We start from the raw sequence: 115,343 nt of genomic DNA, 5'->3' as shown, positions 1-115,343 counted from the left end.
ACGGGGAGCGCTTCAGCCAGAACTGTCAGTTCGTCGAGCGACAGCGACGCGAAATCTTCCGCCACAGCTTCGCCCAAGCGATCCTGCCACTTATTGCACAAATTTCGCCCCTTAGGCGTCACAGTCAGAAGCGACTGGCGTGCGTCGGAAGTATCTTTTTCCTTATTGACCAGACCCTGCCTGACCAGGCGATTGACCAGTGTGGACACTGTTGCCATCGTCGACCGCTCGCGGCGGGCAACGTCGGAAATTCTGACCGGGCCATTGTTCTGAATGAAACGAACCACTCTCCACGTGGCAGACGAGGGAGCCATTCCTGCCCGGTACAGTGCGGTCCGAATGACGCGTGAACACATCATCGCAACTTCTGCCGCAAAGGCAGGAGTTTCCAAGGCGTCGGACGGAACAGCCGAACCTGGTTCGTAGATGCTCGATCCAACTGATGAGTTCACCGTGCCGTGGCCGATGGGTCCGTCGAAGCCGTCAGAAGCTGTGCCACGGCGCAAATCCGCGCGCCCGTTGACTCCTGCGACCGACGTCTCATGAGAATTACTATTGTCAGGATTCATCGTTAGGGTTGTACTCTCCGCGATAGTGCTCAAAACGCTACTGTCCAACGCGGCACTTCCGGCGGCTGCGCCAAAGGACGCATCGCACCCGGTCGTACCACGTGCTAGTGCTGTACTGATCGCTTCTTTACTGAGAGACTTCCCGTCATCCGCACCACGTGGGCCCTTCAATGGGTACCCCACAACTGCAGTTTCTGCTGCATCTACTGAGGGGTCATCGGACATCTGATGTCGAGGACCATTAAATTGTGGCGCAGTAACGGTGACAGACTTCATGTCAGTAAGTTCCTCCATGATTCGATATGGTCAGTGAGTTCAGCGAGACTCCCAGCGGGCCATGATGACGCAATCAAGCGACCACCTAGCAACCACATGAATCAGTGAAGGTGCGACAGTACGAGTTCCTTGGTTAGAGGAACCTCACTTATTAATTCGCTTTTGCAGCTTTTTTGTTAACACCTGCAACCAATTTTTTGTGGTTAAGAACGGACTCCCCCAACTTATTCTTACGAACCCGTGCGTGAGCCCTGTTGTAAAACCAGGAACTCCACGAGTACGTGTCAGCTACAGGCAGTACTTTCGGAGTATCCCCCCTGAATGAAATTAACCATAGCACACAAAGACCGTTAAGGGGACCTACCTATGGTTCTTTTTTAACCTCGTCACCGTGGCGCGCGCAGTCACCGTCATCGAATCAGGCAAGGTCGCAATTCTCTCCTTTAAATCCTCCGGGCGAATGTGCCGAGCAGACGGGCTCATCCCCACCTGAGCTTCAATAGCATCGCGGCCCAGATTCATCTCGAATTCAACCTCTTCAGGCCCCCCATCAGGGGTAAGGTGCCCCGACGCCTGCTGAATCATTCGGTGAACTTTGTTCTTTTCAACGTCAATAATTCCAAGGGGCTCGCGAAGCTCAGCTAAATGACCGGGCGCAGCTGTCAAAACAACAACTTGACCTTCGTCGGTAAGAACTCGCGCAAATTCTTCCGCGTTCCGTGGCGCGAAAACGACCGTAATCGTGTCGATCGACTTATCTTTGACGGGAAGCCTGGACCACGCATCAGCAATAACAGCTCCCGCACGAGGGTGGCAGCCAGCGATGCGCTTAGCAGCAGGAACGGAAACGTCAATGCCGATTCCGCGCGAACCCGGAACGGCATCGAGTGTGTGGGCTAAGTAATAACCCGTCCCCGCGCCCACTTCCATGACGACAGAATGCTCATGATCGCCTACCCCCGCATCATCGAGAACATCCTGCACATTCCCCGTCACGGCCTCAACGAATGGGCCAAAATGGCCACTGGCAAGAAACTTTTCTCGGGCCTGAATCATCGAGGCATCGTCGCCCTTATATCTCAGGCCTCGGCCACCCACAAGGGAAACATACCCCTGGCGGGCAACATCGTAACTATGGCCTGTATCAGAGACAAGGGTGGCTAAATTACCACCATCGTGGAGCGAAGAGCCGTCGATGGGGTCAGATAAAACATCAAGAACGTCGGAGAGCAAGGTCTACCTCATCTTCAATCGATAACGTGTGGACTCTACTCTAGCCAGCGCACCAGACATCGGGCGATTACTGTGCCTAACCAGCAGCTTCTGATAATACCGAGGCAAGCTCACCGGCTTCCTCGTGGTTAAGTTCGACGACCAAACGGCCGCCACCGTCAGTTGGAATACGCATCACAATCTTGCGTCCTTCTTCAACTGCTTCCATCGGGCCATCACCGGTCCGGGGCTTCATTGCTGCCATGGGCGAAATCCCTTCACTATAAAAAGCTTGATACCTCCAGAGTAGCCCTGTTTTCCCAAAAGCGTTGCGACAACCGCCAATCCGGGCCTCTGCAGCCGTGCTCCTACCTCCCCCGATGCCATTGCGGACGCTGTTAACGACGCTCTTACCGACGCTTCGATTTCTTGCGCTTTTTCTTACGCTTCCCCTGAGCACGGTTCGTCTTCGCGGAATTCGAGTGAGCAGAGTTCTGATGGCTAGAGTGCTGGTGGTGATCGTCGACGTGTGTGTCCCCGGAGTGAGACACCTCTCCATGATCTGCAGCTTCGGCTGATCCATGCGTGGACTGAGCCCCGTCCGATTGGAATCCCACAGGTGCACTTCCTGCCTTCGCTGTACCCTCGGCATCGCCCGCGTCGTTGCTGGCGGCCGTGCCAGCACCCGAGGCCTTCAACTGTTCTTCTGCGTCATCGGCGCGACGTCGATAACGATCCCGGTCGTGCTCCAGCTCGATCATGTGTTCCTTGGCGCGTTGCAGCGCCATATCAACTTCGCGCGGGGAATAACCGCGGAAGGACAAGGAAAAGCGCATCGTCGATAATTCATCGGGACCAACGGTGGCGCCAGGCTCTAAGTCTTTCCGCTCATCAGGGCGTTCGGCGGGGCCTAATTCTTCTCCCCGGCCGAACAAGGAGGAGAACACCCACCACAAACCGGCAGAGACAACGATGAGGACAATGAGGGTCACAATCCAATACAGCACGTGCATAGTCTACTGATTGCCGCGCGTTCGATATGTTCTCACTCCACACCGCGAGTCGTCGCATACGGCGGAATAATGCCCTGCACTGCCAATGCCATGCGGCACGCATCCAGGTTTTCGGCCACCTCGTGAACACGAAACACGGGCACACCCTGGGCCGCTGCCAGGGCAGTTGCCGCCAGGGTGCCTGCCAATCGCTGATCCACCGGACGCCCGACGGTTTCTCCCACGAAGTCCTTATTCGATAGGGCCATGAGCACCGGCCACCCCGTCGACACGAGATCGCGAGCATGACGCACCAACGCCAAACTATGAAAAGTGTTCTTCCCGAAATCATGGGTCGGATCGATGAGGACTTTATCCTCGGGAACGCCGCAGTTCACCGCATGTTCTGCGCGCTGTGTCGTGGAGCGAATGACATCACCGACTAGGTCGTCATAATGAACACGACGTGGCAACGTGCGCGGCTCCATGCCTCCCGTGTGCGAACACACATAGCCCCGGTGATAATGACCAGCGACTTCGACGAGCTCGGGGTCTGCCCCCGCCCACGTATCGTTAATCAGGTCCGCACCCGCGGTAATTGCAGCCTCCCCGACGGGGGCACGATAGGTATCCACACTGATGTGAACCGAGGGAAATTCCTCACGCACAGCAGAAACAAAGGGCACTACCCTATCGATCTCTTCGGCGATCGAGACAGGATCGCCCCGGCCCGCTTTGACACCACCGATGTCAATGATCTCCGCGCCGGCGTCGACGCACCTTCTCACCCGCGCCAGGGCTGCGTCGTCGGTAAACGTTGCTCCCTTGTCATAAAAAGAGTCGGGAGTGCGGTTAACAATCGCCATCATCGCTGGTAAAGCGCTAGATTGGTAAAAACTGCGGGGGCGACCTCCAGGGCCCGACGCGTTACTCACCCCTTGGGTAGTGGCGGAATCCGACTCCCCGTGATCGGGCTCGGCACCATGATAATTATGCGTCACGAGAGGAGCCACCATCAGAGGAATCGTGGTCACCGGACGGCTCCGAGCTGGACGCATCGCCGTCCTCAGCGAGCTTCCCTACACTGCGCAAAATTCCAGCCCGCTGCGAATGGGAAAGACTGTTTTCCTCTAACCGACGCCCCAATTCCTCCACAAAGCCTTCGTGCTTCGTCGTAATGTAGCCCACGGCCTCCTCGATGTCATCCGTCACGAGGAAGAGATCTGGGTCTTCGGGCGACACCATCTTTTCACTAATCAGGCGATCCCGAATCCAGTCCACCAAGCCCGACCAGAACTCAGTCCCGATCAGCACAATGGGGTATCGAGTCACCTTCCCAGTTTGGACTAGAACCAGAGCTTCGAAGAGCTCGTCCATCGTCCCGAAACCACCCGGGAGGCACACGAATGCCTGGGAATATTTCAGGAACATTGTCTTGCGGACGAAGAAGTAGCGGAAATTCAGACCGAGGTTGACCCAGGCATTTAAATTTTGCTCATGAGGAAGCTCAATGCCCAACCCGATGGACAAGCCACCGGCCTCCGCGCAACCGCGGTTCGCCGCTTCCATCAGCCCCGGGCCACCGCCGGTGATGACGCCGTACCCGGCTTCGTGCAGCGCGCGACCAACCTCGACGCCCTTTTTATAGTATGGTGAATCTACTTCGGCGCGGGCAGAACCAAATACAGTGACCGCACGAGGGATCTCGGCAAGAGCGCCGAATCCTTCTACGAACTCACTTTGGATGCGCAGGACCCGCCACGGATCGGTGTGCAACCAGTCCGCATCTTTCTGAACGTCCAGGAGGCGCTGGTCGGTAGTGGATCGTGCGTGCGTGTGGTCATGTGCTTTGCCACCGCGATCGCGAAACACCACCGGGCCCCGGAATCGCAAATGACCTCGATCGTCATCCTTCCCGCCCATCATGCGGGATGTCTTACGCCCCATCGTGCCGTCCTTCCCGTCACTTACTCGTCAGATAAGCCATGATCTGGTCTGATACGTCGGTAATCATCTCTACTGGGCACTGCTCATCTTTTTTATGAGCGAAGGCCGGATCGCCGGGGCCAAAATTGACCGCAGGAATTCCCATCGCAGCAAAACGAGCAACGTCCGTCCACCCATATTTCGCACGAACATTCCCACCAGTCACCTCAATGAGCTCGGCAGCGGCGGCATGATGCAAGCCCGGTAGCGCACCGGGGGATTCATCGTCGATATCGAGGCGAAAACCAGGCTCCGGATTACCAGGAGTGCCGACGCCGATAATCGCGAAGGTCTCATCCAACGCTTGCTGTGTCGACTTTCCCGGCGCGAAGCGGTAGTTCACGAACATCCATGCCTCGTCGGGGATCGTGTTGGTGGCCACTCCCGATTCGCACATCACGATGTTGAAGCCCTCGTGGTACTCCAAGCCGTCGATCTCGACGATTTTGTCCCCATCATGGGCGGCAGCGCGCGCGATGACCGGGGCTAGTTTGTGCATGGCATTGTCTCCCAGCCACGATCGAGCCGAGTGAGCTCGCTCGCCCAAGGCGGTCACTTTGACGCGGACACTGCCCTGGCATCCCGCCTCGATCACGGCACCCGAGGGTTCACCCAAGATGGCGATATCGCCCTGCAACCACTCGGGGGAATGTTCAGCTAATTTCCTCAGCCCATTTTCTGTGGCCGCGATTTCCTCCGCCTCATACATGATGATCGTCATGTCGCGGGCCAGGTCTGGTGACTCGGCTAATTGGGCGAAGGCGTGGAGGAACACCGCATCGCCCGACTTCATGTCGACGGTTCCGCAGCCGAAGAGTGTGTCGCGACCGTCCTTGTCTGTGCCCCGCGTGGAGGGAACATTGTCGGCAATCGGCACAGTGTCCAGGTGGCCTGCCAACACCACTCGTGAGGGCAAACCTCGGTTGGTTTTGGCCATCACGGTGTTATTAAAACGCTCAACCGTTATGCCATTCGCCTCGTCGGAGGACACAGCGACGGCTCGGAGCGCTGCCTCGACGGCGTCGGCAATATTTTTTTCATTCTTAGAGACACTCTCAATGTCAACGAGTGCCCTGGTGAGATCAATGGGGTGCTGAGTCAGGTCAATCACGCCACCAGACTAACCGCCGGGGCGAACACGCGCATGCGCGATGTATTCGCGCGAGATTCCCGTGCTTTACCGACGCCGTGGTCACCCCTGAGTAACGAACCCGCTATTCTGAACAGATTGAATAGATGTATCAGCATGGGCGCGTAGCTCACTGCTCCCCCAATACCAAAGGGCACTTCATGACGAACAATGCTTCACAGGGCGATGAATCTTCTGATTCCTCCTCGCAACTGGGACATGGGTTGAAAGTTCGGCACCTCACGATGATGGGTTTGGGATCTGCCATCGGCGCAGGGCTCTTCCTTGGAACAGGCGTCGGCATTAAAGCCGCGGGACCGGCAGTCTTGATCTCCTATATCGTTGCCGGATTCCTCGTTGTTCTGGTGATGCGGATGCTGGGTGAACTCGGTGCCGCCCGCCCCAATACAGGAACATTCTCTGCATATTCCCGACAAGCTTTCGGTCAATGGGCTGGTTTTTCCACCGGCTGGTTGTACTGGTTCATGCTGGTCATGGTCATGGGTGCTGAAATCACCGGTGCCGGTGCGTTTATTGGTAATTGGTTCGGTGTCGACGGCTGGATTCCAGCGCTCATCTGCGTCATCATCTTCACCTTCATCAACATGGCTAAAGTCCGCGGTTTCGGCGAATTCGAGTACTGGTTCGCGTTTATCAAAGTCGCGGTTATCGTCTTTTTCCTGGTCGTCGGCGTCCTCCTGATCTTCGGACTTCTCCCCGGGCACAACATGGTCGGGTTTGAACATGTGAGGGAATCCGGCTTCGCCCCGAACGGCGTGGGTGGGATCGCTGCTGGTCTGCTCGCCGTCGCCTTCGCTTTCGGCGGCATCGAGATTGTGACCATCGCGGCCGCTGAGTCTGAGAACCCGAGCCGTGCTATCGCCACGGCTGTACGGTCGGTCATTTTGCGTATCTCGGTGTTCTACCTAGGATCTGTGCTGGTCATTATCTTCCTGCTTCCCTATTCGACCTTGGGCCAAGCAGAAGGTGCTGCCGATTCCCCCTTCACGCGCGTCCTTGCTCAGGCAAAGATCCCCGGCGTCGTTGGTTTCATGGAGATAATTATTACGTTGGCGCTGCTCTCGGCATTTAACGCGCAGATTTACGCCACCTCCCGCGTGATTTACGCCATGTCCAAAGAGGGCGACGGCCTGAAATTCTTCACCAAGACGAACCACGAAGGGGTCCCCACACGCGCGGTGTGCCTCTCGATGGCGCTAGCTTACTTGTCCGTGGCGCTTCAGATCTGGGGACCGGCGAACCTCATCGAGTTGTTCTTCAACATCGTCGGTGGTTCGCTCTTGGTGCTGTGGTTCATGATCGCCGCCTCAGAGATCAAGTTGCGGCCCGAATTGGAAGCAGAAGGCACACTCCCCGTGAAAATGTGGGGATATCCGTACATGAGTTATGTCGCGCTGATTGGTTTGCTGGCGTTGACCGTTCTCATGCTTTTCGACGATTCCGCGCGACCACAAGTCATTGCCGTTGGTGTATTCTTCGCCGCACTGGTTGCCTTGTCGGCTGTGGCCCGTCGTCGGAATGCGTCGGCGGTTCCTGCGAAGTAGGCGCTTCACCGGGGCCTCTGCGTACCTCGACGTCGTGTGTCGCAACGCTTGGGTATTGTGGCCCCTATGACTTCATTTTTAACTACAGGTGCCATTGCCGATGGTCTTGCCACCATCACCGACGACGGAATCGTTCTGGATTCGTGGTTCCCGTCCCCGTCTCTCAACGACGACATCAGCGACGCCACCACCACTGAGCTCGGTTCCGACGCCCCCGAGGAACTCGCTGCGGCGGCACACAGCGACGAAGATCGCCACGTGCGTCGTGTCGCGATCCGTACTCAGATTAAAGACCTCTCAACCCCGCCCACCGATGCTTACGACGCCTACCTGCGCCTTCACCTTTTATCTCACCGCATCACACGTCCCCACACCGTGAACGTGGAGGGAATTTTCGGCAAACTGACCAACGTCGTGTGGACGAATTACGGCCCCTGCTCCACCGAGAACTTCGAATCGACGCGTGCGCGGCTATCGACCCGCGGCCCCGTCACCGTGTTCTCCGTGGATAAATTCCCGCGCATGGTGGATTACGTCATGCCCAGCGGTGTACGAATTGGCGACGCCGACCGTGTCCGCCTGGGGGCACACTTAGCGCCCGGCACCACGGTCATGCACGAGGGCTTCGTCAACTTCAACGCCGGCACACTCGGGCACTCCATGGTGGAAGGACGCATTTCCGGCGGCGTCGTCGTTGATGACGGCACCGATATCGGCGGTGGAGCCTCCATCATGGGGACGCTGTCCGGCGGCGGCAAAGAGGTCATCTCTATTGGGCAGCGCTGCCTCCTGGGAGCCAACTCCGGTGTCGGGATTTCCCTCGGTAATGACTGTGTGGTCGAAGCCGGGCTGTACATCACCTACGGCACCAAGGTCGTTGCCCGCGGACCTGTTGCGGACGCGATGGGGCTGAAGGACAGCTCACCGATTAAGGCCGCTCAGCTCTCGGGTGCGAACAACATTCTGTTTCGCCGCAATTCCCTGTCGGGATCCGTGGAAGCCGTTGCATGGCAGTCCTCCACGGTGACGCTGAACGACGATCTTCACGCGAACTAAACAACAAAAAGTTTTTGAAAGACATGGCGAAGCAAACCAAGCCCCCACGCCCCACTGAATTAGACCGAGCACAAACAACCAGTCTGATTGTTGTGCTGGTGGTGTGCGTGGCGTGCGCCTTTGTCCCCTACACCGCGGTAAAAATTATCGCTGCGATCGTGATGATCAGCTTGGTCGTGGGGCTCGGCCTGCGGGTGTGGAGGGACAGGTCAGGGCGCTGGTGACCTAACCTCTACCCCGCGATCCGCTGGGCTGCAGCGGTGATCTGATCATCAGTGCCCGTCAGCGCAACGCGAACGTGTTTAACACCTTTCGGACCATAGAACTCGCCCGGGGCGACAAGGATCCCGCGCTCTGCAAACCAATCAACGGTGTCTCGGCATGGCTCGTCGCGAGTGGACCACAGGTACAGGCCAGCTTCGGAATTGTCGATAGTAAAGCCAGCGTCGCGAAGAGCCGCGGCGAGGATTTCACGACGGTTCCGGTAAATCTCCCGCTGGAGCTGCTCAAAACCGTCATCCTTCAAAGCGGCAACAGTGGCAGCCTGAATGGGTTGAGGAACCATGAAACCCGCGTGCTTGCGGACCGCCAGCAGCTCGTGGATGAGCTTCTCGTCGCCGGCCAACCAACCAGAGCGATACGACGCCATGTTCGACGTCTTCGATAGCGAATGAACCGCGATCAGGTTGGTTGTGTCCCCATCGCAGACATCGGGGTGAAGAAGGGACACCGGCGGCGTGGGCCGTTCACCACGAACACCGTTAACGTTCGTCGTCCAACCCAGGCCCAGGTAACACTCATCCGAGACGACGATGACGTCACGTTCCCGAGCCCAGGACACAACTTTCCGTAGGTGCTCAAGGCCCAGAACTTTGCCCGTCGGGTTTGAGGGCGAATTGATGTACATCAGCGTCGGCGCCTGCGGGCCAAGCTGGAATGTGGAATCCGCCCGGACAATCGACGCCCCCGCCAACAACGCACCGACCTCATACGTCGGGTAAGCAAGCTCCGGGATCACGACGGTGTGCCCTTCGCCCAACCCCAAAAGATATGGCAGCCACGCAATCGCTTCCTTCGTCCCAATCACCGGCAAAACCTGCCGCTCAGGATCAAGCGAGATGATGCCGTAGCGACGAGTCATCGCGTCGACAATGCTCTTCCTCAACTCCTGCGTGCCGACAGTTTGCGGATAGCCGGGAGCCCCTGAGTTTTCTGCCAGGCCCAGCTGAGCAGCAGGAGAAACCGGATCGACGGGTGTTCCCATCGACAAGTTGATGAACCCATCCGGGTGCGATTCGGCCTTCGCGCGAGCATCCGCGAGGGAATCCCACGGGAAATCCGGAAGCAAAGACGAACGAACAATACGGGGCGGGTGCGCCATACAAAGCCTCACAGCAGAAACGGACGCGACACAGGGACGCGAGTGGACAGGAAGAAAAATACGATCATCGGACAGCCCGATACTATCCCAACAATAGCGTTCGGGAACCCGAGTGAAATCCTAGGCTTGCGGCGGAAGCTCTGCGACGAGGGGCGCGTCGAAATCCTGTGGCCCCAGACGGGCAGCACCACCCGGCGATCCGAGATCGTCGAAGAACGCGGCGTTCGCGTCGTTGTAGTCGATCCACTCGTCGGGGACGTCATCCTCATAGAAGATCGCTTCCACGGGACACACCGGTTCGCACGCCCCGCAATCGACACATTCGTCGGGGTGGATGTATAGACTGCGAACGCCCTCGTAGATGCAGTCAACCGGGCATTCCTCAACACATGCCTTATCCTTCACGTCAACGCAGGGTTCCACGATGGTGTAAGCCATAGTCTCCTCCTCTTTCGCCTTTTCTTCCCGTTGTCTTCCTGTTGTGCAGCGTTACGACGTCGTCACCGTCGGATCGCTGCGCCGTGGCTGGTCTTGCCATGCCTGTTCTTGTTGTCCGAACTGGGGTCAGGGTGCGCCCAATGTCGTCAAGCGGTTCCATGATGCCACGCGTCAAATAAAAAATGAACCTATCTGTCTACTTTTCGTCTGCGGGGGCAGCGTTTTATGGCCACTACCAGTCTATTTACTTTTTCTTTGTGGGGTTATTTTTCTCCTTGGGACGTTTGCCGCCCGTCGTCGTGGTGGGTGGAGGTGGATTGACTTGATCCATCGACAAGACCACCGACCGCATCAACGGCCACGCCGCGCCCGCAACACCGGCGATCATGAATACGACTCCGACGAGGTTGGGCACGATCCACGTTGTTCCCCGCGTTCCCGGTAGCGACGGCCACGTGACAGCGATGAAATAGAGCACGATCCACGTCACACCGGGGATACTGGCCCACGCCAACTTTTTCGTCCACAGCAGCGCCGTCGTCCCGAGGACATAGTTGAAGCCAGCTGCGATGAGAATCATGTAGGGGAACGGATAGGTGTGGCCGCCGATGGTAATCCGGCTGCCCAAGTACACCATTTCCAAGAAGAAGGAGAGCACGGACCCGACGGTTAACCAGGCGATGCCTGCAATGCGCTCGCCCTTGCTCACGTCTTCACGCGGCTGAGAATGGTTGGGGTCTCCCCAATGTTTTTCCATAGTTCTTCCCCGCTTATCGACACTGACCAGACTGCTCGGATGCATCGTGTTCTGCTCCCTCATCTGTCTGATCTAATGAAAACGCGCTCCGTCCTCGTGCGCGCACGACTGAGGAATCATACGCGTAGCGGGCCGGAGTGGTTTTCGCCCACGGGCCGCTTCCACCGTACGCCACCACATAGTGTTCTTCTCTCATCAGTGGCTGAGCAATACGGTTGGAGAGTGCAAATACCTTCGGCACCACAGTGGGATCGCTGACCGCCCACGCAGATTCGGGGTTTGTCCAGCTCTGCCGGCCATCGGCAATCCACAATTGCGTGGCATGAGCAGCCATCGCATTGGCCTGCGCCTCGATATCCGCATCACTCAACTGCACGGCGAGGTCCACCAGATCGTCGGGGACGAAGGCAAGATCTGGCCAAGTGATCTTGTCCGGGTTTTTCTCCAGGGAAGCAGAGTCGACAGCCCCCGTGACGTCGTCGGCAAAACTGAATTCCATCCCGCTGGGAGCGACCCATCCATCAGGAATACGGGAGATCGCACGTCCCGCCTGTTTGAGAGCTGTTTCGCCACGGACTGCCCAGAGAACAAAAGGATCCGGAACACCGTGGTCCGCAAGGGTCTCGCGGCCACCGTGACGGCGGGCCAGCACGGCAGAAAACAGATCCGTATTATCGCCACCTAATTCAGGCGCGGACGTATGGGGCAGCTCTGCAACAGCCGCATGAGTGATCTCATGGGCACGAATGTGATCAGGATGCCCGTAGCCACCGTCAGGCCCATAGGTGACCACGATGTCGGGGCAGAACTCGCTCATCAGGGCCTTGAGCGCATCAACAGCCTGCTGCCCAGACTTCACGAATGCGCGCGGGTGATCTGCCGACGGTGTTCCCACCATCCCCGAGTCTCGCCAGCGGCCCACACCGCCCAGCACACAGGGGCGATGGTGAACACCATTCACGCCCAGGATACGAAGGGAGTCCTCAAGCTCTCGATAACGAAAGCCGCCCAACATGTCGGCTTCGTCAGCAATGAGGCCCTGCATCGGCTCTCCAATGACCTCACCTTGCTCCCCCAACGTGCACGTGACCACGCGAACATCAGCACCGCGCCGGGACAGGTGCGCTAATAAACCACCGGTCCACAAAGCTTCGTCGTCGGGGTGGGCATGAACGGCCATCACTCGGAGGCCACGCAAATCACTCATTACTGGAGGCATCCTCCTCGTTGTCTTTATTCTCGTCTGCTTTATCGTTGTCGTTCTTCTTCTCGGCGTCCGTATCGCCTTTGTTGTCGGTAGTCGGACTGCTGCCAGGCTGGAGCACCGAGTAGTCCTCGTTCCGCGTCCACAGTGGCGCAGTGACAAAAATTCCGCCGCGTTCCGTCGTCGGGAGTTCGCCCGACTTCAGCGGCAAACGAGGAGCTTCTAAGGCCGGCGTCGTCGCGAATACTTCGGTGTCTTGAAGCAACGCCAGACTGACAGCCTGGGAGTTCACCTTCTCGATAACCTTCTGCTTCGTGTCATTGACATCGACGAACCCCTCGGCAGCTTCCCTCACCTGGGTATCGATCTCAGGATCACACAACCCCGACATATTGGCTGCTCGAGCGTACTTTTTCTCCATGGATTTACGCGCATCCCCGGTATCCGCGGCACTAGGCGCAGCACTGTCCGACGTCGGCACTGGTTCAGACGATGGCGATGACGGCGTTGAACTCTCCGGCTCCATCAACTCCGAACTCTTTTCGGAATCCATCTCTTTCGACGGGCGATCAGCCGACGTGCAGCCGTAGTGGCTGGCCAACGCGGATGCGGTGGTATCACCCGATTGCCACCCGACGGTCGCGTCGGCAAGTCCGAGAGGGAGAACAGATTCGACGATGTCCAGCGCCGGCATAACAAGCGCTTTCGCAGGAAAACCGGCCTGGGTGAGCTGGTCCGCCACCGTGCGTGCCGCAGTGACTGCCGCATCATCCGACTGATCAACGGCAATCCGGAAGGGCCTGGACAACGATGGAAATGCGGACTCCGCCCCGGGAACAGAGGTGCCCGAAATTGTGGCCTCATCATGCGGCGCGCTCACTTCCATCCGCTCCCCGGCGATGCGGGCGACAGTATCCCTATCAACGCTGTTGAGTATTCGCGCACGCTCCCCCACATCATCCATATGCGGGGCAGCCGTGTTCAGCGACAACATGAGGTACCGGTTTTTCGACGACAGCTGCACCACGGAGTGCGGCACCGAATCCAGCGACAGCTGTGTGGTCGCTTTCGGACGCAACGCAGCCCCCTGAACCTGACCATTGCGCAGCATCTCCGCGGCTTCAGCAGCATTGTCCTGGGCCTGGAGAACGATCTTGTCCGTCTTCGCGAGGTTACTTCCCCAATAGCGGTCATTGCGGACCAATGTCACAATGCCGCGGCCACTATCAATCGACTCCACCGAAAATCGGTTACCAGAGACAGGGACCGAGTCCCTCAACATCGTTTGGAAATTACTGGATGAGCGGTACAGATGGCTGGGCAGCAGATTAGTGAACAGCGACCGCCACGCCACATACGGTCGATCGAAATGCACGTCGACCTGGTGGCCGCTCTCCGTCGAGGTCACGCTGTTGATCGCTTCGTATCCTGCGGGGTCTTCCACCCCAGGCTGCGAGATCATTTGCTTCCACAAATACTCAAAATCAGCCCCCGTGATCGGAGTGCCGTCCGACCACTGCGCATCCAACGCGATGGTATAACGCACCGTAAACGGCTGAGACGACGCTGCCTCGGAAGGCGTCGCCGATTCTGACGACGGCGTCGATGCTGAGGATGCTGTCCCACTGCCTTCCACCACGTCGGCAGAATCAAGCAAATCCTGGTTTAGCTCCAGCTCCCCGTCATCCTTTTCGACGAACGGGCTGGGCAGCACCAGTGAGGCCATGTGGTCGACCAACGGGGTGTCGTCGGACACCAGATGCGGATTAAACCCCGGGCTGACATCACTGACCGCGAACGTGATCTTTTCCGACTGCTGGGACACGGTGTCGGCATTGTTTTTATTCCCGTCACCGGAATTGACGACGGGCGCCGACCCGGGGCGCGCGCTACACCCAGCCAGTAACGATGTGGACGCAACCCCCAAAGCAACGCCCGTGGCCACGGCCGCCCTCACGGCAGTGGACGTCACACCACGCGGATGAGCATGGGAGCGCACCCGCATGGTGGGTCGATGTCGTTTACGCGTTGTGTTCATTGTCCATCGCAGCCATGAAGGCCACCGTCGTTATTTCTTGCCCTGCTTCGCTTTCTGCTTAGCGTGCGCAGCAGCGCGTCCTCGTTCTTTGGCGTCCAAGATCACTTTACGCACACGAATATTCTTGGGGGTGACCTCGACGCATTCGTCACCACCACAGAACTCCATGGCCTCGTCCAAAGAAAGGGTATGCGCTTTAGCCAGCGTGACCGTCGTTTCCGCCGTTGCAGAGCGCATGTTGGTCAGCTTCTTTTCCTTGGTGATGTTGACGTCCATGTCTTCTTCGCGGTTGTTCGCGCCAACAACCATGCCTTCATAGGCTTCTACACCAGGTTCGACGAAGAACTGACCGCGGTCCGCCAGCTGCTGCAAGGCGTAGGCGGTGATCTGCCCGGCGCGGTCAGCAACCAAGGATCCCGACGCCCGGTCTTTAATATCGCCGGCCCACGGCTTGTACCCATCGCTGTAGGAGTTCGCGATACCGGTACCCCGGGTTTCCGTCATGAACGTGGTCCGGAATCCGATGAGCCCACGAGCAGGCACGGAGTACTCCATGCGAATCCACCCGCCGGCACCGTTGTCCATGGACAGCATCGTTCCCTTACGAGAGGCCATGAGCTGCGTAACAGCACCTTGGTGCTCCGACGGGACGTCGATAACGAGGTGTTCGAAGGGCTCATGCAGTGTGCCGTCGATGGTGCGAGTCACCACTTGTGGCTTGCCGACGGTCAGCTCGAAGCCTTCGCGGCGCATGGTTTCGACCAGCACGGATAGTGCCATTTCACCGCGGCCTTGAACTTCCCACGCATCTGGGCGCTCGGTCGGCAAGACTTTCAACGAAACGTTACCGATGAGTTCTTGCTCCAGGCGGGACTTCACCAGCCGAGCGGTGAGTTTGTCGCCGCCGCCGCGACCGGCCAAGGGCGAGGTATTCACACCGATGGTCATCGAGATCGCTGGTTCGTCGACGGTGATAGGCGGCATTGCTTCGGGGTGCTCTGGATCCGCGAGGGTGTCGCCAATCATGATTTCGTCGATACCAGCGACGGCTCCGATGTCGCCCGCGATGACCTGGTCAGTGGGGACGCGCTTCACGCCGTCCTGGCGCAGAAGTTCCGAAATTTTCGCGGTCTTGGTGTGCGGGTTTCCGTCGCTATCGTGGTGAATCCAGGCGACCTGCTGGCCCTTCTTCAGGATGCCGCGGAACACGCGCACGAGGCCGATACGCCCCAGGAACGAGGACGAGTCCAAGTTGGTGACGTGCGCCTGCAAAGGAGCGTCAATCTCAGCAGATGGCTCTGGCAAAACGTCATACAAGACGTTGAACAGGTCTTGAAGATCCTCAGCGTCGGGGACATTCCCGTCACCGGGATTCTCCGTGGACGCCTTCCCAGCGCGACCGGACGCATACAGAACAGGCAGCTCCAGGTTCTTTTCGGCGGCTTCCTGAGCCTCCGGGTCGTCCAAGGACGCAGCCAATTCGAGCAAAAGATCCTGGGCTTCGTCGACAACCTCGTCGATACGAGCGTCGGGACGGTCAGTCTTATTCACGACGATGATGACGGGCATCTTCGCTTCCAACGCTTTGCCCAACACAAAACGCGTTTGAGGAAGAGGCCCCTCGGAAGCGTCGATAAGGAGGACGACACCATCAACCATGGATAGTCCACGCTCAACCTCACCGCCGAAGTCGGCGTGGCCGGGGGTGTCAATGACATTAATAATCAAATCGGTGCCATTTTTGCCCATCCCCTTGCGATGGATAGCCGTGTTCTTGGCAAGGATGGTGATACCCTTTTCCTTCTCCAAATCCCCCGAGTCCATGACCCGGTCGACGACCTCGTCATGATCGCCGAACACGCCTGACTGCTGAAGCATGGCATCAACAAGTGTGGTTTTGCCATGGTCAACGTGGGCGACAATGGCAACATTGCGAAACTCTGGATGGCTCACTGAGCAAAATCTCCTGGGGTAGAAAGCTCACCGTAGGTCAAGGGCGATGAGCGAGCGTGACGCGGCATCTCCACCGGTCACACAATGGGGCACCCGAACGTGCGAATCGTGCTCAGGCTACCACCTCCCCACATCCCTTTCATCTTTCCTATGCTGTGTGGTGGTACAGCCTTGGTTCGCTCTCGGTTCGTTGTCACGCCAACTTCTCGTTAGGACACTGTCATGCGCATTCTTTTTCTCGGATTCGGTGGCTCCATTGCGCTCACTATGCACTCCGCATGGGACGAATTCCGCGAGAAGTATGCCGCAGACACCGCGGACCCCGACGACGAGACCGCTGGGGCTGGTGCTGGCGATGCTGGTGGTACTGAACCTGTTGATTTACGTCACCGGCCTTTCGACGCCGGGACGCTCGCAACCGCGGACGATCTTGATGCACAACTGGCTGCAGCCGATGCCGTGTTCGTCCAAGGTCCGCTGACTCCAGAAGACATCGACGCTCTTGGCACAGCCCTTGACGTTGCTATCGAGGAAGCGGGCCACTCCGGGCGCGCCTTCGTGGTCTCCGCATCGGTGCCCTGCGCCGATCCCATCGTTAACCGGGCAACCTCACCACGGCCAGGAATTACGGCGCGCTTAAGAGAAGCACTCCGGCAACTTACGCCTGATGGAATGTGCCACGCTATTCGTCTGGTGCGCACCGTCTTAGCCGGGGTGCCCGATCCCGGTTCTCTCGCACAGTCTCGCCCGCACGGCATCATTTCTCTTAACGACGACGACCTCTTGCGCGCTTACGGATATGCCGTGACTCCGACGGGTGGGGAAACTTCGGCCGATGGGGATGACCGCCCCCAGATCGTTCGCGCTCCAGAGGGCGTACGCATTGGGATTGCCGCCAGCCCGTTCCAGGTAGCCAGCCACGACACCCTCGCGGTCTCATATATCGCGAAACTCGTTGAGGCTAGTGGCGCTACAGCCGTTGTGTGGGCGGGAGATCCGACCGACGTGCCCGATGGCGTCGAGCCTCCACCGGCCGTGGACGCGTGGATGAACCTCACCGGTTTCACGCTTGCGGGAACGCACGCGAATCCCCGTGTCGATAATGGCGTCGAATTCCTCACGGACACTGGCGTTCCCATGATCACCCCGGTCCCTCTCTTGCGGATGGCCTTGGATCGGTGGCAAACGTCGGATCTGCCTGGCCTGACAGCGGGCCAGGTGTCGATGAATATCGCTATTCCTGAATTCGAATCAGGGCTAGCGCCGTGGGTAATCGGTGGGCGCGGCATCCCGGCCGTTAACACTGATGACTCCGATCACCCCGTCGACCCAAGACTCGCCGTCGAACGGATGCTCCCCGACCCTTACATGTGCGCACTCGTGGTGAACCGCACCATCAGAACCGTGGCACTCCGCCGCCTGCCCGCGGGGCAGCGAAAACTCTCCATCACCATTTTTGGCCACGATGCCGACGGGACAATTGGTACCGCCGCGCACCTCGATGTGTTCCGCTCGCTGTGGAACTTCCTCCATCACCTCCGCTCAGAGGGCTATACCGTCGAGATTCCCAAATCTCCGGAGGCCCTCGTCGATAGTCTTTTTGATTCCGACGCGGGTAACCGCAGCACGTGTCATGTCGCGGCAACATGGCCCGCCACGGAGTACAACAAGGCGTTAACGTCGTCGCAGGTCAGCCGCATCGACCGACTATGGACCCGGACTCCCGGGATGATCGACACGGACGGGCGCGAGCTTTTCATCCGCGGAGTTCGCCTTGGCAACGTGTTCGTCGGCGTGCAACCGGATTTTGGCGATGTTGCGGACCCCCTCAATGTCCTCATGGCGCCCGAGGCCTCCCCCTCGCATTCTTTCGCCGCCTATTACCTCTGGCTAGAACACGAATTCAGCCACGACGTCATGCTCCACTGGGGTACCCACGGGGCTCTGGAATTCATGCCCGGGCGTTCCACCGGGCTGATCAGGAACGACTGGCCGCTGCTCCTCACCGACAGCGTCCCGCACTCGTACCTGTACGCCATGAGCAACCCCGCTGAGGGCACGATCGCGAAACGTCGATCCTTCGCCGGTTTGGTTAGCTACCTCACTCCTCAACTTATCGACGCTGGCCTCCACGGTGCCCTGGCCGCTGCCGCCGAGGAAGCGTTCCGGCTGTTGACGTCGGCCAAGGACGGCTCTGTGGAGCTGGATGCGGAGACCTGTTCTGAATTGGTCACGCTGGCCGCCGAAGCGGATCTGACCGACTGTCCACCGCCCAACAGCGGTGATGAAGCGAATGGCGATACGGGTGAGGATGATAGCGACGACGACGGCTCCCACAATCTCTGGCACGAATGGGTCAGTAACATTTCCGCTACCGCGGAGCGAATCCGCCGCACTCCTATTCCAGAAGGCCTCCACACACTCGGCGAACCTCTCAACGAGGATAAAACCGCGCGGATACTGAGCCTCGCCTGTACCTACCCGTTGGCGACGTCCGATCCCCTTGCTGATCACCTGGACGAAGAACACATCACGGCGGCCGTCAACGCCGTCGTCCACGACGATTTCGCGCGATTCACTTCCCTCGTGGCGGGCGCATTCGATAGTGATGCGAAGACCACAACTGCAACCCCGACGTCGTGGTTCCGCCACCTCCGTCGGCTCCACTCCCAACTAACGTCGTCGAAGGAAACCGAGGGGCTCCTCGCGGCACTATCCGGAAACTATATTCCCCCTGCACCCGGAGGAGAACCCGCATCACGCCCCGAATCCCTCCCCACTGGCCGGAACACACATGGTGCCGACCCGGCCACCATGCCCACGCCCACTGCGGCCCGACGCGGCGCGGCCACCGCCGACGCACTCGTCGAACAAATACGGCACGAAGAAGGCCACTACCCCGAATCCATCGCCATGGTGATCTGGGGAATGGACAACGTCAAAACAAACGGCGAAGGCATTGCACAAGCATTTCATTTGATCGGGGCAGAACCTCTCACCGACGAGCGGGGACGCGTCAGCCGATTCCGGATCATCCCCCTCGAGGAGCTGAGACGGCCCCGCGTTGACGTAGTCTGCACCATGTCGGGCGTCGGCCGAGATCTTCTCGCGGGCCCCATGGAGCTGCTTGACGATGCCATCCACGCCATCGCGTCGCTACCCGAAGATCCAGAGGACAATCCGATCCGCGCCCACGCCATGCAACAGGTGGAAGAACTTGGCCTAGACCTCGATTCGGCCGCAACCCGCATTTATGCCACTGCGCCGGGCAATTATGGGACCGGCGTCAACAAGCTCGTGCAGTCCTCAGAGTGGGACGACAACTCCGATTTGGCCGAGGTGTATCTGCATCGCATGGGCCACGCGTGGGGCAAGCACGTTAAGGGCAAGGAGAACCGGACTCTCTTGGAGTCCAGTCTGTCTCGTGTTTCCGCCACATTCCAGAATGTGGATTCGACTGAGATTTCGTTGGCCGGCGTCGACCATTATTTCGAGTTCCTGGGCGGTGTGTCGAGCGTCGTTGAGACGGTATCGGGTGCACGGCCATCCGCGAAGGTTTCTCACGCTTGGCAGCATGAGACCAATGTTGAGTCGCTGGATGATGCGATGAGGTTGGAGTCTCGGACGCGTCTGCTCAATCCCGCCTGGTATGAAGCCCAGCTCAAGCATGGTTATCAGGGTGTGGCGAACATCCGGTCCCGTTTTGAAAACACGTTCGGTATGCAGGCTACGGCCCGCGTCGTCGATAATTGGGTTTTTGACCGAACTGCGTCCACATTTATTACCGACGATGACATGCGCGAACGGTTAGCCGAGCACAATCCTGCGGCCGTTCTCTCGATGACGGAGCGTCTGCTTGAGGCCGCGGACCGTGGCCTCTGGGACACAGACGACGATCTACTCGACCAATTGGAAGATATTTCAGATAGCCTGGATGCGACCGTCGAAGGTGTTACTCCGATGTCTTCCGCCCGGCACTAACGCGAATCGTAGGTAACCGAATGAACCGCGTGTATCCCTTTACACACATCCACGGACAAGATGAGCTCAAAGAAGCACTAATCCTCTGCGCAATTGATCCCGGCATCGGGGGTGTGCTCGCTTTCGGCGACAGGGGAACAGGAAAAACAACGACGGTCCGCGCGTTAGGGCAATTGCTGTCGCAGCATGGTGGGTCTTCTTCTTCGCAAACACCGGTTATCGACGTTCCTCTCGGCGTGACTGAAGACCGCCTGATCGGGTCGCTTGATATCGACGCCGCGCTGACAACTGGCGAGGCGCGGTTTCGCCCGGGATTGTTGGCCGACGCCAACAATGGGTTCCTCTATATCGACGAAATTAATCTGCTTGACGACCACTTGGTGGATGTCTTGCTCGATGTCGCGGCGTCCGGGGTCAACATTGTGGAGCGCGACGGCATTAGCCACACGCACCCGGCGCGATTTGTGCTGGTGGGGTCCGGCAATCCTGAAGAGGGTGACTTGCGGCCACAATTGCAGGACCGGTTCGGCCTGGCCTTGCGCGTGGACACTCTCACCGATCCGACTGAGCGCATGACTATTGTTCGCGAGCGACTCGCTTTCGACGCGGACCCTGAGGCTTTTCTTGATGACGCCAAGGAAGAAGAGCAGGAGCTGGCCACGTCTATTGAGCAGGCGCGTGACCGCGTCCGTGATATTGAGCTCAGTGAAGATGCTGTGCTTACTGCCGTTGAGGTCTGTACTGAAACGGGATGCGTGGGGCATCGGGGCGAGCTGGTCATCACCCGTGCTGCACGTGCACGGGCTGCCCTCCACGGTAACAACACTGTGACCAGGGAGGATGTTGATGCGGTGGCCCTCGCGGCGCTCCGGCATCGCGTGCCGACCGAAGCATTCGAAGCACCAGGCGATGTTGATGCGCGGTTGACGCGCACTATTCACCAGGTATGTGAATAACTATTTTCCGACCGATAATGAGCCCGACCATTAACGAGAGTGACACCATGGCATATCCTGGCTCTTTGGCACACGCCATTGATGCACTACAGGTATGGGTGCAGTCCCGCCCTTCGTGGCTGTTGCTCACGGGCGATTCGGTGCGGATCAACGAATCGTTAGATGCGCTGGGGGAACTTTGGGCGGACACGAAGCATGAATCGGTGATCCGCATGAGCCCGAGTATGACGCCCCCTGATATCACGCGGATGAGCACGTCGTTTAATCACGACCAATCCGACGTCGCGAGGGAAGCTGAGGTTGCACCCCGGGGTGATGTACCCGGACGCAACGCACCCCAGCGCGATGGGCTCGTCATCATTCACAATGCTCATCTTCTTGAGGTGGATACCGCCGCAGCCATCGCCCAGCACTTTTCGTCATGCCATGTTATCTCTGCCGTGCCCGATTCACGGCAGACGTCGACGCTCGATGAAGTGCCCTCCGTCATACTCGATCATGTCGGCCCGATTTTGTCGGCTCCCTACACCACCGACCCTGACATGATTGCCACACTCGCATCGCGCTACATGCCCGCTGGCACTTCCCGCACGACCACAGTCGACGAGGTTCGTGTTACCGACGAACGTGGCGATGCCGACGATACCGACGTCGGGACTAAAGATTCTGATACCAGGAAGGATGGTGCTCGGGCCGTCGACGGTGATGATGAGCTCAGCCAATGGGTGGCCAGAGCGCTCATGACTCATCTCGGGAGCCAGGCAACGCCGGGACTACTTCTCGACGCCATATATATGGCGCATGCTGCGCGGACCCTCGGGCGCGCCACGGAACATGTACACGAAGCCGTTGTCGATATGTTTATCCGGCCTCGGCTCCCGGAGGACGTTGACGACTCGGACTTTGACGATCATCCACGGAATAACGACGGCGACTACGAAGACGGTAACGAGAAAGAAAACAGCGCCAATCCGTCTGAGGCACAACCGGAGGATGCCGACACCCAGAGTTCCCCAAACGACCCAGACACCACCTCCAATGAGGAGCCTGTTTCAGATGAGTCCTCCGAGAATTCACCGTCACGGGAGAACGACTCCGGTGACACGTCGCGCGAGGAACGCAACGATCCTCCCCACAATGACGACGCCTCCACGGGAGAGGAAGCCCGGAACACTGACCCCGTCGATAAGCCTGATGACCAGCCTTTAGCCATCCCCCACGTCCCTCGCCGAGGGCGGACGTCAACCGCGGTGTGGCCCGGTCGTCATGGGCCACGTGGGATCTCCCATCGCGGCCGTGTTCGTCGGGTCATGCCAGCGCGAACCCATGACACCGATCTCGCGATTCTTCCCACTCTTGCTGCAGCGGCGCCGTGGCAGCGATTCCGGCATCGCCGTCAAGACGATCAGCAGAAGCAGAGTGGTCAGCACGATCAACGTCGAATCATCCTGACCCGCGATGATCTCCGCACGGCCCAACGCGAATCTGCTGGTGGCGAACTGGTCATCATCATTGTTGACGCATCCGGATCCATGGGCCGCGGCGCCATCCGCACGGCAAAATCCACCGCCCTAGAGGTTCTGCAATCGAGCTATCGGGACCGCAGCAAAGTCTGCATCATCGTCGCCCGGGGACATGAAGCAGCTATCGGGTTGCCCGTCACTCGGAGCCTGTCACGAGCCCGACGATGCCTCACTTCACTGCCCACGGGTGGCGGCACTCCCCTAGCCTCAGCACGACTTCGGGCAGCGAATATTGCCCGACGGTTTCCGCCCGAATTAGTCCGCGTCATCGAACTCTCCGACGGCCGTGCCAACGTCGGCCTTCCCCATTCACACGGCACCCCCACTGAGGATGCAGAGAAGGCCAAGTATGAACTCGATGCCGTGGTGTCATCGGTGACGTGCATACCGGTCTCGTCCCGGGGCCGGTCTCGACGGCGACGTCACAACCGCGATCGTCGAAACTAAACCGGCACAATTAACAAATCGGCATAATTAACACAGGATGGCTATGCAATCACCAACGACTCAGCCCCATCACAGAGCTATTCACGCTCCCAAACACGAAACATTCGATATCGACAGCAAGACAAATATTGACCCTAAGGGTTTCACACGCACCGTCGATACGTATGTCGAAACATCATTCGGGCTTTATATGGGTAGAGGAGCAGACCATCCACGGTTCGGATATATCGAAGCATGGTTATTGCGTGAACCCGATATCCGAATCACAAAATTCCACTTTCGGTCAGAAACGAAAGCCAGTGAGGCGCTCACCGACAGGCAAGAGTTTTATATCGACATCGCGCACAACACGCGTGATAGTGAGCGCCCCATCTGGACGACCACCGACTACTACGCGGACATCGTTCTCTACCGCAACGATTCCGCCGCGCACGACCGCTATTCCATGGAAGTCCTTGATCTCGATGAGCTCGAAGACGCCTACACCCAAGGCTTTATCACTGCCGCCGAATTGGCGCACGCTCTCTCCGTGACAGCCATCGTCGTCGACGGGCTGACGACCTACGGGGATATCGACTCCTGGTTAGAACAGTTCAATATCGCTTTGACCTGGAAAAACGCCGACGATATCTCATTGACACCTGCGCCCTAATTCCGACGACAGACGCGTGACGCGGCCAGCACTCCCCTCTCAGCGTGGACCGCGTCGACTCGTCGACAACGTCGTGAACTACAAGTGCCGACGAAGCCACGCACTTAATTGGTCCACCACGATCACAAGAACGAGAACCATGATGATGTAGGTAAGCATTTCATCAAATTGAAATGTCTTAATTGACCTATTAATTAATAATCCGATTCCGCCGGCGCCCACTAACCCTAAGACCAGCGAACTACGCACATTAACGTCAAACCGGTACAAAAGCAGACCAACAAGATTTGCCATCGACATCGGCAATACGGCGTGGCATACCTGCTGCACACGATTCGCCCCCGCCGTACGTAAAGCTATTTGAGGCCCGTCATCGATTTCCTCGACGGCTTCCGCCCAGAGTTTTCCCATCACGCCTGTGTTATGCAGGATCAGCGCCATGACGCCGGCAAACGGGCCCAGCCCCACTGCGGTGACAAAAATGAGGGCAAAGACAATGTCAGGTACCGCCCTAAGGAATGACAACACTGAACGGCATGCGTGGTACACCGTACGATGAGGGGTAACTGTTTCCGCAGCTCCCAGGGATAAAACGAAGGCAAGCGGAACGGAAAAGGTCGTACCCAAGAGCCCGATCCAGAGCGTTGTCAGAAGTCCCTCGAAACCAGGCTTAACGACGCCGTCCATGTCGAGGTTCGGCGGGAAAGCATCCTTAAAGAACGCCACCATATTTGACCAACCGTCAATCAGTTTCTCGACATAAAACTCGGTGCTATTGACAGCGATCGCGTGGATAATCACGGCCACAGCAATGGCGGTGATCCAGCCAACCCACAGTCGCGCTTTCGGCCTCTTCGGTATCACTACGGGTTGGACCAGGATGTGCGGGACAGCCGCGAGTCGTGAGTCTACGGAACCTGCGCTGTGAGTCCCCCGATTGAACGACGACCCCTCAGTACGCTCGCGCCGGATGGTGGAGGAAGATTGCGGTTGAACTAATTTACTCACTGTCGTCCTTCCAGCTGGCCGAATGCGGTACGGTTTCGCTCAAGTTCATCACGGGCGGACACCTCGGCGTCTTTATCAAAGGGAATGGGTGCATCGATGGCACGGGACTTCTGATTGCCGACGGTATAAAGGCTGCTTATGGTATCGAGGTCACATGCGTGACGGGGCAGGTCGAAAGCCACCAACCCTTCCTTAATGCCGATGATGGTGTCGCAATACTCCAGGGCCAGCTCTGGCTGATGGACGACAGCGATGCACGCAATGTTCGCCTCTATCGAAATGTCACGGAGCAGCCCCATGACCTGGTGCGCAGCCGTTGGGTCGAGAGCTGATGTGGGCTCATCGGCAAGAACTACGCGGGCTCTCTGGCATAGGGCTCTCGCCACTGCCACTCGTTGCTGTTGCCCACCGGACAGCGATCCGCATCGGTCGAAGGCTCGATCTGCTAGCCCAACACGTTCTAGGCACCCCATCGCCTCTTCGCGGAGGAACTGCGGGAATGTCCACGTAGTCAGAGATCGCCAGAAAGGAATGTGGGCGAGCCCACCAACACACACATTGTCGAGAACGCTCCACCTGGGGACTAGGTGGATCTTCTGGAAGATCATTGCCGTTCCCACAGAAGTATCGATCGTGATATCGCCCTGGTCAGGTTTATGGAGCCCGGCGACGATGCGCAATGCTGTCGATTTCCCCGAACCATTGGCACCGAGGAGCGCCACCATCTCCCCCTCGGATGCCGAGAAACTGATATTGCGGAGAACATGGTTATCCCCAAATGCTTTAGCAATATCTCTCACCTGGACTAATGTCCTCCCGGAGGAATGGGTGTCGCCGGTATCGCTGTGTAATCCGGCGGATTCTTCCTGTGTGAGAAGCACCGGGCTAGGTATGTTTTCCGCAGGATATGGTCGTCGGTGTTCATTGTTTTTATTCCACATGGTGTCTCCCTGAGTAGCCACTAGCCGAGTCTGGGCTTGGAGTGTCCAGCTGTGTTGCCCGGCCCGAGCATTATTCAACGTCATCCGTGGTCAGGCCCAGCGCCGCACTGAGTTCAAAAAGCGCCGAGTAGTCCTGCTTTGTCACGCGAACCAACGGGCCGGGCGGATCAACGTCGAGGTATCCAGCCACCTTCTTCACCGTGCTGGGATCCAGCTGAGTCAGCGCAGTTCGCAGCTTGCGCTTGAGCTCGGGGTTAGCTTTCTTCGACACCGTGATGGGGTCATTCGGAATAGGGTCCGATTTCCATATTTGGACGTAGTCATCAGGTTGAAAACGTCCTTCACTGATCGCAGTGGCCAACGTTTGGGAGTTGATCTCTGCCGCATCGACGGCACCATTCGTCAACGACATCAACGCTTCGGGGTGCCCGCCGGCATAATCCATGGTCAGATCTTTATCGGAGAGACCAGCGTCTTTCACAGCTTTGCGCGGAAGTGCATCGCCCGATGTCGACCCCACACCGCCCAAGGCCAATTGCTTTCCGCGCAGCGACGCCACGTCGTGAATTCCCGACGATTTCTTCGCCCAGATCCCCGCGGTATAGCTCGACAGTTTGCCCTCGGCGTCGCCGAATGACACGAGGGGCTCTGCTCCTGCTTTTTCGTCGGCAAAAACGTATCCCAGCGGGCCAAACTGCCCCAGCACGAGTGACCCGTTCCGCATGGCTAAAACCTCTGCCGAGTAGTCCTCCACAATCTGAACTTTGACGGGGCAATCCATCTTCTTGGTGAGGTCGTCGGCAATGGTTTTGTAGGCGGCTTCCAGGGCTTTCGGGTTTTCGTATGGCTCGACGCCGAAGGCAATCTTTCCGTACGGGCACGTCGGGCTTCCCGATGCACCGCCCGGGGCGCACGACACTAGGCATGCCGCGGAAAGTCCCATCAGCGAAGCAAAGGCAAGAGTGGTGATGCGGTGTCTCACTGGCACCCTTTCTGGAGTGGAGTGGAGTGGGAGGAAGAATGGGCGCCGAGAACAGAGAGTGACAATGCCACAACGCCATGAGGAGAGTCTTCGTTGCTGTAACGCCGATCACGACAAACCGACGGACTAATGGATAAAGCGGTTAAAAGTCAGGTGCATCGCAGTGTTCAGTAATCAAAGTTGCGATCCCGAACGACAAGGTCATCCCGATACCAGAAGCGACGACGGCCACCGTGGTGCGGTCGTCGGGCCGCTCAAGAACAAGGTTGGTGTCCGGGCTGTCCGCGTATCGGCCCTGCCAGCGCTGGCGCACCACGGGATGCTCGATGCCGAGATATGCAGACGCATTGTCCATAAGCAGGTCCGCGATGCTCTGCTGAATAAAGAGCTCAGGAGACTGCGCATAATCATGGGAATCGCCGATAAATATTCCGCTACCACTGGAGTTGAGACCAGGAATTGCGCCGTCCGGCAAAGCAGTAGCCATAAGGTTGGCAATACATCCGACTAATTCGGGCTTCGTATCTAATAATTCTTCACGCAGATCCGGCACACCGGACATCGCAGCCACGCCGTCATAACGGGCGAGCGACGTCCCCGTCAGCATCGCGAGATCCTCGGGAATATGGTCAGGGCGATCAATCAACGCCATGGTCAGGATGCAGGTTCTTAGTCCATTGCGCTCCGCAATATCGGGGAAAATATTCCCGACATGGTGCCCGGGGCAGACAACGACTTCGTCGGCGGACAACGTTCCACGGGAGGTATCAACCTGCCCGTCCCCCACGTGGTGAACGGCCGTGTTCCAACTAAATTCGACGCCGTTCGCGGCGAGCCATTCTGCCAGGCGCGGTGCGGCTTCCCGAGGGTTGACTCTCATGTCGAGCGGTAAAAGTGCCCCACCAATGATGTCGTCAGCGCCGCTGTTTTCGGAGCCCGTGAGGCCCAGCCGTTCACGCGTGTCATCCGCGTTCAAAAGAGTGACCTGCTCAGAACCGCGGTGGTCGTGGAACTGGCGGAGCACGGTCATCTCGGTCTCGCTCACAGTGGGTACGACTGTGCCGGGTTGCGCCGCCCACAAGCCAGTTTCAGCGGCGGCTGCTTTCCATCCATCACGGGAGTCTGCCGCGACATCCTGAATAGCGTCGGCTTGGGCAGTAAAGCACGCGTGGCCGAAGTTTTGGATAGAGGCGCCGACCGGACGGTTAGCACGATCAATAACGTGAACTCGCCGTCCCTGGTGATGAGCGCGCCACGCAGTAGCAAGGCCTACGATGCCTGCGCCCACGATAATAAGATCGGTTTTATTCCCCACTCCGTTCTCGTGAGACTGTGTTTCCTCGGCTGACCTAAACATATCCATAATCTCTATGGTGGTCGCCTTAAGTTCGATATGTCGAGTTTTTATCAATAAATTCACGCAGGTTTCATCTGTACTTTCCCTAAGCAGTCAGATCATGTAACCGAGTATTTACATCACGTCATTTTCACTTTGTGAACCGTGAAAAGAACCCGTGGGACCCGCAGTTTGTGTCCCTAAACCGTGTACTCAGTCCAGCGAACCTGTTAGGGTTCAGACATGACCCTCCTTGTATGCGATATTGCTGGCACCACGATCGACGAAGGCGGAGTCGTGTACCGCCAATTGCGCGAAAGCGTGGAAAAACAGGGCATCACCGTTACGCCTGACCAGGTCAACCAGGTCAAGGGAACGGAAAAACGTAGCGCGATTATCACGCTGTTGAGCACCGGTGGTTTTACCCCGTCGGAAGAGACCATCACCACTGCATACAACGATTTTCTCGAAGGGCTGCAGACGGAATACACCAATAACCCGCCGACGCCTATCCCCGGAGTGGAAAAGCTTTTACGGGAGTTCCAGCGCAAGGGCGGAAAAGTTGCGCTGACCACCGGATTTCAGCGTTCGATTGCCGAGATTGTCCTCTCCGCGGCTGGGTGGGGTGCCCGTGCTCTGTCTATGGCTCCGTATGAAACAACCGTTTCATCTCGACTTATCGACGACGCAGACAACGCCCCATTTTCCGTCGACGCACTGGTGACAAGCGACACCGTGCGGGCGGGCCGTCCCGCGCCTTACCTGATTCATCACGCCATGGAGCTCACCGGCGTGACGAACGTCGCTGAGGTGATTTCTGCGGGCGACACCACCGCTGATCTGGATGCCGCAACCAATGCAGGGGTGCGCGGAGTTGGCGTTCTCACCGGGTCGTTATCACGTGATGTTTTGGAGGCCCGACCGCACACGATCGTGCTGGATTCGTTGGCTGACCTGGGCTCATCGGAATCGCTGTCGGCTCTCAATGCTGCGGGCGAAGCCGTAACCGAATTGGATGGCTAAAACCGAACGGCTAAACGCGGCAATCTCGCTTCACTCCGCCCGCGCAGCCCGGGCACCTAACTAGCCCAAACGCCTCTAAAACAGCCCGGTAATAGTTCCGTCGTCGGTGACGTCGATCTCCATCGCAGCCGGGTGCTTCGGCAGCCCCGGCATCGTGAAAATTGTTCCGGTGAGGGCCACGACGAATCCGGGGCCGAGCTTGGGGATCAGCCGTTGGACATGCAGTGTGTGATTCGTCGGAGCACCGAGCATTGACGGATCGTCAGAAAACGAATACGGAGTCTTGGAAATACATACCGGCAACGTATCCCACCCGTGGCGCTTCAGCTGAGCCAGGTCTTTACCGGCTTGCTGGGAATATTCGACCTGCTCAGCGCCGTAAATGTCGTGCGCAATGGTTGCGATGCTTGCCTTAACACCTTGTTGCGGATCGTAAATACGCGTCCGCGCTGTACCCGATTGACCTGTGTCGGTCCGCACCGGCTCGTCCGCTAACGCTTCACGAACCTGGGCCACCAAGTCAGCGGCCCCTGCACCGCCTTCACCCCACACATTCGCTACGGCCGCACGAAGTCCATGGTCGTCCGCCCACTCCTTGCTAGCCGACAGTTCCGCGTCGGTATCAGTGATGAACTTATTGACGGCCACAATCGGCTGCATTCCCAGCCGCCTTAGTGATGCGCAATGGCGTTCTACATTGGCCAGTCCGGACCGCACGGCCTTCACGTTCTCTTCGTTGAGGTCACCGCGTGCCACACCGCCGTTGTATTTCAGCGACCGGGCAGTCACCACAATGACCGCCACGTCTGCGGCAAAATCGCCGGCCACCGAGGCAATATCCGTGAATTTTTCCGCACCCAGATCGGCTCCGAACCCGGCCTCTGTCACCACAACATCAGCCAATTCACGTGCGGTGTTAGTGGCGATGACACTGTTGCAACCATGCGCAATATTCGCGAATGGTCCCCCGTGGATCAGCGCCGGTGCCCCACCCAGAGTTTGGACAAGGTTCGGCGACATCGCATCGCGCAACAACGCAACAAGGGATCCCTCCACGCCCAAATCATGCACGAAGACCGGATCATTATCGCGCGTATAGCCGATGAGCATACGGCCAAGCCGCTCCCTCAAATCGGCGAGATCCCGCGCTAAGCACAGAACCGCCATCACTTCGCTGGCCGCGGTGATATCAAATCCGGCTTCGCGTGGCACGCCGCCACCTTTGCCGCCCAAACCAGTGATGATGTTTCGGAGGACACGGTCGTTCACATCCAGACACCGTCGCCACACGATCTTCCGTGGGTCAAGATTCAGCGAGTTCCCCTGCTGAACGTGATTATCGATCAGCGCGGCCAACGCATTATTAGCCGACGTGATCGCGTGAAGATCCCCCGTGAAGTGCAGGTTAATATCCTCCATGGGGACGACCTGCGAGTATCCCCCACCCGCAGCGCCACCTTTCATACCCAGCACTGGCCCCAAAGACGGCTCGCGCAGAGCGGCCATCGCTTTCACACCGACCGACGCCAGCCCGTCAACCAAACCAATAAGGACAGTTGATTTCCCCTCCCCCGCCGGCGTCGGAGACATGCCCGTCACCAGGACAACCTTCCCCTTCGTTGCACTCTGTGCTAACTTTCCGACGGTCACCTTGGCCTTCGTCGTTCCATAAGGCACCGTAGCTTCTTCGGGAATTCCGGCACGCCGAGCGACGTCGGCAATAGGTTCTAATTGGTGAGCTTGAGCGATGGAAACGTCAGAAGGCTGGCTACTGGTGTGAGCAGACGCTTCTGTGTGACCAGACGAGGACGGGTTCGAGGGTTTTTGTTCAGGTGCAGACACGATTCCCAGAATACCTAGGGCCATGCCTACCCGAGGGCAGTTGAAGAAAAAGAGAGGTAACGGACACCATGGCGTGGATCATCCTGATTGTCTCTGGCCTATTCGAGACCACCTGGGCCGTAGCGCTCCACGAGTCGCAGGGGTTTTCTCGGCTCGTGCCCTCCGTCATTTTCGTTATTGCCGCCGCGTTGAGCATGGTGGGACTGTCGCTGGCGATGCGCGATGTCCCCGTCGGCACGGCCTATGCGGTGTGGGTATCCATTGGAGCCGTTGGCACCGTCGTATGGGGAATGGCGACGGGGCAAGAGACGGTCTCCGCGCTCAAGATCGTGTTCCTGTTCATGATCATCGGCGGTGTGGCCGGCCTTAAAGCAACAAGTTAGCTGCTATTTCTCTTCACGCAGATCATTGATAGATTCGGCAACCGTAGCGGTCGGGTGGCGCTTTTGGTGCTGGGCAATCTCGTCACTACTCGGCATGGGATTGTCGCTCTTTTTTACATTTTGACTGAGCAGCTCCGGAACCACGACAACGAACCCAGCCACCAGCCCAAGGTTGGTAGCCATGGCATATTTACCCTTCACTGCAAACCAGATCGCTCCTACAACGCATACTGCGCCGACAAACCATAAAAATGGTCTGATCTTACGAAGAACAGATTGGATTTGCTTCTTAGTTCCCCACTTTAAGCGTCTACTTCAATATCTGTCGCCCCATCACCATGCGGCAGATTTGGTTCGTTCCCTCGTAGATCTGCGTGATTTTGGCATCGCGCATCATGCGTTCAACCGGGAAATCGCGGGTGTATCCGTAACCACCGAACAACTGCACAGCGTCCGTCGTCACCTGCATAGCGACGTCTGACGCATACGCCTTCGAGCCCGCAGCGAGCATACCTAAGCGCTCCCCGCCCTCGGCGTGGCCGCGCTCGGCATTAGACGCCGCGGTGTACACCATGAGGCGCGCAGCGTCGATCTTCATTTTCATGTCGGCAAGCATGAATTGCGTGTTCTGGAAATCGGCAATTCGGCGGCCGAACTGCTCACGCTCTTTCACGTACTTCACAGTTTGATCAAACGCCCCCTGCGCGATACCGAGAGCCTGCGCACCAATCGTCGGGCGCGTGTGATCCAGGGTTTCCAGGGCTGTCTTGAAACCGGTCCCTTCGTCGCCAATGATGCGGTCAGCGGGAATGCGGCAATCCTCGAAGTACAACTCGGCCGTCGGAGACCCCTTGATCCCTAGTTTCTTTTCTTTGGGGCCGACGACGAAGCCTTCATCATCGGCATGGACCATGAATGCGGAAATGCCGTTAGCGCCTTTATCCGGGTCGGTGACCGCCATCACGGTGTACCAAGTGGACTTGCCGCCGTTGGTAATCCAACATTTCGATCCATTGAGCACCCACGAGTCACTATCTTTGCGAGCACGCGTCTTCATCGATCCCGCATCGGAACCGGCACCGCGTTCCGACAGCGCGTATGAGGCCATCTTCCCGCCGGCAATATCCGGGAGGACCTGCTGCTTCAGCTCTTCCGAGCCCTTCAAAATGAGTCCCATCGTCCCCAACTTGTTCACGGCCGGGATCAACGAGGACGAACCACACACGCGCGCAACTTCCTCAATGACGATGCACGCCATGAGCGAATCCCCGCCGGCTCCGCCATACTCCTCTGGAATGTGCACAGCGTTGAAACCCGTCTCTACCAGTGCGTCCAGGGCTTCCTGCGGAAAACGCTCATTCTCGTCGACATCAGCGGCGTGCGGGGCGATGCTTTTCTCCGCGATCTCCCGGATGGCTTCACGCACCCCTTGGTAATCCTCCGGTAGCTGGTAAAGATCAAAATCAGAGTTCAGAGCCATGACGGTTCCTCTCACACATAGAAATCGATAAGACGCACGCCCGCGATCAGACATCAATACGCCACTTTTTTAACAACGAATGACTGTGATTTTAAAGGTTTCCGACGATCTATGAGACATAGTTCACGTAATTGGGTGCTAATTGGTTTTCTCCACCCGGCTGCATCATTACCGACGGCTACACTCGGACATATGAACCACTCACCGATGCCCCAGCGACACGCACGCTCTCATGGATCCGCCCGGCGCGGCGTATCAGCCCGGCGCGGTGCTATCTTCACTGCACTCACGGTGAGCACGTGCGTCCTCGCAGCATGTGGGAGCGGGACATCCTCCACGAACACGGGCTCAGAGTCGACGGTTCCTTCCACGAGCTCACAGACACAGGGCATTCCATCAGACTCGTCCGCTGCACCGTCGCCGTCACTGTCTGGTTCGTCGACAGCAGTCGAGCCGTCGACGACGAACGGCTCAGAACCTGACGACGCTGCAGCACAACAGGCTGCGGGTGCTGCGTCGACAAGACATGACGATCGGTGCCACACCTCGGATATCTCAGCTTCCCTGAAGACTGAGAGCGGAGCGGCCGGGTCCAGTTACCTCACGATCACCCTGACTAACCAGTCCGATCATCCCTGCACGTTTTATGGGTATCCCGGCGTGAGTGCCGTCGGTGGGAACGATGGGCACCAGATCGGTAAGCCGGCCGACAAGGACCACAATGCCACAGCGTCTCTTGTGACCGTCGCCCCTGGGGAGGCTGCCACTGTGACGGTCAAGAAGGCGCAGTCGGGAAATTACTCGCCGGAATCATATAAGCCCCAGCAGGCTCGTGGCCTGCGGATATATCCGCCTGACGAGAAGGCTGCGCTCTTTGTTGACTACCCCACGGACGCATGCTCTGGCGATACCGTTGACATGCATGTTGGGCCCATTACTAAGAAATAACAACCGCCAGTAAATGTGGCGAAATAGCGACTCAACTGTGGGGTGGGCCAGTAAACGCGGCCAGTGTGGTCGACCAAGCCTTATCCAGCCGTGAGGTCGTTCCAAATAGCGACGGTTGGTTTCCCACGCGAGGCTTCATAGTCTTTTTCCTGTTCGGCCCACATGGTCCAGAACTTTTCAAATCCTGGATCGCGGTGAAGTGCCCGCTGCTGTCGACGGTGTGCATCAGCGCGTACCTCAAAAGCCACGATGTCCGCATCTTCCTGGGGTTTCGGTGCCCGACCACTTCGAAGGCGTCGCTGATTGTGCAGTGACCGCTGATCACGCAGCCGTCGCTGAGCTAACAGTCGCCGACGGGCAGCTTTTAGCGACGCGGGTGTAACTGCGCCGACTCCCTCGACGATGAGCGGCTCGGCGGGATCCACGGCTACCCACTCCCCGGGAGCGTCGGCAGCCCAATCCCACCGACGATAGCCAGCGTCGGCAGGTGACAAAACGCAATCCGCCACGATTCTGGAGGCCTCCATCAGCCCAGACCATCCGGGGTAAAAATCATCACAATGGACCACCCGGGTTCCGGTCGCCTCCGCCAGATACCTAGCGAGCGTTGTTTTGCCCGAGCCCGACAATCCGTCGATGAGCACTGTGCTTCCCAGCTCGGCGGAAAAGCAATCGGGTATAGCTCCGTCGTCAACTAATCGACGCAGGGCTGCTGGGCCGTCGTCGGTACTGGCCACTCTGATTCCTACAGAGGAGGCTAACCGCGAAGACGTCGCTCCCGATTCGCGAAACAACGTGGTGATGTCACTTGTCATCGCCGGCTCCACATCATGCCCCCAAGAAGCGCAAATACCCGGTCATCCATGCCGTCACCAGGGCCATCAACGCAACGAGGAGCGCACCGACCATTAATACCCAGTCCGGCCACCGCAGGCGTGATTCTCGAGCCCAGCTTCGGGGCCGATCCGAGCCGAACCCGCGCGCTTCCATGGCCGTCGCCAACTTCCCACCACGCCGCAGCGCGAGCACTAACAAGGCGAAGAAAATAGTGAGCGTACGACGAATCCGGCCGGAATCTGCCAGGCCACGGGCACGACGGGCACGGTGCATCGCCGAATAATCACGCTGGAATAAACTCACCAAACGCACACCGGCTACGGAGCCGATGACGAATCGCTCCGGCAGATGCCAGATTTGCGCTAGGCCGTCGCCAAGGTCGGTGGGGTCGGTATCCGCGGATAAGATGACGGCGGGCAGAGCGATGGCCAGGACCCTTACCATGATCGCTAAAGCCAGGGACACCGAATTGTCCGTAATGTGGGCGAAGGCGAAGGACACGTATTCTTTGCCCTCAGGCCGGCCATAGAGCAGCATCGACACTCCGGTGAGCGGGGCGAGCATAAAGACCGGCCATCCACGACGAATGATCCGCCCCCACCCCATTCCTAAGAACGGCGCGACTAGCAGTTCGCACAGCAACGCCACGCCGGCCGACACGATATCGACCGAAATGAGAAGTGGCGTTGCAATAAGAGCCATCGCAGCGATGCGCGCCGTCGGGTTGAAGTTCACACCTCGGGGCGTTGCGCGGGTCATCGCTGAACCTCCATTCCTCCCGAGGCCAACCGAACGTGGCGTACCCCCAGCAGATCCACTACCAGTGGATCATGCGTGATGGCGAGCACCCCCACACCGTCGTCACTCATCTCGCGCAGCAGCTCAATAAGCTGGATAAACGTGGTCCTATCCTGGCCAAACGTCGGTTCGTCCGCAATCACCACATCGGGATGGGTGGATAACACCGTCGCGACAGAGAGCCGACGTTTCTGTCCGCCCGACAAGGTAAACGGATTGGCATTGGCGAGGTTCTCAAGGTGCAGGCGTCGGAGCAGCTCATCGGCACGTCGCTCACCAACATCAGGATCAATCCCGCACACTCGAGGACCGACGAGTAATTCGTCGCGCACAGTTCGGGCCACAAATTGATGCTCAGGGTCCTGGAACACGGTCCCAATGCGCTGCGCTAGAGCCCTCGATGACCACTCCATCGGGTTGCTACTGGCATCACGCTTTCTATGGATTGCTACCGACGTTGCCTTGCCCGACCCTTCCCTGGCGATGAGTGCTGATGCATCGATATCCCCCGCAACCGGCGCCAACAGCCCCGCGAGTGTCAAGGCAACGGTTGATTTACCGGCACCGTTGGGCCCGGTGATGACCGTCGGCTCGGGGGTTACATCCAGCGAGAGGCCTGTGTTGACCGCGTGACCATTCCATCCGACAGCCAAGTCATGCGTCCGGAGCAGTGTGTTCCTCGTTGACGCTCCACGACCTTCGTGTGCTCCAACTTCATTTGCTCCAACCGACACAGCGCGCTGCTGGTCAGACACAACGCGGTGCTGGTCAGACGCAGCGCGGCCCTGACGCTCCCGTCGCCACGAATTATCGAGCGGCAGAGGAACGTCGGGAATCCACACTCCATCATGCGCGAGCTGCTCCCCCATCGTGCGGATAACTTCGTCGGTCGGGCCGTCGGCTCGAATCGTGGAATCGCCCACCACCATGATGCGATCAACAACGTCACGCCAGACGTCGACGCGATGCTCCACAATGATGACTGTTGCACCGGTGCTCTCGGCGGCGGCGATCACGGCTTTGCGGACATCGGCCACACCCTCGGGGTCGATATTCGCGGTGGGTTCATCCAAGAGGATCAAGCCGGCACCCATGGCCAGGACACCAGCGAGGGCCAAGCGCTGCTTCTGCCCGCCGGAAAGCTGCTCAGTGGGATGGTCAAGGGGAACAGTGAGCCCGACGAGGTCACGGGCCCACCGGACACGCTCCCAGATTTCCGCACGCGGGAAACCCAAATTCTCGCAACCGAAGGCAATATCGTCACCAACCCGCGAGGAAATGACCTGCGAATCGGGGTCCTGCAGCACCAGGCCGACCTGCCCGCGGACACTGCGAGCATCCACCCCATTGATGAGCAATCGACCGGCATAATCGCCGTCGTCGGAATCGCCGAGAACCCCGGCCATCCCCGCCATCAGCGTCGACTTCCCCGAGCCTGATGTGCCGAGGAGCAGAACTTTCTCGCCGGGTTCGATGCGAAAATTCACATCGGCCAGCGCCGGTTGCCGACGTCCCGCGTGCCGCCAACCGAAGCCCTCGGCCACTACCCGCGCGGGCGTCCGAACGTCGTCGTGTACGTGCGCCACTAGACCAGCTCAGTGCTTTCCCGCCCGGCAGCGAAGCGATCCAACGCACCCGCACGCGCGAGCGCCCGAACCAGGAAGAAGCCCAGAGCACCGGCCAGAATGGCACCCGACACGGACAGGGAGACGAGGTAGATCAGGTTGTATTGGATCGACCGGGCATAGTTTCCCGATGCCCATTCGTAACACCACTCGACGACCGACGCACCCACACCAGACAACGTGGCGACTATCAAGGTGTAGCGGGCGTACATGAACGCCATGAAGACGAGTTCAGCGCCGATCCCCTGGGCTAAACCGGAATACACCGTGGTGATCCCCCACTGGTTGCCCAGTACCGCAGAGATGATGGCGGCGATGACTTCCACCATGATGGCGGCACCCGGCTTGCGAATGATCAAGCCGCCCAACACGCCGCCGAGCAGCCAAACCCCGGTCACGAGCCCACCAAAACCGGGTAGTAGCGATTCGATAGCGCTGTACCATGCGCCGCCCAGGCCGTTCCAAACCCAGAAAATTAATCCCGTTGCCACGCCCAACACGGCTGCCGTAATAATGTCGACGACCCTCCACCGTCGGACTGGACGCGCAGTACCGGTATTTTTGTTTTTCCTCACAGCTTTACTCCCTATCGCCGGTATAACCCGGATCAGGTTCATACGGTCAACATTCTTCCCAGCACGTGGTATCCGTTCGCGATATCGGCACAACGAAGATATCCGCGCGGTGACGGAAAAATGTTTTCTCAGCTCTCTATGCTGGGCTCCCGCGAAGTACTGATCTGAGGATAACACTCAGGTTATGCTGAGTTTATGACGTCATCTGCTGAAGATCCCTCGACCGCCCCGTGGGGAACGTCCGACTCTCCCCTGGACTGCCCAGATGTTGCCATTGTTTTCGAAGGTGGCGGAATGCGGAATAGTTACACCGTTGGTGCCGTTCAGGCGCTGATTGACCACAAGGTTAATCCGGGGTGGGTCGGCGGAATATCAGCAGGAACAACGCATGTTGTCAATTTCCTCATTAGGAATCGGTGGAGAGCTAAGGCATCGTTTGTAGATTTCGTTGAGGATCCCCGGTTCGGAGGGTGGAAGACCTTCGCGAAAGGAAAAGGGTATTTCAATACTGAATTTATCTACACAGAATCCGTTATGCCTGGCGAAATAGCAGAGATGGATTTCGACGCCTTTATGAAAAGTTCTCCCGAATTCGCTTTCGGAGCACTACGTGCTGATACCGGGGATATGACATGGTGGCGACGTGACGACGTTCAGACGTTGGAACAACTTTCGGCCTATACCCGTGCGTCCTCAACAATCCCATTCTTTATGCCTGTGGCCCACGTTGACGGGCATGACTATTACGACGGCGCGATGGGGCCGACGGGCGGGTTTGCCTATGATGCCGCCATCGAAGATGGTTATTCCAAATTCCTTTTCATTCTTACTCGTCCGAAATCATTTCGGCGGGAACCCATGTCACAAGCCCGTCTGATTCGGAGTTATTTCCGCAAACAACCCGCTGTTGCAGAAGCTATTCTTCAGCGAGCAGAACGTTACAACCGTTCGAAAGAAAAAATAGCGCAATGGGAAAAGGAAGGGCGGGCAATGGTGTTCTATCCCGAACAGATGCCTGTCCACAATAAAGAGAGAAACGTGGAGAGATTACAGAAGTCTTACGAGATGGGCGTTGACCAGGTAGCGCGAGAATGGCCGCAATGGGAGGAGTTTTTACGCGGGTAGGCCGCAACCCGTTTCCCCCACGGGCCCAGGCTTATTTCCAGGTTTGCCTTTCCAGTCCGCCGAGGAGCAACTCTAAGCCGTATGAGTACTCGGCAATATCATCATGCTCGGTAAATTCCTCGACGATATCGTGGACGAACGGAAATTCTTCTGGATCTAGTTGTTCCCATTCGTTAATTTGAGCATGCATATCTTCCTCAGCTTCAGCCGGGTCTAAGTTTTTATGCCCTGTGTGGCTCGACGCTTCCGCACCAATTCCCGATGCATAATTGACGACGGCGTTGGTAGCGAATAATTCTTCGCGTTTATGTAAACCCAGCCGTTGAATTTGTCGGCCAATCAGTTCCCAAAACCGGAGCGCATACCACTGGTCGGGGCCATTATTCATTAATTGAAGCGCGAGCCAACGGTGCTCAATCATTTGTTCAAAGAGGCACAACAATAAGCGCCGAATCTGGGCCAAGGCCTCGGCCGCTGCGTCACCCGTCGAGGGATGGGGCTCAGCAAAGGACACTTCAGAGAAAGCGTCGGGTGCCAGCAGACCACGCTGCTCAAGTTCTTCACTCTTTGCGATCGCTCTGCGGATCAGTTCATCCGACACCATGGCGAGAAGTTGATCTTTTCCACTGGCGTACCAGTACAAACTCGCAACACCGGCGTCGAGTTCAGACGCAATCTTGCGCAAGGTCAGTTTGTCCGCGCCATCACGGTCCAGAAGCGCAATTGCCACGCGAATAATGGATTCTTCTGACAGCACCGCGCGCCTGGCCGATCGGCGTGCCGATGGTCGTTGCACCGAGGGGGGCAGCTTTTTACCTGGTGACGGCTTCCGACCGGTTGTCTTTTCGCTGCTGGGCATGTCTCGATCGTATCAGCCGGCCTCTCCCCTTGACACAAAACGAATGCCGTTCTATATTCGAACGAAATTCGAGTAACCGAACGTCATTCGATAGCGGTCGATGCCGATAGCGCTCGACCCTACGAATGCGGTACTCGATCAGTCTTTTCACGAATCTGTTCCACGAACACGAACTCACAACCACGAACAAAGGACACTCATGACAACCATCACGGCTCCTCCACAGGAGGACAGAAAAGCTCAATCGCTACTCGAAGCGTGGCCGGCCCTCCTCAGCCTCTGCCTCACGATGCTCGTCGAAATGCTCGACAACTCAATCCTGAACATCGCCCTCCCCGTCATCGGCCGCGACCTCGGCTCCACCTCCACCGGTCTGCAGTGGATCGTCAGCGCCTATTCACTCACCTTCGGCGCGTTTCTCATGGTCGGCGGGACCCTGGGAGACAGACTCGGCCGTCGTCGAACTTTATTGTGGGGCCTGGCCCTCTTCGGTCTCGCGGGATTATGCGTGATGTTCTGCCACACCACAGGGCAGCTCATCGCCATCCGCGCATTATCGGGTGCCTTCGCCGCCGGCATTGCGCCACTGACCATGTCTCTGGTTTTTAGATTGTTTGACGACGACGCCCTGCGCGGGAAAGCCATCGGCGTGATCATCACCGTATCCATGGCGGGCTTCGCTATCGGACCCGTGCTGTCAGGTTTGGCCGTCGAAAACTGGGACTGGCATTGGCTGCTGATGCTCAATGCTCCGACAACGTTAATCGCCTGGTTAGGCGTCTACTTCGGACTAGTTCACGACGACACACAAGCGAAAAAGAGTGGCCCGATCGACTTCGCCGGCGCCATCTTCTCCGGGTTAGCCGTCAGCCTGTTGCTCTATGCGTTGACGAACGGTGCAGAACTCGGGTGGGGTGCTCCGCGAACCCTGATATCCCTTGGCGGATCCGTTCTCGCACTCGTCGCCTTCATCTGGCGGGAACACACAGCTAAAGACCCAATGCTGGACCTGTCATTCTTCCAGATCCCTACCCTGACCGGCTCCGCTATCCTACAGGTCGCAACTCAGCTGGCCATGGCAGCGGTCATGTTCGCGTCGGCCGAACTGTACCAATACGCGTGGGGATGGCGTCCGTGGGTCGCGGGCGTTGCAAACCTGCCCTTCGTCGTCGGCATGCTGGCCGCTGGGCCCGTCGTCGATAAGATGGTTGAAAAGTATGGACAGCGTTTTACCTGTGCCGTTGGTACTGCATTCGTCCTGGTCAGCCTGGTTTTGTGGTGGGTCGGTGTTGGCACGAACTACGCCTGGTGCGCGGCCGGAATGCTGCTCATGACCATCGGTATGCGGACCGTAATGACTACGGCTGCTGTGGGATTGATTGGTTCGCTGCCCGAAGAGCACACCTCGATCGGCGCGGCACTGAACGACACCGCGCAGGAGCTCGGCAACTCGATCGGTGTTGCGGTTATCGGTACTGTCATGGCGATCGTGGTTGGTGTGGACCTTCCGCATGGGGCGTGGAGCGACGCCGTCATTGACACATTCGTCCACTCGCAGCGCATCGCCTTCACGATTATTGCTGGGTTGCTCACGGTCACGGCAGCTATCGGGCTACGGACGCTCAGCAATTCACATGACACCGAAGGGCTGTAGCCGGCTATAGGGAAAGTGGCGATCGGGTGCAGCAAGGGGGTGGAAAATAGCCGGCGGGGGTTGTCCGTCGGCTCGCCGGGTAGAGAAAATAAATACATGACCGCACCGGAACCGAAAACTCTTCCCCTGCCTTCACTTGAACAGACTGTCGCAGCGCTCGTTTCCGCTGCTCGTGCAGTCGCACCCGCGGACGTCGTGGACACCACGCGCACCGCGGGTTCAGTTTTCTTGCAGCATTCGGGGCCAGAAATTCAGGCCGAACTTGAAAAGTTCGCGGCCACAGAGCGAGAGGCGGGCCGAAGCTGGTTTTCGGCGGAATGGTTACGCGGCTACCTCTCGACGCGCACCTCATTGCTTCACAGTACGAACGTGTCGTTCCAGATCAACCCGGGTTTCTTGTCTTCTACTCCGGAAGTTGGCCGGGCAGCGGAGTTCATCTACCGCGCCGCCACCATTCACCTCGACCAAGCCCGGGGCACCACTCCTCAGGAAACCGATGCCCGCGGAAACCCCACCACGATGGACCAATGGCAGTGTTTTGATGGCGGAATACGCCATCCACAGTCCGACCTCGACACAATTCATCGGGCCGAATTGGGTGACCGCGATCGAGAAATAGGCGTGTTCTGGGCAGGGCGACTCTTCGCCGTGCCCGTGACCGATCAAGACGGCTCACTCCGCGATGTCGATTCCCTCGCGGCGTCGATCAACGCAATTATTCGCCCCGGTAATGACAAACCTGAATCACGTGAGCAGACCCCTGCTGACCTCGACTTTGCCGTACCGTCAGCCGTCGGTAGCGAGACTCTCGCCCCCATCCTGGAGCGAGCACTCGAGCAGCCCCACAACCAACACACCTACCGACGCCTGACGAACTTCCTCTTCACCATCACCCTGACCGACGAGGTACGTGACGGCGCCGACCACCTCCATCGCTCCGCATTCGAACCGGGACACAGCTGGGCGTGCAAACCCATCAGTTACGAGATGAGCCTGGCCGACTCCTGGTTGAGCCTAAACGTGGAACACTCCACCGTGGACGGCGCGACGCTGGTCACCGGGATACGTCGTATGCACGATGTCACTATTCCCGCTTCTACCTCTTCTGAGACGCCGCCCCCACCGGAAGAAGTGACCTGGGAATGGCCAGATGAGGACGTCCCCGTCCTCAAAGAAGCTGCCAGTGACGTGTCCCAGGATTTCGCCGATATCGCCACACGCATTGTGACGGTCCCCCACCCACCGGCAGATCAGCTTCCCTTCCGAATTAGTGCCGACGCCGCGCAACAGCTCATCTTGACGATTGCGCAACTCCTGATCTACGGCCGGGCGCGAGGAGTGTACGAAGCCGTTGACATGCGTGAATATCGCGCCGGGCGCACGGAGTGTTTGCGTGCGGTCACTCCGCAAGCTGTGAAATTCGCGTCGCTTTTGCTTGGTGGAGAGGCAACGCGGCAGGATCTTGACGATGTCCTCGGCGCCCATCGAGCGTGGGTCAAGGCGTGCAAGCGTGGGGATGGCGTTGATCGCCACCTTTTGGGTCTCCGGTTTACGGCCGCCGCTATGGAAGCAGAAGGCAAAGAGGTCACCGGGACGGAGTTTCTAACCGACCCGGGTGTTGCTGCAACGACATATGATTTCCTTTCCACGACATCAATTGGTGGGGCCGATTATTTCGTGCGCTATGCCTTTGTGCCCAGTGTGCCGGAGGGTTTTGGGATCAGCTACACGCCCCGGCCCGAGTCCTTCGAGTATTGCGTGACGTGGCATCCTTCACGCGCTGATCAGCCTAATCATTTCCTTCATGCGCTTCCGCAAGCATCGGACCTGTTGTGGTCTTTTGTCACGTCACTCCATGAATAAGGGTGCTAGAACGCCGGGACTGTAACGGTCCCGTATCAATAATTGGTCATAACACTAAATAGAGGGGTATACGCGCCCACTTTTGGTGAACTAACTACTAAACTTGTTTCCGGCGATTGCCCTAACAATCTGGACTTAGAACTCAGGAGAATTATTCGTGTCAACGTCATTCATCTATAGAGATCCTTTTACCCACACTAAGCATCAGGTTTCTGCTCCAGACACCGCCACCTATGTGGTCGTTAAGAATAACGGTGAAAAGAAATCAGATAGTGACGTACTCGGCTTTTTTGATGACTACGACGGAGCACGCGAAGCAGTCATGGCGGAGCTGAATAAAGAACTCCAACAGCCCACCGGTGATCGCGAAGTGTTAGTCACTCATACGAAACTCTATAACCCCATGGCGTGAGATTGGCATAGCTTTCCTTCGGGATCCAGTGGCGCACCACTCCGCTCGGATCCGATGACGGACTGCTAGCTGTGTTTCGACGCTGTGGGTCTTCCTCTCTTCTGCCACTCACGCGTGTGAGCGATGCGGTTATCAGCCCTTCCATCGTCGGCACGTCGACGATGCGCACGTCGGCAAGTAACCCACGAAGTTGAATTATCTTGCCTGAACGATGATGCGCCGACAATGGTGCGCAATAAAAGTGAATCGCTACCCTCGGGAAAAATGGCGTATTACAGTGGGCGTATTAGTGGTATAGAACAGCGAAGTATAAGAAATAAAAGAAGAGGGATCATGCGTTCATTACGCCGCCGAAGCCGTATTGCCTCACTACTCACTGTGGGCGCTGTCAGCAGTGCACTCGTTCTCAGCGGGTGCACGGTCGATGAAGATTCTGACCAGTCATCCGAGGACACAACCTCAGCAACCACCACTGCGTCTCAGCAGTCGTCATCATCCGAAACGAGTACGTCAGAGTCGTCTGCGCCGAGTGATTCTCAGGACAACGACGCTCACCAAGGGATGGATCATTCCATGGACGGCGGTGGCGCACCAGAAGGCATCACGGTTGATGCTCACCCTACCTACCCCGTCGGCAGCACAGTCACGTTGACCGCTGACCATATGAAGGGCATGAAGGGCGCGACGGCCACGATCGCAGGAGCATTCTCCACCTATACATATGAGGTGGATTACACGCCCACGGATGGTGGCAAGCCGGTGAAAAACCACAAGTGGGTCGTTCAGCAAGAAATAAAAGATGCTGGCACCGAAAGAATTCCTGATGGCACCGGAGTCACTATCGAAGCAGACCATATGAAAGGAATGAAGGGCACCAAAGGAAAGATCGTGTCCTCTACTGACCAAACTGTGTACATGGTGAATTATGAAGCCGATGGCATGAAAGTCACCAACCACAAGTGGGTCGTCGAGGACGAGGTCAAGCCCGTTAACAACTAATCTCCATCAGTTAATTAATCCTGATTAGCTGGTTCCCAGCCGAGCTCGGGCGCGACATACAAAGCGAAGGACTTAAGAATTTTCTTGTTCGCTGCGACGCCGAGCTGGCTCGGAATAGTCAGCATAAGCGTATCCGCATCCATAACGGCTGCGTCATTACGCAATTGTTCGACGAGTTGATCTGGCTCGGCGGCGTAGGTCTTTCCAAAAGTTGCATTCACCCCGTCGATCACGCCAATACCGTCTTTGGATTGGCCTCCTAAGTAGAGTTTGCGGTCGTAGCCGTCGATAATCGGAAAAATAGTCCTGCTTACCGACACACGCGGGGTCCAATCATGGCCTGCCCGTTTCCACGCGTCGTGGTAGTGCTGCAATTGTTGCGCCTGGAGGTCGGCGAAGGCTTCGCCAGTGGCCTCAGTAAGGAGCGTGGAGCTCATCAGGTTGACACCTTGTTCAGCAGCCCACTCTGCGGTTTCACGACGGCCAGCACCCCACCAAATACGACGATCCAAACCGGGCGACTGAGGCATAACCGGCAAACCAGCGCCCGGCCGGTACATCGCCGGATACTGATCCTCCGCGGCGGTGGCCATGGGTTCCCCGCGCACTGCACGGAGGAAGGTGTCGAAATGCTGGTGAGCAATATCAGCACCGCGAGGATCTGTTGAGCCGGTGTACCCAAAGGACTCCCAACCGCGATCAGCAGCTTCAGGTGATCCCCGCGACACACCGAGGGAAACGCGGCCATTACTGAGCAGGTCGAGAGCAGCGGCCTCTTCCGCCAGGTAAAGCGGGTTTTCGTAGCGCATGTCAATGACGCCAGTGCCCACTTCGAGATCCTTCGTCACCGCTGCCATGGCGGACAATAACGGAATGGGGCTCGCGTGCTGCGGAAGATAGTGATGCACACGAAGATATGCACCATTAACGCCTAACTCATCGGCGGCTTTCGCTAATTCGACGGCTTCTTGCAAAGCATTGCGAGCCGTGTATCCGTTACCATCGGTCGCACGTCCCGAATAATGACCGAAACTCAAAGACCCAAATTTCTTCATGCTTATAGGAACACCGTTGATTAGTAAGACATTCCTCATGAAGAAATGAGGGGATACATGATCCCCTCATCGTGGGGACGGTTCAGCCACTTCTTACTCAATCACTCGCTGCTAAATCACGCCCTGCGCGAGCATGGCATTCGCAACTTTCTTAAAACCGGCAATATTTGCACCGACAACGTAGTCACCAGGGACTTCATACTCATTGGCGGTGTCATTGCAGGCCCTGAAGATGTTATGCATCGTGTCACGCAAACGCTGATCGGTGTAGTTGAACGACCATGAATCACGCGACGCGTTCTGCTGCATCTCCAGCGCGGAGGTCGCCACACCACCGGCGTTAGCCGCTTTGCCAGGCGCAAAAAGTGTGTGGCGGGTATTGAATACGTCGATCGCTTCCGGCGTGCACGGCATATTCGCACCCTCAGCCACATACTTGCAGCCATTGTCCGCGAGCATCTTGGCGTCTTCCTCACCCAACTCGTTCTGCGTGGCACACGGGAGCGCGACGTCGGCCTTCACTTCCCAAATGTTGCCCTTTTCGTGGAACGTCGCCTTATCGGTTTCGTTGGCATAGTCCGACACACGGCCGCGACGCACTTCTTTGACATCTTTGAGAAGCTCGACGTCCACCCCTTCGGGAGTAGAGACATACCCCGACGAATCGGAAAACGCGACCACCGTGGCACCAAGCTCTTGTGCCTTTTCAATGGCGTAAATAGCTACGTTCCCCGACCCAGAGACGATGACTTTGGCGCCATGGAGCCGTTCTTTATTCGACGCCATCATTTCCTGCATGAAGTACACGACGCCGTAGCCTGTTGCTTCCGTGCGAACGAGAGATCCACCCCAGGTGAGGCCTTTACCAGTGAGAACTCCGGACTCATGACGGCCCGTGATACGTCGATACTGACCGAAAAGATAGCCGATTTCTCGTCCGCCAACGCCGATGTCACCCGCAGGGACATCGATATCCTCGCCGATATGGCGTTGGAGCTCCAACATGAACGACTGACAGAACCTCATTACTTCATGTTCGGACTTACCTTTCGGATCAAAGTCAGAACCGCCTTTACCGCCACCGATTGGAAGACCGGTCAAGGAATTTTTGAAGATCTGCTCAAAACCAAGGAACTTGATAATGCCTAGGTTCACAGAGGGGTGGAAACGGAGACCACCCTTATACGGCCCTAGGACGGAATTAAACTGAACACGGAAACCACGGTTGACCTGAACATTCCCCTGGTCATCAATCCACGGAACACGGAAGATAATTTGACGCTCAGGTTCAGCGAGACGTTGGATGAGCCCTTCATCTGCGTAGTGATCGTCTTTTCGGAGGACGTACTTCAGACTGCTGAGGATCTCCTGAGCGGCTTGATGAAATTCAGGCTCGCCCGGGTTCCGCTTGAGAATCTGCTGGTAATACTCATCAACTGTTTTGTCGACGTCCATGATCTCCCTTCCGGGGTTGATTTCAAACATGCGTCGATCAGTGTAGTGCACGAAATTCCAGCGACGATCGAGTTGTGACTTATCCCTCAGGGCGGACTACACCATTGGTGGAGTCTGGCCGAACCAATGGTGTGTGAATGGAGCGCGAATAGTCGTAACTGGGTGGACTATGCACTCAGCAGCGAGCTTTATTTCCCGGAATACACGGGGAATTGGCTGCTCTCGCCATAATCCCGGGCATCTAGTTTCTTCAGAGCATCCATTTCTTCATCCGATATAACGAAATCAACGTCTGCATTACTCTGCATATGATCCGGATTGGCGGTCTTTGGCAGCGATACCGTTCCCAATTGCAGGGTGTAACGAATGCACAGTTGCGGAATACTTACGCCATATTTCTCCGCTATCTCGGCAACGTCTTTATTCTTCAGCATTTCGCCGTGAGCAATTGGCGAATAGGCTTCAACAAGTATGTCGTTAGATGCGCAGAAAGACAGCAGTTCATGGGGTGTATTTCCCACATGCACAAGCAGTTGATTAACTAGTGGCTTGACCGAACAAGAATCCAGGATGTTATTGAGGTCCGACTCCAAGAAGTTCGAAACGCCGATAGCACGAATTTTCCCAGCTTGATACGCTTCCTCCAAAGCACGCCATGCTTGGCGGTTCCCCTCGGAGTAGTCGCCACCACGGAAATCATCCCACGGTTGTGGAGAATGAATGAGCATCAGGTCTACATAATCCAACCCCAAGGTCTCCAGGGATCCATCTATAGATTTAACTGCTTCATCGTAATTCTTAACTTCAGCAGCCAACTTCGTTGAGACGAATAAATCCTCTCGCGGAATATCCGCGGTCCGTATCCCCTCCCCGACTCCACGCTCATTGCCATACGCTTGAGCTGTATCAATGTTGCGGTAACCAATCTTCACTGCATCGCGAACAGCTTGCGCTGCTTTGTCATCGTCAATAAACCAGGTACCAAGCCCTAGTTTCGGGATTTCAACCCCGTTGGCCAACGTATATTTTTTATTTACGACGCTCATGTCGTTACCTTTCTCAAATAAGTGAAAATATTGTAAAACGGGGAGCTACTCCGCGAATGACACGGCCTTCTACAACGCACAAGCTTGCGCTAACAAAAATAAGGGATGTGTCAGAGTGGCAGACATTATATTGATAGTTAACACCACGATTCATTTCGGCCGCGGTCGGGAAAAACCTTCCCACGTTCCGACGATACACCTGTGCACTATCCACACCCTCGATGTCGATTTCTCAATAACTAAAGATGAGCTGGGCACCATCGACTAGCTTGGGTACCACACGCCGTGCTGGCCCAACACCTACTGGCATCACGGTCAAGGAATAGGGTGTAGATATGCCCGAGGCATAGCTTTTCATATCACCCATCGCCTCCACATCGCGTTTAACGGGAATATCGTTATAGGACAAGGACGGTGATTGTCATGCCCCAACAAGCATGGAATAAGAAACACGAACGGCAATACGAGCACATTAAGGATTCACTCAAGGACAAGGGTCGCTCGGAGAGCACTGCCGAAGAGATCGCAGCCCGCACGGTCAATAAAACCCGTGCGCAACAGGGTGAATCTGAGAAGGCCTCACCAACGTCTACGAACGACAAGTCTCCCTCTGAACGAGGGGGGCAACGCTCCCATCAGGGCCCACAAGGACGGACAAAAGCTCAGCTCTATGAAGACGCTAAACGCCTGAATATCGAAGGCCGATCCGACATGAATAAAAACGAGCTCAAGCACGCCGTCACGCAGGCGGAGCGTCAGAAAAACGCTAAGAAGAATTAAGCGTCAAGAAATCAGCCGTTGTTAGTTCAGCACGGAGAAGTCCAAATGCTGAGCTAACGACACACTGTCTGTGTAATCGACGGGTACATCCACGATGGACACTCCCTCATCCGCCATCGCTTGGGAAAACGCGGTGGAAAAGTCTTCCAGTGTGTGAACGCGGTAGCCTTTGGCCCCAAATGCTTCCGCGTATTTGACCGCGTCATAATCGCCTAATTCAACGGCTGATGGACGGCCAAATTTATTTTCCTGCTGGAACTTGACCATGTCATACGAATTATCTCGCATAATAACGTGGACAAGGTGGAGTCCTAAACGTGTTGCTGTCTCCAATTCCTGTGCTGAATAAAGGAAACCACCATCGCCCGAGACTGAAACGACTGGATGATCCCTGCTAACTAATGCCGCCGCAATTGCCCACGGCAAAGCAACACCTAAGGTCTGCTGGCCATTAGAAAACAGCAAAGTACGGGGCTCATACGTGCGGAAATACCGCGCGAGATAAATGGAATGCGTTCCGATATCCGCCGCCACCGTTGTTTTGTCGTCAGTGATGAGGTCCCGAAGGGTCAGGACCAAACGAGCCGGGTTCACACCCAAATCGCTTGTCGTCTGCTTTGCACCCTGACGCTGAGTACGGGCTAAGGCTTCAAGTCGTCGGTCAATGAAAGAGCGCTCAGCCTGTCCCACCTCTACCGGATTTATCACACTGTTTAACTCGTGAAGCGTACCTGAAATGTCGCCAACGAGCTCCAAGGTTGGCCGGTAGTGAGTATCGATGTCTGCCTGAATGGAATCAACGTGGATGATGTCATGCTGGCCATTAAAATTCCACACACGAGGATCGTATTCCACTGAATCGTAACCGACAGAAATAATTAAGTCTGCCTTATTGAGCAGAACGTCACCGGGTTGGTTTTTAAACAAGCCAACACGGCCCAGGAAGTTATTCTCCAAATCACGGGAAATAACCCCCGCTCCTTGGAAAGTTTCAACGACAGGAAGATTCGTTGTCTTTATTAATTGACGTAGTTCTCGAACTGCACTCTCCCCTGCTCCTCGCATTCCCACGAGTAGAACAGGCAATTTAGCGTTTTCAATACGTTTTTTAGCCTTATCGACGAGCGCCTGCGATGCCGGACCTAGAGGTGCCGGGTCAGGGAACTCAAGGAGAGGCGCTGACGTTTCAGATCCAGCTACGTCCGCAGGGACCATGACAGCAGCCGCACCACGGGGCTCTTGTTGAGCCTCCCGAAATGCGTTGGTAATAAGTTCTGAGACATCATCGACACACGTTGATTCAGCGGCGAATTTAGTAACCGGCGCCAAAAAGTTCACAGCATCGAGAGATTGGTGCGTTCGCTTCAGCCTGTCTGGCAACCCCACGGTGCCCGCAATTGCGACCACGGGATCCTGCTCAGTATTTGCGGTAACAAGCCCGGTTGCCAAGTTGGTTGTTCCTGGCCCAGAGGTCACCAAAACAACCCCCGGCTTCCCGGTTAGCCGGCCAATAGCCTGGGCCATAAACGTTGCATTCTGCTCATGGCGGCATACAACGACCTCAATATCGTCCGCATCGACAAGGGCGTCGTACACTTCATCAATTTTGGCCCCAGGCACCCCAAAAATATACCGGACACCTTGAGCTCGAAGGGTTTGAACAATAAGCTGTGCGCTTTTCACTAAGTCACGCTTTCCTATCAGGCGGGAGAAAAGATAAGGTTGAGCCATGTGCTCCACACGCCGGAGTCTAGAGCCGACGTAATCGGAGACTGCGTTCTGCTGCTCGCCGATGGTACACCATCAAGCATGGCCGGCTGTCACGTCGAGCTAAGCACTTTAAACCGAAAACCGGTAGAGCAATTCTTTAACTAACAACAGAAGTTCTTAATCTTGACGATTCCAATATAAAGCGTAAAAATATAAAAATTTGTAGAAACGATAATAGAGAACCACTTCTACAAATCTGCACCAATAAACGTTTTGCGGCGTACTCCCGTTAGACCCCCAATCATCCAACCACTAAAACTCGAATGACCGAGTAGCTGACCCTTCGTAGGTACTCAGAACAGAACACTCTTAGAGCACGGCGACAGTTCTCCTTCCGTTTTTCTCTGCAGACACCTCTTCGAGCCGATGCGGCAACTCACCAAGACTAATCGTCGACGTCACAACCGGATCAACATCGTCGGTAGTCCGATAATCAAAAATTCGTGAGCACTGAGGACCGCACACGGTCTTCACATCTTCCCAACGCTACTCCCACGACATGGGAACCTCGGTTGACTGCAATTTGAATAGCAAAACTTTCGCCGCCCACACCTGCACCGGTGATCGTCACAGTGTCACTACTAGCCACCTGCGATTTCCGCTCGATCGCCTGGCAAGCAGTCAGACTAGCAAAGGGAACAACGGCTGCAGACGCGAACGAGACATGATCAGGAATGATCGCGGGAGCACCCGGCCACCACTGCATATTCCTCAAATCCCCCGTGGCGCCAGATATCGTCATAAACAGCTACGTGATCACCGACCTCACACCGCCGACCCCCCAGATCAACTGCATCAACTGCGCCAGCAACGTCGATTCCCAGAAAAATGGATATATAAAACCAGTCAGCTCGCTCGTAACCAGCTCGCTGAGAATCAGAGGGATTCAGCCCACCCGACCCAAACCTTCACCCAGATTCCCCCGGCCACGAAGGTGGAAGCTCACCGACGGTCGTCGCCTTACTTATCCGAAACCTGGGAGATGATAAAGCTTTAGCTACTTTTTCGTGCGGTCGAGTTCCAGGCGGTCGAGCACCATGTGCCTGGGCATGACGTGGCTAAGCATCATGCCACTAAGCAATTGCAAAGCACCACAATCGAGCGTTATGAAGAAACGCGAATCAGTTAGACATTAAACTTGAATTCAACAACATCTCCATCTTGCATGACATAATCCTTACCTTCTTGGCGAACCTTGCCATGCGCTCGCGCCTCCGCCATGGAGCCCAACTCATTCAGATCGTCATACGAAACGATCTCTGCCTTAATAAATCCGCGTTCAAAGTCGGAGTGAATAACGCCAGCGGCTTGAGGCGCAGTATCTCCCTGATGGATAGTCCACGCACGCGCTTCCTTCGGACCAGCGGTGAGATACGTCTGCAACCCCAGCGTGGCAAATCCAGCTCGAGCCAGCTTGTTCAAACCGGGCTCATCCTGCCCCACAGACGCCAACAGTTCCGCGGCTTCGTCGTCGTCAAGCTCGAGTAGTTCAGCCTCGGTCTCGGCGTCAAGGAACACTGCCTGGGCCGGAGCAACCAACTCCGTCAATTCTTTCTTCTTTGCTTCATCAGTCAGAACTGCTTCGTCTGAGTTGAAAACATAAAGGGACGGCTTTGCCGTCAACAAATTCAGTTCTTTCAACGCCGTTAAATCAAGCGAATCTTTCGCCGAGAACAATGTGTGTCCGTCCTCAAGCACCTTCAAAGCCTCGTCGACGGCATCACGTTCCACCGCCTTGTCTTTATTCTTCTTTGCTTCCTTCTCCAGGCGGGGAAGAGCTTTTTCAAGGGTCTGCATGTCGGCCAAAATGAGCTCAGTCTCAATAACGTCAATATCGCTGGACGGATCGACCTTTCCGTCAACATGCACAACATCGTCATCCGTAAAAGCCCGGACAACCTGGCAAATCGCATCTGCCTCACGAATATTCGCCAGGAATTGGTTGCCCAACCCCTCCCCTTCAGAGGCACCTTTCACAATTCCCGCAATGTCAACGAACGAGACCGTCGCCGGGATGATCTCCGCAGAATCGAACATCTCCGCCAAACGTTTCAGGCGTGCGTCCGGTAGTTCGACCAAGCCGACGTTGGGTTCGATCGTCGCAAAGGGATAATTAGCTGCCAGCACATCGTTTCGGGTTAACGCGTTGAAAAGGGTGGATTTTCCTACATTGGGTAGACCGACAATTCCGAGGGTAAGACTCATGCCACACATCCTACGTGCAGTACAAACCGCCATCGATGGGGGACCTCGACTAAACGGGCGACGCACAATTACAACACCAGCGAAACACGAATGGCACAAACGCGACACACCGTCGCACGTCACGCGCCATTCGCGCCGACGGAACGTCGACAGACCGTCGGCCACAGGGTGATAGTATTTTCACGGTCGAGCACGCCACCACCCCCGGCGTGATGCCGGCTTGCGTCCCCCACCCGTAAGGACCAATCCATTTCTCCCCATCACGGCAACTCCCATCGAGCCGCTCATGCGCGCTTACTAGTCGTCTGACACTCGGTTGGGTCGAAGCCTTAGCGGAAAGGCATCTTCTACATGTCTCATTCCCCCTCAGAGAGTGACGCTTCCGCTGCATCGCGCGAAACGTTCTCTTCCCGCTCAGCTTTCCTCTTAGCTGCTATCGGTTCAGCCGTCGGTTTAGGAAATATTTGGCGCTTCCCGTATGTGGCGTATTCCAATGGCGGTGGCGCGTTCCTCATTCCGTACATCATCGCGCTGCTGACGGCAGGAATCCCTCTGCTATTCCTCGACTACACCCTGGGGCACCGGTTTCGCGGCTCAGCTCCCCTTGTGTTTAAGCGCATAAGCGGTTGGACCGAACCCATTGGCTGGATCCAGGTTGGAATCGCATTCTTCATTTCGATTTACTACGCGGCCATCATTGGGTGGGCCGGGTTGTACACCATTAAGTCCTTCACCCGCGCATGGGGAAGCAAACCCGACTCCTATTTCTCCGACGAGTTCCTCCACTCCGAGGCAACACAAACATTTTCGACGTCAATCGTCTGGCAAATCGCCATTGCCCTGGCCTTAGTGTGGGTAGCGACGATCATCGTGTTGGCAATGGGAGTCGACGAAGGCATCGGCAAGGTCTCTAAGGTATTCATGCCCTTGCTCACTGTGCTGTTCCTCGTCGTTGTGATCTACGCACTGTTTATGGATGGCGCTTCACGGGGGTTGGACGCACTCTTTACCCCGAATTGGTCCGCGTTGACGAATACGGAAGTCTGGGTCGCAGCGTACGGGCAGATTTTCTTCTCGCTGTCCGTCGGCTTCGGCATCATGTTGACCTATTCGTCGTACTTGAAACCACGGACCAACCTCACCGGAACTGGTTTGGTCACCGGCTTCGCAAACTCGGGATTTGAACTTCTGGCCGGCATTGGGGTCTTTGCCGCATTGGGATACATGGCCACGCAAGAAGGCGTCCCGGTGGACAAGGTCGTTTCCAACGGTATCGGTCTCGCATTCGTAGCTTTCCCAACGATCATCAATTCCATGCCTGGTGGCGCCGTCTTTGGTGTCCTCTTCTTCGGTTCACTCGCCATCGCAGGCTTCACATCGCTCTTCTCACTATTGGAAGTCGTTGTCTCTGCGGTGAAAGACAAATTAAACCTTGATCGCAAGAGCGCGGCTATCGGCACCGGTGTGGTCATGGGCATCATTTCTTTAGCCCTTTTTTCCACGACGTCAGGCTTATCCACATTGGACATTATGGACAAGTACACCAACAACGTCGGCATTGTGTGCATCTCCCTGATCACCATCGTGTGCGTCGATTGGGTTTTACGTCGGCTCGACGAATTTTCCCTGCACCTCAATGCGGTGTCATCTTTCCAAGTGGGCAACTTCTGGCGAATTTGTGTCACCAACATCACGCCGATCATCCTTGGGTACACGCTAATCCAGGAGCTCCAGAACCTGTTCAAGTCCAACTACGGCGGCTACTCCGACCAACAGATTGACCTCTACGGATGGGGTGTTGTCACACTTATCGTGATTGTTGCCTTCATGATGTCCGTCGTTCCGTGGCGTGGAAACCCGTCCCTATCCGGCCCGCCCGGTACGGACTTCGGTGTGGAGTTCAACGTGCATCAGCGCATCGTCACCCCTCAGAGCCATGAATCGCGTAAAGCTGGCTTTGCCGCTGAGCAACGCCGACGCCAACGTCGCGGTCGCGTCGAAGCGGTCTCGCTCGATCCAGACCGCCACGGTTCGACGGGCCAGCCCGTCACGGGCGGCGATACCGCAGACATATCCTCAACAATTAGCGACGCTACGAACGGGAAGGATGGCGACCAATGAGTGGAACAGCAGTCATGATGATGGTCCTGTTCATGTTGGTCATCTGGGGTGGACTCGCGACGAGCACGTACTCGCTGATGAAACACCCCGATGAGACCTCCGGGAAGCTCGGCGACAACCCTGAAGCCACTGATGAAAAGCTCTACGATCAGGGTTATTAAAAGCAACGGTGCTTCAGAGATCACACTAATCTGGCCGAATAGTGCACAATAGTCCGTGATGATGAACTCCTCTTCCGAACCAGAACCGGGGCGCGTGCCCGGTTCGCTCGCTCCCCTGAGCCAAAAACATGCGAGTCAGCTGGCCAATCGCGATAACGCCGACGACGTTATGGGCGTTCCGTATTACGCCCATGCGCCGCTCACCGAGGCAAGCCGTTCGGCGTCGATAGCCGTGAATATCAAGCGCTTAGCCTTGTGGTGTTTACGGTTCCTCGCGATTGCCCTAGCTGCGTTTCTTCTCTGGTATGGGTTAGGTCTGATCTGGAGTGCGCTCCTGCCCGTGATGATCTCAATCATTGTCTGTACTTTGCTCTGGCCCCCGGTTCACTGGCTCACCAAGCACAAAGTGCCGCATGCCCTATCGGCGATCGTGGTTATTTTGGGGGCCGCAGTCATTGTTATTGGCACGCTTAGCCTCGTGACAACGAGTGTTATCGACCAGTCTGAGTCTTTGGCTCACAGCGCCTCCCACTCCTTAAGGGAAACTAAAGAAGCGCTCAATGGGCCACCGCTCAACATCAAAGACACCCAACTCAACCAAGCTCTTGACGAAGCCGCGGCTCACATTCAGGAGCATTCCGGCTCCCTTGTTAGCTCCGTCTTGTCAGGAGCGTCGGCTGCGTCGTCGGTCGCGGTCACCTTGGGCATTGTCCTCATGCTGACCTTCTTCTTCCTGAACGACGGCCACAAGTTTTTACCGTGGATTGATCGTCAGTTTTCAGGCTCGATCGGGACTCACCTCCACGAGATATTCGCCAGGTCGTGGAAAACTCTCGGAGGGTTCATCCGTGCGCAGGCAATCATTTCCTTCCTGAACTCAGTCTTTATCGCGATTGGGCTGTCGATCCTTCATGTCCCACTAGCTCTCGCGCTCGCTGTACTCAACTTCTTCTGCGGGTTTATCCCGATTTTCGGCGCACTTGTTGCGGGTGCTGTGGCGGTTGTCATCGCGTTCGTCGCCAATGGGTGGATTTCGGCGCTGCTGACCGCGCTGCTCATCCTGTTGGTGCACCAGATTGAAGGCAATGTGCTCTCCCCCATCCTGCAATCGCGGGCAATGAACTTGCATCCGGTCATCATTCTGGCCTCAGTGGCCATCGGTGGGAGCGTTTACGGAGTTGTCGGAGCGTTCCTCGCCGTTCCCCTCGCGGCCGTAGGTGCGGTCCTACTCCGATACGCCAGTGAGCAGGTGGATAGTCACGTTGTTGATCCCGTGCAGCCCATCGTCATTCTTGATCCTGAAACAAGCACGACGACGGACCACAGTTCGGTGACGGCACGGCCTGAGCCAGAGCCGGAACACTCGGACGCACGCAGTACCACATCTACTAACGACGACGACGGCACGGAGGAGAACAAATAATGTCACTCTTCAACCGCCGCACAAAGCACGGTCAGGAAGCGAACCACTCGGCCGCGCCGGAGGGGAGCCGCAAGGTAGACCCGACGACGAACGCGGACAGCGCCGAGGACCACTCTCACGACCCCAGCACGCCATTCCGCGGTAGCGAACACCACCCCGAGGTCGACCCCTCGGACGCCCCCAAGGACCGCCTCGCAGTCATTGGTGACGTCGTCTCCATCACCGCAGCCTGGTCAATACGGCTGATCCTCCTCATCGCCGGAGGCATCGTCGCGTGGCGAGCGATTGGTCTGCTGTGGAGGGGTGTTCTTCCTATCTTGATCGCCCTCATCATCTGCACGCTGCTCTGGGTTCCAACGAATTGGATGCGCAAAGCGCACTTCCCCCGGTGGCTCGCAGCCTTGGTCTCTGTGTTAGGCGCCTTGGCCATCATCGTCGGCCTTTTCAGCCTCATCGCACCGAGTGCCGTCGAACAATCCTCCCAATTGGCGGATCAATCGATCAAAGGGCTGGAAAAGGTTCAAAACTACGTTCAAGGCCCGCCTCTTAACCTCAACGACCAACAGGTCAACGACTACCTGGACGAGGGAATCGACAAGATTAAATCCAGCTCGGATCAAATCATTGCGGGCGTCGTCACCGGTGTGAATAAAGCATCAGAATTAGCAGTGATGCTCGGCGTTATTCTGATGATCACCTTCTTCTTCCTGAAAGATGGCGATCGTTTTCTCCCCTGGCTTGGCAAAATTTCAGGCAAACGGGGCGAAGGCCACATCGTTGAACTCCTACAGCGGTCCTGGAACACGCTCGGGGGGTTCATCCGTGCTCAAGCGATTGTTTCCCTCATCGATGCTTTCTTCATCGGTCTTGGGCTGATCATTCTCAATGTGCCGCTTGCTCTACCGCTGGCCGTCATCACGTTTATGGGTGGTTTCATCCCAATCGTTGGTGCGATCGTCGCGGGTGCCGTCGCCGTTCTTATTGCCCTCGTATCGAATGGCCTCACGACAGCATTAATCGTGCTCGCCATCATCATCGCGGTTCAGCAGCTTGAAGGAAACGTTCTCTCCCCTGTTCTGCAGTCAAAGGCAATGAACCTCCACCCGGTGATTGTTCTTCTTTCCGTCACCGTCGGCAGTAATTTGTACGGAATTATCGGTGCGTTCCTGGCCGTCCCCGTTATGGCCACCATTGCGGTGTGGTTGCGATACTTTAGTGAACTTATCGATAAAGAAGTTACGACCCGAAAGAAAGCGCTAAGCAATCGTCAATATACTGAAAATGTACGACGAGACTCCGAAACAACCCCAACAATGCCCGTTACCGGTCTGCCTACCAATAAATAGGACTTAAACGGGTACCCTAATTCCCTGTGTCAGAATATCGAACTCCTGCTGCCTCCCCGAGAACTTCTTCGGGGCGCTCCAACAGCAACGACAATCGGTTCTGGGGACTGCTCTGGTGGGCTCCCCTGGCGATCATCGCTGCCTCCATGGCGACCGGCATGCTCATCAGTTCGGCCGGTGACGGAACCCTGGGCCGGTGGTACTTCATTTTCTTCGTTGCATCGTCGCTCATCACGACGCTGCTCGTCCAGGTACAAGGGCTGCTCGTCACTGTCTGTGCGCAACCCATCCTTTTCACGGTGCTCACGCCCATCTGTTCCCTCCTGGCCGGAAAGCTGAGCGGGCATTCCGAGGGCGTCGGGGTGTTTTCCAAGACCTCACTGTTGGCGAACTTCTTCCCGGTTGTCCAGCACTTCTTCGTTCTCTTCTGGACGGTCGTGATCAGCGCCATCATCGCGGTTGTGCGGTGCTGGTTGTATCGACGGCAAACCGCACGCGTCACTGCACGACGTCAAACTGCCTCATCGCGGGCACCGCGGACCGGACAACAGAAACAACGAGCTTCTACTTCTCGTGCCCACCGACCGCAAGAGTACCGCTCTGAATCGACGAGCACATCGATAGATTCGGCACGCACCGATTCTCGACGGTCCTCCTCACCGTCGCGGCGTCACCAACCGCGTTCCTATGAGACGAACCGCTCGTCACGAGTGAGCAGCCGGTATGAGGATCGATATGAGGGCTCCGATGTATCCCGTCGGCAGCATGACGCTCCGTCCCGGCCGACGCACCAAGTGGATCGCGATCGGTACCGGGATCAGTCTCCCACGTATCCGTCGAAGAAATTCACGCCGCGCACTTACCGTCCCGACGACGGCGCGTCCTCCCTTCCGCCGCGGACGACGCGGCCGCGGCATTCACGTCGGGACTAAGTGAGCTGCGCGGACCGGGCTACAGCACCCACGTTGAACCCACATAACCCACGTCGACCCCGCAAAGAAAACCCGTGGCACTCAGCGCTTTCGCATGAGCTGTCGGTTATGTCCTCGATAGCCATTAAAGTGGGGCATATGACTGCGAAACAGGATCCGACCACGTCGGGGTCACGCACCGCTCGAGGCGGACTTACCTCCCCCGAAGCCCCGTGGCCCGTCCGCATCCTCAACCGCAAAATCGGAGACTGGATTTCGAAACTCGGTTCAGTGTGGGTAGAGGGTCAGCTCACGCAGATGAAGCAGACCCGGTACTGGACGTTCCTTACCCTCCTGGACGTCGAAGCGGAGATGTCGATTGAGCTGATCGCCAAGAATCACGTCATTACGTCTCTTCCCACACCACTGTCGCATGGTGACCGGGTCATTGTTCTGGGAAAACCGAATTATTCCGTCAGTCGTGGCCAGCTGAAGCTATCCATTACCGACATCCGCCCTGTGGGGATTGGTGAACTACTCGCTCGCATCGAGCAACTACGTAAGCTCCTCGCTGCCGAAGGATTACTCGCGCCCGAGAGGAAAAAGCCACTCCCCGTTCTCCCCCAACGCATCGGGCTCATTACCGGCCGAGGCTCCGCTGCAGAACGCGACGTGATCTCTATCGCGCAAGAGCGATGGCCTGCGGTGAACATTCGGACGCTCAACCCACCAGTCCAGGGCGCCAGCGCTGTCCCTGAAGTCAAAGAGGCGCTCACCATTCTTGATCGTGATCCCACCGTCGACGTCATCATCGTGGCGCGCGGCGGCGGTTCCGTCGAAGATCTTCTTCCGTTTTCCGACGAAAGCCTCGTCCGCCATGTCAGTACGCTGAGAACACCAATCGTCAGCGCTATTGGTCACGAGACCGATAACCCCGTTCTCGACGACGTAGCCGACCTGCGGGCGGCGACTCCCACGGATGCGGCAAAACGTGTCGTGATCGATATGGCTACTGAGCTCGAGGGAATCCGTGATTGTCGGCAACGTGGGCAGCAAGCGCTCTTCCGGTGGTTGGACTATGAGCGTAATCGTCTGAATGATTTGCGCCAACGGCCCGTGATGGCTGATCCGATGACGCCGATAAACCGCCACGCGGAAGAGGTGGCGCGCGATGCATCGTCTATTAGGCGGAATATCACGCTCTTGCTGGAGCGAGCGAACGCGGAGATCGCTCACCTACGAGGGCAAGTGTCAGCATTGGGCCCGTCGGCAACGCTTGCTCGAGGATATTCCATCGTCCAAGTGCAGCGCCCGGGTGAAGAGTCCGAAGTAGCGACCTCGATTGATCAGACTCCGCCGGGGTCCCAGCTGCGAATCCGCCTCAACGACGGATCAATCGTTGCGGCCACAATGTCGACCTCACCGGCTCAATAAGCCAACCTCACACATCGCGATTAACCACACGTAACGCTTTCGAAGGAGCTATCTATGACACAGCCCGATCGCAACAACGATTCCGACTCATTCACCATCGGTTCCGGCGAATCCAACCCCCGCTTTAAACCCGTCGAAGAATTATCCTACGAGGAAGCACGCCAGGAACTCATCGAAGTCGTGCGCATTCTCGAACTTGGACAGATGAGTCTTGATGAGTCGCTTCTGTACTGGGAGCGGGGTGAGGCGTTGGCTCGGACCTGCGAAGACTACCTCGAGGGAGCCCGCCACCGCGTTGAAAAAGCCCTAAAGGACAGTGATTACGCCGAGGGTGAAGACGACTCTTCGGACGGGGCTGATTCTCCTGCAGACGGCTCTGACTTTGCTTCCTGAATAGCCTTCGCCATCGTCGAAAATTCATCGGTGCTGCCGGTGCCCGATACAGCCCATCGCACGTCTTTCTTATCCACGACCCATGCCGTGCGGACGTCATCGTCGGCGCCCTCAAACACATGCCACGTTGTTCCGTCGATGTCTTTCGTTCCTTTTTCCTCCCGGGCTTTACCGTCGAGCCCCTGGGCTACGTCGTCGACGGATGCACTCGTTTGAACAAATCGGATCCAGTCTTTGTCATGGACCCACCCGACTGAGGAGCCAGAATGGCCATTGAGGTTGATCCGAAGGGCTGAATTAGGAATCCACCCCTGGGGCGACGCGGGTATGCGAACGGGATAATCGGCGGATTGTGCCTCGCTTCGTAAGAACGTGGTGCAGTCAACGCGGGTGACTTTCCCTTCTTTCGGATTGCCCGGCTGGTAATGGCACAGGCCTGTCCCACCGATGACGACGAACATCACGATGAGCATGACTCCTAGCGAGATAATCATGTCACGGCCGTCTTGGAAAATCCTTGGCTTCTCCACCTTTTTCGTGCGCACGCGAACGATTATGGCTGTTCATCATGGGGGATCACAAAACCACCGGTCGACGTCGGCCACCAACCACCCACGACGACCACTCACTATGGGTTCCGTCTTTGGCACGCACCGCCCGCATCGCCGTGGTCACACCAACCAACAGGGAGAACCTGTGGTCACCTCCGAAAAAGTACAAGATTCACCACATTTTGCCCCTATTTGGGAGTGAGATTAATCGGCTATTGGGCACATAAGTGAAACAATGAAGATGATCAACCCCATCACTGAAGCCAAAACAGGAGGCATGTGCCACCCATGAGTGACCACAAACAAACACCACCGGACCGTAACCTCGCTATGGAACTGGTCCGCGTGACGGAAGCCGCCGCCCTTGCCTCGGGCAGGTGGGTCGGCCGCGGAAAGAAAAATGAAGGCGACGGAGCCGCTGTCGACGCCATGCGCCAGATGATCAACACCGTGGCAATGCGCGGTGTGGTGGTTATCGGCGAAGGTGAAAAAGACGAAGCCCCGATGCTCTTCAACGGTGAAGAGGTCGGAACAGGCGAAGGCCCCGATATCGACATCGCTGTCGACCCTGTTGATGGGACCACATTGATGGCTGAGGGCCGCCAGAACGCTATCTCGGTGCTCGCCGCAGCAGAGCGTGGAACCATGTATGACCCATCCGCCGTGTTCTACATGAAGAAAATCGCGGTCGGCGCGGAAGCCCGCGGTGTTGTTGACGTCAACGCCCCCGTCAAGGACAACATCCGCGCAGTGGCGCACGCCAAGGGTAAGAGGGCGTCTGACATTACCGTCGTCGTTTTGGATCGTCCCCGCCACGAGCACCTCATTCAGGAAATTCGCGACGCCGGAGCCAAGGTTCGTTTAATTCACGACGGTGACGTCGCTGGTGCTGTGGCAGCGGCCCAGGATCAGACCCAGAACAGCATCGACATCATGATGGGCGTAGGCGGAACCCCAGAAGGCATCATCACTGCTTGTGCTATGCGATGCATGGGCGGAGAGATTCAGGGTGTGCTGACCCCGCGTAATGATGAAGAGAAGCAGAAGGCCCTTGATGCTGGCCACGAACTGGGCAAGGTTCTCACGACCGAGGACCTCGTTCACTCGCAGAACTGCTTCTTCGTTGCGACCGGTGTGACCAACGGCGATATGCTCCGTGGTGTCACGTATTCACCGCGCGGTGCGATCACGCGTTCGCTGGTCATGCGGTCAAAGTCCGGCACCGTCCGCATGATTGAATCGCATCACCAGTTGACGAAGCTGGAAGAGTACTCCGTCGTCGATTACAGCTAGGACCCGTTTTCGGGTCGATGTTACGCCCGGGGATATCTATTGTTCTCCGGGCATTCACACGTACACACAAACCACGCGCTTGCCGCACGCCTCGCTGACCTATGACCTACACCACTAGGTTGCATGTGTGCCACGATCGGTCACACATCGGGGCTCCCGATAAGCCATACTTGACAGTGGCACGAATTCTGCCACGTTGCACATATCCTCATAGCACATATGAAGGTGGGACTTACATAACATGAGCGATCAAGAATACCGCATCGAACACGACACCATGGGTGAAGTTAAGGTTCCGGCCACAGCACTGTGGCGCGCGCAAACCCAACGTGCGGTCCAGAATTTCCCAGTGTCAGGCCGTGGCCTTGAACACGCACAAATCCGCGCCATGGGTCTGCTCAAGGCCGCATGTGCGCAAGTCAATCTTGACCGTGGCCTACTTTCAGAGGAAAAAGGCAAAGCCATTATCGCTGCGGCCACCGATATTGCCGACGGCAAACACGACAAAGAATTTCCTATCGACGTCTTCCAGACCGGCTCCGGTACGTCGTCGAACATGAACACCAACGAGGTTATCGCCTCCATCTGTAAGAACAACGGCGTTGAGGTTCACCCTAATGACGACGTCAACATGGGTCAGTCCTCGAACGACACCTTCCCCACCGCAACGCACGTTGCCACCACGGAAGCTGCTGTTAAGGATCTCATCCCTTCATTGACGACGCTGCACAAGTCGCTGTCGGCCAAGGCGACCGAGTGGGAAGAGGTTGTGAAGTCCGGACGCACCCACCTGATGGATGCGGTACCGGTGACCTTGGGGCAGGAGTTCTCGGGCTACGCTCGGCAGATCGAAGCTGGCATCGAACGTGTGAAGGCCACGCTGCCGCGCGTCGGTGAGCTCCCCATCGGTGGTACGGCCGTCGGAACCGGGCTGAACACCACCGAAGATTTCGGCGAAAAAGTAACCGCTGAGCTGGTGAAACTGACCGGTGTTGAGGAGCTACGTCCCTGCATTAACCACTTTGAGGCTCAGGCGAACCGCGACGGTCTCGTCGAGATGTCGGGCGCGCTGCGGAGCATCGCTGTCTCCCTCAACAAGATCGCCAACGATATCCGGTGGATGGGCTCCGGCCCGCTGACCGGCCTCGGCGAAATCCACCTTCCTGACCTCCAGCCGGGCTCGTCGATCATGCCTGGCAAGGTCAACCCGGTCATGTGTGAGACCGCTACCCAGGTTGCGTGCCAGGTCATTGGTAACGACGCCGCAATTGCCGCCGGTGGCATGCAAGGCGCCTTTGAACTGAACGTGTTTATCCCGATGATGGCGCGCAATGTTCTGGAGTCGATCCGCCTGCTGTCCAACACTGCCGTGATCTTCGCCGAAAAGATGGTGGACGGAATTGAGCCCAATGCTGAGCGCATGCGCACACTGGCGGAGTCGTCACCGTCGATCGTCACTCCGCTCAACAGCGCGATCGGTTACGAGGCTGCCGCGAAGGTTGCCAAGACCGCGCTGAAGGAGGGCAAGACTATTCGCCAAACCGTCATTGACCTCGGTTTTGTCGATGGCGAGAAGCTCACGGAGGAAGAGCTGGATAAGCGCCTCGACGTGCTTGCGATGGCGAACACGGATCGCGATAAGTAAGCGAATGCATCGCTAGTCGACTACGTCATCTAGTCGCCTACAAACACTGGGTCACCCCTTGAGGGTGGCCCTTTTTTGGCCTCAAGGTTTATAGCCTCCAGCGGCCCCGTCATGACTCAAGTCACACTTAAGAGGCTTTTGATTTCTTTCACACAATGCAGACTTATACCGACCGCAACTTTGCACTCAGTGCATAATTAGGTCTAAGGTTAGCTCTCGTGGAAAGCAATCGTAACTATCTCGATACTGAGGGAATTCATGCGCCACGGGGTCTTCGGGAACGCAAGCGCTTAGAAACCCTGTGCGCTATCGAAGATCACGCCACGCGGCTTGTCCTCGACAAAGGCTATGACAACGTCACCATCGAGGACATCGTCGACGCGGCCAACATTTCAAAACGTACGTTCTTCAACTATGTCGACTCCAAGGAAACCGCCGTCCTCGGCCACCCTGTTGTCGACCTCCCTGAGGAAGAACGGAAAGAATTCCTCGCTGCCGACCCGCAACATGTCACCGTGGCCTTAGTGGACCTCATCCTCCAGACCAGTTTCGCGTCGCGCGGCCGCAGCGACGAGTTCTCAACGCTGTTACTGAGCCGTCGGAAGCAAATCTTCCGCAACAACCCTAATATTGCAGCTCCACAATTTGGACTGACTATCCAACGCTTCCACAACATCGTGGAACTGGTCGACGAATTCTTCACCCTCCACCCGGAGCGTCGATCGCTTCCACAAACTGCTTTTCCGGGCCCAGAAAGCACCGGTGGCGTCTCTGAGGAAGCCGTCACCCTGGCAATGCTGTGCCAAGACGCCGTCCGGATCGGAACGCTCCGGTGGACCAGGCAACCCGATGGCACCAATGGGCATCGTCGCCTCCGCGATTGCTGCCTGGGCGCTTTTACCCTGTTCTACGACGTTTTAGGGGCTCCTCCCCCGGAATGTTTGGCCAGCACGCCACCGAGGGCAGCGTCGGAAAGAAAAAGCAGTGACAACATAAATCTGGACATCACTGACGACCACTCAACCAACGTCGACAAACAAACCAACAGCAAACAGAACGTCGACACGAAAAATAAAAACAACAACAACGACGACAAACGTCCCGATGAGAAATGAGAGGATGATGCACAGTGAGTAAACACAATGGCGCACACAGCGACGCCACCAGCGACAACGCTGTGAACACGTCCGGGCAGCACCTGTCCAGCCGTGTGATTACGCCGGAATCAGTGAAGGACATTGATTCGCCGGCAGATCAAACGTCACCAACCACTGAGGGAACATCCTCCGCGCCGAAGAATAAGAGCAACATTCCAGCGGTCATGGTGGCCATCATGTCCGCCATGCTGCTGGCAAGTCTGGACCAAATGTTGTTCTCGACGGCCCTTCCGACGATCGTAGGCGATCTTGGTGGCGTCGAGCACATGTCGTGGGTCATTACGTCCTACCTGCTGTGCCAGACGATTATGATGCCGATCTACGGCAAACTCGGTGATCAAATCGGCCGCAAGCCGATCTTCGTCGGCGCGATCGCTATCTTCCTCATCGGCTCGATCATCGGTGGCCTGTCACAGTCGATGGCACAGCTGATCATTGGACGCGGTATCCAAGGTCTCGGCGGTGGTGGCCTCATGATCCTCTCGCAGGCAATCATGGCCGACGTTGTTCCCCCTCGGGAACGCGGTAAATATGCGGGCTGGATGGGATCTGTTTTCGGCGTGTCCTCGGTGCTCGGACCGGTCCTTGGTGGTTGGTTCACTGATGGCCCTGGATGGCGGTGGGCGTTCTGGATTAACCTACCGGTCGGCCTTCTCGCGGTTGCTATTGCACTGTTCGCTCTCAAGCTGCCCAAGCGCGGGACAGGCTTAAAGCTTGATTACTTCGGCATCATCTTCATGGCGACAGCCGCCTCATGCCTCATCCTCTTCACGTCGTGGGGCGGAAACCAATACTCCTGGAGCTCCCCCACGATCATCGGTTTGGAGATCGGAACCGTCATTGCGGCCGCAATCTTCGTCTTCATCGAATTGCGCGCTAAAGACCCATTGATCCCCATGTCGCTATTCAAGAACCGCAACTTCAACCTGGTAACCGTCGGCGGTCTGTGCGTCGGAATCGTGATGTTCGGCGTCATGAGCTACATGCCCACCTACTTCCAGATGGTTCACAACATGAACCCGACCACCTCTGGTTTCATGATGATCTCCATGATGGTCGGATTGATGGGAACGTCCATAGGCTTGGGTAATGTTGTCACCCGGACCGGAAAGTACCGGATCTACCCGCCTATCGGCATGCTCATCGTGGTTGTTTCGTGTGTGCTTCTGCACCGGATCACCGTTGATACGTCGCTGTGGTACCTCGGTCTGTGCCTCTTCATCATGGGTGTTGGCCTGGGCATGACCATGCAGATTCTGATCTTGGTGGTCCAGAACTCCTTCCCAATCCAGAAGGTTGGCGTTGCTACAGGAAGCAACAACTTCTTCCGCCAGATTGGTTCGTCGCTCGGCTCGGCCTTGGTTGGTGGGATTTTCACCAACCGCATTACCGAGCTGGTCGCGGACCGTATGCCAGCCGCCATGGCGCAGCTTCCGCCGGAAGTGCAGCAGAAGTTCGCGCAACAGTCGAGCGGGCTCGACGCCGATAGCCTCACGCCCGAACTAGTTGGTTCGCTACCTGGTCCCCTCAAGAACATGTTCATGGGAGCCTACAACGACGCATTAACACCAGTGTTCATCGTCGTGATCCCGTTCGCCGTTCTCGCGTTCGTCTTGTTCGCTCTCGTCCGCGAAGAGAAACTGCGGAACTCGGTGTAAATACGTGATGTAAAAACAACGCTGCTATAGAACGGCCCCTTCGCGCGTCGGCACAACCCGTATTGTGTCGGCGCGCGATACTTTTTCGTCCGACGGTATTGCCCCGACCCAGGTTGTTCTACAGGAGTTTTTCGTAAATGGTGCACTGGCGGTATCGGTCCGACCAAGGACCATAATCCATCCACCCGTGACGCTGGAGTGTGCCCACTTTCCTGAACCCCGCCTTCGCGTGCAGCGCTTGAGACGCGGAGTTGTCCTCAAAAATCCACCCAGTGATGGTCCACGCACCCCACTCCTTTGCCTTCGCGGCAGAGTGCTCCAGAAGAGCAGTACCCACTCCACGTCCCGACGCAGCCGGATCAATATAAATCGAATCCTCTAAGAAACCGGTCAGAGCCGGCCGATGATAAAACGGCATGAGGGCAACCCACCCGAGAATCTCCCCCTCATCTTCCGCGACGAAGCACAGCTCAGGGATCTTCTTGTCGACGAACTCCTCCCACGTGACCGGCGAGGCTTCATATGCACCGTTGCCCGTATCCAGCCCGGCCTGGTGGATACGTGCCACGTCTGGATAATCGTCGCGCGTCATAGGGCGGATAGTTCCTGTGAACGATGCTGTCATAGCGCTCTATTGTTCCATCCCGTACAAACGTCCCGTGCACACGTCCCAGGACGCTATCGCGACGACCGCGCTGTGCGCCCCCGCACGATCCCGACAAGATTCTGTATGTCGCGGTTGTCACGGGATTGCAACCACACCATGGCCAGCTGCGACGGACGGCCATCGCTCAAGGCAACATCTTTCACCCCACGCTTATTGATCACCCTCAACAACGGGCGGGGTGCGATAACAACACCGACGTTCGCGGCAACGACCTCAAGCGCGGACCGGACGTCGGGAAGATTGACCCGGAAGTCAGGCGGCTGCGGTGCCCACATGATCTTCTCGTCCTCCAGGTCCCGCGAACTGACCTGCGGAAACAGCGCGATGGGGTTGTCCTTCGGGACTGCGACGCCGGGCTGTTCCTCGTACAGCTCAATGAGGTGGATCGATTGACCCCTCGCTTCAGCATCCTTAACGACGCCTTCCCGTCCGCGACTATCCATGCGGACGAACGCCACGTCGGCGTTCCCGTGTAGAACATACGGAAGCGGATCGTCAGTGGCAGCGGACGCAATGCGCACTCGACGATTCGTACCATGCGACGCACCACCGTGGCGGTCATCAAACCGGCGGAACCATTTGTCGGGAAGGAGTCCCGGAACGAAGGCGACCTTGAGATATTCGGTCATGAACAGATCGTAACGTACGACCCACACGCCGGGCGCGGTACGCGACTCTAATTGAAGAGCGGCAACTCAGCACTGAGAGCGTCGGGATAAGAACTGGTTATGCATTACTCTGGTGCGCATGAACGATACTCATTCACATAGTGATCACGCGTCCGGGGCGCAGCCGTCAAGTACTCGTATGAAGCCCATGACAGCGGCGAAGAAGCTGAATATTTTTCTCCCTGCCACGCCTGAGGAGTTCCAGAAGACGGCACTTACCCATGATGAATTCGTGGGTTTACAGGACAATCCGCCTCAGTGGTTGAAAGATTTGCGGGCGAATGGACCTCATCCTCGGGCGGAAGTTGCCCGGAAGCTCGGCGTCACTGCAGCAGCGTTGAAGCGCAATGACATGGATAAGCCGCTCACCACTGCCGAAATTAACGAGCTTCTTAGCGATCAACCCGAGTGGCTGCAGGAAGAGCGGAAGTCGTTGGCAGAGGAACGCGAGCGTCGTCACGCTGCCAACGAAAGCCATAAGTAATGCGTGCAGGGTGGCGCTACTAGCACCCTTTGAACTGGGGTTTTCTCTTTTCGACGAAGGATCGCACTGCCTCGTGATGGTCTTCTGTGAAGGCTAGGCGCGCTTGAGCATCCGCTTCCCTGGCGGCCGCGACCATCACAGCCTGCTCGTCTCTCACCAGGCTCTTGATTTCGCAGAACGACTTTGTTGGGCCATTCGCCAACGCTAGAGCGAATTTCGTCGCCGCCTCATCAGCTCGGTCGTCGTCGGTGACCTCGGTGACAAGCCCCAGGTCATACGCGCGCTCAGCTGTCAGCTGCTGGTCGCGACACAACAAATCCAGAGCCTTGGCAGGTCCGACGATGGACGTGAGTGTGTGGGAAAGCCCGCAATCGGAGGCCAATCCGACGCCGGCGAAGGAGCCTGTGAAAGATGCTCCCTGGGTGGCAATACGGAAGTCGCAATTCAAAGCTAAGGACCACCCTGCGCCGGCCGCTGGTCCAGAAATAGCTGCAACAACAGGGACTTTGATAGCAAGCAAGGCCTCAATCATGGGGTTGTATTCATCGACAACCTTGCCCATCCCCTGCCCAGTGGACAAGTCCTGGAGATGCTCCTTCAGGTCTTGCCCGACGCAAAAAGACTTCCCCTCAGCGGTAAGAAGCACGGCACGGACGCTCGGATCAGTGGCCGCTTCAAATTCTTCGCGGAGTCGCGTTCGAAGTGCCTTATTGATGGCGTTATATCCTTCTGGCCGCCGCAGCGTGATCACACGCACAACGCCCGAGGCAGCCTCGGCCACACTGGTTGGTTGTCCTGTTTCAACATCCAGGTTATCGACGCCCACCACGTCGCGTTCGTCCGACATAACAGCCTTTCTGGTTGCCGTAGGGAATGCGGAGCCCGCTCACCGCACCGTGGTTTCGTCGTGCCTTACTTGCCAGCGCCCTTAGCGAGGCGACGAGCAATGATTTCCTTCATGATTTCGTTCGGGCCGCCGTAGATTGGCTGCACGCGCGTATCCAGGTAATGCGTAGCAATCGGGTACTCCATCATGAAGCCGTAGCCACCATGCATTTGCAGCGCGTTGTTCACCACTTCGACCTGCAGGTCCGTGGTCCACCACTTAGCCATCGCCGCAGTCGTCTCATCCAGTTCGCCCTTGACTTTTGCCTCGATACAGGCGTCGACGAAGGACTGAGCAGCTTGGATCTTGGTGGCCATTTCGGCGAGCATCCACCCGTAGGCCTGGTGGTCAACCAGTCGTTTTCCGAACGTCTTACGGTCCTGGCTGTGCTGGTAAACGAGATCGAAAGCACGGCGTGAGGTCGCTACAGAGCCAACGGCAATCGATAGCCGCTCTTGCGCCAAGTTGTGCCTCAGGTAACCGAAACCGGCACCTTCCTCACCGAGGAGGTTCTCGGCGGGAACGGTGACGTTTTCAAAGGACAATTCCGCGGTGTCCTGCGCCTTAAGGCCGACTTTCTTCAGCGGCCCCGTCTTGGTGTACCCCTCCATACCGTCCTCAACAATGAGGAGCGAAACACCGGCGCGGCCCTTTTCAGGGTCAGTAACGGCCACGATAATTGTGAAATCTGCTTGGACACCATTGGAGATAAATGTCTTGGCACCATTCACGATGTAGTTACCGTCGGCGTCTTTCTTAGCAAGCGTGCGGATCCCTGCCAGGTCGGCTCCGGCGCCCGGCTCGGTCATAGCGATAGCCGCGATCTTCTCACCAGCACAGAGTGGACGCAGGAAGCGCTCTTTTTGTTCCTCATTGGCAAAGCGCTCGAGGTAGGGAACAACCAAGTCATTGATCGTCTGCACAGAGACAAGGACTGAACCGCAATCAGACTGAGCGAGCTCTTCCGAGAGGATGGCGTTAAAACGCCAGTCGTCCATGCCTCCACCGCCAAATTCTTCGTCGGCAGTAATTCCTAAAAGACCGATCTCACCGGCCTTTTTGTACATGTCGCGATCGCAATAGCCCTGTTCATGCCACTGGCCGACATGAGGAGTGATCTCCTTAGCGACGAAATCGCGGGCGGTTTCACGAAACATCTTGTGCTCGTCATCGAAAATCGTGCGGGGTAAGAAGTTCTTCATGGGATATGCGCTCCTTATCTGTTCTTAATGTGATTAGCAGCAGTTTTCGAGGTCTGAAGGTGACCGCGACGTGAACACTACTTTAGGTGGTAGGTCATGATTTACATGCGATCGTAACCCATGTCACAGATTTAGGAGTGCTATTTCTCAATCCTGACATGGTCAGATAAGAAGGCCGGGGGTAAAAATTACCCCCGGATTAGATTGGCCAAAATCCCACTGACCAGGCGATTTCAATTATTGATACAAATAAGTTTCTTAAATCATTGACGGATTGCTTTAGGTAAGGCTAAATTGAAGGTCGTACCGCAGCGGGATGTTCGAGAACGCTCTACCACCCGGGGACATCAGGGGTTCCCTAGGTAGGCGGAGCATCTCAGAGTGGTGCACAGTGATGAAAATCGATACTGGTTGTGCTGGTTCGATCGGCAAGGGTCATTCCTCTTCTCCCCTTCCTGATCTGCCTTCCCTCAGCGCTCGTCACCTCCTCCAGGCGCCGAGGACACCAGCACTGTCGTCGCCAATATCGACCTCCGGAATAGAAACGGCACTGTGATGGCCTCGTCAACCATCACAGTGCCGTTTCACTTATCAGAATCAGAAGTTAACGCACAGATGCGCCTGCATGCTTCATATCTTCCACAGCTTTCGCGCTGGAATCAGGGGCAACACCCGCACACAACTCCGGGAGAAGGGTGACGATGAATCCTTCCGCAATTCCATCGAGCACCGTCGCCTTCACGCAGAAATCTGTCGCAATCCCGCAGACGTCGATAGACTCGATCCCCTGCTTACGCAACCAGGGGCCTAGCCTCTCTGGTTGCCCACCGCCCGAGGCCTCATCAGTTCCTTCTAGATAACCCTCAAAACCGCTATAGGCGGCCTCATATTCGCCCTTCAGGAACCAGTAGTCGACAGATGAGACATCAAGGTTGGGGTGCGAGTCAGCTCCCGGGGTGCCAACCTTGCAGTGGACCGGCCACGTCTCAACGAAATCGGGCTCCACACTTTGCGGGGCGAAGTGCGAACCGGGGTCGATATGCCAATCCTTAGTTCCCACAATGAAGTCATACTTGGCGACAATGTCCGGGCGCTGGACATAGTCGGAGATACCCGTGGCCACGGTGTCACCACCTTCGCAGGCCAGGGCACCACCAGGGCAGAAATCATTCTGCACGTCCACAATGACTAAGCATCGGTGAGTTGGTTCAGCGTCCGCTCCGTGCGTGTGTGAGGAACTAGTCGTATCGCGCATGATTACATCAGTGTCCAATCTTCCAGACCGTCATAGAGGGGGAATTGTGCCGCTAGGGCCTCAACCCGCTGACGTAGGTCATCGCGGACCTCGTCGGACTTGCCTTGGTGGCCGCTGATCAGCGTCTCCGCGATAATGTCGGCAACTTCCCCAAATGCTTCTTGATCAAATCCGCGGGTCGCCAGGGCCGACGTTCCGATCCTGAGTCCAGAGGTGACCATGGGCGGACGCGGATCAAAGGGCACCGCATTGCGGTTCACCGTGATTCCCACATCATGGAGGGCATCCTCAGCTTCCTGGCCATTTAACGACGAATGACGCAGATCAACAAGGACGAGGTGAACATCGGTACCGCCGGTGAGGACGTCGATACCCGCCTCACCCGCATCGTCCTGAGTCAGACGGTTGGCCAAAATACGGGCTCCGGCGATGGTTCGTCGCTGACGATCCCGGAATTCCTCTGACCCCGCGATTTTCATCGCGACGGCTTTCCCAGCGATCGCGTGCATCAAAGGACCACCCTGCTGGCCTGGGAAAACAGCCGAGTTGATCTTCTTGAAGAGGTCGAGATCATTCGTCAGGATCATTCCTGAGCGAGGACCACCCAAGGTCTTATGAATCGTCGTAGAGACAACATCCGCGTGCGGAACCGGAGATGGGTGCAGACCCGCAGCCACCAACCCCGCGAAGTGAGCCATATCCACCCACAATGTGGCGCCCACCTCATCGGCGATCTCCCGGAACGCCGCGAAATCCTCATGACGTGGGTAGGCGGACCACCCGGCAATAATGACGGAGGGCTTTTCCTCCAGAGCCTGCTGGCGAACCTTCTCCATGTCGATGGTCATGGTGGTGGGGTCTACTTCATAAGCGACCGCGTTATACAGCTTTCCGGAGAAGTTGAGCTTCATCCCGTGGGTCAAGTGTCCCCCATGAGCCAGGGAGAGGCCCAGGATCGTGTCGCCCGGCTTCGCGATGGCCATCAGCACGGCCGCATTCGCCTGAGCACCAGAATGGGGCTGCACATTGGCGTACTTCGCGCCGAAAACCTTCTTGGCACGGTCCCTGGCGAGGTCCTCAATGATGTCCACATTTTCGCAGCCCCCGTAGTACCGACGCCCCGGGTATCCCTCCGCATATTTGTTCGTCAACACCGAGCCTTGGGCTTGAAGGACCGCTCGGGGAACGAAATTTTCACTCGCGATCATCTCGAGCGTGTTCCGTTGGCGGCTCAATTCGCCGGCAATGGCGTCGGCAACCTCGGGGTCGAGCTGGGATAAAGGCTGATTAAGTAGCTGATCAGGGATGTTAGCGGTTGACGGGGTCGTGCGTGATGAAGAATTACTCATGAAGGCCCTTCCTCGCTGGGGATGGCGTGATTGCAGAACTACCCCATAGCTTAATGGGAGTATCGATTATGTACCCCACTTATGAGATAGGTCATTCGGCGGGGCACAATGGAACACATGTCACGTGCGACTGAATCCAGCCCCTATCTGGAATTCAACAGACACCAATGGAAACGCTTGCGCATGTCTCAACCTCAGGTGCTGACCGAGGCCGAGGTCAGAGAGCTCCGCGGTGTGGGCGAGAACATTGCGCTGGATGAAGTGACCGAGGTTTATTTGCCGTTATCGCGTCTCATCCATCTTCAGGTGGAGGCCCATCAACGGTTGGGCCAGGCGACAGCAACGTTCTTGGGGGAAGACGTTCCCCATATTCCTTTCATCATTGGTATCGCGGGGTCCGTCGCCGTCGGCAAATCGACGACAGCTCGTTTGTTACAGAGGTTGCTTCAGCGGTGGGATTCTCATCCTAAGGTTGATCTGGTCACAACGGACGGCTTTCTTTATCCCACTGCCGAGTTAACGCGACGCGGCATTTTGGATCGAAAAGGTTATCCCGAGAGTTTTAATCGGCGTGCATTATTACGTTTTATTACCGACGTGAAAGCCGGCTCCCGTAACGTTCGCGTACCCGTGTATTCCCACGAGTTGTATGACATTGTCCCCGATACGTTTATTACTGTTGACCGGCCGGATATTTTAATTATTGAAGGGCTCAATGTTCTTCAAACAGGCCCCACGTTGATGGTGTCTGATTTCTTTGAGTTCAGCGTTTATGTCGATGCCCATCCCCGTGACATTGAACAATGGTATGTGGATCGCTTTTTGCAATTGCGACATATCTCGTTTTCCGATCCCGACGCACACTTCCACCATTTTGCCGAGCTTGACGACGACACGGCCATCCGGGAAGCCCGTGAAATCTGGCAGCGAGTCAATTTGCCGAACTTGACGGAGAATGTCTTGCCGACGCGACCTCGTGCGTCTTTGGTGCTCATGAAGGGCGAAGACCACTCTGTGCAGCGCGTTCGCATGCGGAAAGTGTGACGCGTTACCGCCCGAACCGACGGTTCCGTCGTGAAAAGTCGCGTAATGCGCGGAGAAAATCTACACGTCGAAAAGCTGGCCAATACGTGTCAGTAAACCAAATCTCCGAATAGGCCGATTGCCACAAAAGGAAACCTGACAACCGCTGTTCCCCAGACGTGCGGATAACCAAATCCGGATCAGGCTGGCCAGAAGTGTACAAGTGGTCAGAGATTCCTTGCACGGTGATTGCTTCCGCTATGTCGTCAAGAGAGAACCGCTGGTCATCCCCCAGTTCGCTGGCCTTGGACGAGGATGCCGAATCAACCTGATGAGCGCTTTCACCGTCCTTCGTCGAGGATTCCCGAAATGCCTCATGCTTCTCTTTAACCCGGTCCTCCAGCAAGGACCTCACGGCGTCAACTATTTCCTGCCGCCCACCGTAGCCAACGGCCATGTTGACGCACACCCCGGTATGGTCAGCGGTCGCTTTTTCATTCGCCGCAAGACGGTCGGTGAGAGCGTCGGGAAGAATATCGCGGTGACCCACCACACGAAGCCGTGCGTTTAACTTCGATTTCGCCAATTCATCGGACACGTCTCCGATGATTCTGCATAAAAGCTCCAGCTCAGCCTTATCGCGGTGGAGATTTTCCGTGCTCAACAAATAAATAGTGACCAGTTCAATCCCGCGTTCACCGGACCATTGGACAAGCTCACTGATTTTCTTCGCGCCGACGCGGTGGCCGTGACTCACGTCGATAAACCCAGCTTCCCGCGCCCACCGTCGGTTACCGTCGCACATGACGGCGATGTGCCGGGGTACGGACTTCCCCTCAAGTGCCCTCACCAAGCTGGCCTCGTACAACGGGTAGGTCGCCATGAGGGCAACGCGTTTACAAGCGGCACGAGCGCGTTTCCCAGCTTGACGCGCTAATGACACCAGCCGGCTTTCGGGCACGCGGCCATCATCGCAGCGGGTGTTGGGCGGAATAGTCACGCTCATATGGTACGCCTATGCGCCGTGTCCCCTCGTGTAAACGGCATGGGCGAGTTCGTCGAGCGCGCTCACCGTGGCATCCCACCCCATGCAGGCGTCGGTGATCGATTGACCATATGTCAACGCCTCTTTGCCGTGCCGACGGATCATGTCCTCATCGTGGGCCTGTTTGCCGGGGACCAGGAAGGATTCCATCATCACACCATTGATTCCCGGCTCACCCTCGGCGATCCGTTCAGCAATATCAGTAACGACGGCACGCTGGCGGATATGGTCTTTGCCAGAATTCCCGTGTGACGCGTCGATGGTCACTGCCGGGTGCAGGCCGGCTGCGGTGAGCCGGTCGGTGGCGGTGAGGACGCTCTCTGTTCCGTAATTCGGCCCAGATTCACCGCCACGGAGGATCACATGACCGTCCGTATTTCCGAGAGAGCTGATCACTCCAACGCGACCGTCGTCATCTGCTCCGACGAAATGATGGGCCGCCGACGCCGCCCGAATCGCATCAATGGCCTGCTGAGTACTGCCATCGGTGGCGTTTTTGAATCCGATAGGCATGGGCAGCGATGACGCTAATTGACGGTGTACTTGGCTCTGAACGGTCCGCGCTCCGATGGCGCCCCACGACACAGCGTCGTGGATGTAACTCGTTGCGAGCGGTTCCACAAACTCGGTCGCCGTCGGCAGGCCTAGCGAAAGGACGTCGCGGAATACTTCTCGCTCTAGAGCCAAACCCCGGGTGATATCCCCGCTCCCGTCGAGGTCGGGGTCGTTGACAAGCCCTTTCCATCCCACCGTTGTGCGAGGCTTTTCGCCATACACCCTCATGACGATTAAGAGGCGGTCGGAATAGCGTTGTGCCTGCTCAGCAAGGCGCGTGGCGTAGTCATATGCTGCATCGCGGTCGTGGATGGAACACGGGCCGACAATAACGAGTAAACGATGGTCCCGCCCGTGAATAATGTTCGCGATAGTTCGCCGGCTCGACTCGACTAGCCGACGGGCATCCGCGTCCAGCGCAATGTCGTGCCGGAGTTCCCGAGGCGACGGTAAAGGACGAACAGGCGAGACGTCGGTACGCGGAGCAGATGCGGTGGTCGCGGCGTTATGCGGTGCGATAGGCGAGGTTCCAGAAGTAGGGCGCATAAGAAAAGTAAACGATCGTAGCTAGATTCTATTTATCCGTCGTTCCGTCTGCTTTTTTCGGCCGTGATTTATGCTTCAATCGGAATTCCGGAAAACGCGAATTCGCATTGACGTCCTGTAGACCTTTTTCGGCCATGCGACGATCAATTTCTTCGGCGTCAAAGACGTCGATACCTTCTTTTTCGGCGAATGCGCGGCGTCGGTTTAAATTTTTAATTCGCTTCGTCGCCGAACGGCCAAGAATAATAACGACGACTAAAAGCGCAATGAGTATCAGAAGGCCTACCGGCGACGCTTTACCGAATTCAGGCCCCAGTGGACCGCCCTTTTCCTGCTGGGCGAGGATCCCTCCCGTAGTAACCGCCAGGTGAGTAGACATCGTAGAGAGTTTAGCCCCACCGAGAAACACCAACTCTGCTGCTACGTCGTATCCCATGATCACTGCCACTACTCCTGCTCCTTTTTCATGACCGTCCGACTAACCAAGCGACGCTTCCGCCAGCACCGAAAGGCGCAGCGGGTAAACGGCACAGCGGATTAGTCTCGGGAATAGTGTACGTCGTTGCGGCCCACCTGTGACATCACCGTCGAAAAGCGATGTCATCGACGGTGGGCGCACTATCGGCGGCGGGCGCGCTAAAACGATGCAAGCACGCTATCGCGACTGGCTAGTCGTCGTCGCCCTGGGAATACTCTTGACGAGCAGCTTCGGACACCATCCCGGGAACATTCTCCGGCTGGCGATCAGGATCGACGCCAGCAAACAGATCGTTTTCCGGGAGCGACGTGTCAACGCGGCTGGCAGCCAACTCGAATTCCTCAGTCGGCCACACTCTTCTCTGGTCCTCAGGCGAAACCGCGAACCACCGACTGTGTGGATCGATCTGTGTCGCGTGAGCGCGGAGTGCGTCGTCACGCTTGTGGAAGAAATCTGCCACATTGACTTGCGTGGTCACCCGTTCCATCAAATCCGGCCACTCATCGGCCTTGTCGACGCGGTCCTGGTACGGGCTAGGCAGTCCGCGGTTAATGAAATCGTTGTGGAGAGCAAGGAACCGGCTCTTCACGAATCCGTGGGTGTAGTACATTTTCGACACAACCCACGGCTCGCCTTTTTCTGGGTGGAAGTCCGGGTCCCCGGCGCGCAACCATGCGCGGACAGACACCGCATGGGTCTTGATGTGGTCGGGATGAGGGTATCCACCGTTCTCGTCATACGTGATCATGACGTGCGGGCGGAATTCGCGAATGACCTCAACGACTTCTGCCGTGGCTTCCTCTGTATTAGCTAATGCAAATGAGCCCTCCGGCAGCGGTGGCAGAGGGTCACCTTCGGGCAGGCCGGAGTCGACATAACCTAACCAGCGCTGCTTAATTCCCAGAATTTCGGCAGCTTTGGCCATTTCTTTCTTACGCAATTCAATCATGTTCTCGCGGACCTCGGGGCGGTCCATAGCAGGGTTAAGGATCGAGCCACGCTCGCCGCCCGTGCAGGTCAAGACCATAACTTCATTACCTTCATTGGCGTACCGGGCTAACGTCGCTGCCCCTTTACTAGATTCATCATCCGGGTGTGCGTGAATTGCTAAGAGTCGAAATCCGGTCATGACATATCCTCCGAGTTTGTTAATAAATTAATTGGGCTCATTGAGCCGCTGATAGCTGTGGTGAGCCACTGGTGTACGAGCTTAACGCGCTCACACTATCGGGTATAACCAAGATATTTGGTACCAGCAAGAAATCCACATAAGGGTTGCAAACAAAGTTGATATCCAAAGTTGATAACACGGAACGGTTTTCACCGATACCGTGTGATCACCCACTACTACCCCATGGCCAAGCTGGAACATCCATTTCTGTGACATATCACTTTTTACGTGGAATGTCCCCGGTTTTCAACTAGCGCTCCGGCGCTATCCCCTGCGGCTCTATCATCAGTAACTCCTGTCGTACTATAGGAGACATGACCGACCAGGATTCCCAGTCGCCCACAAGCCAGACCATCGAAGAACAACGTTATGGCTCATCACGGTCGGCATCGATCTCCGGCAAAGTCATCATTATCGGAGTTGTTCTCGTGCTGGTCATCAGCGGTTTATACATGTGGAATCAGTGGCGCAACGAATCCTCCCCCGACGTCTCTATTTCGTCAGCAGGTTTTGACCGCCCCAACGATTCGCTCCTGAATTTTACTGTCGACGTCACACGTGACGACGCTTCTCGCGCAGCGTATTGCATCGTGACCGCGCTGGATTACGACAAGAACGAGGTCGGGCGTCGGGAATTTGTGATCCCGTCGGGTGGCGAGAAGACCGAGCGCTTTAAGGTGGCCATTCCCACGCGTGCTCGAGCGGTCGCCGGGAAAGAATATGGGTGCTCGACGGAGATTCCGGGCTATCTCGACAACTCGGACACATAAGCCGCCGTTGCTGGCTTTGAATCCACCATCTCAGTGGTACCATGCACTGCGTTATACGAATCGAAGCATTTTATCTTCATGGAATCTTCATAGACCGCAACGATTGAGAGGCTGAATAAACATGGCTGAGGATACAAACACCCGTTGGCTAACCCAAGAAGCCTACGATCGTCTGAAGAAGGAACTCGACGATCTTAAGGCTAACCGCCCCGTCATCGCTGCCGAGATCAACGAGCGCCGCGAAGAGGGAGACCTGAAAGAGAACGGCGGTTACCACGCAGCCCGCGAGCAGCAGGGCCAAGAGGAAGCCCGCATCGCTTACCTCGAAGAACTACTCGATTCCGCAACGATCGGCGAAGCGCCCTCCCAGAGCGGTGTTGCCCTCGTCGGTTCCGTTGTCCACGTGTACTACGACGGCGATGAAGATGACACCGAAACCTTCCTCATCGGTACCCGCGGTGTTCACTCATCCAACACTGACCTGGAGACCTACTCCACCGACGCCCCGCTCGGCGCGGCTATCGTCGGAGCGAAAGAGGGAGAAACTCGCGAATACCAGACTCCCAATGGTTCGACGGTATCAGTCACGATCGTTAAGGCAGAGCCGTACGACGAGTCGAAGAAATAATTCTTTACCGCGCCTTTAACAGCGACGCGAAAAGCCCTCCGTGAATGCTTACGGAGGGCTTTCTTATTGCCAGAGCAGTGGGCGGATTCTCGACGTGTCTGGCGTCTCGATATCAAAAATGCCGGCCAACAAACGATGCTGGCCGGCGGATCCCTACCACGAAGAACTGCGGTGAGATCAATGATCTTGCGCTAGTTCCTGTTCGCGTACGACAGCAGACGGAGGATTTCGGTGTAGAGCCAGACCAGCGTCACGGCCAACCCGAGGGCAACGCCCCACGCCATCTTCGACGGTGCACCTGCACGGACCAGTTGATCCGCGGTGTCAAAGTCCTGCAGGAAGCTCAGCGCAGCCAAGCCGATGCACAGAAGCGAGAAACCAATGGCTAGCGGGCCACCGTCGGTAAGAGGGTTATGACCGGTGAAGACCGCGAGAAGCATGTTGCCCAACGCCAGAACGAGCACGCCGACGAGCACGCCCAACATGATGCGGTTGAACTTCGGGGTGACGCGGATGGCACCGGTCCGGTAAACGATCAGCATCCCGATAAACACGCCGATGGTGCCCAAAACTGCTTGACCGATGATGGTGCCGGCATTTGCGCCACTGACCATGACGTTCGCGAAAACGCTGGTCAGCCCACCAACGAAGAGGCCTTCGAAAGCGGCATAAAGAAGGGTAACGACGGGGGAGCCGAACTTTTTACCGAACGTCGACACCATGACCATGATGAGTCCGCCGATCGCGCCAACCATGGTCAGCAGGCTGGAGACCTGGGGGTTCGACAGGGACAGCATGTAGTTAATGACGGCGCCGACGATAATGACCCCTAGCGTAATGCTGGTCTTGACGATAACGTCGTCAATGGTCATTCCGCGCTCTGCAGTTGTGCCCTGGGCCTGCTGCTGCATGGTCTGTTGACCGAACTGCTGGGCACCAGCCATCGATGCACCCCGCTGGCCGAACTGCTGGGCGTCTTGGCCTTGGCCGAATACGTACTCGCCCTGACCGGAACGGGCTTCACGCTTCCGTTCCTCCGTCAGGGAGCTGAAGTATGGATTTGAACTACGCACGGGGGGTAAATCCTTTCATCGTGCACTTAACTCATTAAGCGTCATCGTGGTGACCACTATAGGTGATCACCATGTTTGCGTTAACTGTCTTCGTCACTACGCGGTATCTCAGAGCCGGGCTGAACTCAACTGATGAGGCTCGGCTGGCACCTGCGTTGTCGAAGACAGATACAACGGCTCGTCGTTAAGAGTAACGGACAAAGTAGAAGGTTTGTTCCCGCCCCCTCCACATGACAGGAAGTCTCGACCCGCTTAAACGAAGAAATCGATGTGACACCCATAACGGATCACAGCGAGAAAACGATGTATCGTACAGTGCTTTAGCCGTCGCACATCCGCTTACACAGCAAGCGATAACAAACGGTGGCATTTACAATACATCCGACGACAATTACGAAACCACACCAACAATTTAAGGAAACGAAAACACTATGCGCTTTTCCTGCTCCACCGTCGCACTCAGTTCCGCTGTCGTTGCCACGACGCTAGCTCTGACTGGCTGCTCTCACGACAACTCATCGTCGTCAACATCAACATCGCTCGTGACGTCGTCAGTGACGACGTCACCGTCGTCGTCCTCACCTTCTCCGTCACCATCCTCTGAGTCTCCCTCCTCTGAGTCTCCCTCCTCTGAGTCTCCCTCCTCTGAGTCTCCCTCCTCTGAAGAGCCGAAGAGCACGGACAATCCCGACGATAAAGACAAGGCTGCCAAAGAGAACGATCGCAAAGACGAGAACAAAGACAAGAAGGACAATAAAGACGGGGATAAGGATAAGGACAAAGAGAACAAGAAGCAGGCAGATAACAAGCCGAACAACAACAAACCGGCCGACAACAAGCCAAAAGACAATCCCGCCCCACCTACTGCACCAGTCCCGGCGCCTAATAACGACGGTGGCAACCAGCAAACTGAGGCGCAAAACCAGCAGCCCAGCAAAGAAGAAACACAGCCCAGCGAGACTTACCAGTTGCAACCGTGGGAAAACTTCACCGTAAAGCACCCGGTCGTGGAAAACTCACCGTGTGGTCCGGAACTTGATCGCGGTGCCACCGGACAAACAGAGCAAGGAAAGCCACTGCGGTGCTCAGACAGCACGAACCCCAAGTGGGTTCCCTGGCGATAACACCATCCGGGAGAACTGACCGGTAAAACGTCTGTAAAAACGTGAATCAGCCGGTATGAATTATCGCTGAGGGGTTGGTGTCCGACATGGGGTTAATATATAATATACATGTCGCCATCGAAATCGTTGAACCTGTATCAGCCGGGAAAACGTGCGGTGGTGTGCCCATCTCTCTGAAAGGACACCGTAATGAAGAATACAAAAGCTATCCTCGGAAGTCTGGCGCTCGCAGGTGCACTCACCGTCGGAGCCCCGGCTGCACAGGCGGCAGAAGCTCCCTCAACCCCCGCCGCAACTGCAACGGCCCAGGATGAATCCGCAGCCTCCGCCACGGATCAGCAAAAGGAATCCGCGACGGATGGCTCTGACAAGGATAGCGCTGAGCACAAGGCTTACGTTGCCAAGTGCACGCTCAGCACACTCGGTGGAGCGCTTACCGGCATCTTGACCGGCGCTACTGCTGGCACCATCTTCGGCCCCGGCGTCGGCAACATTGTTGGAGCAGTGATCGGTGGCCTCGGTGGAGGCATCACCGGTGGTCTAACAGGCTGCCTGCCCGCTGAGAACAGCGCAGCCAAGTAAAATCTAGGTCCCGGCCAAATAAGACCGATTCCATACCGCCCCGATGTGGGCGGTTTTTTATTTTTGAAGACGTTTTCTTATCTTCGTTTTTGTGGCGTTAGAAAGGTACACACTTCTGGAGACAGGGATAAACAGCATTCCAACTACGATCCATTTGGTTAGCGGGTATCCATCTTTAATACACCCATCACCCAGGGAATGATGTATCAACTCTTTTTGCCAATACTCAGCCTTTGTGACTGGCGATTTCTGTTAGGAGCGGGGTTCGTCGCGATTCAACATTGCCGGTCCGAAGGTAGCTTCAGCCCCGCCGAAAATCGATACGCGCCACCTTGCATTACCGTCCGAAAATATGAGCCCGAGTTCGTTTGCCAACGGCCTATTAGCCACCGCAAGACACGCCGGGCCATGAACGGGGGGGAAGAATTGCCGGACAGCCATACCCCCATTCGGCGGCCGAAATATTCCCTATACCCCAGTACTGTCGCCTCGAACACGAGCTCGCCTGCGCATTCACATCTAGAACAGTACAAGTGAAGCGCTGATACGACGGAAAAGACGTAAAGCTGACATTTTCCCAGCTAACGCCGTGACTTTCCCGGGCCAATATAGAGTTGCCAGGCTGATCCACTGCCCCCCACCCCTGGCATATAGCTGAAGAACTCGGTGAGTTTATCAACCTAATTCAGGTGTGGACAACGCAAAAAGGAACACCTAATCATGCACAAACAACGTCAAGGCATCGCCCTCGCCTTGCTGCTCACAGTGCTACCGCTTTCGGCTTGTACCGACAACGCCGGAAACGGCACAAAGTCATCTTCCGTAGCGACAGCGACATTAACCAGCACGACATCCTCCTCGTCCAGCAGCGCACCATCCCAACCAACGCAACCCGAAACTACTGCTGCTAATCCGTCGGCTGAACCAACAGAGCAACCTGCCGTCACACAAACTCAACCTCAATCTGATGGCGTCATTGGCTACACCGGGGCACCAGGGTTTGATCACCCACATCTTCTCAACAAGACAATTAGCAGCTGCGGAAATCCCCAACTACACGAAACCGGAACCACATTTTTCACCGACGGGACCTCAGGGTGGACGCAGCACTGTGCCACCCAAATGACATCTCGATCAAATCAATACCAGGTAACCCAACAAAGAATGGAAACCCCATCGACTCCAACCTTTAACCCCGATAGCGGCGACGGTTACGGACCCAATCAAACGCTTCCGCCATTGTGCGAGCGAATTCCCGACGCCGAACAGTGCCAATAACTTCTAAAAATCCTCAGAAAGGACCATCCCAATGACCGCTCCCAATTCCAACGAGAACAACCAAAACCCCCGAGTCGTCTATGTCAAAGAACCCAAGAAACCCTGGTACAAGCGGATCGGATGCATGGTTTCACTGGCAATCCTCGCAATTATTGTCATCATCATCCTGGCAATCAGCTTCGCTGCTAAACAAGTACAAGACGACGCAGACACCGAACACGCCATCACGTACTCCATCACCGGAGATGCAACTGACGCCATCGCCACCTACAGCACCTGTGACACAGAACAAGCCCAAGACACCGGCATTGCTGCTGGATGGAGTAAAGACGTCAATGTCAAAGGCTATTTCGGCGCCACACTCACCGCGACGAATGGCGCTCAAAGCGATGGAACCATCACGTGCACTATCTCAGTGAAAGGCAAACAACTTGCCACGAATACAGCAACCGGTGCCGCTGCCACAGCGTCATACAACGTATCCAGCCAGGACATGAAAGACGCCGATAAATAGGCTCATTTAATACGGTTTAATCCCACCCGGTCGATGGCGCTCTCAATGACGGGTGTGGGTTTACCCGCCGAATACCAGGGTGATAATTGGGCAACGGATACGCGCTAATCAATTCTAGGATGATCTCACCTCGGCGGGCCTGACCATCATTTTCCTATTTCAGATGCCGTCACAATGTAGTCACGACGGTTGCGCCCCCGTCCTCTTCTGAACTACGCAAACAGTAAAGAGGGTTTTGTGCCCCCAATGGGATTCGAATCCACGCGTTCAACCACCTTGCCCATTACAAGCAACCGGGTCCCGAGCCCCAGACCATGTCCTTTATCCGGAATCAACATAGAAAACGGGCGGAATAGCACTCGTACCGAGGTGCTAATTCTTCACGATCGATTCCACGTTCCGTCCCCATATGAACCACACAATCGGTCCCAGGATGGGGAAGCAGAATGTAACAACAATCCAGATTATTTTTCCGAAAACGGTATAGCGGCTCGATGACACGATTGAAACCAGAGCGCCAATAAAAATCACGAGCGGGATCGCAATGAGCGCTACCACCCCGATTAACAGCACCACTGATCCCCAGTCGTCATTAGCGGCGGCCACGGCGGCTAAATAAAATCCGAAAATAATTAAGCCCCTTTTCCTAAGACACCCAAATCACTCGACCATAGCTAACCTAAACGGTCGGGTCCCAGACTATCCGAGGTTACGGAGCGACGACAGTGGGATGAGGATTATATGTCTAGTTCTTGCGCTTAACTAGATTGAGGCATTCTTCTGACCTAATGGAACCCGAGACACGCCTACTGACCTTCCCCCTGGTCAGGCTATGGCCGACCTATTTCAGATGTAGTCAAAATGTAGTCACGTCGACCAAAAAGCGTGATTCAACAAACAAAAACCACCCTCTAAACTGCACATACAGTAAAGAGAGTGGTGTGCCCCCAGTGGGATTCGAACCCACACTGAATGGATTTTAAGTCCACTGCCTCTGCCAATTGGGCTATAGGGGCACTGCCATTGACAGCACACCGAACCACGCCGGTGAGCACAACAGCGAGCCTCATCTTACCGCGTTACCCCACAGACACAGAATCCCGTGGTCACGCCTCAAAAGACACTCGCTGCCTGGCTAATCCTGCAATAATCCCGTCCAAAATATCCTTCTCACTCACGGTGATCTGTTCGATGCCAGCCTTAGCGCGGAAGAACTCCACGATCGCGTCAATAATCAGCGTTCCCCCACCGATAACATCGGCACGACCAGGCAAAATCTGAGGCCGGGCCTTCCTCTGCTCCACGGTTTCCACACGAACCTTCGCCGTCGTCGCGAGAATATCGTCCGAGTCAAGCGTCGAAAGATGAATCTTTTCTGGCAAGTATTCAGGCAAGTCCTGAACCACTGCCGAGACCGTCGTAAAGGTACCCGCACAACCAACAACTGTCGCGACCTCAGCAAGAGGCAACTTTTCCGCAGCCTCACGCAGGTTCTTATCGACGACCTCCCGCGCTGCCGCGCACTCCGCCTCCGTCGGAGGATCCGTGTGCAAAAAGCGCTCCGACAACCGGACGCTGCCCATCTGGGTCGACACGGCCCCCACAACGTCCCCGGCCTTGTCCCCCACGACGAACTCAGTTGAACCACCACCGACGTCAATAACAACGACGGGCCCCTCGGCCTCCACATCCATTGTCGCGCCGAGATAAGACAGTCGCGCTTCTTCCGTCCCCTCGATGACTTCCGCAACCGCCCCCGGCACAACCCGACCGAGCTCGGTCTTCGTCATGGCGAAGAAATCATCCCGGTTCGACGCATCCCGCGTTGCCGACGTCGCGACCATACGGACAACACTCACGCCATGATCGAGCATCATGTCAACGTATCCGTGCAGCGCAACCCGCGTCCGCTCGATCGCAGCTGGCGACAACTGCCCAGAACTATCAACGCCCTCACCAAGACGAACAATCGTATTCTTCCGGGTAACCTCGCGCACAGCATTCCCAGACCGTGCATCGACGTCGGTAATGAGAAGGCGGATGGAATTGGTACCACAATCCACGGCAGCCAAAGAGAGCGTGCTGGGGGCCTCGTTCAGAGCATTGTTCGATTCCGCAGAATGAGCCTCGAGAGTCGAATCGGTAGCCGTGGCCAGGCTAATCCCCAGTTCCTCAACCGTCGGCCATTGATCCGGAAGAACAGTTCCGCGCAGCTCAGGGTTGTGGGCCAGCGCCAAAGCGACGGTCTCAGTTCCCAGGCGAACGGTATCCGGCCCCTCCGCTAGAGCGTAAGCCATGAGAACGTGTAGGCACTTCACCCGATCGGGCATACCGCCGCCGGAAAAAGAGGTTCCCAAATCCTCAATGCTGTTGCGGACACTCAGGTAGTGTTCGTGCGCGGCCTGGTAATCGGCAGCCAGCGCTTCATCGGTTTCCAGCCGTTCAGTCATCCATTTCATGACTCCGGCGACTTCGAGTCGCGACGCCTCTGCCGTCAGACGCGGGTCGGTCAGGTAATACAGGGTCGGAAAAGGGGTACCATCGTCGAGCCGGGGGGCCGTCGTCACCACAGCCGGCTGACCATCTGGAGCGTGATACGCCACCTCGAGGGCACCGCGCGGACGCCGCCCTAGTTGGTCGGTCATGATGGCCATATCTTCGTCGGACACTCCGGAGAAACTCGTCATGTCCACTTATTTTAATTCTCCCCCAGACCGGACCTAATCCCCAGGCCGAAACGAATTCCTCGGCCGGACCTAATTGCCGGGCTGAAACTGATTCCCGTTCGCCGGTGCCGGCGCTTGACGGTTCGGATCCGGATCATTCACCGTCGGCACGCCCAATGATGGTGCTTCATCCTCGTGCTGCTCTTTATCCGACGGCTTCTCGCGGACCGAGCTCCACAACTGCGTGTACCAGGGATCCTGCTGTTCGTCTTTCTTTGAATCCGATTCCTCGGGAGTGCCCGTCGTAATCGAAGGATCAATAATCCGCCAGGAGGTCTCCCCCCGCTCGACCATGCCTAGTCGCAGCCGAGCCTGCTCTTTGACGAAATCGTCGTCGTTATACAAATCCAGCTGTTTTTGCAGCTCAGCCTTCTCTTCTTCCTGGTGAGCTATATCGATATGAAGTTGTTGCAACTCACTACGTTGCTGAAAGTATGACTTCAGTGGCGGGGCAATAGTCATCGTCATCGCCACCACAAGACAGGCCAAAATAATCAGCCGCACCGCGGACTGTTGACTCGGAACAGTCAACACCCACTGTTTACGGCTCCCGCCGAAGCGGAATTCCCGCAATCGGCGTTGCGCACGACGCCGACGCGACTGGCGCATCGGCTTAGGCAACGTGCCCTTACGTTCCGACGCGGTATCCGACTCAACACCAGCGTCGGAATCGGACACAGTGACACCCTCATCAGGTTTGCCGGCCTGCTGGCCATTCATGCGATGGTCGGCAGCCGTTGACGCAGCAGTAGCGCTATCGACGTGATCGCGCTCTCCCCCTGCTGCGAGAGAATCCGATCCTGCCGGCGATCCTGATTCAGGTGAACGTGCCATAGGCTGTGATCTTAGCCGTTAAAGCGCGGGAAAGCTGAGCGCCCAGCGTAAACGGCAGCGTCGCCCAAGAATTCCTCGATACGCAGCAACTGGTTGTACTTCGCAACACGCTCAGAGCGAGCCGGAGCACCGCTCTTAATCTGGCCACAGCTGTAAGCAACCGAGAGGTCAGCGATGGTCGTGTCCTCGGTCTCACCGGAACGGTGGGACATCATGCAGCGGTAGTTGTTGTTCTGAGCCAGCTGCACAGCGTCGGCAGTCTCAGAGAGGGAACCGATCTGGTTAACCTTAACCAGCAGGGCGTTCGCAGCCTTCTTCTCGATGCCTTCCTTCAGGCGTGCCGGGTTGGTGACGAAGAAGTCGTCACCAACAATCTGGACCTTGTCGCCGATCTCAGCGGTGAGCTTGGTGTAGCCTTCCCAGTCGTCTTCCTGCAGCGGGTCCTCGATGGACACGATCGGGTAGTTCTCGACGAGCTCCTCGTAGACCTTGACCATGTCCTCGGCGCTGTGCTCGCCGCCCTCGAAGTTGTAGACGCCCTTGTCCTTGTCGTAGAACTCGGAAGATGCAGCGTCCAGAGCGAAAGCGATGTCCTCGCCGAGCTTGTAGCCGGCCTTCTTCACAGCCTCAGCAATGAGGTCCAGAGCTTCCTTGGTGGAATCAACCGACGGAGCGAAGCCACCCTCGTCGCCAAGACCCGTGGACAGGCCCTTGGACTTAATGACGGACTTCAAGTTGTGGTAAACCTCCGCACCCATGCGGAGAGCCTCTCGGAAGGAATCTGCACCAATCGGAGCAATCATGAATTCCTGAACATCGACGCCGGAGTCCGCGTGGGCACCACCGTTGACGATGTTCATCATCGGTACGGGGAGTACGTGAGCGTTTGGGCCGCCAAGGTAGCGGAACAACTCAAGGTTGGCGGAGCTGGCAGCGGCCTTCGCCGTTGCCAAGGAGACACCGAGGATCGCGTTCGCGCCCAGGTTGGACTTGTTGTCCGACCCGTCAAGATCCAACATCACCTTGTCGACGAGGCGCTGGTCGTCAGCTTCAAGACCGGTCACTGCCGGAGCGATCTTTTCATTGACGTTCTCGACGGCCTGACGAACGCCCTTGCCCAGGTAGCGGTCGCCACCATCGCGGAGTTCGTGAGCCTCGTGAACACCGGTGGAAGCACCGGACGGAACGCCTGCACGGCCGAACGAAGCGTCGTCAAGAAGAACCTCAACCTCAACGGTCGGGTTGCCGCGTGAGTCTAGAATCTCGCGAGCTTGAACATCGATAATCTGAGCCACAATGGCCTCCTGTTTATTCGACTACAACCTATCTAATCAGGGCCCCGCGCAATCAACTGACGCCACCGGTAACGCTGTGACTAGCACAGCACATGATGGCGAGGACGCAGCGTGACCTACGCCTTCTATTGTGGCACGATCCCGAAACAATGGCATCCATGATGAAGGTCACTCCATTATGACGGTTACCCTACAAACCGGGCACAAAACAACAATTATCCTGCATAAATGGATATTTATAAACGTAAACGGACATTTTGGCGGGCTGGACTGTGTCCAAGAACACGCCCGTAAACGGCTCTCAGGGTCGCACACACAATGTATTCGACGTAGCGCGACCACCACGATCTGCGTAGCGCCAGGCCTTATGCCGGCTTCTGCTGGAGCGAATAATTGGCAGCAGCTCGCCGCACATCCTCCACATACTGCGCCGAGTTATTGTAGGAGCGCACAGCCGATTTCCAGCCGTCCGCCGTCGATAAGTCACGGTCAAAATCGCACAAAAGATTCACTGCCGCGACTGCAGCATCATCAATATTGTCGGGATCCGCTTTCCCATCCGCATTGGCATCAACCCCATACTTCTCCCACGACTGCGGAATGAACTGCAAGGGGCCCATCGCCCGGTCCTTTTCTTTATCGCCGTCCAGTTCGCCATTGTCGGTATCGGGCAGGTTCTCCAACCCGGGAGCACCGTCCAGCTGAACGCCACGGATATGCGGCTTCACATCGCCATTGGAATCAATCGACACCGAATCAAAATGATGTCCGTTATAGGTGCCGTGGCGAGTTTCTACCCATCCCAAACCCGCGAGGGTCGTCCAATCCAGATGACACCCCGGTTTCGAATGACGGGCCACCACATTCGCATTCGCATAAGCGCTCAAGGCTTCAACAGAAATACCGGTTTTCTTCGATATCGGCTCCGCCCAGGTCCGAAACTCTTCCGACGTGCGCGTGTGTTTGGACGTATCGACTGCCGGAGCCGCAACTCCATTCGGCGGCGGAACGTCCGACGGAATCGGCTTCCGCATCGACGAACTATCGGTATGGACGTGGGATACCAACCAACCAATAGCGACGATGACCAGCGCCAACACCGCGAAAACAGCAATGAGGGTACGTGCAGATTTCATAACCCAGAACACAGACTCCGATTCGGTGAGATGACGGCGTTACAACGACGAACCGGGGTCCCCGTGAGAAGCCGGAGCCGACCACGATTCGTTGGCAGCCGACTGCTCACGTCGTTTCCCTTCCTCCCACAAACGATTCTGCTCATCCAGGCCAACTGGACGCTCGGTCTCCTCGAACAGATAGGGAGCGCGCGTCCGCATCTTATGAACAAACGACGCCGCGACATGCCCAATATCGAAAGCGCCGCGTCGGTTAGCTATCTCCGCATGGAACAGAACCTGCAAGAAAATATCCGACAGCTCATCGCACAGCCGCTTTTCCGACGCCAGATCCCCGGCCTGCCACGTATCGATGGACTGGGCTAACTCCTCAACTTCCTCACGCAGATAGGCAAGCAGAGACTGGTGGCTTTGGCTCTGCTCCCACTCCCCTTGGCGCAACGCACGCGACATCACCGCAATGGCCTCTTCGATCTCATTGAGAACAGCCTCGGGGATCTCGCTCTGGCTCGGACTGGAAGCGCCACCCGATTCGGTGGTTTCGTCGACGCCACCAGTGTTTTCGTCGTCAGCGTTTTCGGTATCGGCACTATCACCAACGACAGCGGTCCCGTGAATCACGCCATCGCCGGCACTCCCTGCGCCATCCTGGACTCCCCCATTGCGCTGCTCAGAGGGGTAATCGGACTCCCCAGCCGACGAACCCTCTGCATACGCTTCTTCCGACGCCTCCGCACCATCCGTCAACTGCGGAATTGCTTTCAACGCGAAGTCATAATCTGGATACTTCGGCGGATTCTCCGCATCCATCCCCTCAAGCTCGCCTGAAGCACCAGAGCTCAGCGCATTATTCTGCGAGCCCGACGCCAGAGCGCGGTCTGGCCGTCGTTGGAAATACAAGGAGGGCGCTACTAACAGCTGATCACCACTGTGGAGCCTCTCGCGCACCCATTCGTTATAGGGATCGGTGGTGATCAAAGTGTCGGTATCATCCACCACATGGCCGCCTAGATCGGCAATCACCCAACGGATGCGGACTGGGACTTCTTCGGTGTAGCACACGTCATTGCCCACCAGAGACACAGCGTCGACGGGCAGCATGCCGGGAAAACGGGGATCGAGGACAATGACAGACATGGCTATATATTAACGGACCTTACTTTTAGTGGAATTCTTTTGGTGACTCTTGCCCCCAGTAGTGTCCGGCTGCACACCAGAAGCAACCTCCCGGCGCGGCTTACCCAGCAGCGACGTCATCACGTCCGCACACCACTGCAACAATTCCTCATCTTTGACGGCTTGAGCCCGAATGCCCCGCCCTTTCTTGGGAGCTGGGACCACAACATTATGGGTTGTGGCACGGTATTGCGCGCCGGGGTACAGCCGGCCCAAACGCACTCGCCCTGAATCGGGCAGTTCAATCGGCGAAAACGAAATAGCGGCCTTGTTCGCGCCAGTTGCCACAACATCGGTCACGCCACATTCGCGGCAGACCATGCGTAACCGGGCGACGGCGAGCAGCCGGTCAATTTCCTGTGGCGGCTGGCCGTACCTGTCCACTAATTCCGCGCGGACATTCTGCAACGCCTCTTCATTCTTCGCTTGGGCAAGGTCCCGGTACGCGGCCAAACGTAGCCGTTCAGAGGCGATATAACTCGTGGGAATATGTGCATCGACGTTGATATCAATGCGCGTTTCCTTGTTTTCCTTATCGCTTCCATCGATCGGCTTGCCGTCGGCCATCGCCTTGAATGCCTCGACGGCTTCACCAACAAGGCGGACATAGAGGTCAAAGCCGACACCAGCGATGTGACCCGACTGCTCAGCGCCCAAAACATTGCCGGCACCGCGCATTTCAAGATCTTTCATGGCGACGGCCATCCCGGCGCCAAGATCATTGTTCTGCGCAATCGTCGATAAACGGTCGTAGGACGTTTCGGTCAATGTTTGCGACGGAGGGTACAAGAAATAGGCGTATCCGCGTTCGCGCGACCGGCCAACGCGGCCACGAAGCTGGTGCAACTGGGCCAAGCCCATGTGGTGAGCATTCTCGACGATCAGCGTGTTGGCATTCGAAATATCCAATCCTGTTTCGACGATCGTCGTGCAGACCAACACGTCGTACTCGCGGTCCCAGAACCCTTCGACGGTGTTCTCCAGCTGATCCTCATTCATCTGGCCGTGCGCCACGACCACGCGCGCTTCCGGAACAAGCTCACGAATATGCTGCGCGACCTGCTCAATCGAACGCACACGGTTGTGCACATAAAACACCTGGCCATCGCGCAACAATTCCCGACGAATAGCCGCCGCGATCTGCTTATCCTCTTGCACACCGACGTAGGTCAACACGGGGTGGCGATCTTCCGGAGGGGTGAGGATCGTCGACATATCGCGAATTCCCGCCATCGACATCTCCAGCGTGCGGGGAATAGGCGTCGCGGACATCGTCAACATGTCAACGTGGGACCGCAGCGCCTTGATGTGCTCCTTGTGCTCCACACCGAAACGCTGCTCCTCGTCGACAATAACGAGCCCCAAGTTCTTCCACTGCACCCCAGTCTGCAGCAAACGGTGAGTACCAATTACGATGTCGACCTGCCCCTCAGCCAGCCCGGTCAGGACTTCGCGGGCCTGCTTCGGCGTGGTGAAGCGGGACAGCTGGCGGATCGTGATGGGGAAACCTTCCATGCGCTCGCTGAAGGTTGCGAAATGCTGCTGCGCCAGCAACGTCGTGGGAACAAGGAGAACCACCTGTTTGCCGTCCTGCACGGCCTTGAATGCGGCACGGACGGCGACCTCGGTCTTGCCGTATCCCACGTCGCCGACAATCACGCGGTCCATGGGGACGGGCTTCTCCATATCCTCCTTGACCGCTTCGATGGCGTTGTACTGGTCTTCCGTCTCCGTGAACGGGAAGTTGTCCTCCATCTCCCGCTGCCACGGGGTGTCCGGCGAGAACGCGTACCCCGGCGCGGCTTGGCGCTTCGCATACAGCTGCACAAGGTCGGCGGCGATATCACGAACCGCGGCGCGAGCTTTCTTCTTGGTGTTCTTCCAATCGGATCCGCCCATTTTTGACAGGGACGGGTTCTCACCGCCGACATACCGCGAGAGCAAATCCAGACTGTCCATGGGGACATAGAGGTGGTCGGCTGCACCGCCTCGCTTCGACGGGGCATATTCCAGAACCATGTATTCCCGACGGGTCGCATCAGCACCCTTGCCGACGGTGCGCTCCTGCATTTTCACGAATCGGCCGATGCCATGAGTCTCGTGGACGACGAGATCGCCCGGGTTGAGCGAGAGCGGGTCGACGCGGTTGCGTTTGCGCCGTGGCCGACGACGCCCATCGCCATAAGCAGCGATGCGGTTGCCGGTGAAATCGGTTTCAGCGACGACAAGCAAGGGGCGGGAGTTATCGACATGCGGGATAACTAAGCCCCCGTGCAGCACTGCCCGAATGACTGTGGCTTTACCCGGCGCGGGCGGATTGTGGGGATCCGCATCGGGAGTCACACCGATGCCGGCTTCACGGAAACGACCGCTCATACGTTGCGCAGAGGCGGGGGTGAGTGCCGTAAACACGAGCCGGCCACCGTGCGCCACGTGGTCGTGAAGCTCCGCCATCGCTTTCTCTACGTCGCCCGGTTTCCCCTTAGGCTGAGGCCCGGTGGAGAAATCCAGCTCGAGGGTGGACGATGTCTCCGCGCTGCCCAAGAACCCCGGAGGAGCACACGTCCACCAGGACAAACCGTGGTGTTCCGCTGTCTTCTCCATGGCGCCCAGGGAGCGATACGCACTCTGGTCCACGTTCAGATCATCGTTGCCGTCCTCGGCTTCCGCCAGTGCGGCGGTGTCAATCGGTGACTCCGCCCCCATCGCGGCAGCCTCCCACCCGGCTTTGACAAACTCTTTGCCGGTGGCAATCAAGTCGTCGGCCCGGCGCTGCACTTTCTCCGGCGACATCACTAACACCGTCGTCGTCACTGACGGATCCGCCGCGGCCACTTCCTCAGGAAGCGTCACCATCGGACCGTCGAAAAGCACCGGAATGAGGGACTCCATCCCCTCAACGGCGACACCTTCGCTGATCTTCGTCAACGCGTCCGCCAGCGTGGCATTCGACGCGTGTGTGCGTGCCATTTTTTCAGCGCGGGCGCGGACGGCGTCGTCGATAAGAAGCTCACGACACGGGTACACAGGGACGACGCCTGGATCAAAATTTTCAATTGTTCGCTGATCACCCACCGAAAAAGCGCGCAAATCGGAAATCTCGTCACCCCACAACTCGGCGCGCACCGGGAGTTCAGCGGTGGAGGGGAAAATATCCACCACACCACCGCGGACGGCGAATTCCCCTCTCTTGCCGACGAGATCCACGTGCTGATACCCCATCTCCGCTAAACGAGTGGCGATTCCCGTGACATCGGTGTCTTCCGCGAGGATGATCGGTTCGCGCTCCCCCAAGCCCTTCATGATGGGCTGAATAAAAGACCGCGCCGGGGCAACGACAACACGAATTGGCTGCTCACCGGGGACGTCATGGGGGTGAGCAAGACGGCGGAGGATCTTTAACCGAGAACCCACTGTTTCCGAACCAGGGGACAACCGCTCATGCGGGAGCGTCTCCCAAGCCGGGAACATGGCGACGGCATCGCCCAACATGTCGCGCAATTCTGCGGTGAGATCCTGGGCTTCGCGGCTGGTCGCGGTCACGATGACAACGACAGATTTTTCGGCGATTGCCCTGGCTACCCATGACCGTGCCTCGTCGATGGCTGAGATGTGCAGCCGTGGCTCCCCCACCGAGGCCAGGACTCCTTGGAGTTTCGGCGATTGCAACGCCAACTGCACCACCCCAGCCAAGGGTGGCCATCCCATTCCTTCCGACGCGTCCTTTCCTTCAGGTTTGCGGACTGCCGCACGAGCAGCGTCGGACACGGACGCATCGGATGAGGGCATGGGAGTCTGTGCAGAGGTGTGCGTCATGAGGCTGATTGTAATGGGGAGCCTTGCGGAGGAGTGTCGCGGATACTAGTCGTCGGCCTCGTCCGAATCCTGGCCCTCTGAGGTGGACGAACCGGACTGCTCCGCGTCCCGCTGCTGTTGTCTGTACACCTCGGCCGGGTCGGCATCCTTACCAGCACCCAGCCTGACACCTTGCTGGCCGGCTTCTCCCTCGACGTCCTCATGGAGGATCGGGTCCTTCTCCATTCCCGCAAGGCCATTCCACATGAGGTTCACGATGTGGGCAGCAACTGCGTCCTTGGGAAACACGTGTGCGTTGTCGCTGTCGTCATCACTACCGTTTTCTGCGGCTCCATCTTTGTCACTGCCGACGCCCATCGAGTTGACGGTCCACCACTGCGCCACCATCGCGACGCACCCCATCATGCCCTGGGCATAGAGCTCCGCGAGACGCTCGTCTAAACCATTCCGCTTGAAAGCGTCGGCAAGAATATGGGAAGCGCGATTCACCGAAAGACCGAGCAAAGTGGAATGGACACCGTCCTCAGCCGACGAGTGATCTTCCGCCGACTTCCCATGATGCGATGCCGCCTTCGACTGCGACGATCTCCCGACAGCCCCCACAACAGCTCCATCGCGAGCCAGGATCCGGAAACCTTCCTCATTTTTCTCCGCGAAATCCAGGACGGCGTAGACCGCCCGTTCAATTCGGATACGCGACCGCCCCTGAACGAGTGCTTCGTCGATAGTGCGGTCGAGGGCGACCATATCTTCGTCGATAACTGCCTGGTAGAGACCCTCTTTCCCACCAAAATGTTCATAAATGACGGGCTTGGACACACCGGCGCGCGCAGCGAGCTCTTCGACGCTGGTACCTTCAATGCCTTTTTCAGCAAAGACAGGCCTACTCATAGCGATCAATTGGGAGCGACGTTCTGCTGCCGACATACGTTGACGTGTCATATCTTCAGGATATCTGGAACGTACACCCACGTTGTCGTAGTGCCGGAAAAATGTAGAACACGAGGAGTCGAAGCGCGGACCTGGAACGATGGCTGCACAATAATCGCACTTAAATCGCACCTGAGCGCGGGGCTGCGCGGAGGGGAACATGGGCTCGTCGGTGTGTTGTTCAGGGGAAATGGCACTTTGGGCGGCTCGTCGGGTAGAGTAAGGCGCCGCAGCGACGGACATTGTCCTCCTGTGCTTTCTCCCGTGGTGTAATAGGCAACACAGCTGGTTTTGGTCCAGCCGTTCTAGGTTCGAGTCCTGGCGGGAGAGCCACAACTATATGATCGGATCTATCACCCGAATACTCATAAACGATGGGAGAGTCCGTGAGTACTACCCCAGTTGCAGTCATTGTTTTGGCCGCAGGGGCTGGCACCCGAATGAAGTCAGATACCCCAAAAATGCTTCATCAGATTGGGGGGCGCTCACTACTCTCCCATTCTTTGTATGCCGCGAAGGGGCTAAACCCCGACCACCTCGTCGTGGTCGTCGGCCATCAGAAGGAACTCGTTGAGCAGGCTGTTGAAGCCTGGCAAGAAGAAACCTCGACGACGTCTGGCGTCGCCTTGGCTCATCAGGAACAACAGAACGGCACCGGCCACGCCGTCATGTGTGGCATGGACAGCGATGAATTGGCTGGTTTCACGGGGACGGTCGTCGTCACGAATGCCGACGTTCCTCTTTTGTCGTCGAGCACGCTCGATTCGCTGGTCAACGCTCACACTCATGCCCCGGCAGCAGCCGTGACCGTGCTCACCGTGGAGGCGCCGACACCGACGGGCTATGGGCGCATCATCCGCAATGCCGATGGCGAAGTGACCGCCATCGTCGAGGAAAAAGACGCCACCGAGGACCAGCGCCGAATCAAAGAAGTGAACACCGGCGTGTTCGCGTTCGATGCTGACGTCTTGCGCAACTCATTAGGCAAGTTGGACACCAACAACGCTCAAGGCGAGATGTACTTGACCGACGTGCTTGGCATTGCCAGGAACGAGGGGCTCATCGCCCGCGGGCACATGGCGCATGATCCCGCGGAATTGGCCGGTGTGAATGATCGCGTCCAGCTTGCCGCCGCCGGGCGGGTGCTCAACCGACACATTTGTGAAAAGCACATGCGCAATGGGGCCACCATCATCGATCCCGAATCCACGTGGATTGATGTCGATGTCACGATCGGACGTGATGTCACCATTCATCCGGGGACTCAGCTTCACGGCACCACGCACATTGAGGACAACGCAGAGATCGGGCCCGATACCAGCCTCACCAATGTCACCGTTGGCTCAGGAACCCAGGTTATTCGCTCACATGGATCTGATTCCATCATTGGCAGCAATGCCCACGTCGGGCCGTTCTCCTACCTGCGCCCCGGAACTCACTTGGGCGACGAGGGAAAGATCGGGACCTACGTCGAGACGAAAAATGCCAGCATCGGCCGTGGTACGAAGGTTCCGCACCTCACGTATGTGGGCGACGCCACCATCGGCGAGTACTCGAATATCGGATGCTCCTCGGTGTTCGCAAACTATGACGGTGTCAATAAGCACCGCACGACCGTCGGGTCCCATGTCAGGACAGGATCTGATACCACCTTTGTTGCGCCTGTGACCGTAGGCGATGGTGCCTATTCCGGGGCTGGAACGGTGATTACCGACGACGTTCCCGCTGGTGCGCTGGTTGTCCCCGGTGCTCGGCAGCGGGTTATCGAAGGGTGGGTGGCTAAGAAACGCCCGGGAACTGCAGCAGCGCGCGCGGCTGAGGCAGCCGGTACCCCCGAAAGCACAGGTAAAGCCCCCAACAATTCGGCACCATCCGACAACTCGCGGACCGATAGGACGTAGTATCACTAAGTGCCGGGGATAGTTGGTGAGTCCCACTATCCCACGCCTGCAGGGTTGATCAGATTTCCACTCTGACTGCCGATAAACGTGATCACCGTGGTCAACACAGAAAGGCATACCGTGAATTCACACTGGACGGAAAACCAGAAAAACCTCATGCTCTTCTCTGGGCGTGCCCACCCCGCTCTGGGAGAGCAAGTCGCCAAAGAACTAGGTATCGAGCTCACCCCCACCACCGCCCGCGACTTCGCCAATGGCGAGATCTTCGTTCGTTTCGAGGAATCCGTCCGCGGTTGCGATGCTTTCGTCTTGCAGTCCCACCCGCAGCCGCTGAACAAGTGGCTGATGGAACAGCTCATTATGATCGACGCGCTTAAGCGTGGGTCTGCAAAGCGCATCACAGCAATTCTCCCCTTCTACCCCTATGCCCGCCAGGATAAGAAGCACCGTGGCCGCGAGCCGATTTCTGCTCGCCTGGTTGCAGACCTTTTGAAATCTGCCGGGGCTGATCGCATCGTGTCTGTTGACCTCCACACGGACCAGATCCAGGGATTTTTCGACGGCCCGGTTGATCACATGCACGCCATGCCGATCCTCACGGACTACGTGAAATCCAACTACGACACCTCGAACATCGTTGTTGTCTCCCCCGACGCCGGGCGCGTGAAGGTGGCCGAAAAGTGGGCCCAGGAGTTGGGTAACGCACCTCTCGCCTTCGTCCATAAGACCCGTGATATTGACGTCGCGAATAAGATTACGTCCAACCGTGTTGTCGGTGACGTGTCCGGGCGAACCTGTGTGCTGCTCGACGACATGATCGATACCGGTGGAACCATTGCAGGCGCTGTCAAGGTGCTGCGTGAGGCTGGGGCGAATGACGTCATTATCGCCACCACCCACGGTGTGTTCTCGGATCCAGCTCGCGAGCGGCTGTCTGAATGTGGTGCGCGCGAAGTGATCACCACCGATACGCTGCCGCAAAATACGGATCACTGGGACAACCTCACTGTTCTGTCGATTGCCCCACTGTTGGCGAAGACCATTCACGAGATCTTCGAAAACGGATCCGTCACCAACCTCTTCGAGTAAGCGACCCGCGTCGGCGCTGACTACGTTGGCGCTACTTGCCTCGCATCGTCGCTACCCGATGAGCGAGGTTCTCGGCCGGACGAACGTTTGGTTCCTCCGGCCAATCTTGCTATCCTGGGCCGGTATGTCTCGGCGAGGGCGGCCCGTAACCGTGCACGCACAAGAACCGCGCACAAGTACAGGGCCCCGTTATCGACGCGATGAAAATCTACAGCGGCATACACACGGCTCGGTGAAGCCAGCCCACTGGTATGCAATGGTTCCCACTGCGAAACCATTCCGCTTTTTCTGCGTGATTCTCTCTCCGGGGCGACAGACGCGCAGATATTCCTACACTACGTTCCTTTCTGCGCGTTCATCGCTGATGATTGGAGATTATTGTGGCAACAAACATTACCGACCTTGAAGCTTTGCCCCGTCACGAATTCGGCAAAGGCGCTTCCCGTCGTCTGCGTCGCGCAGGCCGCATCCCTGCCGTAATCTACGGCAAAGAACTCGACGAGCCCATCCATATTTCGGTGGACTCCATCGAATTCCACGCAGTTCTGCGTAACCACGGTGCCAACGCCATCGTCGACCTCAACGTTGACGGTGAAAAGCACCTGACCATGGTGAAGGCCGTCGACCAGAACGTCCTCACACTCGACGCCGACCACGCTGACCTCCTGGCTATTCGCCGTGGCGAAAAGGTTGAGGTTGAGGTTCCGGTTGTTACCGAGGGTGAGGTTGCTCCGGGCGCCATGCTCATGCAGGATGTCGACGTTATCGACGTCGAAGCCGACGTTCTGTCCATTCCGGAAGAAATCACCATTGATGTTGAGGGTCTGGAAGTTGGTACCCAGATCACCGCTGGCGACGTCCAGATGCCGGCCAACACCACGTTGATCTCTGATCCGGAGACGCTGATCGTTAACGTGGTCGTTCCTGAGGTTGCCGATACCGACTCTGACAACGAGGAAGACACCGAGGCTGAAGAGACCGAGGGGGAAGCCACTGAGGCTGAGGGCGAGTCCGACGAGGGCGAGTCCGAGGAGTAATTCAGGCCGTTTTCCGTGGGTATGTTTTCAACATCTCAATCACGTGGCGGGAGTGCGCCGCGCCGCAGCCCAGTCAAGAGCCAGGGCTCCGACTCACAGTCATTCCTGGTGATCGGGCTGGGCAATCCCGGCTCTCAATACGAGGGCACTCGCCACAATATTGGCCAGATGGCCCTCGACGAGGTGGCGTCCCGCGCGGTCCCCGTCCCCGTGACTTTATCGCGGCACAAGAAAACGAACACGGATTCGGCGCAGATGTCGCTGTCCGGCCCGAATGGTTCATCTGTTTCCCTTATTCTGAGCCGCCCGCGGTCATATATGAACCTCTCGGGCGGACCGACCTCTGCTTTGGCTCGCTTCTTCCACATTCCTCCTCAGAACGTCATTGTTCTTCACGATGACCTCGACCTTGATTTTGGGACAGTTCGTCTTAAGCGGGGAGGTGGCGAAGGCGGCCATAACGGGCTGCGGGATATCACCAAGGCCTTGGGGACGAAAGATTATCTTCGGGTGCGATTAGGAATTGGCCGCCCACCTGGACGTATGTCTCCAGCGGACTTTGTCTTAAAAAAGTTTTCGACTCGGGAATCCGTCGATGTAGACCTGATGTGTTCTACTGCTGCCGATGCCGTGGAGCTGCTGGCAACTCGCGGTCTGGAGTACGCGCAGAACACGATTCACGGACGCTAGGCCACGCTGGCGCTACCTGCGATTCCTCAATTTCTGAAGCGTCCGCTTGAGGTTATCGTCGTCCAACTCCGCCGTATCGACCTTGCGTAACTGCGCAAAGACATACGGGCACCGCATACACCGTGGCGACGAGTGACAGCACTTCTTCTTTGGCCCTTTTTCCAGGCATTTCGCTACTTCTTTGTGTAGCGCGGTGGCCCCCATAGTCGACGGCGTTTCGTTAAAGAGCACGCCTTTCTTGCGTGCTTCCAACCGCGCGTAATACTGAGCTTCATAGGCTGCTTCCGCATCACGAAATGGGCACGGCTTCCGTCTACCGTCGCACCCCGAGTCGTCATCACATGGGCGTCGCACGGTCACATCTCCCGAAGAGTATGAGTAAGCACTGACTGCACGCTGGCGTGACGTGCGCTTTTTTCGCTTACCCACAATGATGACCTCTTGAGACTAATTACCTACCTTCACATTTCAGCCTTATTCCCCCAGTTTGGGCTGGTTAGGCTGATAGCTGTGAGGTTTCCCTTGTGCTCTCAGCCCTAACCATAACACCGGGACGGTAGCCTCTGTAAGAATTGGGGGTAAACATTGATCCCCCTATTCTTATCGGTAATTGTTCTTAAAGGTTGGTTGCGCCCTTCATGGGGTCACTCGCCCAACGCACGCTGTCCTCTCACACGCTTTCCCCGGAAATTCTCAGCGGAATTCTCAGCAAAACGTCTCTAGGATGAGAACGAAAGGGCATGGCGTAAACCGAAATACTTTCGCCTGTCCTTCTACAAGGCCCTGGGGCGTAGCAATATCCCTGGGCAACCCATCTTTCCAATCATCAAACAGTTATTAGCGAGGAGACAGCTCTTGTCCATTCGTCCCAATGCGATCACCGATCCGCATATTAACCGCGGTACCGCATATACATATGAAGAGCGTAAAAAACTTGGACTCACCGGCCGGCTACCGTCGGGAGTGGAAACCCTCGAATCTCAGACACAGCGCTGCTACCAACAATTAAGCCAATTCGAAAACAACCTCAACAAATATCATTACTTAGATGAACTGCACGGCCGTAACGAAACCGTCTATTTCAAACTCCTCGTTGACCACCTCAAAGAACTCCTCCCCATCGTGTACGACCCCACCATCGGCGACGCGATTGAAAACTGGTCACAGGACTACCGCCGCTCACACGCTGTATATCTCTCCATCGATCGTGTCGACGAAATCCGCGAAAGCTTCGAAACCCTAGGACTTGGGCCCGACGACGTCGACCTCATCGTCTGCTCAGATGCCGAAGAAATCCTGGGCATCGGCGACTGGGGAGTCAACGGAACCGACATCGCCATCGGAAAACTGGCCATCTACACCGCCGCTGCGGGCGTCGACCCCTCGCGCGTGATCGCCGTCAACCTCGACGTCGGCACTGATAATGAAGACCTCCTCAATTCACCCTTCTACCTGGGGAATCGCCACGCGCGCGTCCGTGGCGAGCGCTACGACAACCTCATTTCCGAGTACTTGCGCGTCGCGAGCGATATGTTCCCGAACGCGCTCCTACACTTTGAAGATTTCGGCCCATCAAATGCGCGCCGTATTCTTCGCGACAATGCCGACAGCTACCGCATCTTTAACGATGATATGCAAGGCACAGGGGCTATTGTCACCGCCGCGGTCATGGCGGGGATGAAGGCAAACAACACCACGTTCGCTGACCAGCGTCTCCTCGTTTATGGCGCAGGAACAGCGGGCACCGGAATGGCAGACCAGATTCGCGCCGGAATGATTCGCGACGGTTTGAGCGAGGATGAAGCGACACAGCGGATTTGGCTCATCGACGTCAACGGGTTGGTCACCGATGACATGGATAACCTCCCGGATTACCAGCAAACATACGCGCGACCTGCGTCGGAAGTGAAAGACTGGGGCGGGAAAGATGGGAAAATCGGATTGCTCGATGTGGTTCGCCATGCCCAGCCCACCATCCTCATCGGCACCTCGACTGACCACGGTGCGTTTACCGAACCAGTGATCCAGGAGATGGCGAAACACTGCGACCGGCCCATCGTGCTGCCATTGTCTAACCCGACCTCGCGCATTGAAGCGATGCCTGCCGACGTCGTGAAGTGGTCGGATGGGCGCGCTCTTGTCGCGGCGGGGATCCCCGTGGACGACTTCGAGTACAACGGCGTCACCTACGAATTTGGTCAGGGCAACAATGCCTTGCTGTACCCGGGGCTCGGGTTGGGCGTCATCGTGTCACGGGCGGATCGGGTTACCGACGGAATGCTGCTGGCTGCGGCCTCGGCGGTTGCCAAGCAGGTGGACGCCTCCCAGCTTGGTGCGCCCATTCTGCCGCCGGTCGAGAATCTGCGGGCATCGTCGGCTCGGGTTGCGGAAGCGGTGATTCGTGAAGCGGTCGACTCTGGTGTTGCGCAAAATGAGCCCGACAATGTTGTTGAGGCGGTTCGTCTCGCGATGTGGTGGCCGGAGTATCCAGACGAACTTGCCACGGAACACGCGGATGACAAGAAATAGGCGACGAGAGATAGCCGACGGGGAATAAAACGGTGTGTACCCGGCGCGCCGTTTATTCCTTATCCACTACCTACCTTGAAGTAAAAGATCGACGACGCTGCCGGCGGTTCCTCCATGGGCGTATTCAACGCTCTGACCAGCCCATAATGACATGCAGTCCGTCTCCCCTTGTTTGGTCGCCGCCTTCCGAATCGGCGAGGTGAGCCCGTTGACCGCGGGATAGACCGACGGCGCGTCGGAGTGCGCGTCGATAAACGCGTTCCGACGCCCGCGTGCTGGTCGTCCGGAATACGCGCGAGTGATCACGGTGTCGTCAGCCGTCGCTGAAATGAGTGCCTGTTTGTAAGGCTCATTCGTTCCCGCTTCGTCCGTCGCGGCGAATATGGTTCCGGCTGCAACCGCGTCCGCCCCGTGACGTAGCGCCTCCGCCACGTGATCGGGAGTCGCGATACCCCCTGCCGCGATGACGGCTGGGCGCGTCGAAGCGTCGTCGGCGTCCGCGTCCGCAAACAGGCCGGATACTGCCCCCACAAGGGACATCAATGGCTCGGAGCCGGGCTCTTCATCGGGTGTTGTTGTCGCGCGGTGCCCACCGGCTTCCGGGCCCTGAACGACGATGGCGGCGACACCTCGGTCGCCCGCGATCTGCGCCGCGTGGGTGGTGGCGACAGTTGCCCACACCTCAATTCCGCGCGATTGAAATTCGTCGACCAATTCCTCGGGCGGAAGACCAAAGGTAAAGCTCAGAACATCGGGAACGGAAACGCTCTCGGCGTGACTATCAGCGTCAGCGGGCCCCTCCCCTTGTTGTTCTCGTTGGTCGAGGCGTCGGCGTATAACCGCCAGCTTCCCCTCCCACTGGTCATCAGTGGTCCAGTTCAAATCGGGCTGGACCACGCCAAACCGCTCATAATCCTTCGCCAGCTCATCGCGGTATGCCTCAGCACGATCGCGCTCCACTCCCGAAGGGCTGGGTTGAGGCACGAAAAGGTTGAGGCCATAAAAGGGTTCCGCACCTCGTTGTCGTGCCCGGCGGGCGACGTCGTCAAGTTCTTTGTCTACCGCTTCTGGGGTTTTGTATCCCGCTGCTAAGAAACCGAGCCCTCCGTGGGCAGCGACGGCATCAACGAGCGCCGGCGAGGAGGGACCTCCCGCCATCGGGGCGGCGATAATGGGTCGGAAGGCTCTCGACTTCACTGTTGATTGTGCGTCTGCTGTCGGTTGTGTGTTCTGGGTCTCATTCATAACGCTGAGACTACAGCGTCATGACCGCGCAGAAGGGTAAAACACTAAAAACACTGCCCCACCGTGGTGCGGCTATCATGGAGCGGTTAGATTAACGACGGCCTACACTGACGCCATTGCAACGGCCAGACACAACCGGTGAGCCAACACCAGCGAGAGGAAAAGGAACGCTCAAATGAGTACAGTCGCGGAGGAAAGCGCTCGACGCCGAACATTCGCAGTGATTGCACACCCCGACGCTGGTAAATCCACACTCACCGAAGCTCTAGCGCTTCACGCACATGTGATCGCCGAAGCGGGCGCTGTTCATGGCAAGGCCGGCCGTAAGTCCACCGTGTCGGACTGGATGGAGATGGAGAAGGATCGTGGTATTTCCATCGCCTCGTCGGCTCTCCAGTTCGAGTATCTGCCCGAAAATGCACCGAAGGGCACGGAGCCCTACGTCATTAACTTAGTTGACACCCCTGGTCACGCAGACTTTTCGGAGGACACCTACCGCGTCCTCACCGCTGTGGATGCTGCCGTCATGCTCATCGACGGCGCGAAGGGCCTGGAGCCCCAGACGCTCAAGCTGTTCCGGGTGTGTAAAGCCCGTGGCCTTCCCATCATCACGGTGATCAACAAGTGGGACCGCCCAGGCCGCGCTCCTCTCGAACTCATGGACGAGATTGTCGACGAAATCGGCCTGCAGCCGACACCGCTGTTTTGGCCCGTCGGGATGGCTGGGGACTTCCACGGCCTCGCCCGGCGCGATGCCGACGGTAATGTCACTGAATATATTCACTTCTTGCGCACCGCGGGTGGGTCAACGATCGCCCCGGAGGAGCACTACTCCCCTGACGAGGCATCGTCGAAGGAAGGCGATGTGTGGGATACCGCGGTCGAAGAGTGCGAGCTTCTCACCATGGACGGCGCGGTCCACGACCAGGAACTTTTCCTGGACTGCACCACCTCTCCTGTGGTGTTTGCGTCGGCAATGTTGAATTTTGGTGTACACCAGATTTTGGACTTGCTGTGCCAGCTTGCTCCTGAGCCCGGGCCACGGAAAACTGATCCCAAGGTTCTCGAATCAGCGGGCAAGGCAACGGGGGCCATTGATACGGAGCGTTCACCGGAAGACCCTTTTTCGGGCGTCATTTTCAAGGTCCAGGCGGGCATGGATACTCATCACCGCGACAAGCTGGCCTTTATGCGGGTGGTGTCGGGTGAGTTCGATCGCGGGATGCAGGTTACTCATGCGCAATCTGGCCGCTCATTTTCGACGAAATACGCGCTGACCGTGTTTGGGCGGACGAGGTCGACAGTCGAAACCGCGTATCCCGGCGACATTGTGGGGCTCGTCAACGCGGGGTCGTTAGCTCCCGGCGACACGATTTATGAGGGCACGAAGGTGCAGTTTGCCCCCATGCCCCAGTTCGCGCCGGAGAATTTCCGCACGTTGCGTGCTCGCTCACTGGGCAAATACAAGCAATTCCGCAAAGCTTTGGAGCAGCTGTCGTCGGAGGGTGTTGTGCAGATTCTCCGCAATGATGCCCGTGGCGACGCTGCGCCGGTGATGGCTGCGGTCGGGCCCATGCAGTTTGAAGTCATGCAGGCCCGGATGGCGAACGAGTACAACGTCGAAACGGAAACGAGCCCTGTTCCGTATTCGGTGGCTCGGCGTACCGATCACGAGTCCGCCCCGGAGCTCAACCGCCAGCGCGGTGTTGAGGTGTTCACCCGTGATGATGGCGAGCTCATTGCCCTATTCGGTGACAAGTGGAAGCTGCAGTTCATTGAGCGTGAGCACCCGGAGTTCACGCTCGAGCCGATGGTGGCTGACTAGCCGCCTCATTTACGACGCGAACGTTTCGGCAAACTTGTCTGTTGCCGACACCAATGTCGACGTTGTTTCTTCCTCATACGACGCATGTCCGGACGTCGGTGACCACACGAATGTGGCTTCCGGCCAGGCTTGGTGCAGCTGCCACGCTGTAATGGGCGGACACACAACGTCGTAACGCCCTTGAGCAATCACAGCAGGAATTTCGCGGATCTTGTCGACGTCGCGTAAAAGCTGCCCTTCCTCAAGGAACCCGTGATTGACGAAGTAGTGGTTCTCAATGCGCGCGAAGGCTAGAGCGAACCGTTCATCTTCATGCGTATCAGTGGGCTGATCATGCAGGTAGGACGTCGATCCTTCCCACACACTCCACGCCCGGGCGGCGGCAACAGCGGTGTCGTGATCGTCCGACCGCAGCAGTTCGTGGTAGACGTCGATGAGGTTGACGTCGGTAAGGTGTGTCATTCCAGCCGAGTTGAGCGGGTCAGGTTTTTTATCGTCGGGAATCACAGAGAGGAAGCGTTCCCACTTATCGGGGAACATGTAGGCTGCACCGCCGTTGTAGTACCAATCGAGTTCGGTCCGTCGCAGCATAAAGATGCCGCGAAGGATGATCGCCAGGGTTCGTTCCGGGTGGGCCTGGGTGTAGGCCAGTGACAAGGTGGAGCCCCATGATCCGCCGAAAACAACCCACTTCTCAATGCCTAAGGCTTCCCGGATCGCTTCGATATCACCAATTAATTCGGACGTAGTGTTCACCGAGAGTTCTGCGTCGATATTGGTGTCGGGATCGGCCAGGTGTGGGGTTGATCTCCCACATCCGCGCTGGTCAATGAGGATAATCCGGTACTTATCGGGGTTGAAGAAACGAGCCTCCTTGGCTGAGGTTCCCCCGCCCGGGCCACCGTGAATAAAGACGGCAGGAATGCCCTCCGGATTTCCATATTCGGCATAGGCGATGTGCTGGGTACTCGCTGGGGAGTCAGGGTCTACCGGTCGTTCGACGGTTCCTTCATTGAATGGGGCCGTCTCCGAGTAGAGGCCTTTCTGCACTATCGCGATCTGGACATCGTGTGAATTCATGGTTCCCACCTAACCACATTGGTGGCTCATCGCGCGTTCATTAATAATCCATCCACGTCACTACCCTTTTCCTGCAGCACACGCGCTATTTAACAAGCAGCACACATGCGTTTCACAGCCCTTAAGTAACAATTTTGTTTCAGGAGCCCTGCAAAGTTGCACACATTGTGCAATTTTTTCTACTGTGGCTACGTCCTCCTCCTACGCGTCAAAGTAATGCGGTCCGCGTAGTGCCCCTGTAGGAGGTAATCACCCCTCTAAGAAAGGCTGGCTACCTATGGCGCGGTTTCTTTACCGTGTAGGCACTGCTGCCTACAAGCACAAATGGCGATTCATCGCCGTGTGGCTGCTCATCCTCATCGGGATGGGCGCGGCATCAGCTGCTCTATCAACCACAACAAGCTCCACTTTCTCGATCCCTGGTATTGAGAGCGAAAAAGCTCAAAACACCATGAAGGAGCGCTTCCCTGGAGCGGAAGACCAGACCACTGCCCCCACTGGCACGCTCGTCTTCCAGGCCGAAAATGGGAAGAAGCTCACTGATCCCGACGAGCAACAAGCGGTCAACGACACTCTGACCAAGCTCAAAGACGCAGGCATCCTGAAGTCCTCCGACTCGATGGTGGATCCTGCCACAGCTGCCGCTGGGATCACGCAGAAGATCACGGCCGTCGGCCAGCAACAGCAGTTGTCGGAAGAGCAGATTGCTAAGAACGCTGAGTCGGTCTCACCGCTATCAAGCGATCAGAAGACCGGCACGGTGGACATCACCTTTGATGCTGACACAGTCTCCGACATTCCGTCGTCGGATGTAGACAAGTTCAAAGAAATTGTCGACGATTCACGCTCGTCGAACTTGGACATCCAGTATGAAGGCCAGGCCTTCACGATGGAGGAGCCAAATTCTGGCACGTCCGAGCTGATCGGTATCGCTGTTGCCCTTGTTGTGTTGGTTATTACCTTCGGTAGCTTGATTGCCGCCGGTATGCCGATCATCACGGCGTTGGTCGGTGTGCTCATCGGTAACTTGGGCGTGATGGCACTGACTGGCCTGGTCGATAGCGTGAATGACTCCACACCAATCCTCGCTTCCATGCTGGGGCTCGCTGTGGGCATTGACTACGCGCTCTTCATTACGTCGCGGTATAAGAACGAGCTATCGAACTCGACCTCGAACCGGGTTCACGCTGCTGGACGCGCTGTGGGTACTGCCGGTTCATCGGTGGTGTTCGCAGGTCTCACCGTTATCGTGGCGCTATGTGCACTGTCTGTCGTCAGGATTCCGTTCTTGACGACGATGGCGCTGACCGCTGCTGCGACAGTGGCCATCGCCGTCCTGGTGGCATTGACTCTGCTGCCTGCCGTCTTGGGGCTCTTTGGCAAGGCGTTCTTCAAGGGCAATGTGCCGTTTATCGAGGCGCCCGATCCGGAACGTGAAAAGCCAACCATGGGTCTCCGCTGGGTTCGCATCATTCGCAAGCAACCCTGGGCGTTCCTGGGTGTTGGAGTCATCGCACTTGTTTTGATTGCGCTGCCCATGACCCGCTTGAATCTTGCCTTGCCGACGGATGCCACGTCGGACCCGAACGAGTCGCCCCGGCAGGCTTATGAGATGGTCGACGACGCCTTCGGCCCCGGCCGTAACGCACCTCTCGTTGCTGTCATCGACGCAAAGGATGTGCCAGAGGATCAACGCCAACCAGCGTTTGCTAAGGCTGTCCAAGAATTCAACACCATTGACGGTGTGAAGAACGCCATGCTCAGCCAGGTTAACGACGCCGGCGATACTGCCCAGGTGTTGATTGTCCCTACCACAGGCTCGGTGGATGACAAGACCAAGGAAACCATGCAGAAAGTCCGCGATAAGGAGGATTCCTACACTGAGGAGACCGGTGCACACTTTGGCGTCACAGGTGTGACAGCTATCCAGACGGACATCTCCGATCGTCTGAATAATGTGCTGGTCCCCTACATCGCCATCGTCCTGGTCCTGGCATTCTTCATCCTGATGCTGGTGTTCCGTTCAATCCCTGTCCCGTTCATCGCGGCTCTCGGATTCGGGCTGACCGTCTGCGCAACCTTCGGCTTGACCGTCGGATTCTTCCAAGAGGGCTGGTTGGGCATCATTTCCGACCCGCAACCCATCATTTCGTTCCTGCCGATCATTCTGATTGGTATTGTCTTCGGCCTGGCCATGGACTACGAAGTGTTCTTGGTCTCCCGTATGCGTGAGGGTTGGCACCACGGCAAGACAGCCGGCAATGCGACGGCCAACGGGTTCAAACACGGTGCCCGCGTCGTGACCGCTGCAGCCTTGATCATGATCTCCGTGTTCGCCGCGTTCATGCTGCAGGATATGCAGGTCATTAAGACCATGGGCTTCGCACTGGCCGTCGCGGTCTTCATCGATGCCTTCCTGGTGCGCATGACGCTGATTCCGGCGACCATGTTCATCCTCGGCGAAAAGGCCTGGTGGATGCCCAAGTGGATGGCGAAGATTACGCCTCGGGTCGACGTCGAAGGCGAAGGAATTAAGGATATTTCTCCCGACGACGACGGAGCTCAGGGTTCCGAAGATGGAGCGCAGGGCGGATCTCACGAGGACGATCAGTCCGCTTCCGACGACGACGCCACCAGCAACCCGAATATCTCTGCCCCCGTCGTTCCGGAACCGCGTAGCCGTCGCTCCGGTGGAGGACACTCAGCAGGTAGTTCGAAAGTAGATGCTGACTAATGACTGGCCTTCGTGAATCGAAGAAAGCGGCCACGAGACAAGCAATCGGGGACGCGACGCTCACGGTGATCACCCATCGAGGCATCGAGGGGTTAACCGTGGCGGCGGTTGCTGAGGAGGCCGGAGTGTCCGTGCGGACATTCCACAACTACTTCTCCTCAGTCAATGAAGCCCTGCAATTCCAGTGCTCTAACCTGCTTGATTCGTTTGCGTCGATTATTGAACATGCACCCGCAGAATGGGACACGATCTCATGCTTCGAGCACGCGGCCGAAGAGCTCATTCGCACCATCTTCGATAAGGGATGGGCGGCAACGAACCCGGAAGCCATCGGGCTCTATCTTCTGAGATCCGACAATTCCGAGTTCGCGGATCAGTGCAAAGCGAATATTGAGACCATGCATGATGCCATCGCCGCTCGCGAGTCGACCCGGCGCGGCACCACCGTCTCTCCTCGTTCGTTGCACGTGTGTTTGCTCTACGAGCTCTCCATTGCCGCAATCAACGCGGTCATCACGAGCTTCGGTCTACGACGCGGTAAGTCTCTTGCTAGTCAGGGCATTGCCAAGGACGAGTTCCTGACAACAATGAACGAATCCTTCGCAACAATCCGTGATCGGTTTATCGACGCACCCGTCGCGTAATCATTACCCCTCCCCCGCTGCCGGATACTGCAGTTCACGTCCGTCGGCGGGTGTGACCTCATGGCGCTGTCACGACTCATTATTGGGTTGTGGCAGCGCCTTTTGTGTGAGTGAGTAACATAGAGTTCGTTCTCAGGGCGGGGTGAAATTCCCCACCGGCGGTGAACCCCTTCTGACAGAGACGAAGAGGTAAGCCCGCGAGCGCTCTCACGTGCAAGGATGTGCACATGAGGGGTCTAGCAGATCCGGTGTAATTCCGGAGCCGACGGTCATAGTCCGGATGGAAGAGAATGTATTTCTGTATGCCTCTGAGGATCACGTCGTCTTGCTACGGAGAACATCGTGAATCCTTTTTCTCATCTTCTCGACGCCACAGTCGTCATCGCCGGCTATCCCATTTTGTGGCGTGAAATCATCGGTAACCTCTTTGGGCTCGCTTCTGCAATCGGGGGCATGAAACGAGTGGTGTGGGCATGGCCGGTGGGTATCGTCGGCAATATTCTGCTTTTCACCGTGTTCTTGGGCGGGGTGTTTGATACTCCGCAAAATCTTGACCTCTATGGCCAGGCTGGGCGTCAGGTGATGTTCCTCATCGTCAGCGCTTATGGCTGGTACCAGTGGCGGGCCGCCCGGCTGCGAGGAATCCGGGAATGCCAGGACACCGACCCCTCGCGATCAATCGTCTCGGAGCCGACCGAAGCGGCTGTGGAGCCCCACTGGGCAACGGCACGGCAACGGCTCACCATGGTCGGTGTAGCAATCGTCGGAACTATCGTCTGCGCCTGGCTTTTTAGCGCACTCGGGTCCTGGGGTCCGTGGTCTGATGCCTGGATTTTCGTCGGTTCTATGCTGGCCACCTACGGGATGGCGAAGGGCTGGACGGAATTCTGGCTCATTTGGATCGGTGTAGACCTGGTCGGAATTCCGCTTCTTCTCGCGGCTGGCTACTATCCTTCCGCCGTGCTGTACATCGTGTACGCGGGCTTCGTCATCTGGGGATTCGTTGTGTGGGCCCGGTTGCAGCAACGCACGAGCCCCGAGCAAGTGGACCGCCAGACACACTCAGTCACCGTGTAGTGAATGTGAGCGGCGGGCACATTGCTCTTTGCACGTTGCGCCACACTAACCCGTGACCGCGGCAGCGTTGCTCACCGCCTTATTCGGACTGAGCGGTAACTAAGGCCTCTTCAAACGGTTCGGGGTTGACCTCGGCAGTGACATGTGGGTCAAAGCTCGCCCGATTGTCTTTATCCACCAGGACCGCTCGGACGCCTTCAGCAAAATTCTCCTGGTAGCGCAGGACCTTCCCTACCTCATACTCATTCTTCAGGCCTTGGCGCAGATCTTCCGCCTTCTCATTCGCGCGGAACAATAACGTCGTTGCCACCAGCGAGGATGGGTTCGCAGAGCTCAGCAGGTTATCAATAACAGCAATGAGCTCCTTGTCATAGCCGCCCTTGTCGAGCTTCGCCTCAATATCGAACCAATCGCCCTCGCTAAAGATGTCGTTAATCTCCTCAATATGGCGAGCTAAATACGAGGGTCCTGCCTCGGCGGTCGGGCGCGCATAGGTATCTAAGGCGGAATCAAGGCCATGCTCATCAATCGCGGTGACGAAGTTCTCCACCTCGTGCGAGGAAATAATGTGCGTGGCCATCCCCGACCACAACATGTCGGCCTGCGTAAAGCGGTAGCCCGTCAGCCCCATAAACAGCGCTAGACCATTCGACGTCGTCCCGTCGGGATCCCCATAAGGCTGGCGAAGGTGCTGCATGGCGTAGGACACTCCCACGTCCGTCGAGAAACCAATAGCCATTTCTGGCATCGAGGCCCACGTGCGTTCCGTAATCACCCGGTGAGAGCCATGCAAGGAAATCCCCAGGCCACCCCCCATAACGATGCCATTCATCACGGCCACGAATGGCTTCGGAAACTCTGACAACAGAGCATTCATGCGATATTCGTTCGTGAAGAACCCATCAGCAGCAGCACGTCCTTCCTCCGTGCCTTCGAGTTGAAGTTCACGAACGCGCCTCACGTCGCCACCGGCACAGTACGCTTTCGGCGTCGATGATGTCATGACGACAACATCGATAGCCGGATCAGACGACCACGCCGTTAGCGCGCGTTCTATTGCCGCGCACATGTCCGTGTTCAGGGAATTGAGCGCCTTGGGCCGGTCGAGAACGATATGGCCCACAGAGCCGTGTACAGATAGGTGAACATAATCGGTCGGAGACGTTACCGACGCGGTATCCCCTGCACCGGCTGCGGTGTGCTGCTTATCACTACTATGTTGCTGGTCACTTTTCTGTGCGTCTGCCATGAACGCAGTCTTCCACTCCCCACCCGTTTATGACAGTGATTTCGCCAAAAAATAGGGAAATCACCCTCATTTTGCCCCCGAAATGGAGAGCACCGCACTTTCCTCAGCCGTGGCTACTTCTTCTTATCTTTATTCTTCTTACCCTTCTTCTTAGCCTTCTTTTTCGCCTTGACCTTGTCTTTCTCTAAGTTCGAGGCCACATCAGGTACATAGCGGAAATCACTCCGCGGCGGGCGCTCATAGTCGCGCCGGGCAGGACGCTCGGGCATTTCAGGAATGTCCTGCTCAATGTGCTCATACGGAATCGACGAGAGGAGATGGTTGATCACGTTGATACGCGACCGCTTTTTATCCTCGCTCTCAACGGTGTACCAGGGGGCTGTGGGAATATCCGTGTGGACGAACATCTCGTCCTTCGCCTTCGAATAGTCCTCCCACCGGGTGATGGACTGCATATCCATCGGCGATAGTTTCCACCGACGCAGCGGGTCATCCCGGCGCGACTCGAACCGACGCAGCTGCTCTTCGTCGGACACAGAGAACCAATACTTGCGCAGCATGATCCCGTCTTCGACGAGGAGACGCTCGAAGATCGGTGCCTGGTGGAGGAAGCGTCGGTACTCTTCCGACGTTGCGAACCCCATCACACGTTCGACACCAGCGCGGTTGTACCACGAGCGGTCGAAAATGACGATCTCGCCCTTCGTCGGCAATTTTTCGACATAGCGCTGGAAATACCACTGCCCTTGCTCACGCGAGTTCGGGGCCGGCAGGGCCTCGATGCGGCAGGTCCTGGGGTTGAGATACTGGGTGATGCGCTTAATGGCAGAGCCTTTACCTGCGGCATCGCGGCCCTCCATGATGATGACCAGGCGAGCGCCAGTGGATACCACCCACTGCTGCATTTCCACGAGTTCAGCTTGCAGACGCTTGAGCTCTTTTTCGTAGGCTTTCCGGTCGAGTTTCTTCGGTTTCTGCCGAGATTCCTCTGAGCCAGAGTCCTGTGTATTCGTGGTCTGCGGCGAATCGCTCATCGTGGGGCCTCTCCTGGTTGATCACATACCCTACTTCGAATAGTACATACCGGCAGGTGAAACCTAACATTCAGGCACATTGACGGCGACGTGCAACGCAAGGCCACCGCCCGCGGTCTCCTTATAGCGATCCGACATATCCGCGCCGGTTTCCTTCATCGTGGTGATGACTTCATCCAGGCTCACGCGGTGAGTACCGTCGCCGCGCAAGGACATACGCGCCGCATTGATGGCTTTACCAGCCGAAATGGCGTTGCGCTCGATGCATGGTACCTGGACCAGCCCACTAATCGGATCACAGGTGAGGCCTAGGGAATGTTCCATCGCGATTTCGGCGGCATTTTCGACTTGCTGTGGTGTTCCGCCCAAGACCTCGGCCAACCCCGCGGCGGCCATCGACGCTGCTGAGCCCACTTCACCTTGGCATCCCACTTCGGCCCCGGAAATGGAGGCCCTCTCCTTATATAAGGAGCCCACTGCCGCGGCAGCCAAGAGGAATCGACGTGCAGTGCCCTGTGGATCCTTGCGGCCGGCCGGGGTGAAGGTCAGAGCATAAAAACCAACCGCCGGAATGATCCCCGCTGCCCCATTCGTCGGCGCTGTCACAACACGCCCACCAGCAGCGTTTTCTTCATTGACCGCGAGAGCAACCAAGTTCACCCAGTCGGTGGAAAACTCGGCGGTTTGATGAGGATCATCAATAATAAGGTCGCTGTACCACTTCTGAGCACGACGCCGCACGCCCAGGCCACCGGGCAAAATGCCCTCCTGGCTCACCCCACGTTTAGC

102 protein-coding genes, 2 tRNA genes, 1 pseudogene and 1 riboswitch (2 of these 106 cut by a window edge) are annotated in these 115,343 nt (G+C 57.0%); of the genes and pseudogenes, 44 read left to right on the top strand and 61 right to left on the bottom strand.

The features are described 5' to 3' along the window. The 7 genes from KCQ76_RS07545 to dapE all read right to left on the bottom strand — a co-directional run. A protein-coding gene (locus tag KCQ76_RS07545) for a MarR family winged helix-turn-helix transcriptional regulator (protein WP_082089901.1) crosses the window boundary here: on the bottom strand, positions 1 to 863 show its 5' portion. It extends 34 nt beyond the left edge of the window; only the first 863 of its 897 coding nucleotides appear in the window; it begins with the start codon at positions 861 to 863; the stop codon falls past the left edge of the window. 342 nt (positions 864 to 1,205) lie between these two features. Further along, positions 1,206 to 2,078, bottom strand: coding sequence for a methyltransferase domain-containing protein (locus KCQ76_RS07540; protein ID WP_046203066.1), 873 nt, complete (start codon positions 2,076 to 2,078; stop codon positions 1,206 to 1,208). Between the two features lie 76 nt (positions 2,079 to 2,154). After that, positions 2,155 to 2,322 (bottom strand): DUF3117 domain-containing protein, encoded by a 168-nt coding sequence (locus tag KCQ76_RS07535; protein WP_012731287.1) that lies wholly within the window; start codon positions 2,320 to 2,322, stop codon positions 2,155 to 2,157. 145 nt (positions 2,323 to 2,467) lie between these two features. Beyond that, the gene (locus KCQ76_RS07530; protein ID WP_146003167.1) at positions 2,468 to 3,064 is read right to left on the bottom strand and encodes a DivIVA domain-containing protein; all 597 of its coding nucleotides are present in this window, start codon (positions 3,062 to 3,064) and stop codon (positions 2,468 to 2,470) included. A 38-nt stretch (positions 3,065 to 3,102) separates the two neighbouring features. Continuing rightward, complete coding sequence (gene folP / locus KCQ76_RS07525) at positions 3,103 to 3,915, bottom strand: dihydropteroate synthase (protein WP_046203180.1); 813 nt, start codon at positions 3,913 to 3,915, stop codon at positions 3,103 to 3,105. A 124-nt stretch (positions 3,916 to 4,039) separates the two neighbouring features. Next, positions 4,040 to 4,975: an LOG family protein gene (locus KCQ76_RS07520; protein WP_373369114.1), complete on the bottom strand. Its 936-nt coding sequence runs from the start codon at positions 4,973 to 4,975 to the stop codon at positions 4,040 to 4,042. Positions 4,976 to 5,012: 37 nt separating this feature from the next. Continuing rightward, on the bottom strand, positions 5,013 to 6,146 hold the full coding sequence (gene dapE / locus KCQ76_RS07515) for a succinyl-diaminopimelate desuccinylase (RefSeq protein WP_046205237.1): 1,134 nt from the start codon (positions 6,144 to 6,146) through the stop codon (positions 5,013 to 5,015). Between the two features lie 179 nt (positions 6,147 to 6,325). Here dapE and KCQ76_RS07510 point away from each other — a divergent pair, with 179 nt between their 5' ends. The 3 genes from KCQ76_RS07510 (at position 6,326) to KCQ76_RS07500 (ending at position 9,009) form a co-directional block, all read left to right on the top strand. Beyond that, positions 6,326 to 7,729 (top strand): amino acid permease, encoded by a 1,404-nt coding sequence (locus tag KCQ76_RS07510; RefSeq protein ID WP_046203182.1) that lies wholly within the window; start codon positions 6,326 to 6,328, stop codon positions 7,727 to 7,729. Between the two features lie 66 nt (positions 7,730 to 7,795). After that, positions 7,796 to 8,785 (top strand): 2,3,4,5-tetrahydropyridine-2,6-dicarboxylate N-succinyltransferase, encoded by a 990-nt coding sequence (gene dapD, locus KCQ76_RS07505; protein WP_046203067.1) that lies wholly within the window; start codon positions 7,796 to 7,798, stop codon positions 8,783 to 8,785. Between the two features lie 23 nt (positions 8,786 to 8,808). Then, on the top strand, positions 8,809 to 9,009 hold the full coding sequence (locus KCQ76_RS07500) for a hypothetical protein (protein ID WP_012731280.1): 201 nt from the start codon (positions 8,809 to 8,811) through the stop codon (positions 9,007 to 9,009). An 8-nt stretch (positions 9,010 to 9,017) separates the two neighbouring features. Here the strand turns inward: KCQ76_RS07500 and dapC are convergent, their stop codons facing one another. The 6 genes from dapC to typA all read right to left on the bottom strand — a co-directional run bounded on the left by dapC (position 9,018) and on the right by typA (position 16,556). Further along, a complete protein-coding gene (gene dapC / locus KCQ76_RS07495) occupies positions 9,018 to 10,166 on the bottom strand; it encodes a succinyldiaminopimelate transaminase (protein ID WP_221914835.1) in 1,149 nt (382 codons plus the stop codon). 120 nt (positions 10,167 to 10,286) lie between these two features. Then, positions 10,287 to 10,604, bottom strand: a complete 318-nt coding sequence (gene fdxA, locus KCQ76_RS07490) for a ferredoxin (protein WP_046203069.1) — start codon at positions 10,602 to 10,604, stop codon at positions 10,287 to 10,289. 244 nt (positions 10,605 to 10,848) lie between these two features. Then, positions 10,849 to 11,361 carry a hypothetical protein gene (locus KCQ76_RS07485; RefSeq protein ID WP_046203070.1) on the bottom strand — a complete coding sequence of 171 codons (513 nt, stop codon included), beginning with the start codon at positions 11,359 to 11,361 and terminating at the stop codon, positions 10,849 to 10,851. A 13-nt stretch (positions 11,362 to 11,374) separates the two neighbouring features. Further along, a complete protein-coding gene (locus KCQ76_RS11165) occupies positions 11,375 to 12,568 on the bottom strand; it encodes a PIG-L family deacetylase (RefSeq protein WP_052722346.1) in 1,194 nt (397 codons plus the stop codon). Next, positions 12,561 to 14,603 (bottom strand): ABC transporter family substrate-binding protein, encoded by a 2,043-nt coding sequence (locus KCQ76_RS07475; RefSeq protein ID WP_082089902.1) that lies wholly within the window; start codon positions 14,601 to 14,603, stop codon positions 12,561 to 12,563. The genes KCQ76_RS11165 and KCQ76_RS07475 overlap by 8 nt, the downstream gene beginning before the upstream one ends. A 30-nt stretch (positions 14,604 to 14,633) precedes the next feature. Next, entirely contained in the window at positions 14,634 to 16,556 is a 1,923-nt protein-coding gene (gene typA / locus KCQ76_RS07470; protein ID WP_046203072.1) for a translational GTPase TypA, read from the bottom strand. Positions 16,557 to 16,778: 222 nt separating this feature from the next. On the opposite strand from typA, the gene bchH reads away from it, so the two are divergent. The 4 genes from bchH to KCQ76_RS07450 are packed head-to-tail and all read left to right on the top strand — an operon-like array spanning position 16,779 to position 24,115. Then, positions 16,779 to 20,537, top strand: a complete 3,759-nt coding sequence (gene bchH, locus KCQ76_RS07465; RefSeq protein ID WP_046203073.1) for a magnesium chelatase subunit H — start codon at positions 16,779 to 16,781, stop codon at positions 20,535 to 20,537. Between the two features lie 20 nt (positions 20,538 to 20,557). Next, on the top strand, positions 20,558 to 21,493 hold the full coding sequence (locus tag KCQ76_RS07460; protein ID WP_046203074.1) for a magnesium chelatase ATPase subunit I: 936 nt from the start codon (positions 20,558 to 20,560) through the stop codon (positions 21,491 to 21,493). A 17-nt stretch (positions 21,494 to 21,510) separates the two neighbouring features. After that, the gene (locus KCQ76_RS07455) at positions 21,511 to 23,463 is read left to right on the top strand and encodes a VWA domain-containing protein (protein ID WP_046203075.1); all 1,953 of its coding nucleotides are present in this window, start codon (positions 21,511 to 21,513) and stop codon (positions 23,461 to 23,463) included. A gap of 43 nt (positions 23,464 to 23,506) precedes the next feature. Beyond that, positions 23,507 to 24,115, top strand: a complete 609-nt coding sequence (locus tag KCQ76_RS07450; protein ID WP_046203076.1) for a DUF402 domain-containing protein — start codon at positions 23,507 to 23,509, stop codon at positions 24,113 to 24,115. Positions 24,116 to 24,193: 78 nt separating this feature from the next. On the opposite strand, the gene phnE is transcribed toward KCQ76_RS07450, so the two are convergent. The 4 genes from phnE to KCQ76_RS07430 form a co-directional block, all read right to left on the bottom strand. Beyond that, positions 24,194 to 25,123 carry a phosphonate ABC transporter, permease protein PhnE gene (phnE, locus tag KCQ76_RS07445; RefSeq protein ID WP_231725381.1) on the bottom strand — a complete coding sequence of 310 codons (930 nt, stop codon included), beginning with the start codon at positions 25,121 to 25,123 and terminating at the stop codon, positions 24,194 to 24,196. Further along, entirely contained in the window at positions 25,120 to 26,085 is a 966-nt protein-coding gene (locus KCQ76_RS07440; protein WP_197416786.1) for a phosphonate ABC transporter ATP-binding protein, read from the bottom strand. The genes phnE and KCQ76_RS07440 overlap by 4 nt, the downstream gene beginning before the upstream one ends. A gap of 49 nt (positions 26,086 to 26,134) precedes the next feature. Further along, positions 26,135 to 27,046 carry a phosphate/phosphite/phosphonate ABC transporter substrate-binding protein gene (locus tag KCQ76_RS07435; protein WP_231725380.1) on the bottom strand — a complete coding sequence of 304 codons (912 nt, stop codon included), beginning with the start codon at positions 27,044 to 27,046 and terminating at the stop codon, positions 26,135 to 26,137. Positions 27,047 to 27,188: 142 nt separating this feature from the next. After that, positions 27,189 to 28,403, bottom strand: a complete 1,215-nt coding sequence (locus KCQ76_RS07430) for a TIGR03364 family FAD-dependent oxidoreductase (RefSeq protein WP_046203186.1) — start codon at positions 28,401 to 28,403, stop codon at positions 27,189 to 27,191. A 222-nt stretch (positions 28,404 to 28,625) separates the two neighbouring features. Here KCQ76_RS07430 and KCQ76_RS07425 point away from each other — a divergent pair, with 222 nt between their 5' ends. After that, a complete protein-coding gene (locus tag KCQ76_RS07425; protein ID WP_046203078.1) occupies positions 28,626 to 29,405 on the top strand; it encodes an HAD hydrolase-like protein in 780 nt (259 codons plus the stop codon). A 75-nt stretch (positions 29,406 to 29,480) separates the two neighbouring features. Here KCQ76_RS07425 and KCQ76_RS07420 read toward each other — a convergent pair whose 3' ends face one another. Beyond that, complete coding sequence (locus KCQ76_RS07420; RefSeq protein WP_231725379.1) at positions 29,481 to 31,271, bottom strand: formate--tetrahydrofolate ligase; 1,791 nt, start codon at positions 31,269 to 31,271, stop codon at positions 29,481 to 29,483. 44 nt (positions 31,272 to 31,315) lie between these two features. Here KCQ76_RS07420 and KCQ76_RS07415 point away from each other — a divergent pair, with 44 nt between their 5' ends. Next, a complete protein-coding gene (locus KCQ76_RS07415) occupies positions 31,316 to 31,630 on the top strand; it encodes a DMT family transporter (protein WP_046203079.1) in 315 nt (104 codons plus the stop codon). 3 nt (positions 31,631 to 31,633) lie between these two features. Here KCQ76_RS07415 and KCQ76_RS07410 read toward each other — a convergent pair whose 3' ends face one another. Both KCQ76_RS07410 and KCQ76_RS07405 read right to left on the bottom strand, forming a co-directional pair. Beyond that, the gene (locus KCQ76_RS07410; RefSeq protein WP_146003166.1) at positions 31,634 to 31,813 is read right to left on the bottom strand and encodes a hypothetical protein; all 180 of its coding nucleotides are present in this window, start codon (positions 31,811 to 31,813) and stop codon (positions 31,634 to 31,636) included. Positions 31,814 to 31,940: 127 nt separating this feature from the next. After that, on the bottom strand, positions 31,941 to 33,110 hold the full coding sequence (locus tag KCQ76_RS07405) for an acyl-CoA dehydrogenase (protein ID WP_046203080.1): 1,170 nt from the start codon (positions 33,108 to 33,110) through the stop codon (positions 31,941 to 31,943). A gap of 192 nt (positions 33,111 to 33,302) precedes the next feature. On the opposite strand from KCQ76_RS07405, the gene KCQ76_RS07400 reads away from it, so the two are divergent. Further along, positions 33,303 to 34,058, top strand: a complete 756-nt coding sequence (locus KCQ76_RS07400) for a DUF4232 domain-containing protein (protein ID WP_160296129.1) — start codon at positions 33,303 to 33,305, stop codon at positions 34,056 to 34,058. Between the two features lie 80 nt (positions 34,059 to 34,138). Here KCQ76_RS07400 and KCQ76_RS07395 read toward each other — a convergent pair whose 3' ends face one another. Genes KCQ76_RS07395 through KCQ76_RS07380 form a run of 4 tightly spaced genes read right to left on the bottom strand, consistent with a single transcriptional unit; the run spans position 34,139 to position 37,893 of the window. After that, the gene (locus KCQ76_RS07395) at positions 34,139 to 34,873 is read right to left on the bottom strand and encodes a nucleoside/nucleotide kinase family protein (RefSeq protein ID WP_231725378.1); all 735 of its coding nucleotides are present in this window, start codon (positions 34,871 to 34,873) and stop codon (positions 34,139 to 34,141) included. A gap of 13 nt (positions 34,874 to 34,886) precedes the next feature. Next, complete coding sequence (locus KCQ76_RS07390) at positions 34,887 to 35,654, bottom strand: energy-coupling factor transporter transmembrane component T family protein (RefSeq protein ID WP_046203081.1); 768 nt, start codon at positions 35,652 to 35,654, stop codon at positions 34,887 to 34,889. Continuing rightward, on the bottom strand, positions 35,651 to 37,279 hold the full coding sequence (locus tag KCQ76_RS07385; protein WP_046203082.1) for an ABC transporter ATP-binding protein: 1,629 nt from the start codon (positions 37,277 to 37,279) through the stop codon (positions 35,651 to 35,653). Before KCQ76_RS07385 ends, KCQ76_RS07390 begins: the two co-directional genes overlap by 4 nt. Continuing rightward, a complete protein-coding gene (locus KCQ76_RS07380; protein ID WP_046203083.1) occupies positions 37,279 to 37,893 on the bottom strand; it encodes an ECF transporter S component in 615 nt (204 codons plus the stop codon). Before KCQ76_RS07380 ends, KCQ76_RS07385 begins: the two co-directional genes overlap by 1 nt. Before the next feature lie 195 nt (positions 37,894 to 38,088). Between KCQ76_RS07380 and KCQ76_RS07375 the strand changes: the two genes are divergently transcribed. Further along, a complete protein-coding gene (locus KCQ76_RS07375; protein WP_060941938.1) occupies positions 38,089 to 39,018 on the top strand; it encodes a patatin-like phospholipase family protein in 930 nt (309 codons plus the stop codon). Between the two features lie 31 nt (positions 39,019 to 39,049). On the opposite strand, the gene KCQ76_RS07370 is transcribed toward KCQ76_RS07375, so the two are convergent. After that, positions 39,050 to 39,877: a TetR/AcrR family transcriptional regulator gene (locus KCQ76_RS07370; RefSeq protein WP_046203084.1), complete on the bottom strand. Its 828-nt coding sequence runs from the start codon at positions 39,875 to 39,877 to the stop codon at positions 39,050 to 39,052. 199 nt (positions 39,878 to 40,076) lie between these two features. On the opposite strand from KCQ76_RS07370, the gene KCQ76_RS07365 reads away from it, so the two are divergent. From KCQ76_RS07365 to KCQ76_RS07350, 4 genes are all read left to right on the top strand, one after another. Beyond that, a complete protein-coding gene (locus KCQ76_RS07365; RefSeq protein WP_221914834.1) occupies positions 40,077 to 41,531 on the top strand; it encodes an MFS transporter in 1,455 nt (484 codons plus the stop codon). A gap of 96 nt (positions 41,532 to 41,627) precedes the next feature. Continuing rightward, entirely contained in the window at positions 41,628 to 43,394 is a 1,767-nt protein-coding gene (locus tag KCQ76_RS07360) for a choline/carnitine O-acyltransferase (protein ID WP_046203086.1), read from the top strand. Positions 43,395 to 43,551: 157 nt separating this feature from the next. Further along, a complete protein-coding gene (locus KCQ76_RS07355; RefSeq protein ID WP_046203087.1) occupies positions 43,552 to 43,806 on the top strand; it encodes a hypothetical protein in 255 nt (84 codons plus the stop codon). Positions 43,807 to 44,139: 333 nt separating this feature from the next. After that, the gene (locus tag KCQ76_RS07350; protein WP_046203088.1) at positions 44,140 to 44,805 is read left to right on the top strand and encodes a YdhK family protein; all 666 of its coding nucleotides are present in this window, start codon (positions 44,140 to 44,142) and stop codon (positions 44,803 to 44,805) included. A 14-nt stretch (positions 44,806 to 44,819) separates the two neighbouring features. On the opposite strand, the gene KCQ76_RS07345 is transcribed toward KCQ76_RS07350, so the two are convergent. The 3 genes from KCQ76_RS07345 to KCQ76_RS07335 all read right to left on the bottom strand — a co-directional run bounded on the left by KCQ76_RS07345 (position 44,820) and on the right by KCQ76_RS07335 (position 48,361). Then, the gene (locus KCQ76_RS07345; protein ID WP_046203089.1) at positions 44,820 to 45,860 is read right to left on the bottom strand and encodes an LLM class flavin-dependent oxidoreductase; all 1,041 of its coding nucleotides are present in this window, start codon (positions 45,858 to 45,860) and stop codon (positions 44,820 to 44,822) included. A gap of 111 nt (positions 45,861 to 45,971) precedes the next feature. Beyond that, complete coding sequence (gdhA, locus tag KCQ76_RS07340; protein ID WP_046203191.1) at positions 45,972 to 47,315, bottom strand: NADP-specific glutamate dehydrogenase; 1,344 nt, start codon at positions 47,313 to 47,315, stop codon at positions 45,972 to 45,974. A 188-nt stretch (positions 47,316 to 47,503) separates the two neighbouring features. Then, on the bottom strand, positions 47,504 to 48,361 hold the full coding sequence (locus KCQ76_RS07335; protein WP_046203090.1) for an aldo/keto reductase: 858 nt from the start codon (positions 48,359 to 48,361) through the stop codon (positions 47,504 to 47,506). A 423-nt stretch (positions 48,362 to 48,784) separates the two neighbouring features. Here KCQ76_RS07335 and KCQ76_RS07330 point away from each other — a divergent pair, with 423 nt between their 5' ends. Further along, entirely contained in the window at positions 48,785 to 49,141 is a 357-nt protein-coding gene (locus KCQ76_RS07330; RefSeq protein ID WP_046203091.1) for a hypothetical protein, read from the top strand. Between the two features lie 21 nt (positions 49,142 to 49,162). Here the strand turns inward: KCQ76_RS07330 and alsS are convergent, their stop codons facing one another. The 4 genes from alsS to ychF form a co-directional block, all read right to left on the bottom strand. Then, positions 49,163 to 50,872: an acetolactate synthase AlsS gene (gene alsS, locus KCQ76_RS07325; RefSeq protein WP_046203092.1), complete on the bottom strand. Its 1,710-nt coding sequence runs from the start codon at positions 50,870 to 50,872 to the stop codon at positions 49,163 to 49,165. A 472-nt stretch (positions 50,873 to 51,344) separates the two neighbouring features. Then, a complete protein-coding gene (locus KCQ76_RS07320; RefSeq protein WP_152646909.1) occupies positions 51,345 to 51,653 on the bottom strand; it encodes an MDR/zinc-dependent alcohol dehydrogenase-like family protein in 309 nt (102 codons plus the stop codon). Further along, positions 51,580 to 51,801, bottom strand: a complete 222-nt coding sequence (locus tag KCQ76_RS11160) for a hypothetical protein (protein ID WP_373369113.1) — start codon at positions 51,799 to 51,801, stop codon at positions 51,580 to 51,582. The genes KCQ76_RS07320 and KCQ76_RS11160 overlap by 74 nt, the downstream gene beginning before the upstream one ends. 235 nt (positions 51,802 to 52,036) lie before the next feature. Beyond that, entirely contained in the window at positions 52,037 to 53,116 is a 1,080-nt protein-coding gene (gene ychF, locus KCQ76_RS07315) for a redox-regulated ATPase YchF (RefSeq protein ID WP_046203094.1), read from the bottom strand. Positions 53,117 to 53,467: 351 nt separating this feature from the next. Here ychF and KCQ76_RS07310 point away from each other — a divergent pair, with 351 nt between their 5' ends. From KCQ76_RS07310 to KCQ76_RS07280, 7 genes are all read left to right on the top strand, one after another. Beyond that, positions 53,468 to 55,237 (top strand): sodium-dependent transporter, encoded by a 1,770-nt coding sequence (locus KCQ76_RS07310; protein WP_046203095.1) that lies wholly within the window; start codon positions 53,468 to 53,470, stop codon positions 55,235 to 55,237. After that, the gene (metS, locus tag KCQ76_RS07305; protein ID WP_046203096.1) at positions 55,234 to 55,398 is read left to right on the top strand and encodes a methionine/alanine import NSS transporter subunit MetS; all 165 of its coding nucleotides are present in this window, start codon (positions 55,234 to 55,236) and stop codon (positions 55,396 to 55,398) included. Before KCQ76_RS07310 ends, metS begins: the two co-directional genes overlap by 4 nt. Before the next feature lie 58 nt (positions 55,399 to 55,456). Further along, positions 55,457 to 56,821: an AI-2E family transporter gene (locus tag KCQ76_RS07300; protein WP_046203097.1), complete on the top strand. Its 1,365-nt coding sequence runs from the start codon at positions 55,457 to 55,459 to the stop codon at positions 56,819 to 56,821. Further along, on the top strand, positions 56,821 to 58,167 hold the full coding sequence (locus tag KCQ76_RS07295; protein WP_046203098.1) for an AI-2E family transporter: 1,347 nt from the start codon (positions 56,821 to 56,823) through the stop codon (positions 58,165 to 58,167). Before KCQ76_RS07300 ends, KCQ76_RS07295 begins: the two co-directional genes overlap by 1 nt. 26 nt (positions 58,168 to 58,193) lie before the next feature. Further along, positions 58,194 to 59,099, top strand: a complete 906-nt coding sequence (locus KCQ76_RS07290) for a DUF6542 domain-containing protein (RefSeq protein ID WP_046203099.1) — start codon at positions 58,194 to 58,196, stop codon at positions 59,097 to 59,099. Positions 59,100 to 59,237: 138 nt separating this feature from the next. Beyond that, entirely contained in the window at positions 59,238 to 60,512 is a 1,275-nt protein-coding gene (xseA, locus tag KCQ76_RS07285; protein ID WP_046203192.1) for an exodeoxyribonuclease VII large subunit, read from the top strand. A 54-nt stretch (positions 60,513 to 60,566) separates the two neighbouring features. Beyond that, on the top strand, positions 60,567 to 60,905 hold the full coding sequence (locus KCQ76_RS07280) for an exodeoxyribonuclease VII small subunit (protein WP_046203100.1): 339 nt from the start codon (positions 60,567 to 60,569) through the stop codon (positions 60,903 to 60,905). Here the strand turns inward: KCQ76_RS07280 and KCQ76_RS07275 are convergent. Further along, the gene (locus KCQ76_RS07275) at positions 60,833 to 61,450 is read right to left on the bottom strand and encodes a DUF4245 domain-containing protein (protein WP_052722349.1); all 618 of its coding nucleotides are present in this window, start codon (positions 61,448 to 61,450) and stop codon (positions 60,833 to 60,835) included. The genes KCQ76_RS07280 and KCQ76_RS07275 overlap by 73 nt on opposite strands. A gap of 294 nt (positions 61,451 to 61,744) precedes the next feature. Here KCQ76_RS07275 and glpX point away from each other — a divergent pair, with 294 nt between their 5' ends. The 4 genes from glpX (at position 61,745) to KCQ76_RS07255 (ending at position 67,209) form a co-directional block, all read left to right on the top strand. Continuing rightward, the gene (gene glpX, locus KCQ76_RS07270; protein ID WP_046203101.1) at positions 61,745 to 62,749 is read left to right on the top strand and encodes a class II fructose-bisphosphatase; all 1,005 of its coding nucleotides are present in this window, start codon (positions 61,745 to 61,747) and stop codon (positions 62,747 to 62,749) included. 241 nt (positions 62,750 to 62,990) lie between these two features. Next, complete coding sequence (locus KCQ76_RS07265) at positions 62,991 to 64,394, top strand: class II fumarate hydratase (RefSeq protein WP_046203102.1); 1,404 nt, start codon at positions 62,991 to 62,993, stop codon at positions 64,392 to 64,394. A 218-nt stretch (positions 64,395 to 64,612) separates the two neighbouring features. Then, on the top strand, positions 64,613 to 65,509 hold the full coding sequence (locus KCQ76_RS07260) for a TetR/AcrR family transcriptional regulator (RefSeq protein WP_052722350.1): 897 nt from the start codon (positions 64,613 to 64,615) through the stop codon (positions 65,507 to 65,509). Positions 65,510 to 65,523: 14 nt separating this feature from the next. Then, positions 65,524 to 67,209, top strand: coding sequence for an MDR family MFS transporter (locus KCQ76_RS07255; RefSeq protein ID WP_052722351.1), 1,686 nt, complete (start codon positions 65,524 to 65,526; stop codon positions 67,207 to 67,209). A 118-nt stretch (positions 67,210 to 67,327) separates the two neighbouring features. Here the strand turns inward: KCQ76_RS07255 and KCQ76_RS07250 are convergent, their stop codons facing one another. Beyond that, positions 67,328 to 67,834, bottom strand: a complete 507-nt coding sequence (locus tag KCQ76_RS07250; protein WP_046203103.1) for a GNAT family N-acetyltransferase — start codon at positions 67,832 to 67,834, stop codon at positions 67,328 to 67,330. Positions 67,835 to 67,887: 53 nt separating this feature from the next. Further along, positions 67,888 to 68,505 carry a LysR family transcriptional regulator substrate-binding protein gene (locus tag KCQ76_RS07245; RefSeq protein ID WP_046203104.1) on the bottom strand — a complete coding sequence of 206 codons (618 nt, stop codon included), beginning with the start codon at positions 68,503 to 68,505 and terminating at the stop codon, positions 67,888 to 67,890. A 178-nt stretch (positions 68,506 to 68,683) separates the two neighbouring features. Between KCQ76_RS07245 and KCQ76_RS07240 the strand changes: the two genes are divergently transcribed. Beyond that, on the top strand, positions 68,684 to 69,028 hold the full coding sequence (locus tag KCQ76_RS07240) for a DUF5997 family protein (RefSeq protein ID WP_046203105.1): 345 nt from the start codon (positions 68,684 to 68,686) through the stop codon (positions 69,026 to 69,028). A gap of 19 nt (positions 69,029 to 69,047) precedes the next feature. Here the strand turns inward: KCQ76_RS07240 and KCQ76_RS07235 are convergent, their stop codons facing one another. The 4 genes from KCQ76_RS07235 to glyA form a co-directional block, all read right to left on the bottom strand. After that, the gene (locus KCQ76_RS07235) at positions 69,048 to 69,875 is read right to left on the bottom strand and encodes an enoyl-CoA hydratase/isomerase family protein (RefSeq protein WP_046203106.1); all 828 of its coding nucleotides are present in this window, start codon (positions 69,873 to 69,875) and stop codon (positions 69,048 to 69,050) included. A 65-nt stretch (positions 69,876 to 69,940) separates the two neighbouring features. Further along, positions 69,941 to 71,116, bottom strand: a complete 1,176-nt coding sequence (locus tag KCQ76_RS07230; protein ID WP_046203107.1) for an acyl-CoA dehydrogenase family protein — start codon at positions 71,114 to 71,116, stop codon at positions 69,941 to 69,943. Positions 71,117 to 71,720: 604 nt separating this feature from the next. Next, positions 71,721 to 72,371 (bottom strand): isochorismatase family protein, encoded by a 651-nt coding sequence (locus tag KCQ76_RS07225; RefSeq protein WP_046203108.1) that lies wholly within the window; start codon positions 72,369 to 72,371, stop codon positions 71,721 to 71,723. Positions 72,372 to 72,373: 2 nt separating this feature from the next. Beyond that, positions 72,374 to 73,720, bottom strand: coding sequence for a serine hydroxymethyltransferase (glyA, locus tag KCQ76_RS07220; RefSeq protein ID WP_231725377.1), 1,347 nt, complete (start codon positions 73,718 to 73,720; stop codon positions 72,374 to 72,376). Positions 73,721 to 73,837: 117 nt separating this feature from the next. Between glyA and coaA the strand changes: the two genes are divergently transcribed. Then, positions 73,838 to 74,764, top strand: coding sequence for a type I pantothenate kinase (coaA, locus tag KCQ76_RS07215; RefSeq protein ID WP_046203109.1), 927 nt, complete (start codon positions 73,838 to 73,840; stop codon positions 74,762 to 74,764). A gap of 4 nt (positions 74,765 to 74,768) precedes the next feature. Here coaA and uppS read toward each other — a convergent pair whose 3' ends face one another. The 4 genes from uppS to mca form a co-directional block, all read right to left on the bottom strand. Continuing rightward, the gene (uppS, locus tag KCQ76_RS07210; protein ID WP_046203197.1) at positions 74,769 to 75,626 is read right to left on the bottom strand and encodes a polyprenyl diphosphate synthase; all 858 of its coding nucleotides are present in this window, start codon (positions 75,624 to 75,626) and stop codon (positions 74,769 to 74,771) included. 132 nt (positions 75,627 to 75,758) lie between these two features. Then, positions 75,759 to 76,889, bottom strand: a complete 1,131-nt coding sequence (locus tag KCQ76_RS07205; RefSeq protein WP_046203110.1) for a 3-deoxy-7-phosphoheptulonate synthase — start codon at positions 76,887 to 76,889, stop codon at positions 75,759 to 75,761. A 28-nt stretch (positions 76,890 to 76,917) separates the two neighbouring features. Further along, positions 76,918 to 77,337 (bottom strand): hypothetical protein, encoded by a 420-nt coding sequence (locus KCQ76_RS07200; protein WP_180962431.1) that lies wholly within the window; start codon positions 77,335 to 77,337, stop codon positions 76,918 to 76,920. Between the two features lie 220 nt (positions 77,338 to 77,557). Continuing rightward, positions 77,558 to 78,496, bottom strand: a complete 939-nt coding sequence (gene mca, locus KCQ76_RS07195) for a mycothiol conjugate amidase Mca (protein WP_046203111.1) — start codon at positions 78,494 to 78,496, stop codon at positions 77,558 to 77,560. Positions 78,497 to 78,852: 356 nt separating this feature from the next. Here mca and KCQ76_RS07190 point away from each other — a divergent pair, with 356 nt between their 5' ends. Together KCQ76_RS07190 and greA are read left to right on the top strand one after the other, a co-directional pair. Beyond that, complete coding sequence (locus KCQ76_RS07190; RefSeq protein WP_046203112.1) at positions 78,853 to 79,308, top strand: DUF4307 domain-containing protein; 456 nt, start codon at positions 78,853 to 78,855, stop codon at positions 79,306 to 79,308. A 121-nt stretch (positions 79,309 to 79,429) separates the two neighbouring features. Beyond that, positions 79,430 to 79,936: a transcription elongation factor GreA gene (gene greA / locus KCQ76_RS07185; RefSeq protein WP_012731220.1), complete on the top strand. Its 507-nt coding sequence runs from the start codon at positions 79,430 to 79,432 to the stop codon at positions 79,934 to 79,936. A 191-nt stretch (positions 79,937 to 80,127) separates the two neighbouring features. Here the strand turns inward: greA and KCQ76_RS07180 are convergent, their stop codons facing one another. After that, positions 80,128 to 81,009, bottom strand: a complete 882-nt coding sequence (locus tag KCQ76_RS07180; protein ID WP_046203113.1) for a Bax inhibitor-1/YccA family protein — start codon at positions 81,007 to 81,009, stop codon at positions 80,128 to 80,130. A gap of 431 nt (positions 81,010 to 81,440) precedes the next feature. On the opposite strand from KCQ76_RS07180, the gene KCQ76_RS07175 reads away from it, so the two are divergent. Beyond that, positions 81,441 to 82,133 carry a hypothetical protein gene (locus KCQ76_RS07175; protein ID WP_221914833.1) on the top strand — a complete coding sequence of 231 codons (693 nt, stop codon included), beginning with the start codon at positions 81,441 to 81,443 and terminating at the stop codon, positions 82,131 to 82,133. 189 nt (positions 82,134 to 82,322) lie between these two features. Further along, positions 82,323 to 82,715, top strand: a complete 393-nt coding sequence (locus tag KCQ76_RS07170; RefSeq protein ID WP_052722353.1) for a hypothetical protein — start codon at positions 82,323 to 82,325, stop codon at positions 82,713 to 82,715. 734 nt (positions 82,716 to 83,449) lie between these two features. Here the strand turns inward: KCQ76_RS07170 and KCQ76_RS07165 are convergent. Beyond that, on the bottom strand, positions 83,450 to 83,662 hold the full coding sequence (locus tag KCQ76_RS07165) for a hypothetical protein (protein ID WP_046203116.1): 213 nt from the start codon (positions 83,660 to 83,662) through the stop codon (positions 83,450 to 83,452). Positions 83,663 to 84,024: 362 nt separating this feature from the next. On the opposite strand from KCQ76_RS07165, the gene KCQ76_RS07160 reads away from it, so the two are divergent. Continuing rightward, complete coding sequence (locus tag KCQ76_RS07160; protein WP_046203117.1) at positions 84,025 to 84,507, top strand: hypothetical protein; 483 nt, start codon at positions 84,025 to 84,027, stop codon at positions 84,505 to 84,507. A 372-nt stretch (positions 84,508 to 84,879) separates the two neighbouring features. Here KCQ76_RS07160 and KCQ76_RS07155 read toward each other — a convergent pair whose 3' ends face one another. The 10 genes and pseudogenes from KCQ76_RS07155 to KCQ76_RS07115 all read right to left on the bottom strand — a co-directional run bounded on the left by KCQ76_RS07155 (position 84,880) and on the right by KCQ76_RS07115 (position 96,432). After that, the gene (locus KCQ76_RS07155; protein ID WP_257994306.1) at positions 84,880 to 85,038 is read right to left on the bottom strand and encodes a PLDc N-terminal domain-containing protein; all 159 of its coding nucleotides are present in this window, start codon (positions 85,036 to 85,038) and stop codon (positions 84,880 to 84,882) included. A 411-nt stretch (positions 85,039 to 85,449) separates the two neighbouring features. Then, positions 85,450 to 85,523, bottom strand: a tRNA-Leu gene (locus KCQ76_RS07150). A 90-nt stretch (positions 85,524 to 85,613) separates the two neighbouring features. Beyond that, positions 85,614 to 86,579 (bottom strand): Ppx/GppA phosphatase family protein, encoded by a 966-nt coding sequence (locus KCQ76_RS10860; protein ID WP_046203199.1) that lies wholly within the window; start codon positions 86,577 to 86,579, stop codon positions 85,614 to 85,616. A gap of 210 nt (positions 86,580 to 86,789) precedes the next feature. Beyond that, positions 86,790 to 87,152 (bottom strand): annotated as a pseudogene (locus tag KCQ76_RS10855) (DUF501 domain-containing protein); the annotation flags it as partial. Positions 87,153 to 87,263: 111 nt separating this feature from the next. Then, positions 87,264 to 88,067, bottom strand: coding sequence for an FtsB family cell division protein (locus KCQ76_RS07140; protein WP_046203119.1), 804 nt, complete (start codon positions 88,065 to 88,067; stop codon positions 87,264 to 87,266). An 11-nt stretch (positions 88,068 to 88,078) separates the two neighbouring features. Next, positions 88,079 to 89,362 carry a phosphopyruvate hydratase gene (gene eno, locus KCQ76_RS07135; protein ID WP_012731209.1) on the bottom strand — a complete coding sequence of 428 codons (1,284 nt, stop codon included), beginning with the start codon at positions 89,360 to 89,362 and terminating at the stop codon, positions 88,079 to 88,081. Positions 89,363 to 89,727: 365 nt separating this feature from the next. Beyond that, positions 89,728 to 90,498: a lytic transglycosylase domain-containing protein gene (locus KCQ76_RS07130; RefSeq protein WP_046203120.1), complete on the bottom strand. Its 771-nt coding sequence runs from the start codon at positions 90,496 to 90,498 to the stop codon at positions 89,728 to 89,730. Between the two features lie 39 nt (positions 90,499 to 90,537). Continuing rightward, positions 90,538 to 91,635, bottom strand: coding sequence for a MazG nucleotide pyrophosphohydrolase domain-containing protein (locus KCQ76_RS07125; protein ID WP_046203121.1), 1,098 nt, complete (start codon positions 91,633 to 91,635; stop codon positions 90,538 to 90,540). Between the two features lie 9 nt (positions 91,636 to 91,644). Then, entirely contained in the window at positions 91,645 to 95,382 is a 3,738-nt protein-coding gene (gene mfd, locus KCQ76_RS07120; protein ID WP_046203200.1) for a transcription-repair coupling factor, read from the bottom strand. Positions 95,383 to 95,535: 153 nt separating this feature from the next. Next, complete coding sequence (locus tag KCQ76_RS07115; RefSeq protein WP_082089931.1) at positions 95,536 to 96,432, bottom strand: TetR/AcrR family transcriptional regulator; 897 nt, start codon at positions 96,430 to 96,432, stop codon at positions 95,536 to 95,538. Between the two features lie 246 nt (positions 96,433 to 96,678). Between KCQ76_RS07115 and KCQ76_RS07110 the strand changes: the two genes are divergently transcribed. The 5 genes from KCQ76_RS07110 to pth all read left to right on the top strand — a co-directional run bounded on the left by KCQ76_RS07110 (position 96,679) and on the right by pth (position 101,137). Beyond that, positions 96,679 to 96,753 (top strand) — tRNA-Gln (locus tag KCQ76_RS07110). Between the two features lie 41 nt (positions 96,754 to 96,794). Then, a complete protein-coding gene (gene glmU / locus KCQ76_RS07105) occupies positions 96,795 to 98,321 on the top strand; it encodes a bifunctional UDP-N-acetylglucosamine diphosphorylase/glucosamine-1-phosphate N-acetyltransferase GlmU (RefSeq protein WP_046203122.1) in 1,527 nt (508 codons plus the stop codon). A gap of 120 nt (positions 98,322 to 98,441) precedes the next feature. Beyond that, a complete protein-coding gene (locus KCQ76_RS07100; RefSeq protein WP_082089932.1) occupies positions 98,442 to 99,410 on the top strand; it encodes a ribose-phosphate diphosphokinase in 969 nt (322 codons plus the stop codon). Between the two features lie 380 nt (positions 99,411 to 99,790). Continuing rightward, positions 99,791 to 100,447, top strand: coding sequence for a 50S ribosomal protein L25/general stress protein Ctc (locus KCQ76_RS07095; protein WP_046203123.1), 657 nt, complete (start codon positions 99,791 to 99,793; stop codon positions 100,445 to 100,447). Between the two features lie 21 nt (positions 100,448 to 100,468). After that, positions 100,469 to 101,137, top strand: coding sequence for an aminoacyl-tRNA hydrolase (pth, locus tag KCQ76_RS07090; RefSeq protein WP_231725376.1), 669 nt, complete (start codon positions 100,469 to 100,471; stop codon positions 101,135 to 101,137). Positions 101,138 to 101,149: 12 nt separating this feature from the next. Here the strand turns inward: pth and KCQ76_RS10850 are convergent, their stop codons facing one another. Then, entirely contained in the window at positions 101,150 to 101,566 is a 417-nt protein-coding gene (locus tag KCQ76_RS10850; protein WP_231725375.1) for a hypothetical protein, read from the bottom strand. A gap of 426 nt (positions 101,567 to 101,992) precedes the next feature. Between KCQ76_RS10850 and KCQ76_RS07080 the strand changes: the two genes are divergently transcribed. Next, complete coding sequence (locus tag KCQ76_RS07080) at positions 101,993 to 103,666, top strand: NAD-dependent malic enzyme (RefSeq protein WP_046203125.1); 1,674 nt, start codon at positions 101,993 to 101,995, stop codon at positions 103,664 to 103,666. 66 nt (positions 103,667 to 103,732) lie between these two features. On the opposite strand, the gene KCQ76_RS07075 is transcribed toward KCQ76_RS07080, so the two are convergent. Then, a complete protein-coding gene (locus KCQ76_RS07075; protein WP_052722355.1) occupies positions 103,733 to 104,911 on the bottom strand; it encodes an NAD(P)H-dependent flavin oxidoreductase in 1,179 nt (392 codons plus the stop codon). Positions 104,912 to 105,086: 175 nt separating this feature from the next. Here KCQ76_RS07075 and KCQ76_RS07070 point away from each other — a divergent pair, with 175 nt between their 5' ends. Beyond that, complete coding sequence (locus tag KCQ76_RS07070) at positions 105,087 to 106,736, top strand: peptide chain release factor 3 (RefSeq protein WP_046203126.1); 1,650 nt, start codon at positions 105,087 to 105,089, stop codon at positions 106,734 to 106,736. 9 nt (positions 106,737 to 106,745) lie between these two features. On the opposite strand, the gene pip is transcribed toward KCQ76_RS07070, so the two are convergent. Then, a complete protein-coding gene (pip, locus tag KCQ76_RS07065; protein ID WP_046203127.1) occupies positions 106,746 to 107,816 on the bottom strand; it encodes a prolyl aminopeptidase in 1,071 nt (356 codons plus the stop codon). Positions 107,817 to 108,093: 277 nt separating this feature from the next. On the opposite strand from pip, the gene KCQ76_RS07060 reads away from it, so the two are divergent. From KCQ76_RS07060 to KCQ76_RS07050, 3 genes are all read left to right on the top strand, one after another. Further along, positions 108,094 to 110,550 carry an MMPL family transporter gene (locus KCQ76_RS07060; RefSeq protein WP_082089908.1) on the top strand — a complete coding sequence of 819 codons (2,457 nt, stop codon included), beginning with the start codon at positions 108,094 to 108,096 and terminating at the stop codon, positions 110,548 to 110,550. Next, positions 110,550 to 111,194: a TetR/AcrR family transcriptional regulator gene (locus KCQ76_RS07055; RefSeq protein ID WP_052722356.1), complete on the top strand. Its 645-nt coding sequence runs from the start codon at positions 110,550 to 110,552 to the stop codon at positions 111,192 to 111,194. The genes KCQ76_RS07060 and KCQ76_RS07055 overlap by 1 nt, the downstream gene beginning before the upstream one ends. A 124-nt stretch (positions 111,195 to 111,318) precedes the next feature. Then, positions 111,319 to 111,490, top strand: a riboswitch (FMN riboswitch). Positions 111,491 to 111,536: 46 nt separating this feature from the next. Further along, a complete protein-coding gene (locus tag KCQ76_RS07050) occupies positions 111,537 to 112,271 on the top strand; it encodes a nicotinamide mononucleotide transporter family protein (RefSeq protein WP_046203349.1) in 735 nt (244 codons plus the stop codon). Positions 112,272 to 112,350: 79 nt separating this feature from the next. Here the strand turns inward: KCQ76_RS07050 and KCQ76_RS07045 are convergent, their stop codons facing one another. The 3 genes from KCQ76_RS07045 to KCQ76_RS07035 form a co-directional block, all read right to left on the bottom strand. After that, on the bottom strand, positions 112,351 to 113,520 hold the full coding sequence (locus KCQ76_RS07045; RefSeq protein ID WP_052722357.1) for an enoyl-CoA hydratase/isomerase family protein: 1,170 nt from the start codon (positions 113,518 to 113,520) through the stop codon (positions 112,351 to 112,353). Positions 113,521 to 113,633: 113 nt separating this feature from the next. Next, positions 113,634 to 114,554, bottom strand: coding sequence for a polyphosphate kinase 2 (gene ppk2 / locus KCQ76_RS07040; RefSeq protein ID WP_012731191.1), 921 nt, complete (start codon positions 114,552 to 114,554; stop codon positions 113,634 to 113,636). 63 nt (positions 114,555 to 114,617) lie between these two features. After that, positions 114,618 to 115,343, bottom strand: partial view of an L-serine ammonia-lyase gene (locus KCQ76_RS07035; protein WP_060941936.1) — the 3' portion only. The gene runs 738 nt beyond the window's last position; only the last 726 of its 1,464 coding nucleotides appear in the window; the start codon falls outside the window, past its right edge — the gene reads right to left on this strand; the stop codon is at positions 114,618 to 114,620.

The sequence above is a fragment of the Corynebacterium parakroppenstedtii genome, assembly GCF_019754935.1.
In the GTDB taxonomy this organism is placed as follows: Bacteria; Actinomycetota; Actinomycetes; order Mycobacteriales; family Mycobacteriaceae; genus Corynebacterium; species Corynebacterium parakroppenstedtii.
This window is presented reverse-complemented; position numbering and strand designations above follow the sequence as displayed.

Bases quoted from the DNA above. Each gene is read 5' to 3' on its own strand.
- greA (WP_012731220.1), top strand. From the start codon at position 79,430: ATGGCTGAGGATACAAACACCCGTTGGCTAACCCAAGAAGCCTACGAT.
- KCQ76_RS07410 (WP_146003166.1), bottom strand. From the start codon at position 31,813: ATGGCTACCAACCTTGGGCTGGTGGCTGGGTTCGTTGTCGTGGTTCCG.
- KCQ76_RS07250 (WP_046203103.1), bottom strand. From the start codon at position 67,834: ATGACAGCATCGTTCACAGGAACTATCCGCCCTATGACGCGCGACGAT.
- KCQ76_RS07360 (WP_046203086.1), top strand. From the start codon at position 41,628: ATGACCGCACCGGAACCGAAAACTCTTCCCCTGCCTTCACTTGAACAG.
- KCQ76_RS07125 (WP_046203121.1), bottom strand. From the start codon at position 91,635: ATGTCTGTCATTGTCCTCGATCCCCGTTTTCCCGGCATGCTGCCCGTC.
- mca (WP_046203111.1), bottom strand. From the start codon at position 78,496: ATGACCGGATTTCGACTCTTAGCAATTCACGCACACCCGGATGATGAA.
- KCQ76_RS07415 (WP_046203079.1), top strand. From the start codon at position 31,316: ATGGCGTGGATCATCCTGATTGTCTCTGGCCTATTCGAGACCACCTGG.
- KCQ76_RS07365 (WP_221914834.1), top strand. From the start codon at position 40,077: ATGACAACCATCACGGCTCCTCCACAGGAGGACAGAAAAGCTCAATCG.
- KCQ76_RS07130 (WP_046203120.1), bottom strand. From the start codon at position 90,498: ATGAAATCTGCACGTACCCTCATTGCTGTTTTCGCGGTGTTGGCGCTG.
- KCQ76_RS07425 (WP_046203078.1), top strand. From the start codon at position 28,626: ATGACCCTCCTTGTATGCGATATTGCTGGCACCACGATCGACGAAGGC.
- KCQ76_RS07205 (WP_046203110.1), bottom strand. From the start codon at position 76,889: ATGCGCCCTACTTCTGGAACCTCGCCTATCGCACCGCATAACGCCGCG.
- ychF (WP_046203094.1), bottom strand. From the start codon at position 53,116: ATGAGTCTTACCCTCGGAATTGTCGGTCTACCCAATGTAGGAAAATCC.
- coaA (WP_046203109.1), top strand. From the start codon at position 73,838: ATGTCACGTGCGACTGAATCCAGCCCCTATCTGGAATTCAACAGACAC.
- KCQ76_RS07245 (WP_046203104.1), bottom strand. From the start codon at position 68,505: ATGACCGAATATCTCAAGGTCGCCTTCGTTCCGGGACTCCTTCCCGAC.
- KCQ76_RS07235 (WP_046203106.1), bottom strand. From the start codon at position 69,875: ATGTCGGACGAACGCGACGTGGTGGGCGTCGATAACCTGGATGTTGAA.
- alsS (WP_046203092.1), bottom strand. From the start codon at position 50,872: ATGGCTCAACCTTATCTTTTCTCCCGCCTGATAGGAAAGCGTGACTTA.
- ppk2 (WP_012731191.1), bottom strand. From the start codon at position 114,554: ATGAGCGATTCGCCGCAGACCACGAATACACAGGACTCTGGCTCAGAG.
- KCQ76_RS07320 (WP_152646909.1), bottom strand. From the start codon at position 51,653: ATGACGATATCTGGCGCCACGGGGGATTTGAGGAATATGCAGTGGTGG.
- KCQ76_RS07350 (WP_046203088.1), top strand. From the start codon at position 44,140: ATGCGTTCATTACGCCGCCGAAGCCGTATTGCCTCACTACTCACTGTG.
- KCQ76_RS07075 (WP_052722355.1), bottom strand. From the start codon at position 104,911: ATGAATGAGACCCAGAACACACAACCGACAGCAGACGCACAATCAACA.
- bchH (WP_046203073.1), top strand. From the start codon at position 16,779: ATGCGCATTCTTTTTCTCGGATTCGGTGGCTCCATTGCGCTCACTATG.
- KCQ76_RS07175 (WP_221914833.1), top strand. From the start codon at position 81,441: ATGCGCTTTTCCTGCTCCACCGTCGCACTCAGTTCCGCTGTCGTTGCC.
- KCQ76_RS07115 (WP_082089931.1), bottom strand. From the start codon at position 96,432: ATGACACGTCAACGTATGTCGGCAGCAGAACGTCGCTCCCAATTGATC.
- KCQ76_RS07280 (WP_046203100.1), top strand. From the start codon at position 60,567: ATGACACAGCCCGATCGCAACAACGATTCCGACTCATTCACCATCGGT.
- KCQ76_RS07070 (WP_046203126.1), top strand. From the start codon at position 105,087: ATGAGTACAGTCGCGGAGGAAAGCGCTCGACGCCGAACATTCGCAGTG.
- gdhA (WP_046203191.1), bottom strand. From the start codon at position 47,315: ATGGACGTCGACAAAACAGTTGATGAGTATTACCAGCAGATTCTCAAG.
- KCQ76_RS07375 (WP_060941938.1), top strand. From the start codon at position 38,089: ATGACGTCATCTGCTGAAGATCCCTCGACCGCCCCGTGGGGAACGTCC.
- KCQ76_RS07450 (WP_046203076.1), top strand. From the start codon at position 23,507: ATGCAATCACCAACGACTCAGCCCCATCACAGAGCTATTCACGCTCCC.
- KCQ76_RS07225 (WP_046203108.1), bottom strand. From the start codon at position 72,371: ATGCGCGATACGACTAGTTCCTCACACACGCACGGAGCGGACGCTGAA.
- KCQ76_RS07310 (WP_046203095.1), top strand. From the start codon at position 53,468: ATGTCTCATTCCCCCTCAGAGAGTGACGCTTCCGCTGCATCGCGCGAA.
- KCQ76_RS07265 (WP_046203102.1), top strand. From the start codon at position 62,991: ATGAGCGATCAAGAATACCGCATCGAACACGACACCATGGGTGAAGTT.
- KCQ76_RS07045 (WP_052722357.1), bottom strand. From the start codon at position 113,520: ATGGCAGACGCACAGAAAAGTGACCAGCAACATAGTAGTGATAAGCAG.
- KCQ76_RS07455 (WP_046203075.1), top strand. From the start codon at position 21,511: ATGAGCCCGACCATTAACGAGAGTGACACCATGGCATATCCTGGCTCT.
- KCQ76_RS07240 (WP_046203105.1), top strand. From the start codon at position 68,684: ATGAAGCCCATGACAGCGGCGAAGAAGCTGAATATTTTTCTCCCTGCC.
- KCQ76_RS07160 (WP_046203117.1), top strand. From the start codon at position 84,025: ATGACCGCTCCCAATTCCAACGAGAACAACCAAAACCCCCGAGTCGTC.
- KCQ76_RS07395 (WP_231725378.1), bottom strand. From the start codon at position 34,873: ATGACAAGTGACATCACCACGTTGTTTCGCGAATCGGGAGCGACGTCT.
- metS (WP_046203096.1), top strand. From the start codon at position 55,234: ATGAGTGGAACAGCAGTCATGATGATGGTCCTGTTCATGTTGGTCATC.
- pth (WP_231725376.1), top strand. From the start codon at position 100,469: ATGTTTTCAACATCTCAATCACGTGGCGGGAGTGCGCCGCGCCGCAGC.
- KCQ76_RS07430 (WP_046203186.1), bottom strand. From the start codon at position 28,403: ATGTTTAGGTCAGCCGAGGAAACACAGTCTCACGAGAACGGAGTGGGG.
- KCQ76_RS07535 (WP_012731287.1), bottom strand. From the start codon at position 2,322: ATGGCAGCAATGAAGCCCCGGACCGGTGATGGCCCGATGGAAGCAGTT.
- KCQ76_RS11165 (WP_052722346.1), bottom strand. From the start codon at position 12,568: ATGAGTGATTTGCGTGGCCTCCGAGTGATGGCCGTTCATGCCCACCCC.
- folP (WP_046203180.1), bottom strand. From the start codon at position 3,915: ATGGCGATTGTTAACCGCACTCCCGACTCTTTTTATGACAAGGGAGCA.
- KCQ76_RS07345 (WP_046203089.1), bottom strand. From the start codon at position 45,860: ATGAAGAAATTTGGGTCTTTGAGTTTCGGTCATTATTCGGGACGTGCG.
- glmU (WP_046203122.1), top strand. From the start codon at position 96,795: ATGGGAGAGTCCGTGAGTACTACCCCAGTTGCAGTCATTGTTTTGGCC.
- dapD (WP_046203067.1), top strand. From the start codon at position 7,796: ATGACTTCATTTTTAACTACAGGTGCCATTGCCGATGGTCTTGCCACC.
- KCQ76_RS07520 (WP_373369114.1), bottom strand. From the start codon at position 4,975: ATGATGGGCGGGAAGGATGACGATCGAGGTCATTTGCGATTCCGGGGC.
- mfd (WP_046203200.1), bottom strand. From the start codon at position 95,382: ATGGGATGGCCACCCTTGGCTGGGGTGGTGCAGTTGGCGTTGCAATCG.
- KCQ76_RS07295 (WP_046203098.1), top strand. From the start codon at position 56,821: ATGTCACTCTTCAACCGCCGCACAAAGCACGGTCAGGAAGCGAACCAC.
- KCQ76_RS07510 (WP_046203182.1), top strand. From the start codon at position 6,326: ATGACGAACAATGCTTCACAGGGCGATGAATCTTCTGATTCCTCCTCG.
- KCQ76_RS07405 (WP_046203080.1), bottom strand. From the start codon at position 33,110: ATGGCTCTGAACTCTGATTTTGATCTTTACCAGCTACCGGAGGATTAC.
- KCQ76_RS07060 (WP_082089908.1), top strand. From the start codon at position 108,094: ATGGCGCGGTTTCTTTACCGTGTAGGCACTGCTGCCTACAAGCACAAA.
- KCQ76_RS07140 (WP_046203119.1), bottom strand. From the start codon at position 88,067: ATGGCACGTTCACCTGAATCAGGATCGCCGGCAGGATCGGATTCTCTC.
- dapC (WP_221914835.1), bottom strand. From the start codon at position 10,166: ATGGCGCACCCGCCCCGTATTGTTCGTTCGTCTTTGCTTCCGGATTTC.
- KCQ76_RS07230 (WP_046203107.1), bottom strand. From the start codon at position 71,116: ATGAAGAACTTCTTACCCCGCACGATTTTCGATGACGAGCACAAGATG.
- KCQ76_RS07400 (WP_160296129.1), top strand. From the start codon at position 33,303: ATGAACCACTCACCGATGCCCCAGCGACACGCACGCTCTCATGGATCC.
- KCQ76_RS07475 (WP_082089902.1), bottom strand. From the start codon at position 14,603: ATGAACACAACGCGTAAACGACATCGACCCACCATGCGGGTGCGCTCC.
- KCQ76_RS07420 (WP_231725379.1), bottom strand. From the start codon at position 31,271: ATGGCCCTAGGTATTCTGGGAATCGTGTCTGCACCTGAACAAAAACCC.
- KCQ76_RS07460 (WP_046203074.1), top strand. From the start codon at position 20,558: ATGAACCGCGTGTATCCCTTTACACACATCCACGGACAAGATGAGCTC.
- KCQ76_RS07190 (WP_046203112.1), top strand. From the start codon at position 78,853: ATGACCGACCAGGATTCCCAGTCGCCCACAAGCCAGACCATCGAAGAA.
- KCQ76_RS07500 (WP_012731280.1), top strand. From the start codon at position 8,809: ATGGCGAAGCAAACCAAGCCCCCACGCCCCACTGAATTAGACCGAGCA.
- KCQ76_RS07055 (WP_052722356.1), top strand. From the start codon at position 110,550: ATGACTGGCCTTCGTGAATCGAAGAAAGCGGCCACGAGACAAGCAATC.
- KCQ76_RS07330 (WP_046203091.1), top strand. From the start codon at position 48,785: ATGCCCCAACAAGCATGGAATAAGAAACACGAACGGCAATACGAGCAC.
- glpX (WP_046203101.1), top strand. From the start codon at position 61,745: ATGAGTGACCACAAACAAACACCACCGGACCGTAACCTCGCTATGGAA.
- glyA (WP_231725377.1), bottom strand. From the start codon at position 73,720: ATGAGTAATTCTTCATCACGCACGACCCCGTCAACCGCTAACATCCCT.
- KCQ76_RS07335 (WP_046203090.1), bottom strand. From the start codon at position 48,361: ATGAGCGTCGTAAATAAAAAATATACGTTGGCCAACGGGGTTGAAATC.
- KCQ76_RS07370 (WP_046203084.1), bottom strand. From the start codon at position 39,877: ATGCCCAGCAGCGAAAAGACAACCGGTCGGAAGCCGTCACCAGGTAAA.
- KCQ76_RS07170 (WP_052722353.1), top strand. From the start codon at position 82,323: ATGAAGAATACAAAAGCTATCCTCGGAAGTCTGGCGCTCGCAGGTGCA.
- pip (WP_046203127.1), bottom strand. From the start codon at position 107,816: ATGAATTCACACGATGTCCAGATCGCGATAGTGCAGAAAGGCCTCTAC.
- uppS (WP_046203197.1), bottom strand. From the start codon at position 75,626: ATGGCGACCTACCCGTTGTACGAGGCCAGCTTGGTGAGGGCACTTGAG.
- fdxA (WP_046203069.1), bottom strand. From the start codon at position 10,604: ATGGCTTACACCATCGTGGAACCCTGCGTTGACGTGAAGGATAAGGCA.
- KCQ76_RS07300 (WP_046203097.1), top strand. From the start codon at position 55,457: ATGATGAACTCCTCTTCCGAACCAGAACCGGGGCGCGTGCCCGGTTCG.
- KCQ76_RS07485 (WP_046203070.1), bottom strand. From the start codon at position 11,361: ATGGAAAAACATTGGGGAGACCCCAACCATTCTCAGCCGCGTGAAGAC.
- xseA (WP_046203192.1), top strand. From the start codon at position 59,238: ATGACTGCGAAACAGGATCCGACCACGTCGGGGTCACGCACCGCTCGA.
- KCQ76_RS07390 (WP_046203081.1), bottom strand. From the start codon at position 35,654: ATGACCCGCGCAACGCCCCGAGGTGTGAACTTCAACCCGACGGCGCGC.